Origin of the sequence: Glaciecola sp. XM2 (assembly GCF_018595715.1) — a bacterium.
Classification (GTDB): domain Bacteria; phylum Pseudomonadota; class Gammaproteobacteria; order Enterobacterales; family Alteromonadaceae; genus Glaciecola.
This window is the reverse complement of sequence record NZ_JAHEOJ010000020.1, coordinates 922,743-1,013,582: the sequence shown is the minus strand read 5'-3', so window position 1 is coordinate 1,013,582 and position 90,840 is coordinate 922,743. Positions and strand designations below refer to the sequence as shown.

Genomic DNA, 90,840 nt, shown 5'->3' with positions numbered 1-90,840 from the left:
AGTTTATCCTAACAGGCGACAAAACCAACGGAGAAAACTCAATGAATTTCTATACTAATACACATCCTTACTATTGTGGAATTGATTTACACACCCGCCTACTTTATGTCTGCATTATTGATAATGAAAATAACGTTCTCGTCCATGAAAAAATTTCTGATTCGCCAGAGCAACTTATTCAGTTATTGACACCTTATCTCGGTAGTGTAGTAGTCGGCGTCGAGTGTATGCACTGTTGGTACTGGGTATCGGATTTTTGCGAACAGCACAACATTGACTTTATTCTTGGCCATGCGCTCTACATGAAAGCGATTCATGCAGGTAAAACTAAAAATGATAGAATCGATGCATTGAAGATCGCTAAACTCATGCGAGGAGGAAATTTCCCGCTTGCCCATGCTTACCCCAAAGAGCATCGCTCTATCAGGGATGCATTGAGAAGACGCACACATATTATGCGTATGAGTGCTCAACTCAAGGCTCATGTGTCCAGCACTGTTGGCCAATATAATTTACCTGCGCCTGAAACACGATTAAACCTACAAAACTCACCCGCCAGACAACATATGCACCACTTCTTTCCTGATGAGGCTGTGCAAAAAAGCATGGACTTAAATCTCAACATTATCGATACCATGGTGCACGAAATCTATAAAATCGAGCATTACGTCAAGCTCAAAGCGCAGATCAACAAGGGAAGTGACTTCCATATTCTAAGATCCTTTCCTGGTATTGGTAAGATTCTCGCCCTAACCATCTTATATGAAGTGGGTGATATACAGCGCTTTCCTCGTGTCCAACAATTTGCGTCATACGCACGACTCGTAAAATGCAAAGCCGAATCTGCAGGAAAGTCCTATGGCACTCAGGGCAATAAAATAGGTAATGCGCATTTGAAATGGGCATTCAGCGAAGCCGCCGTTCTGTACTTAAAAGGCAATGACAAAGCTAAGCGATACCTTGAAACGCTTCAGAAACGCATGAGCAAAGCTAAAGCGCTATCAGCTTTGGCACATAAAATAGGCCGCTGTGTTTATTTCATGCTCAAGAACCAACAGGTATTTAATGAAGATAAGTTTTTAAACGGGTAAGTCGCGCAGTGGCATGAGCTTCATCGTATAACTGGGAAAATGGCGAGTATCTTGTTATCGCACATCAATCTGCCCTAGCAGCATCGATAACTATACCAACTGACCTTAACCAATTCGCTTTGATTAGACATGCCACTGTTGCGCAACATAAACTTTTATCAGACTTTGCTTACACCTTCGCTGAGCCCGCCACTAACTGGTTCTACTAAGCCACTCAGCTTTGAATAGGACAGATGAAGGTTAACCGATGAATGTCTAGTGCCGTTGACCATCAGAAGGAACTGAAAAGTGCAACATTAAGAGCCTCTATATGTGTTTGACGTGAGCAATATGCTCAACATCGACCATGACAGACGAAGTAAACAAAACTGATGAAAGGAATTAGATTGCTCATAAAAAAATGAGCAATAGGTGTTCTTTTGTCATTGACAGACCGGAGGCTCATATGTGTTAGTTGCCTCATTCGAGGCTTATTTCATAACCGACAAACATCGATTTAGAATCTGTTTATTTCCTATTATTATCAGTTTTAGCTTTTTTCTTGTTCGAGTTATATTTTGAAATAACATTTTCACCGAATCATAGTATGTTCGTGAGGTATAGATCAGCTTTCCATCAGCTCCATAAGAGAAGTATTCATCTATCACCACTGCAACATTGTCAAACTCTTGACCAATGACCCGGTGTGAATTCTTACTAGTAATTTCAGAATATGACTCATGGTGTTCATTGTTATATTGAGATGGCGTCAACCTAAGAACCTCCCAACCCTCACCACTTATCAGGGAGATGTAATTTTTAACATTTGATGCGTCGGTAAAGTAATCGAAGTCAATATTTCCGCAATTCGATACAGCTATATTGTTTCTTTTATTGTCAAATAGCACTTTAATAAAATTCGCAATCTCCTTGTTTGTCCTTATTTTATCCGACAAGCTATACTTGTATGCACCACTAATAGAATTAACCTTACCTTCAATATCAGTATGCGCTTCGGACCTTGACAGGGTTTGCTGCCTATCGTATGAAAAAATACAATGCGTATTTTTTGATGCCGCCTCAACAACCAAATTGTCGAATTGCTGTGCGTATATTCGTTGTGTTTCATCGACTACAACCAGGTCGACACTGGTCAAATCATAATTTCTAAAATCTCTTATGGAAACGATATTCCAGCCTGAATTGATTAGCCTTTGGTGTCCATCATTCAACTGCCCACAATGCACGATTACTGTATTCATGGTCTCCATACGGGACTTTACAATATCGTATGTCAACAAAGTTTTTCCTGTGCCTGCTCCTCCAGTTAATGAAACAACAGACGGTGAAGAGCTCGTGATGTTTGTAGTAATTTGATTTTTTATTATCTCTTGCTGTCCAGTAAGAAAATACTGCCCAGCTAGAAATTTCCCCGTTGAATTAAATGGAGAGACTAGATAGTCAGAAGGATTAAAAAGAGTATCGGGACTATCGATCTTAATTAGATTTTGGCTAGTCAACAATTGGATTAGTGAACCTAATGGTACGATTTCTATATCGCCCGATTCACCTAATTGATATAGAGTTTTACTTGTAGCAACAAAGCAATAGCTATGGATAACTTTGTTAATATGGTGAAGATAATACTTATTTCTCGTAAGCTGCTTTTTTATCTTTTCTTCGGTGCTTTCGCTCTTGATTTCTATGTTTAAAATGAAGTTTGATCCAAACCTGAGCAAATCAAACTCTTTACTTATGTGCTGTATTTTGTAGCCCACATAAAAATCATTAAAAATGTTAACGAATGACAATATCGAGAACATTTCATTTGTCAATGTTTTAACATCATTTATCTCATTATCGTCAATATCTATTTCATAATGTCCTTTAAAGGACTTGTACTCATCAGGACCTAAAGATGCATGAGCCTGAGAAAGAGACAATAAATTGATACTTTTCATAAAATCTAATCAATTCCCAATGTCGAAAATAGACTTTTTAATATTCAAAATCCTGCGATATAGCCGGACTGCCTACCTTAAGCAACTAACACCTCAATAACGAGTTATCAGATTATGGCGTGACGGTTGCGAATGCAAGCGGCATGACATGAGCTGATAATCTCTGTTAATTGATTTGTTAGGCACGTTGCTGAAATTCAACCTTTGTAATTTCACCGTAAGGGCCCTTCCATTTTTTTGATAAGAGCTTCTCTAGTCGCTGACTGTAAATATTAAAAACATGGTTATAGCACTTCCAGAGTTCTGGAGTAACTATACGCTCTATTGTTTCTTTATGAATTGATGTAGCACATGGATATCTTGCCCATGAGTTTACACCATCTTCGAGAGTTTCAAAAACATGAAGAGTTCTTTTCGGGGCGGGAATCTTTTTACACTTTTTTTGAAGCTTGCTTAAGCTGTGACCGTTTAATAGCTTATTAGCCAATTTCCCGCCTTCAATAAAACTTGGGTTTTCATATATCAAGAAAGCCTTTATTAGGTTTTCAAGTGCAAATGCAGCAAGTAAAAAAACCGACCGATTAGAGGTAGGCCTAGCGATTGTTTTCGATTGGTCTCTAAAAATTATAGAGCCTTGAGGCATATGATGAAGTGCATGAGCATTCTCATGCATCAGCTTTGCTACTTCATACCAATTTAATGGATGAGCAGCTTGTGCAAATCGTCTATTCGGTTCGCTTTCCATTGCTTTAACTCCGAGTGCCTAACACTTACAATAAGCGGTTTTGCGCCGCTCTTGCTCAAAATCCGCCTTAATTGTTTTGTTATACGAATTTCCCACGCTACACGCAACGTGTCATAAAATGACTATTTGGGTTCAGTTGGTATGAACTGAATGGACCACACTCGGTGAAACCAAATTTCTGATATAAATCACGAGCTGGCTTGAAATAGTCTTGAGTGCCTGTTTCTAAGCTAATCCTTTCGTATCCTTGCTCCTGCGCAAAGTTAAGTACATGCTCCAATTGTTTTGAGGCAACTCCTTTACCTCTGAAAGCATGGACAGTGCGCATAGATTTTAACTCTGCTTCTGACGGAGACAGTCGTTTTATAGCAATACAAGCCGCCAATTTGTTATTTATCCAAGTGCTAAAGAAAGTAATCTCGGGCGACTTTAGCGCTTTGACATCTAGTGCATGAACGCATTCTGGAGGAGAGGTAGCATACATATCTGATAGATGTTCCTCTAACAGCAAAATAACCTCTCCGCTACTCAAGTCATCGACTTTAATTTTCATCTCTCAAAATAACCTCAAATTCGTATAACGCCCAAATAATTCGCCGGAGCGAGCTGGCAGTTTTTTTTGCACCGCAAAAAAGAAGACAGCTTGCGGAGGTCGAATTGATTTGATTGTTATGGACCATTTTCTACTCGATTTCACTCCCAGTAATATAAGTATCAACATCCAACTCCAAATTTAGGGAGCTGAGCCTGTGTAATATGTTTAAGTCTAGGTGAATACCGGCATTCGCACTTATATATTGATGCCTACAGATAGAAATGTAGGCTTTTGAATTTTCCACTAGTTTGTGGATTGCCCCTGATGATTTTTCTAAATCCATTAGTAGCTCAAGCAGCTTCTCCTCAAGCCCATATGCTTCATTCACATTGGGCTCGTACGAAACTCTCGTAAATTTGTATGCTCTCCTTCCATTCATATGTAAGTCGCCTTTTGACCATCCGGTTAGAGAGTCATATGGAAGGTAGTTAGCTAGCTCTTCGTATCCCAACGATTCCGATGTGGCTGTTAAATATACGCGGTGCCCAGATTCTATCCACACCCACTCTACTTCCGAATTGTTCCCTTTAGAGAGGTTTACTACGATAAAAAATCGTTCTTCCTTAATATAAAAGTAAACAGCTATCGATTCACTAGTGTGGTGGAAATCAACTCTCGCCACACGAGGGACTTCATTTTCAAGCTCAACTTCCATAGCCTGAAGGTATTGTTTTGTGACCTCAAGAGTAGGCTTACTTAATTCTTGAACGGCTATAGATACATACCTTTTTGAATCTATCATTCTATAAATTTGCTCTCAACGGTGAGGTTCCATAACATCTATGGACGCCTCCTATTATGCAAGCAATTTTTGTAAGGCAAATTAAGATTACTGTCATCTATTCGGATTTTTTATCAGCTTATGGCGCTGTATCCCTGATGAAATTCGCAGACTAAATACTTATCAACTTATCGCTATCTTAGTAGCTATGTTAGGGTCAGTGTTATTTAGTCTAGATTTTATCTTATTTGTCATCACGCATTATTGCCTGCGTAACCTCGGCGTGTTTATATTTACTTATTAGCTTGCCACGCAAGCGTCATCATAGTCTACTTCTTTATGCATTACGGCCCAGACTATTCGAGCAATCTTATTCGCTACGGCTACTATCACTTTATTCTTATGGGTTCGGCTTAGCATCTGATTGATCCAATGGCTTATTTGCCGTCGTGGATTTAAGTGTCTAACCATCGCACGAGCGCCATGAATTAACAGCGTTCGTAAATAAACATCACCTCTCTTGCTTATACCAAAGAGTTGTTGTTTGCCGCCACTAGAATGTTGTCTTGGCACTAAACCTAGCCATGCAGCTAACTGCCTACCATTTTTAAAAGACGATGCACTCCCGATTGTCGCAACTAATGCAGATGCAGTTAACGTTCCTACGCCTGGTATCTTCAACAAACGCTCATAATTTTTGTCATCACGAGTATGAAAAGAAACCTCGTCTTCAAGCGTTTTGATATCGTTATCTATTAATCGCAGTCTATCGGAAAACCTTTTGACTTGATGTTGCATGGGTATTGGTAATAAATCTTCGAACTTACCATAGTCGTGAACTAACCATTCTCTAAGCTTGTTTATGCCTTGCGGTGCAATAACGCCAAACTCGGCCATACTGGCACGTAAGCGATTAACTAAAGACGTTCTATCTCTTATCAAGCCACTTCTATCTCGGTGCAACAACAATAAAGCTTGCTGCATATCCGTTTTAACATCCACAAAGCGCATCGAGGGTCTTGTTACGGCTTCACATATAGCTTGTGCATCAGCTGCATCATTTTTGTTCGTTTTTACGTAGGGTTTGACGAATTGAGGAGCCATTAACTTTGCATCATAGCCCAATTTGATTAACTCTCTCGCCCAATAGTGAGAACTGCTACAAGCCTCCATTCCGACGGTACACTTGGGAAGTTGACAAACAAACTTCAAAAATTGATTTCGCCTTAGCTTTTTATTAAAAACAACTTTCCCATGACTTGTCATGCCGCATACTTGAAATATTGTTTTAGCTAAGTCGACACCTAAGGTAGTTACTTTTTCCATATATTCCTCCTAAATAAGTTGCCATATTAGACAATTGTCGGAGGCGCCCATTTCATTAACTTATTATGGAGACCGCATTGTAACTGCGAGATAAGTTCATTTCACAAAGGCTCCATACCTATTTAATTTCAATAGCTTACTATTTTTTTGATGACAATTTCTACAATTGTTTACGTATTTACTATGCATGCATAGTAACACCGCCCATCATTTTTTCTTAAACGCATTAAAAACAGTCACCTAGAATGATATCGCCAATGTAAAAACGTGCTTACTATGCACGCATAGTAACAACAAGATTAAATCTAGCCTTAAATACAGGAGTTAACTGACCTTTAGGCCGATTGCCCCTTTTGTAGAATGCGGTTTACTTAACACCTACAGTATCTACCGCAAAAAAGGAGTCAATAATGGCTAATTCACCATTTTTAGAGAGCATTCGACACGTCATGAGAACAAAGCATTATTCAATACAAACCGAGAAAACTTATCTTTTGTGGATAAAGCGTTTCATTTTGTTTAATCAAAAACGGCATCCTAAAGATCTTGGCGAACAAGAAGTGACACAGTTTTTGACACATCTTGCTGTGAACCGAGAAGTAACTTCATCCACACAAAACTTAGCATTATGCGCGATTGTGTTTATGTATAAACATATCTTCGAAAGAGAGTTAACACTTCTACCTGATACAGTCAGAGCAAGGGCTCCTAGAAGAGTGCCAACTGTACTGTCTCACAAAGAAGCCATCTCAATCATTGGCCTTATGAGGCCTCAATATAAACTGATGTTTTCATGACTATATGGCAGTGGTTTGCGAAAAGCAGAGTTGCTTAAATTACAAGAGAACTAACCGGCCCTGGTGTCTCGCGTCATTAAAGCTTCCCGACACACTGCATAATCCACTGCTTAAGTTGAGACTCGCCCAACGCCCCTGAAATGCGGTCTACTTCTTCGCCTTTATGAAAAAATATCAATGTAGGGATAGAGCGAATGGTCGCTTGAGCGGACACATTTTGCTCGCTCTGAGTATTTACTTTCGCAAACAGTAAACTCTCTGATTGTGCAGCAACAGATGAAAATGCGGGTGCCATCGCCTTGCACGGCCCACACCAATCAGCCCAAAAGTCGACGACTATTGGAAGATCGTTTTTTTCAATGAATCTAAAAAAGTTAGCATCTGTCAAATCAACAGGCTGGCCTTGATACACCGCATGCCGGCAATGCCCGCACTTAGCGTTCAAGTGACTTTTATCGGCAGGTATTCTGTTGATAGCCCCACAGTGTGAACATACGATATGCATGCAGACTCCTTTTTCGTTCTCTTATTTACTTTAGCCAGCAAGGCGCATTTGATGTGTCATGACTTTGCCCACACCTTTAAAATTCCACTCTGAGGGATTGTTAAAATAAAAACGCTCTTTGGCTAATTGATAGGTTTGTTCATCACAATGAACATGCATGGTTTGACAACTCTTTTCGAGTCTTGACGCTAATACAACTGACTCTCCCCAAACGTCGAAACTGGGACGTCCAAGGTTTACAATACCTGCAGATACTTCACCGGTGGCAACACCACATCTTAATATGAGCGATGTGCCCTTAGCCTTTTCATAAAAGATCCGATGTAAATCACGCACCAGAGTGAGGCATTTGCACACTTTGGCTGGGTCTAGCCCTTGCTTTTGTTCACTTACAAAGACGTATTGGTCTCCCTGCAGTTTTATGCGTAAACACGCAGACGCTTTAATTTTCTCATCAAAGCTTGCATACAGTTCATCAAAAAACTCAAGCGCCTTAGCCTCGCCATGCTCCTGCATAAAGCGAGCTCCATTTAGCACACATAAAAAAACGATACTCATGGGAGATTCATACATTAAATCTTGCGCAGGCACTTGGTTCTTCGGTTGCAATGAAATGAGCTTACCTGAGATACGCTCTGGAAAAACTTTGTAGATTAAATTCGTCTGCGATGTAGAGAAGTTTTGCGCCTTCTTCCAATTTGATAAGGTCATTTTGCGCACTAGCCATGCACAACTAAAACAAGACCCTGCGAGCACGGCGCTGTTTATCATAGGCAAAATCATTGTCGCCACTTGTGCTTGCATTGCAGCCATATAGAGATACTGAAAGATCAAAAACAAACACAGATATAAAGCGCAGAAAAGTAAAAAATATTTTGTTTCTCGCTCACTGAACATAAAGCCACTGATAAAAATAGCCAACAAATAAAAGTACTGCAGAGCGATATCGTTATACCAAAGCAGGTTAGCGGTGGTAATAAAACTAATAAAGGAAATTTGTAACAACCATTTGCCAAGGTTAAAGAGCTTTCGTCTAAAAAGGTATAAACAAATGATAAAGCTGGTGGCATGCAAAAGAGTATTCATAAGATGAAGTGTTAATGAATACTGCTGAGATACGGATTCTGGCAAAAACAACCATTTGCCAGCCTGCAAAAAAGTGACCAGTAAAAGCAAATACGTTACGCGGCGCAAAATAGCGCGCCGCGAATACATCACGTGTTCTTTGGTGTTAAAACTAAAAGTGTTAGAGTCGCGATGAAACATGGCTAGCTATGCGCCTGCTGCTAATGTCTTGATGCCATAAATACACTGCATCGAACCACGAAAACATCTTTCTACCTTCCCTGTGTTTTATTGAATGTTGAGCTCACTAAAGCCTTTAACCAGCTGATCTAGCGCTTGCATTTGCGTCAGGTAAGCTTCCAACTTATCTAACGGCAAGGCGCAAGGACCGTCGCATTTTGCGTTGTCTGGATCTGGATGTGATTCTATGAATAAACCGGCTAAACCTAAGGCCATGCCGCTACGTGCAAGTTGCGCTGCTTGTTGTCTGCGGCCACCTGCGGAGTCTTCTCTACCGCCAGGTTGCTGCAAGGCATGTGTGGCGTCAAAAATCACCGGCGCCATTGGTTTCATCAGGTCCATCCCTAACATATCCACCACAAGGTTATTGTAGCCAAAACTAGTGCCACGCTCACACAGCATGACTTTTTCATTACCACCCTCGGCGAACTTTTTGATGATATGACGCATTTCGTGGGGCGCTAAAAATTGTGGCTTTTTAACATTAATTACCGCGTTGGTCTTGGCCATTGCATTCACTAAATCCGTTTGGCGAGCCAAAAAAGCAGGTAATTGAATAACATCTACCACCTCAGCAACAGGTGCGGCCTGATGCGGCTCATGTACATCCGTAATAAGCGGCACGTTGAAAGTCTGTTTGATTTCTTCAAAAATCTTTAAGCCCTCATCCATACCTGGGCCACGATAAGAATACAAAGATGAGCGATTGGCTTTATCAAAAGAGGCCTTAAATACATAAGGAATACCCAGCTTTTGCGTTACCTCAACGTAGGTTTCTGCAATTTTCATCGCCAAATCTCTTGATTCAAGCACGTTCATACCGCCAAACAGCACAAACTGCGAATCATTAGCGACTTTAATGTTACCAACTTGTACTTCTGTGATTGATGTCATAATACGCTCTTGTAATTTAATGGGTTACGCAAATGCCGCTGGGCCGACTAGACCTAAGCGTGCTGTCATGTAAAACCAAAATACGGCACTTACTGCGCCAACAATGCGCCATACATTGTTTTTTGCCCATCTTAAGGTAAAAGCGATAGATAAGATGTAAAACACCAGCCCTGCCAGTTTTGATGAGGCCCAACCATTTACAAACGGATATACGCTGCTCATGACAATCATGACTACGATAGTGATAAGCAAAAGTGTGTCTGCAATATGCGGGGTAATTTTTAGCCATTTCTTTTGCAATGCTGGAGATGCTTTCATAAGCAATGCGAAGCGGATAATAAAGAAAACGAAGGTTAATATTGCTGCACTTAAGTGTAAGGTTTTTGCTGTTTCGTACATGATCAAATCTCATTTATTATTGTTGTTATTAGTACTGCATGCATTGCATTTCAGGTCAGTACAGTAAAATCTTTTGCCAGTTAGATAACGCCGGCTGCAAGCCACTTTAACATTATGTATTCTGCCATTTTGCAAACGACACCCGCGTGAGGTCATTATAGTCTTTTTTGTGTTGAATTTGCACGAAACCTCGCGCCTTTAGTAAATCTGCAATCGAATCAGCTTGGTCTTTGCCGTGCTCAAAGAGCAACCAACCGTCGTTATGCAAATAAGAAGGTGCATGCTGAATAATAAATCGAATATCCTCTAAGCCATCTTCACCCGATACTAGCGCAGTGTGAGGCTCAAAACGTAAGTCGCCTTGTTGCAAATAACGACTGTTGCTTTCAACGTATGGAGGGTTGCTGACAATCATGTCGAACTGTTGATGCGCAAGGGCATTAAACCAGTCGCTTTTTAAAAAATGCGCTTTTAGCCCGTTAGCCGTGGCGTTGTTTCGTGCGAGCTCAACCGCTTCGTCTATAGCATCAACCCCAACCACCTGCCATTGCGGGCGCTCTTTCGCTAGCGACAAAGCAATCGCGCCCGTACCAGTGCCTAAATCCAGTACCTTTGCATGGGCTGGCATGTCTGCACTCAGACACACCTCAACGAGCGTTTCAGTATCTTGTCTAGGAATAAGTGTACAGGGGGAAACGGCGAGCTCAAGAGTCCAAAATGCCTGCTTGCCGGTAATAAATGCAATGGGCTTTCCGGCAAGTCGCTCTTTTAATACAGCATCAAACGCAAGATGCTGCGCTTGGGTTAAATAGTCATCGGCATGAACAATCTGCCATGTGTGACCGTGTCCACTAATGTGCTCAAACAACAGGCGTGCTTCAAGGGCAGGCTCACTAAAGGTCAACGAGTCATTGTCAGTGAGCTGTAACTTTGCACTTTCAAGGGCAGCACTAACGGTTGTTTGGCTCAAGCCCACCGTTTATTACTCGCCAGATAAGGATGCGAGTAGGTCAGCCTGATGTTCTTGCCTGATTGGCTCAGACAGCGCGCCAAGATCACCGGCGATAATATCGTCTAATTTATAAAGCGTCAGATTGATGCGGTGGTCTGTAACCCTGCCTTGTGGGAAGTTATAAGTTCGGATCCTTTCTGAGCGATCACCACTTCCCACCAAGCTTTTGCGGGTGCTTGCTTCTTCTGCGGCGCGCTTATCTTGTTCCATTTGGTTTAAGCGGGCCTGCAAAACCGACATCGCCTTAGCTCGGTTTTTGTGCTGCGAACGTTCGTCCTGACATTCTACTACCACACCGGTTGGCAAGTGTGTTAAACGAATCGCTGAGTCGGTCTTGTTTACGTGCTGACCACCTGCGCCGGAAGCTCTAAATGTATCAATACGCAAGTCTGCTGAATTAATTTCAATCGCTTGAGATTCCGGTATCTCCGGAAGCACCGCGATGGTGCATGCAGAAGTATGGATACGGCCTTGCGATTCAGTTTCTGGAACACGCTGAACACGATGTCCGCCCGACTCAAATTTCATTACCCCGTATGCTCCTTCTCCCGAAACATTGGCAATAATCTCTTTATAACCCCCATGCTCGCCCTCATTGGCGTTGACCACTTCTACGCGCCAACCTAATTGCTCTGCATAACGGCTATACATTCTAAACAAGTCGCCCGCAAAAATCGCCGCCTCATCACCACCGGCACCTGCTCGAATTTCTAAAAAGCAGCTGTTGTCGTCGTTAGGATCTTTAGGAAGCAATAAGATTTGCAAAGACGTTTCTAGCTCTTGAGTGAGCTGCTTGGCTTCTTTAAGCTCTTCTTGGGCCATCTCTCGCATCTCGGCATCGTTTTCTTGCAGCATTTCTAGTGCCGATTCAATATCGGCCTGCGCGGCTTGAAACGCACCAAACTGCTTTACGACTTCTTCAAGTTGCGAAAACTCTTTCGATAGCGCTCTGAACTTGTCTTGGTCCGCAATGATCCCGGGGTCGCCAAGCAAGGCCTGAACTTCTTCAAAACGCTCTACTAACGATTCTAACTTTGCTACTACTGACTGTTTCATTTGATTCCTGTTTTATCACCAGATGTGCTGCTTTCATCATTCAGCACTGGGTCGCTATCTAAGTTCAAAGCATTCATAAGTAGCGCCAAACTATCGGTTTGTTTTTCTTTAATGGCCACCTGCAGTGCCTTTGTGGGGCCATGCATCATTTGTTGACTGATTTTATAGCTAAGCTCTTGAAGCACCTGTTGTGCCTCCTCTCCATTGCTAATGCGCTGCAGCGCTTTTTGCGTCAACGAATCGCGAAGGGCTTCTGATTGTTCTCGATATGACTTGATCACATCAACATGGCGAGACTGATGCTGCCATTGCGCAAAGATCTCAACTCGTTGCTTGATTAACGCTAAGGCTTGTTGAGCGGCCTGCTCCCTATTTGCAATGTTCTGCTCAATAATATCTTGTAAGTCATCAACAGTATATAAATAAGCATCGTCTAAATCGCTTACTTCATGCTCTATATCTCTGGGAACCGCCAAATCTAATAACAAAATGGGCTTGTGCTTGCGCAACTTTAAGGCCGATTCAACCATGCCCTTACCAATTAATGGCAATGCACTGGCGGTGGAACTGATTACCACGTCGGCTTGATGCAGGTGCGCCGGTATTTGACTGATAGTAATCGCGGTGCCGCCAAGCTCGCCTGCCAACGCTTCAGCGTTTTTCAAGGTACGGTTGGCTACCGTAATCGATTTTGCATTAGCCTGCTGCAGATGCCTAGCTACCAGCTCGATGGTTTCGCCCGCGCCGACTAGCAATATGTTGCTCTTATCAATCGCCGAAAAAATTTGTTTGGTAAGCTGCACTGCTGCATATGCCACCGAGACGGCACTTGCACCTATATCCGTTTGACTGCGCACCTGCTTCGCCACAGCAAAGGTCGTTTGAAACAATTTGTCGAAGTGACTGTTGATTGTGCCAGCTCGCTTCGCCTCCATAAAGGATTGCTTTACTTGCCCTAGAATTTGGGGCTCACCTAAAATCAATGAGTCTAAGCCTGCAGCAACTCTCATTAAATGCTCTACCGCGTCGATTTCGCTATGGTGGTATAGATGATCGGATATGGTAGTGGGTTCAATACCGTGAATATCAGCAAGCCAACTTAACGTTTGCTGAAGGTCTAATTCATCGCTGTTAACGTATAGCTCGGTGCGGTTACAGGTAGATAAAATGACCAGTTCATTATCTTCGTTTTTGCTACGGAAAGAGGACAAGGCATCCACTAGTTTATCGGGCGTGAAGGCGACTTTCTCCCTGAGCGCGACGGGTGCGGATTGATGGTTTAAACCTATGGTAAAAAACGGCATTAAAGTTTTTGTTGCACTTGCGCTTACTTAAAGACAGCGCATTGTAGTAAAATCCTAAAATAATTAAAAGGATAACTGGATTTAATCGCTTGTTTAACTGTCAATTAAATAAGGACATACCTATCGTCGCTCATAATTTTCCTTTTCACAAAATCATTGCGTTAAGTTGCATATTATTCTTCAGTGGTTGTGCAATTCGCCCAACAGACGTTAGCCTTGAGCAAGTGCAGCAAGGTAAAATAGAGTCACTATCGCGCTGGCAGGCTAACGGTAAACTTGCCGTTATCACCCCTGACGAGCGCAAAAGTGCCAATTTGACGTGGCGACAGGATGCACAACAAGTAGATATGCTGCTGACCACCGTCGTCGGCAGCAGTATTGCTAATTTGAGTTTTGATGGAAAGATTGCAACCCTCGACGCAGACGATAGGCAATGGCAAGATACTTCAGCATCATCGCTAATTTATCAGGTGACCGGTTGGCAAGTGCCCATCGAGCAGTTAAGCAAGTGGATGAAAGGGCAAGTCGATAGCAAACTAATAGAAGCTAGATTTGATAATGACCTGGTGAAACGCTTTACAACCGCGTCTAGGGACGGTCAACAATGGCAAATTGAATATACGCGTTATGGAGAGTTCTCTATTGACGGAGATGACTATACGTTGCCAACCGCTATGCGCCTGCTACAAGTGCAAACCAATACCCGATTGATAGTACGAATAGATAAATGGAAGTAGCGTAATGTTCAATGCAAACACCTACACATACTTGCCCAGCCCGGCAAAAATAAATCTGTTTTTACATATTTGCGGACGCTATGAAAACGGGTATCACAAACTGCAAAGCCTTTTTCAAATATTAGATAAAGGTGATGAAATTGGATTTAAATCGACACCTGAAAATACGATTATCCTGCGAGATAGCATCGCTGGGCTTGCCAAAGAAGACAACCTGATATTTAAAGCCGCGAGCGCCCTACTCCCATATAAGCAGGTTGATTTTGGTATTGATATAGACGTACGTAAGACACTCCCTATGGGCGGTGGACTCGGCGGCGGGTCGTCGAATGCAGCGACTACGCTGGTGGCACTCAACCAATTTTGGCAGTGTGGATTAACCGAACAAACACTTGAAGAGATTGCGCTTACCTTGGGAGCTGATGTGCCAATATTTGTAAGGGGTAAAACCGCTTTTGCGCAAGGCGTCGGTGAACACATTTTCCCTGCCGAACTAGAAACAGCTTATTATTTGGTAGCAACGCCTAAGGTCCATATTTCAACCGCTGACATTTTTAACCACCCTGACTTGCCTCGAAACACGCCCGAAATTGAATTTTCGGATTATAGATTTGCGACTACGACCAATGACTGTGAAAAATTAGTCTGTGATCGCGAACCAAAAGTTGCAAATTTATTACTGTGGTTGTTACACTACGCACCGTCGAGAATGACAGGTACCGGAGCAAGTGTATTTGCTGTCTTCAATGATGAAGCAATGGCACATGCTGTATTGGGTAAATTGCCCGCTGATATAAAGGGGTTTGTTGCAAAAGGCGTCAATCAATCTCCTTTGCAGTCAAGGCTAGCGCTCTTATAAATATATCTGAATGCCTGTAACAACTTGATAAAATTGAACTACACTAGTCACGTCTTAATTGACGTCACACGCCACCGCCTAACATTGCACTGAGGAATATCTTGTGCCAGATATGAAGCTATTTACAGGAAATGCTGTTCCTGAACTCGCTCAGAAAGTTGCCGACCGTCTATATACTAAATTAGGAAACGCCAGCGTTGGGCGTTTCAGTGATGGCGAAATTAGCGTAGAAATTCATGAAAACGTCCGTGGTTCGGACGTTTTTATTATCCAGTCTACGTGCGCACCGACTAACGACAATCTGATGGAACTGATTGTCATGATAGACGCATTTAGACGCGCGTCTGCCGGACGCATAACCGCGGTTATTCCGTATTTTGGTTATGCTCGCCAAGACCGACGAGTGCGCAGTGCCCGCGTACCGATTACTGCAAAAGTGGTTGCAGACTTCTTGTCTAACGTTGGCGTTGACCGCGTACTGACTATCGATTTGCATGCCGAGCAAATACAAGGCTTCTTCGATGTACCAGTAGACAATGCATTTGGCACTCCTATTTTGTTGGATGATATGTTCCAGCGTGACTTTACGTCGCCGGTGGTTGTATCGCCAGACATTGGCGGGGTTGTTCGAGCGCGAGCCACCGCTAAACTGCTAAACGATACTGATTTAGCGATTATCGATAAACGTCGCCCTAAAGCGAACGTGGCTCAAGTAATGAATATTATTGGTGACGTGAACGGACGCGATTGTATTATTGTTGACGATATGATTGATACCGGCGGCACACTAGCCAAAGCAGCAGAAGCCTTAAAAGCACATGGTGCCAAACGCGTATTCGCCTACGCAACCCATGCTATTTTCTCGGGTGCAGCGGCTAAGAATCTAGAAGAATCTGTGATTGATGAAATCATTATCACCGACAGTATTCCGCTAAGCGATGAGATTAAAAAACTGAAGAAAGTAAAACAACTGACTTTGTCTGAAATGTTAGCAGAAACAATTCGTCGGATAAGCAACGAAGAGTCTATCTCTGCGATGTTTGAATATTAACTGTATACACAACAGAAATAAATAAACAGGCCGCTTTAGGGAACTAAACCGGCCTTTTTAGTGCCTACAGTGACAACACGCAACTACCGAGCAAGTTATGAACCACAAATTTTTCTTTTTTCTTTTTTCACTGATGCTTTTAACAGGGTGCGGTAGCGAGCAAAGTCAAGCTCAAGATTCCCAACAAGCATCAGATAGCATTTCTCCAACAAGCGCAGCACAAGTGCATGAAGAACATAAGGATGCAAGCCAAATGACCCTACGTGGACAGATTATGTACCTAGACTTTGAGGGCGGGTTTTATGGGTTTGTGAGCGAGGACGGTAAAAACTATACCCTTCAAGGCTTAGCGCCTGAATACCAAAAACACGGAATGACCGTAGAAATGCAGGCTAGCTTGGTCACTGGCATGATGACCACAACTCAATTTGGCGATTTATTAAAAGTTCACAACATCACCGTCTTAGCCCAGCCAAAAGGCCCTGCGCCATCTGATAATACAATGTAGATATTACGCTACGTGTTACCCTAGTCATTAATCGCCTGTATCCCTAACGAGCGTTGGCGAGTTTACTTTTAGTGTAAAGGGTAAAGTAAATACGGCTGGCGCCTGGTTTTGTAGGCGCGCAGCGCATCCTGCCATTGGGCCTCTATTTCCTGTTGCGACCTACCTGTGAGCAATGCAAGACGCAGTGTGCTTGTTCCCGCTAGCTTATCGAAAAAATCCGATGACGTAACAAGTTCGATTCCCTGTTGATTTGCCGCAGCAAAGACCTTTACCAACAATTCCACATCAAACCCACTCAATTGCGGCTTTAGCGCTGCTACTCGCACCACTTCAATAGGCGTATCTTGCCATTTTGGGTGAGGCGCAGAGGATGGCATGCTTACCGGCGTGAACGTTTCGATGGTTACTGCAGAACGTATCATGGATTCAAATGACAAGTTGGGATGGCCAATTAATTGAAAGGGATAAGCCGTCCCTCTGCCGACACTGATATGCGTAGGCTCAAATAAACACAGCGACGCATACCATTGGATAGCCTGATCCGTTGGCAAGTTTGGACTAGGAGCAATCGGCAGGGAGTAAGCCATTGTTTTATCATAGTGACGCATGGGTATAACATGCAGATTGAGTGGTTTATCGGTCTCTAGCCAGTTTTCTCCGACGATCATATGTGCTAACTCCCCCACGGTAAGGCCATGCACAATGGGGATCGGGTGAACCCCTAAAAACGAACGGTAAGCCGGCTCAAGCACCGGCCCTGCAACAAACTGCCCGTTAGGATTAGGACGGTCTAAAACAATAAATTCAACGCCATGTTGTGCAGCGGCTTCCATAGCGTAGTGCATCGTTGATATGTATGTGTAAAAACGCACTCCCACATCCTGAATATCGAACACGAGCACATCAATCGCGTTTAGCATCTGCTGGGTTGGGCGCTTGGTCTGGCCATATAAAGATACAATGGGTAGTTGTGTGGCAGGGTCAATATCGTCAGCAATCACCTCACCTGCCCCCTTATCGCCGCGAAACCCATGCTCTGGCGCAAATACCAATTGGACATCGACACCTTGAGCGACAAGGTAATCAACGAGATGTTGAGAGGCTCGCGTACCTGGGTTAAGCACCGATGTAGGGTTGACAATCACTCCCACGCGTTTGTTCGCGAGTAACGGTAAGTAAAGCTCGCTGCGCTCTGCGCCCAGCTGAAACGCTGTATTTGCGTACACCAAAGAGCTGCTAAGGCATCCGCCTAATGTCGTTGGGCAAAGTAACCCAATAAGCAACCAGCCTAATACTTTTTGCATATTTTTAATCGATGTGTGTGGTGTGGGAAACATAAAGAAAAAATCCATAATGGGTTGTAAACAAAGCATGCACTTTTAATACATCCACTTTGACCATAACGCACTGGCAACGGCGTTGTATAGTCGCCAGCATGGCGTAAAACATCGGCAGAAGTCACGTGCTAACACTAGCACTTTGGCAAAGTGTCATCAATCTGCAAACAATTGAGCCGGTAGTGAAAAGTGCTTATGTTTCAGCCTTGCAGGCATGCCTAAATGCGTTTATTCTTTTGTGTTCTTACTCCACAGCAATGAAATAATAATAATAATCTCAAGGAGATAACATGCCAGCACTTACCCATCGTTTTTTTAAACCCGCACATTTTTTGATTGCATCGCTGCTTAGCGCCAGCGTAATGCATTGTGCGCATGTGCAGGCGCAGGCGGTTCAATCCTTGCAAACTGGCCCGGTCACAAGCACCGCGACATGGTCGGGGCGTTCCACCGTGTATGCACCAAACGCAGTTGCAGCAACAAGCCAACCACTAGCAACGACTGCGGCTTTGGATATTCTGCAGTCGGGCGGCAATGCATTTGATGCAGCCGTAGCTGCTGCTGCGGTGCTGAATGTGGTTGAGCCATACATGACCGGTATGGGTGGCGATATGTTCGCCATCCTCTGGGATGCTAAAAATGAACGCCTCGTCGGCTTAGATGGCAGTGGTAGGTCAGGCTCTAAAATCGATACACAGGCGCTTGCACAAAAGTATGATGAAATCCCCAATCGCGGCGCTGTTACAGTTACAGTGCCCGGCGCATTAGCCGGTTGGAACGATTTGGTAGAAACCTATGGAAAGCTAAGTTTGGCAGAAGTACTGGCGCCTGCCATCGCTATTGCTGAGCAAGGGTTCCCGGTGACTCCTATTATTGCCCAAGATTGGGCAGGTACGCTAGATGTACTCAACGCCAACGAAGGTGCTAAAGCGACATTTTTGATTGACGGCAAGGCGCCAAGTGCTGGTCAGTGGTTTGCTAACCCTGACTTGGCTGAAACCTTTCGCCGTATTGCCAAAGATGGCGTAGACACTTTCTATGGTGGTGAGCTTGGTCAAGAAATCGTTGCAGGTTTAGATGAACTTGGCGGCCTGATTACTATCGACGACCTGGCCCGCCATGAGAGTCAATGGGTAGAGCCACTTTCCATAGACTATAAGGGCTATACACTGCATGAACTGCCACCCGCTGGCCAAGGTATTGCCGCCTTACAAATGCTCAAAATGTTAGAAAACTTTGATTTATCAAACATGGTGCATAACTCATCTGAATACTTACACACTCTCATTGAAGCAAAAAAGCTAGCCTATGCCGATTTGGCCCGCTACGTGGCAGACCCGGCAAGCATGGACGTGCAGCCAGAAGCTCTATTATCGCCAGACTATCTAGCCAAACGTGCCGCGCTTATAGACCCCGACCAAGCCATGGAGCGAGCAGAGCCAGGCAGTTTTGCAACCGAGTCTGATACCATTTACCTTACCGTCGCCGACATTGACGGGAATATGATCTCCCTAATTAACTCAGTGTCTTGGTATTTTGGTTCGGGCGTAGTCGTGCCCGGTACCGGCGTGGTGCTGCAAAATAGAGGCGCCGGCTTTACCCTTGAAGAAGGCCATCCCAATCAAATCGCGCCAAACAAACGCCCTTTTCACACCATCATTCCAGCCTTTGTGACACGCGACGGTGAACCTTGGGTGTCATATGGTGTAATGAGTGGTTCAATGCAGCCCCAAGGCCATGTGCAGGTGCTATTAAACCTCATTGAGTTTGGTATGGATCCGCAAGAAGCGGTAGATGCTGCTCGTTTTAGACATTTGAACGAAAAGCGCATTGCTGTAGAAAGCCTTAGTCCTGAGGTTGCGCGGGCATTAGCAGCAAAAGGTCACGATTTAGAAATGCCCAATGGTATTGCCTTTGGCGGCGCTCAGCTTATTAAAAAGCTAGATCGTGGATGGGCAGCCGGTTCAGATCCTCGCAAGGATGGTATGGCAGCTGGGCGTTAGCAGGCGCTTCTGCAAGTTTGGTTTCCCAACGACACAATCATTAAACGTATTTAAAGCAGGCTAACAGTTTTAGCGTTAGCCTACCAATACATCTAAGTTTTGTAACCGCGTTGTGGATGGTTCTCACCACTCCAACATGCCAGACATTTATTAATTGTTTGCTGTGCTAACTAATGATAGAATTCGCCGCCGTTTGATTACGGACTCACGTGTTTTGTGAGACTCATGCATAACTTGGTCGCAAAGTTTATGCTAACTAAAACCTAATGGAGACAATTATGTCTGAAGCAATATTTAACTTGGATGCTAGCGTCCGTACTGACCTAGGGAAAGGTGCGAGCCGCCGCCTACGTCTTACTGGAAAAGTGCCAGCGATCCTTTATGGTGGTTCTGAAGCTCCTGTATCACTTACTCTTGATCACAACAAATTGATACAAGCGCAAGACTTTGAAGCATTCTACTCTCACGTATTAACGCTTAACATCGACGGAAAGAAAGTCGAAGCGTTAGTGAAAGACATGCAGCGCCACCCGTTTAAGCCAAAAGTAACCCACGTTGATTTCCAACGCGTTATCGCCGGTGAAAAACTACACACCAACGTACCACTTCACTTCATCAACGAAGATGTTGCTCCTGGTATCAAAACTGACGGCGGTCACGCAGAGCACCAAGTGCTTGAGCTTGAAGTAACCTGTCTACCTAAAGACTTACCAGAGTACATCGAAGTAGATATGGCTGCTGTTGAACTGGGTCAAACCGTTCACTTGTCAGACATTAAACTACCTAAAGGTGTTGAGTCTGTTGAGCTAGGTAAAGGCGAAGGCCATGACCTTGCTATCGTAACTATTAAAGCGCCTAAAGGCCCTGCAGTAGAAGCGGATGATGCAGAAGGTGGTACTGAAGAGGCACCAGAGGAATAATCAGTTGTCTGATATTCGTCTAATCGTGGGCTTGGGTAATCCAGGCCCCGAATATCACAATACTCGGCACAATGCAGGTGCCATGTTTGTAGAAAACTTAGCTTCCTATTTCAATATACCCATGAAATATGAAGCTAAGTTTTTTGGTTTTACCGGCCGCGGAATGATTGAAGGCAAAGACGTCAGGCTGCTTATCCCCACGACTTTTATGAATAAGAGTGGCCAAGCAGTAGGCGCCATGTGTACCTTCTACAAAATATTACCCGAAGAGTTACTGGTTGCCTTTGACGAGCTCGACTTTGAAGCAGGTATAGCAAAGTTCAAGATAGGCGGCAGCTCAAGCCAAAACGGAATAAGAGATACAGTGCGCGCCCTCGCCAACCAAAAAGATTTTTTACGTTTGCGCATTGGTATCGGTCACCCCGGACACAAAAGCCGCGTCACTGGGCATGTTCTAAGTAAAGCCAGTGAAAAAGAACAAGCAAAAATCGATGGCGCGATAGATGAAGCCATTCGATGTACAGCATTGCTGTTAAAACAAGATTTAGTGAGCGCACAACAACGCTTACATTCATATAAAGCAGAAGATTAACGGCAGCATGAGATTCGTGTTCACAACAGCGATGACTCATTACCACTAACACCTTTTACATCACGACCATTTATATTAAGGCAATCATTATGGGATTCAAATGCGGAATTGTAGGACTACCTAACGTTGGCAAGTCTACTTTGTTTAATGCCCTCACCAAAGCTGGGATAGAAGCAGCTAACTTTCCTTTTTGTACCATCGAGCCGAACACAGGTGTTGTGCCGGTGCCCGATACCCGTCTTGACCAGCTAGCCGCTATCGTTAAACCACAAAAAGTGATTGCGACAACAATGGAGTTTGTTGACATTGCTGGATTGGTCGCCGGTGCATCTAAAGGCGAAGGTTTAGGCAATAAGTTTCTAGCCAACATACGAGAAACAGATGCCATTGGTCATGTTGTACGCTGTTTTGATAACGATAATATCGTTCACGTTGCTGGCAAAGTGGATCCACAAGAAGATATTGATGTCATCAACACCGAACTTGGCCTTGCCGATTTAGAGACCACTGAAAAAGCCATGATACGCGTAGGTAAACGCGCTAAAGGCGGCGATGCTGATGCCAAATTTGAACTGAAAGTCCTTGAGAAGATTCTTCCACATTTGAATGAAGGCACCCTACTTCGCGCTGTTGAACTTTCGCCAGAAGAGCATAAAGCCATTAGCTATATGAATTTCCTTACCTTAAAACCCACTATGTACATCGCTAATGTGAACGAAGATGGTTTTGAGAATAACCCTTATCTAGATAAAGTTCAGGCCATCGCAGACGCCGAAGGCGCCGTTGTGGTAGCCGTATGCGCCGCGATTGAGTCTGATATTGCCGAGCTTGATGAAGAAGATAAAGCGGACTTTATGGAAGAGCTTGGTCTTACAGAGCCCGGGTTAAATCGTGTGATACGCGGCGGATATAGTCTCCTGACGCTGAAAACGTATTTCACCGCTGGTGTAAAAGAAGTAAGAGCGTGGACTTTCCCAGAGGGCTCAACAGCGCCTCAAGCGGCAGGTAAAATACATACCGACTTTGAAAAAGGCTTTATTCGCGCTGAAATTGTGGGTTTTGACGACTTTATCGCCTATAACGGTGAACAAGGCGCAAAAGATGCAGGTAAATGGCGTCTAGAAGGCAAAGAATACATAGTTAAAGACGGTGACGTCATCCACTTTAGATTTAACGTGTAAGGTCTGCACACTATATCCATTGCTCATTTTTTGAGATAAGGCAGCTCAGTTAGCGCTACTAAGCTGTCATTTTGCTTAAGTTTACGCCACGCTTGCTTAGAATGTGTACAACTGTAGGGAATTCTCGAAAAAACGGTTGACGACCCTAGTTCAACTGAGCATAATACGCGCCACTCCGAAATTGAGTGGATTTACATGGCTACGTAGCTCAGCTGGTTAGAGCACATCACTCATAATGATGGGGTCGCAGGTTCGAGTCCCGCCGTAGCCACCAATTAATTTCGGTAAGTGTCTGGAGATGCGGGAGTGGTGGAATTGGTAGACACGCTGGATTTAGGTTCCAGTGCTTCACGGCGTGAGAGTTCAAGTCTCTCCTTCCGCACCATTGTTGGGGTATAGCCAAGTTGGTAAGGCAGCGGGTTTTGATCCCGCCATTCGTAGGTTCGAGTCCTGCTACCCCAGCCATCTTCCAGATGCATCCTAATATAGTTTCTTTACGACTGGGGTATAGCCAAGTTGGTAAGGCAGCGGGTTTTGATCCCGCCATTCGTAGGTTCGAGTCCTGCTACCCCAGCCATCTCACCATTTTTACACCATTACACTTCCCAATACGCTTTTTTGATGTAAGAAAGTCGCTTTTGGCATAAAGCCATTAATGCACTATCGCCCACTTCACGCTATCATGTTGATAAAAATGTGATAATAAGAAGCAATAGGGACATCAGATTTTGATAAATGAAGTCGTTGGTTTTGTAAATAATATCCTGTGGGGCGATGGGAAAGTTTTAATTGTTATGCTCCTGTTAGCGGGCATCTGGTTCACTGTCAGACTCAAGTTCATTCAACTGCTCGACTTCAAACATATGTTTTCTTTGTTGAAGAACAGCAACAAAGCCGACAAACAAGGGATCAGCTCCTTTCAAGCATTGTGTACAAGTTTATCTGCACGCGTTGGCACTGGGAATTTAGCGGGTGTCGCCGTCGCTATCTCCTTAGGTGGCGCTGGGGCTGTGTTTTGGATGTGGGTGATTGCGTTGTTAGGCATGGCCACAGGTTATGCCGAATCATTGCTAGGGCAAGCTTATAAAATCAAAGACAGTGACGGGCAATTCAGAGGCGGCCCCGCATATTACATCAAGCAGGGCTTAAAGAATTCTTGGTTTGCCGTACTCTTCGCGCTCTGCCTATTCTTTGGCTATGGCTTTGTGTTTAGCGCCGTACAAGCTAACACCATTTCAGATGCACTTAACAACAGCTATCAAATCCCAACATTCTACAGTGGCTTAGTGATTATGGTCGTCGCTGGTTTAATTGTGGTTGGCGGCCTTCGCGCCATTGCAAAGTTTGCAGAATGGGTGGTGCCGTTCATGGGCATCGCATATGTGCTGGTTGCCTTAGTCATTACCATTATCAACATTGAATTTTTACCCGGCGTACTTTATCAAATTGTCACCTCGGCCTTTGGCCTGCAAGAAGCTGGCGCCGGTGCGTTCGCAGCGGCTATACAAAACGGTATTCAGCGTGGTCTTTATTCTAATGAAGCAGGCTCCGGGAGCGTACCACAGGCAGCGGCAGCGGCAAGTCCTCATCCTAATCACCCAGCATCACAAGGTTACATTCAAATGCTGGGGGTATTTTTAGATACCATGGTGCTATGTACCGCCACCGCCTTTATTATTTTATTAGGTACAGATACTTCTATTGGTGAAATGGAGGGGATACGTCTGACCCAAAGCGCGATGGAAATGCATATGGGCGGCGTCGGAGCAGACTTTGTTGCCGCAGCGATTGGCTTTTTCGCATTTACTTCTGTGGTGGCTAACTACGCTTATGGAGAGTCGAATCTGCATATGTTTAAGCTCGACAATAAGCTAGGGCGCACGTTTTTCACCTCAGGGTACTTGATCATGATTCTGTGGGGCGCGATGGCATCGCTGCCAACCGTCTGGGCAATGGCCGATATGGCTTTAGGATTGATGACTGTGGTCAACGTGATTGCGATTGTGTTGCTTACCCCTACGATTGTGTCCATCACCAAAGACTATCGAGACAAGCGCAAAGCGAATGTTGACATTACGTTTGATCATAAAAAGTGTGACATGCAAGGTGACATTGAAGAAAAAGAAATTTGGACGGGTAAATTAGAGTCCTAAACGAACAAAAGAAGACTAGAATGTGCTGTTCTACTCATAAAAAACCCCGAAGATTTTGGTTAACTTTCGGGGGTATTTTTAATCCATGCTTTTGTACCACTAACACTTTATCTTAGTGTCACTAGCGCCCTAAAACGCAAACATAATTAATTGTATCACCAGCGCGAGAATCAGCAGCGGCCAAATAAAACGAGACAATTTGGCGGTAGTCTCTGGCGATACGCTCATCCCCGACTTTTCCACCAATGGTATGATGATGATCAGTGCTAAAAACAGCACACCCAGTATGACAAATACGTTCATGTGTTTACTCCCTTGTTTAAATCATACGCTTGCATCATCCTTAGAGCCCCATCGCGTACTTTAGTGCGGTATTTTTAAGTGGTCCTGCGCTATTTGCCAACATCAGCGCAGCGTTTCTGGCAAACTTAAGTGGCTTGATATCGTTACTAAATGCCATATACAGCCCGTCCATAGCAGACATCATCAGTAAATTTTGAGCCCTTCGTTTTTTTTCATACGCACGAAAAGCATTATCGAGGTCATTAATACCGTGGCTTTTAATTGCTTCGCCAAGGGCTTTTACGTCCTTAAACCCTAAGTTCACCCCCTGCCCTGCAAGCGGGTTAATGGTATGGGCTGAATCTCCAGCGAGCACCGCTTTGTGTCGCCAATACTGGTTTGCATGCATGCGAGCGAGCGGGAAACCAGCTTTATCAACCACCTCAAAATCCCCTAAACGCTGCGGGAAATGCTCCACGATGGCCTCTTTCAAACTTGTCTTATCAAGAGATTGGATATACTCAGACATCTTATCATCACCATACCAGACTAAACATGCGTGCTGTTCGTGCATAGGCAGCAATGCCAGTGGACCGCTTGGTGTGAACTGCTGCCAGGTGGTGTCGTCAATACTTTCGCTTAATTTTATGCCAATCAGATTAGCCCGCTGAGCGTATTGCCAAGCAGTCTGGCCAATACCCGCGGCTTTACGGGTAGGTGATTGTGCACCTTCGGTACCAAGCAAAAACCGAGCTTGAACGCTACTTTGATTGTCTAAAGCAACCTTAGCGTTAACGACATCAATGTGGGTAGCGCTGGCATTAATGACACTTACGTTCTGTGAAAAATTTTCTTCGATGCTGCGCAACAAAGCCAATTGCACTAAACGATTTTCGACAAAAATCCCGAGTTGGTGCTCTTTGACGTCTTGCGCTGAAAAGCGCGTTTTCGCAAATTCGTCTTCCCACACTTCAAGGGTGTCGTAACTTCTGTAGCGCATAGCGTAGATGTGAGGGAGGGCATGAAGACTGTCGAGTAAATCCATACTGTGGCGATTTAAAGCCGACACACGAAGGTCAGGGTCTTGCTCGGGCGCAAATGCATGGGGCATGTAAGGCTCAATAAGCGCAACCCTTAACCCTTGCGCGGCAAATGTACATGCACTTGCCGCACCGATCATGCCTGCGCCTAAAATGCAGACCTCAACGTCTAACACCGTTGCGTTGCCTGAACTGTCTGTATCGCTCATATAAATAGTTTCCTTGCTCTTTTACCATACTAAAGTACGCCGTATTAAACGATGAGCACCAGTATGCCATAGTCTATATTTGGTTGCAGATAAGGTATTATACAAGGCTTGTTGCCACAATATTAGCCAATGCTGGTTATCAGAAACTTTCGATGCAAGAGCCCGCTCGCTATGGCTAGCTTATTGAGGCTGAAAACGGTAAAATACGCGACTATTTTTTGCACAAGAGATTTTGCGGGCAATATTCCCGCTTAATTAAATATCAAGGTTTGTGATTAGCCGTATGACTAAAAAGCTGTTTATCAAAACTTGGGGCTGCCAAATGAACGAGTACGACTCGGAAAAAATGGCAGACCTGCTGGACTCAACGCATGGTTACACAGCGGCTGAGGAGGCCGAAGATGCGGATGTTATTTTACTTAACACCTGCTCTATTCGCGAAAAAGCCCAAGAAAAAGTATTCCACCAGCTAGGACGATGGAAAAACCTTAAAAAGACTAAGCCAGAATTAATTATTGGCGTAGGTGGTTGCGTGGCCTCTCAAGAAGGTGACGAAATACGTAAACGCGCGCCATATGTCGATATAGTATTTGGGCCTCAAACCTTGCACCGCTTGCCTGAAATGATAACGCAGATTAAAAGCGGCGATAAATCAGTGGTAGACGTGAGCTTTCCTGAAATAGAAAAGTTTGACCGCTTACCAGAGCCTCGTGCCGAAGGCCCTACCGCCTTTGTCTCTATCATGGAAGGTTGCTCGAAGTATTGCAGCTTTTGTGTGGTGCCATACACCCGCGGCGAAGAAGTCAGTCGCCCAGTTGATGATGTATTGCTAGAAGTCGCGCAACTTGCCGCTCAAGGTGTACGCGAAGTAAACTTGCTCGGACAAAATGTAAATGCATTTAGAGGCCCTCATCACGATGGCAGTATTTGCCGTTTTGCCGAGTTGCTCGAGCTTGTCGCAAGCATCGACGGCATTGACCGCATTCGCTACACCACGTCTCACCCAGTAGAATTTACAGACGACATCATTGAAGCATACAAACACATTCCAGAGCTTGTTGATCATCTTCACCTGCCAGTACAGAGCGGCTCTGATCGCGTGTTAAACATGATGAAGCGCGGCCATACCGCTATTGAATACAAAAGCACTATCCGCAAGTTGAAAAAGGTTCGCCCTAACCTGTGCATGAGCTCTGATTTTATTATTGGTTTCCCTGGCGAAACGGAAGATGATTTTGAAGCCACCATGAATCTGATTAATCATGTGGGTTACGACATGAGCTTCAGCTTTATCTACAGTGCGCGCCCTGGCACACCTGCTGCCGATATTGTAGACGATGTGAGCGAAGACACGAAAAAGCAACGTTTGCATATATTACAACAGCGTATTAATCAAAACGCTCAGCAAATCGCGCGTAACATGTTAGGCACGGTGCAGCGCATTCTCGTTGAGGGCCCTTCGAAGAAAGACCCTGACGAACTTACCGGCCGTACTGAAAACAACCGCGTGGTAAACTTCAAGGGTAGCCCTGATATGATTGGCGAGTTTGTTGATGTTGAAGTCACCAACGTATTCTCTAATTCATTGCGCGGCGACGTTGTTTTAAGAGAAGCAGACATGGGGCTGCGTGTGGCCGTATCGCCACATAGCATTATGGCTAAGCAGCCGGCACCTGATGCCCACGGCGTCATCCAATTTACCCCTATATAGTCTATATTTTGTAAGGAATTTGTATTGAGTAATCTTGTGAGTAATCAAATTGTATTAGAGCCTGACGATAGTAAACGCTTGTCGAGCTTGTGTGGTCCATTTGATGACAATATCAAACAAATTGAACGCCGCTTAGGCGTTGAAATTTCATACCGCAACAATCAGTTTAACGTCATGGGTGACCCACAGCAGGCTAATGGCGCCAGTGAGTTACTTAAATTGTTGTACATTGAAACTCAACCCGTAAAAGGTAGCATTCCTGCACTTGAGCCAAATCAGGTCCACTTAGCGATTCAAGAAGCGAAATGTCTTGAGCGTGCCGAGGCTGGCGACTACGGCAAAGAAGTACACATAAAAACAAAGCGTGGAGTGATCAAACCACGCAATCCCAACCAATCAAAATATGTCGCTAACGTTGTTAACCACGATATCACCTTTGGTGTGGGCCCAGCGGGTACAGGTAAAACCTACTTAGCGGTAGCCTGCGCAGTGGATGCCTTAGAGCGTCAAGAAATCAGACGAATTATGCTAACCCGTCCAGCTGTTGAAGCAGGTGAAAAACTCGGATTCCTACCGGGTGACTTATCACAAAAAGTCGACCCGTATTTGCGTCCTCTTTACGATGCTCTGTTTGAAATGCTTGGCTTTGAAAAAGTCGAGAAGCTGATAGAACGGAACGTTATTGAAGTCGCCCCTTTAGCTTACATGCGAGGGCGTACCCTTAACGACGCGTTTATCATTTTAGATGAATCACAAAATACCACGCCAGAACAAATGAAAATGTTTTTAACCCGTATTGGCTTTAACTCTAAAGCGGTGATCACCGGCGATATTACCCAGGTCGACCTGCCACGGGGCACGCGCTCTGGCCTAAGACACGCGATTGATGTACTAGGGCAAGTCAACGACATTTCATTTAACTTCTTTACCGCAAATGATGTGGTTCGCCACCCTGTGGTTGCGCGCATCGTTCAAGCTTATGAAGAGCATGATGCCCAACAAGAGGCGATTAAAAAGCCCCAGCGTGAACAGCTGCAAACCAACGAAACAAAGCCCAATGATAAAGATCCTAGCCAGTGAATACTGATGCATTAGAGTTTGTTTTTGAAGCCGGAGACGATTTATCACCTCAAGAACAAACTCTGCTTGTCTCTCAATCTGATATCTCGGCATGGCTAACGCAAGCGCTGTTACACATTAGCTATCAACACCGCGTAGAACTCACCATCAGAGCGGTTTCACGCGCTGAATCGCAAACGCTCAATCGAGACTACCGAAATCAAGATAAGCCCACCAATGTGCTGTCATTTGTGAATGAAACTCCTGACTTTGTGGAGTCAGACTATATAGGCGACATCGTCATTTGTGTTGACGTGTTAGCACAAGAAGCAAAAGCACAAGATAAGACCATAGAACAACATTGGGCACATTTATGTGTGCATGGGCTATTGCATCTGCTAGGCTATGACCATATAAACGAAAAAGACGCGCGAGAGATGGAAGGTATTGAAACTTCCGTCCTAGCATCATTGGGTATTGACGATCCTTATCAAGATCGTTAACTTTAACCTATAAACTACTGGTAAGTTACTGCAAAGAACAATGAGCGAAGACAATCCCCCCTCTACCACCGGCTCCTCTAATAAAAGCTGGTTGGCAAACATGCTACACACTTTTAAAGGTGAGCCGAAAAATAAAGAAGAGCTATCTGATCTAATTTCAGATGCCCAACAACGCGATCTAATCGATCCTCAAACCAAAGAAATGATTGAGGGTGTGATGGGTGTCAGTGACATGAAGGTGCGCGATATTATGATCCCGCGCGCGCAAATGGTCACCATTGATATTGAACAAAGCGTAGATGAATTTTTACCGCTTATGTTGGAGTCAGCGCACAGTCGTTTCCCTGTCATCAGCGAAGATAAAGACCATATTGAAGGGATTTTATTAGCGAAAGACTTACTCGCATATGCGTTTAACGATGATAAAACCTTCTCTCTTCGCAACACCATGCGCGAGGCCATTATTGTGCCGGAGAGCAAGCGTGTAGACGTATTGCTCAAAGAGTTTCGCATGCAGCGCTATCATATGGCGATTGTTGTGGATGAATACGGCGGCGTCTCAGGCCTTGTAACGATTGAAGATATTCTTGAGTTAATCGTCGGTGAGATTGAAGATGAATTTGACGACGACGTTAATGAAAATGATCATATCCGGCCTCTAAACAAATCCACCTACTCTGTTAAAGCGCTCACTCCGGTGGATGACTTTAACGCCTTCTTTGAGACAAATTTCAATGAAGAAGAGTCTGATACCATTGGAGGCGTAGTACTGCGGGCGTTTGGCCACATGCCTGATACCGGCGAAAAAGTACAAATAGACAATATCCACTTTGAAGTCACCAACTCCGATAAGCGCCGCTTGCTGCAACTTAAGGTCTTTCTTCCCGACCTGGAGAACTCAGACTGAACAAAGTAGCGCTATACGCAGTTAACTTGGCGCTTGGCGCTAGCCTTACCTTCGCATACGCCCCTTTCGACGTTTGGTGGCTACCCTTTGTTGTATTGCCAACTTGGCTTGCACTGAGTGCTAAATTTGCTAAACATGCTTTTCATAGTGGATGGTGGTTTGGACTAGGCTTTTTTGGTGCGGGTATTTCGTGGGTCCACGTTAGTATAGCCACCTTCGGAGGCGTGCCACTGGTGGTGTCGATTCTGATGATGGTGCTGTTGTGTGGTTACCTTGCGCTTTACTGCGGTCTGTTCATTTTTATTCTCAAACGTTATTTTCATCTTGCCCTTTGGCCCTTAGCCGCCCCTGCTATTTGGCTCGCAACTGAGTTTTTGCGTGGTAGCGTACTCACCGGGTTTCCATGGCTATCGGTCGGCTACAGCCAAACCAACAGTTGGTTTCGTTATCTTTACCCCATTGTAGGTGAAATTGGCGTATCCGCGGTGATGATTTTACTCTCCAGTACGGTGGCAATTGCAATTGTCCTGCGCACTAGACAAGCCGTTATTACATCGTTTGTGGTTGTGCTGGTATGCGTCATTAGCACATGGTCGCTCAAAGGATGGCAGTGGTCCGTACCAACGGGTGAAAGCCGAAGCTTTGCCTTAGTGCAAGGCAATATTGAACAATCCATGCGCTGGCGTCCTGAGCAAGACCGCCCAACCATGGAAAAGTATCTGCGCTTAAGCGAATCCACTTGGGGAAGTGATGTCATTATTTGGCCCGAAGCCGCCATTCCTCGCCTTGAGCCATTAGCGCAACAGTACATAGCAGACATTGACCAGCGGGCAACCGAGTCAGGTAGCGCCCTGCTTACTGGGATTGTAAATTACAATTACGAAACTGACGCTGCATTCAATAGTATTATTAGCCTAGGCTTAGATACCCAAACCGAACAAACCTATGCCTATCGTTACATGCATCGAAACCGCTTTTCAAAACACCACTTACTGCCGATTGGTGAATTTGTCCCGTTTGAGAGTTTACTGCGGCCTTTAGCGCCTATTTTCGACCTGCCTATGTCATCGTTTACCCGTGGTGATTACGTCCAACCGAATTTGTTAGCGAAGGGCTTACATGGCGTCCCAGCCATCTGTTTTGAAATCGCATTTCCTCGGCAAATACGCGCAAACATCACAGACGAATCTGACTTTATATTAACCGTGAGCAACGACGCATGGTTTGGTGATTCGCATGGCCCTCATCAGCATCTACAAATCGCTCAAGTTCGCGCAATGGAGTTTGCTCTGCCGGTCATTCGCGCCACGAACAACGGTATCACCGCTGCATATGATCATAAAGGAAGACTTCTTGGCATCCTTCCACAATTTGAAGAAGGTGTGCTAAAACTCACATTAGCACTGGTAAATGGCTCAACACCTTATACACTAGCAGGTAACATACCCATTTATTTTGTGTCACTATTTGGGTTAGGGATCGCATTTTTAGTTAAGCGTACGCAGCGCACAGACGATGCGCTTCGCAACTAGGATTAGCTTGATTGGCTAACTCGTTCGTCAATGAGCAAATGCGATAGTAACCAATGAAAGATCTACAATAAGAATAAGAATTTGTCATTGCTTAACATTATAAATACCCAAAATTTAAAGGGTGATATTTTAGGTGGCGTTACCGCTGCTATTGTCTCATTGCCTTTGGCTTTGGCATTTGGTGTTGCCTCTGGTGCAGGTGCTGAAGCGGGCCTTTATGGCGCCATCATTATTGGTTTTTTTGCTGCCATGTTTGGCGGCACACCCACGCTAATATCTGAGCCCACCGGCCCCATGACGGTAATTATGGCAGCCGTCGTTACCACCATGATTGCAAAGTATCCGGAAAATGGCTTAGCCATGGCCTTTACCGTGGTCATGATTGCGGGTCTTACCCAAATCGTATTTGGTTTGCTGCGCTTAGGTAAATACATCACGCTAATGCCCTATTCTGTCATAAGCGGCTTTATGTCTGGGATTGGCTGTATATTGATTATCATGCAACTTGCACCTGCATTAGGCGCCGAAGCGGTCAGTGGCGGCGTTACCGCCGCTTTGTTTGCGTTACCTGCTACTGTCGCACAAATTAACTGGGTCGAAGCGACCATGGCCGTTCTGACCTTAGCCTTAATCTTTTTCACGCCAAAACGAATAAAACAATGGGTCCCGCCTCAGCTTATTGCTCTTTTAGTGATATCCATTGCCAGCGTCATGTTTTTTTCAGATGTAGATATCAATCGTATAGGTCAAATTGATGTCAAATTACCCGCCGTGGTCATGCCCACCTTTACCGCTGAGATGTTTCAAACCATGGTGCTTGATGGCATAGTGCTTGGCATGCTCGGCTGCATAGACTCCATGTTAACCTCGGTCATTGCCGATAACCTTACCCGCAGCGAGCACAAGTCTGACAAAGAGCTAATAGGTCAAGGCGTTGGCAATCTATTCTCAGGCTTGTTTGGCGGCTTACCTGGCGCTGGAGCGACCATGGGCACGGTGGTTAATATACAAACCGGTGCGCGTACGGCGCTATCGGGCCTAATAAGAGTAGGTGTCCTTGTTGTCGCTGTATTTGGTGCGTCAGGGCTGATCTCAGCGATTCCTATTGCTGTTTTAGCGGGTATCGCCATTAAAGTAGGTATCGATATTCTAGACTGGAGCTTTATCAAAAGAGCGCATAAAGTCTCAAAACAAACCAGCATGATCATGTATGCAGTTTTATTATTAACCGTATTTGTTGATTTAGTGGTCGCCGTGGGAATTGGCGTTTTTATTGCCAATATTATTACTATCGAAAAGCTCTCCCACTCACAAGCTAAGAACATTCGAGCAATCAGTGATGTCGATGGAAGGTTGCCACTGAATCGAGACCAGCAAAAGCTGTTAAACCAAGCAAATGGCTTAGTGCTGTATTTCTACCTGAGCGGCACGATGATTTTTGGCGTGTCAAAAGCCTTATCAAGAGAACTGAGCTCATTAGGTGAGCATGCGGTGGTCATCATCGATTTAAGTGATGTGTCATACTTAGATGATACTATCGCGTTAACCATAGAAAACCTGATAAAAGACGCTAAAAATCTCGATAAGCATATATTGATGCTAGTTCGTACAAAAGAGACAAAACAAAAGCTAATGCGCATGGGCTTTGAAAACTTGCTCGATGATGCTGACTTTGTGGCAGATAGAACGGAGGCACTTACTCTAGCGAATAGACGGATTAGCGCTGATCAAGCATACGCTATTGATATTTAAGCAGGCGAGCTCAAAACCCTCAGATTCGAGTAAGACAAGCTAAGTTGAAGGTGTTGGAGAGAAATACAAGTCGAGCATCGACTTTAACCTGCACATCCTTCCCCGTTAATAACAACTCGGTTGCCTTTCTATCTAATTGATAAAGTGAGCCCATATTTTATGGACTCACTTCCTAAAGACCGAGTTTCTAAGCATTATTCCTTGCTTGTTTCAGCCTCGCGATACTTATCAAACCAGCCAATGATATTTTCAATTTTTCCAACCAAACGTGAAGGGCGTGACGCTATACCATGGGATGCGCCTGGCACTTTCACCAATACCGTATCGACTTTCAGCAGTTTTAACGCCTGATAGTATTGTTCAGTTTCTGACATTGGCGTGCGCTTATCTTCAGTACCGGTAATTAACAAGGTAGGTGTCGTCACATTGCCTACTAGCGACAACGGCGAACGCTCCCAATAGTGCTCAACATGCTCCCACGGCATACCCGGGAATTGATGCGGAATTTGCGATAGGCCGCTATCGGCGGTAAGCACTTTAGAAAGCCAATTAATAACCGGCTTGGCTACAACCGCCGCCTTAAATCTATTGGTAAGACCAATCGCATAGGCGGTGGCAATACCACCTGCTGAACCGCCAGTAATGAAGAGTTGGTCTGGGTCGACAATGCCCTTGTCAATCAGCGCATCGACACCCGACATATGATCAGCAAAGTCATACTTAGATGAATACTTGTACTGTAAAAGCAAGGCAAAACGTTCGCCGTAACCTGTGCTGCCCCTGTGGTTGTTATAGAATACCACGTAACCTTCGGCCGCCATGCGCTGCAGCTCGGCTGAGAAATGTGGACCATAGGCAAGATGTGGCCCGCCGTGTATTTCTATGATCATGGGATAGGTTTTACTTGCATCATAGCCTGGCGGCAGCAAGTACCAACCATGAATTTCTTCACCGTCAATGGACGATTTATAAGTAAATTCGCGAATATCGGCAAGGGTTTTGTGTCCGAAAATATCTTCGTTTAATGCCGTCACCTGCATTTCTTTGCGGCCTTGTCTTACAAAAATATCTGCCGGACGGTCGTGTCTACCTTTGGTGAAGGCAAAGGTATCGTTGGCATAGCTAAAGTCGCCACTTGTGTACGGACGACCCAATGATACGCCACCTAAGCCACTAGTCACTTCACTATGTTTACCCGATAAGGAAACATAATCGATTTGCGTAACGCCTCGCACCATTTGTTGATAGTAAATACCAGAATTATTTTTCCAAACAAAGTTCGAAAGACTGTTGTCTACCGACTCAGACAAGTTTGTGTCATTTGAGCCGTCTATGTTCATCACATGCAAATAGCGATTGCGGTAGGCAAGCTTCTTATTATCGCGCTTAGAATAAGCAATCAATTTACCGTTCGGTGAGACCGTGGGTGAGGTTTCTGCACCCGGTGCATTAGTAATTTGCTGAATTTCGCCATCTAAAGACACTGAAAAAATATCAGACTCAGCGGGTTCGTATTCCCAGTTGTCGCTGCGATTTGCTGAGAAGAAAATGTGTTGGCTATCGCCACTCCATGATAACTGCCCGCGATGATGATAGTCACCAGAGCTCAGCTGACGGGGCGTTCCACCATCTGCTGGCACGACGAAAATATGTGTATAAGCTGGATCTAACACCCCTGTGCCATCTGCTTGATAGCGGGCCTTGGTAATGTATTGAAAGCTTTCTGCCCACTTTGCGCCTTCAGGCTTGCTTGGCATCGCGGCCTTAAACGGTTGCTCGTCTGCATCCACACTCATTGTAAAGGCAATACTCTTTCCATCGGGCGCCCAAGTCACAGACGAGGGTGTGGTGTTTACATTGGTCAGCAATGCCGTCTGCCCTGTGTCCATCCAGCGAACATATAGCTGCGTGCTCCCCTCTTTGTTTGATAGGTAAGCAATACGATCACCCGACGGTGACCAACGAGGAGAATTTGCGTTTTTAGACGATGAAATGAGCGGTCTATGATCCTCTCCCTTGATCGAAACAGCCCATATGCTAGAACGCGTGCTATCGGTCATAATGTCGTTGCTTCTGCGCACATATATGACGCTTTCGCCATCAGGAGAAACTTGAGGGTCGGTAGCGACCTCCATTTCAAAAATATCTTCCGGTTCAAACACTGCTATTTCGTCTGAAGAAAAGGTATGCGGCGTGAAAGACAGACACATAACAAAAGTCAGTGCCAACCCTATATTGCCGTGCCGGGGCTTGCGATTAAACATATTCATTGGATACCGTCGTTATTATTAGAATTGCGCTAAAGCATAAACAGTTAGGCAGGTAGATTCAAGAAAGGATAAAAGCAAAATGATGATGAGATGTAACCGTGTAGGGTCTTGAAACGAGCTGAGCGCAGGCCGCGCTCAGTTAAGGCTGTCTATTTATAAAGTACTTCAATAATTTCAAATTCAACCACCCCTGAAGGCGTTTGAATAGAGGCGATATCATCTAGCGACTTTCCAATGAGTCCTCGCGCAATCGGCGAGTTAATGGAAATCATTTTTTGTTTAATGTTAGCTTCGTCGTCACCTACGATTTTGTAGGTAATTTCTTCATCAGTCTCGGTATTTAGAATGGTCACGGTAACACCAAACACGACCTTGCCAGTGTTAGGTAATTTAGTGACATCAATAATTTGCGCATTTGATAGCTTGCCTTCAATATCTTGAATACGACCTTCGCAAAAGCTTTGCTGTTCACGCGCTGCATGATACTCAGCATTCTCTTTCAGGTCGCCATGCTCTCTGGCTTCAGCAATAGACTTGATAATACGCGGACGATCTTTGGTTTTCAGCTGCTCTAGTTCTTCGCGCAATTTTTTAGCGCCATCAGCGGTCATTGGATAGCTATTCATGTTTATTCTCTTGTTGTTTTTCTACTCGCAGGTAAAGCGATTGCTAAACCTGAATACTTAATACAAAACAAAAACGAATGCGGTTTAATGCATTCGTTTTTTATATTGCCACGTTGGCGTGTAATTGATACGAAGTATAGTGCAATCTCATGCACTATTCATCCTAGTTTTGCGCACATATCCTTTGATGCAGCTCTTGAACCGATGCCACGTTTGTTTTGGCATCTGTCGCACTAGCTTTCATTGTGGCAAAGGCCGCATTTAAAGTGGTGGTGTAAGCCACCTTATTTAATAGCGCTTCGCTACGGATATACACAGAGTCGATAATCGCTTGGCGCCCTTCCGTGGTATTCACAATGTAGGTGTATTCGCCATTTTTTATCGCATCGACAATGTTCGGTCGACCTTCACTAAGCTTGTTAACGACTGTGCAGGGTATACCCGCATCCTTCATTGACTTTGCGGTGCCGCTGGTTGCCTCGATCGTAAAGCCTCTGCTAATCATATCTTGAACTAACTCAAGCAGTCTTACTTTGTCGTTGTTACGAACAGAAATAAGGACTTTACCCGATTCTGGAAGTGGCGCAGATGCACCTAGATTAGCCTTAGCATATGCCTCTTCAAAACTATCACCTACTCCCATCACCTCACCGGTAGAGCGCATTTCTGGACCTAATAACGGATCAACACCCTGGAATTTTGCAAACGGTAACACTACTTCTTTAACCGAATAAAAAGGCGGAATAATTTCTTTCTCAATACCCTGCATCTTAAGCGTGGTGCCAGCCATTACGCGTGCCGCAATCTTCGCTAAAGGCATGCCCGTTGCTTTGGACACAAAAGGCACTGTGCGGGCAGCACGCGGGTTTACTTCAATCAAATAGACTTCATTGTCTTTGATAGCAAACTGCGTGTTCATCAAGCCGCGCACCTCAAGTTCTATCGCCATTTGCTTAACCTGCTCGCGCATGACGTCCTGAATTTCTTTTGATAATGAGTAAGGTGGTAAGCTACAAGCCGAATCGCCCGAGTGGACCCCTGCTTGCTCAATATGCTCCATAATGCCGCCAATTAAGACTTGCTCGCCATCACAAATGGCATCGATATCTACTTCAATGGCGTCGTCTAAGAATCTATCTAACAATACGGGACTGTCATTTGAAACTTTGACTGCCTCATTCAAATAGCGCTTTAGATCTTTTAGGTCATACACGATTTCCATCGCTCTACCGCCCAGTACATAGGAAGGACGGACTACGAGAGGAAAGCCGATGTCTTGAGCACATTCTAAGGCTTCTTGCATATTGCTAACGGTAGCATTTGCCGGTTGTTTTAACCCTAACTTATTCACCATCTGCTGAAAACGCTCTCTGTCTTCTGCGCGGTCAATCGCATCGGGGGATGTACCGATGATGTTGACACCATTTGCTTTGAGCTCTCTTGCAAGTTTGAGCGGCGTTTGACCACCGTACTGCACAATCACACCTTTAGGTTGCTCTATGCGCACAATTTCAAGCACATCTTCAAGGGTAACAGGTTCAAAATAAAGTCTATCAGACGTATCGTAATCCGTTGAAACCGTCTCAGGGTTACAGTTAACCATGATTGTTTCGTAACCATCTTCACGCATGGCGAGCGCTGCATGGACGCAGCAATAATCAAATTCGATGCCTTGTCCAATGCGGTTAGGACCGCCACCTAGTACCATGATTTTATCGCGAGTAGATGGGTTTGCTTCGCACTCTTCATCGTAAGTAGAATACATATACGCGGTAGAGGTAGAAAATTCAGCGGCGCAAGTATCCACGCGTTTGTAAACCGGCAACACGTCAAATTTATAACGCATATCTCTAACGTCTTTTTGTGCAACTTGTGTTAATTCAGCTAAACGTGCATCTGAAAAACCTTTACGCTTCAATGTGCGCATAAGCGTTGCATCTATGCCCGTCAAACCAGCGCGCTTTACCAGCTTTTCAAGCGTAACAAGCTCTTCTAACTGGACCAAATACCAAGGGTCAACGTTGGTTAAGGCAAAAATTTCATCTACTGTCATGCCCATTCTAAAGGCATCGCCAATGTACCAAATTCGCTCTGCACCAGGCTCACGTAGTTCATAAATGAGCTTGTTTTTTGCCTCTGGATCGTCGAGGTCTAAAATAGGATCTAATCCAGATACACCCACTTCAAGTCCGCGCAATGCTTTTTGCATCGATTCTTGGAAGTTACGGCCGATGGCCATGACTTCTCCAACCGACTTCATCTGCGTTGTAAGACGGTCGTTCGCCCCAGCAAACTTTTCAAAGTTAAAGCGTGGAATTTTAGTTACAACATAGTCAATAGAAGGCTCAAACGATGCAGGTGTTTTTCCACCGGTGATATCGTTATCTAATTCATCTAGCGTATAACCTACAGCCAGTTTCGCCGCAATTTTTGCGATGGGGAACCCAGTTGCCTTTGATGCTAATGCCGAAGAACGAGATACACGAGGATTCATCTCGATGATAACCAAGCGACCAGTTTTCGGGTCCACACCAAACTGTACGTTTGAGCCGCCGGTTTCTACGCCAATCTCTCGCAACACAGCCATCGCAGCGTTACGCATAATTTGGAACTCTTTATCGGTCAAGGTTTGCGCGGGGGCGACGGTGATTGAATCGCCGGTGTGCACACCCATCGGGTCGAAGTTTTCGATGGTACATACAATAATGCAGTTGTCTGCTTTGTCGCGCACCACTTCCATTTCATACTCTTTCCAGCCAATCAGCGACTCGTCAATTAAGAGTTCAGATGTGGGCGACAAATCGAGGCCGCGGGTACAAATTTCATTGAACTCATCTATATTGTAAGCGATACCGCCGCCACTGCCGCCCATTGTGAAAGAAGGACGAATGATGCATGGAAAGCCAATTCGACTTAACACGTCATGCGCTTGAGTCAAATCATGGGCAATCTCAGCTCTTGGGCATTCTAGGCCAATAGACTTCATTGCTTTATCAAAGCGCTCTCTGTCCTCTGCCTTATCGATGGCATCTGCCGTTGCACCAATTAGTTCGACGTTAAATTCTTCTAGCACGCCAAACTTATTTAAGTCTAGCGCACAGTTGAGCGCTGTTTGACCACCCATGGTGGGTAAAATCACATCTGGACGTTCTTTCGCGATGATGTTTCTAACCACTTCCCAGTGTATAGGTTCGATGTAGGTTGCGTCGGCCATTTCAGGATCGGTCATTATCGTTGCTGGGTTAGAGTTAACCAAAATGACTCGATAGCCCTCTTCTTTTAGGGCCTTACAGGCTTGAGCGCCAGAGTAATCAAATTCGCATGCTTGACCTATAACAATAGGACCTGCGCCAAGAATCAAAATACTTTTGATATCAGTACGTTTAGGCATAGTTGTGCTTCCTATTGCTTAGCTTGTTTAATTAAATCGATAAAGTGATCGAACAGGGTGTCTGCATCTTGCGGACCAGGACTTGCTTCAGGGTGGCCTTGAAAACTAAACGCAGGTCTGTCTGTTAATGCAATGCCTTGTAGCGACTGGTCAAACAGTGACACATGGGTCACTTCAATGTTACTCGGTAAGCTATCAGCATTTACCGCAAACCCGTGGTTTTGTGACGTAATCATCACGCGTTTACTGCGCATGTCCTGAACCGGATGATTGGCTCCGTGATGCCCAAACTTCATTTTCTCGGTCGTCGCGCCGCTCGCTAGCGCTAAAATTTGATGACCTAAGCAAATACCAAATACTGGGATCTTCTTGTCTAAAAATGTTTTGGTAGCTTCGATGGCATATTCGCACGGCTCAGGGTCACCGGGACCGTTGGATAAAAACACGCCGTCGGGGTTTAGGTCGAGCACCTCTTGTGCGCTTGTTTGCGCCGGGACGATAGTGAGTTTGCAGCCTCTTGCAACTAACATGCGTAGGATGTTCTTTTTCGCGCCAAAATCATAAGCAACTACGTGATAGGGCAAATCGGCTTTGTTATTGTCGTAGCCGTCTTCTAAGGACCAAACGCTGTCTGTCCACTGTGTGGATGCATCACAAGATACGACTTTGGCCAAGTCCATACCTTTGAGCCCTGCAAAGGCTTTTGCATGCGCTAGTGCCGTTTTCACTGCAGTATCTAGGTCATCACTTGATTCAACGGTCATAATACAACCGTTTTGCGCACCCTTTTCGCGAAGCACGCGGGTCAGGCGGCGCGTATCAATGTCAGCGATACCAATAATGTTATTGTCTTTTAGATAATCGCTTAACGAGGCGGTATTACGATAATTGCTGGCAATAAGAGGGAGATCTCGAATAACCAGCCCTTTTGCCCAAATCTTGTCAGATTCGACATCTTCTGGATTAGTACCGGTATTGCCAATATGGGGATATGTTAGGGTTACGATTTGTTCAGCGTAAGATGGGTCGGTAAGAATTTCTTGATAGCCTGTCATTGAAGTATTAAATACCACTTCACCAACACTGCTACCTGCTGCGCCAATGGCAGCTCCTTTGAAAACAGAACCGTCGGCCAATACAAGTAGGGCAGAAACAGCCAAGTCAACCTCCTAATAAATAGAGATAACTAACGAAAATGACAACAAAATGTTCATTTCCTGCAATTATGAGCTTTTTTACTAAAATACAGCTCATTGTGTCTCTGCCAAAAAATCCAAGTAGGACTGTCAAACAAGTCGCGATGCCTTATAAAACGGGCATTTTTATCGCCACACACAACCCTTTATCTATATCTGGCGTTGCTTTTTGGCAAATTCTGCGCATTATATACAAGAATAATAATGTCGTCTAATGGTTTTTAAATTAATCACTAAAGCATCTAAAATAAAGCTTTCACACGAATTAGCGCGCTTAAGGTCTAGAATTACTCATTTAATCCCAAAACATCTTGCATCGAATATAATCCTGCTGGCTTGTCTTTAAGCCAATGGGCGGCCGCTAAAGCGCCATTCGCAAAGGTAAGGCGGCTTGATGCTTTGTGCGTAATTTCAATGCGTTCACCTATGCTTGCAAACAACGCTGTATGCTCGCCAACGATATCACCTGCGCGCACCGTTGCAAAACCAATGGTTTCTCTATCACGTTCACCGCTAAACCCTTCTCTACCATATACAGCGCATGTTTTCAGATCTCTATTTAAGGTGCTAGCGATAGCTTCACCTATGGCGATTGCCGTTCCAGAGGGAGCATCTTGTTTGAATCTATGATGCGCCTCCAAAATCTCAATATCAGATTGCTCGCCCATAACGACAGCCGTTTGTTGTACGAGTTTTAGCATTAAATTGACGCCGACGCTGTAATTCGCGGCAAAGACAATAGGTAGATGCTTTGCGGCCTCGTCAATTTCTTTAAGCTGAGCAGGAAGCAAGCCCGTTGTGCCGATAACAATGGGCGTTTTTGTATGTCTGGCCAAGGCGAGATTATCACTGAGCGCCGATGGAAGCGTAAAGTCAATCATGACATCTGCATTGTCTGCAAGGTGAGGCTGACATTCACTAATATTAACGTACTGTTTGGCGATACCCGCTAACTCCCCTGCATCCATACCTATAAACGGTGAACCTGCACGCACGCTAGCAAAGCCAAGAGCGATTTGCGCATGTTGATACGCCGCGTCAATCAGCACTCGGCCCATGCGCCCATTTGCGCCTAATATCCCAACTTTGGTCATCTTTCATCTCACGAATATACTTTACCTGCAACTGTATCAAAATTTTTCTCTGTATCGCACCCTATTCTTGTTTATATGATAAATTCTTACATACTATAATCTCGATGCGCTACAACAGCCAAACCAAGCCTTACGGAGAACGTGCATGAACCAAGTAAAAGTGTGGGACGTCCCTACTCGACTATTTCATTGGGCACTCGTCGGTGTTTTTGTCTTTCAATATGTCACCGCAGAATGGTTAGATGATGCGATGCAACTGCATTTTTATGGTGGTTACGTCGCACTTGGTATTTTGTTGTTTAGAGTGATTTGGGGATTTGTGGGTAGCTACCACGCACGTTTTGCAAACTTTGTGCATTCTCCAGCGACTGCGTTTGCTTATGCAAACGGCAGCTCACAGCAATATCTGGGTCATAACCCCCTTGGAGGCTACTCGGTGTTGGCCATTCTAGCCGTCATGCTCACTCAAACCATAAGCGGCTTGTTTATGACCGACGATATCTTTTTAGACGGCCCATACCATGGCGCATTGGGCGATGTAACCGACGATATAATGAACTTTCTTCACCACAATGCCATTAGCGTCATGTACGCATTGATCGCTTTACATTTATTTGCAATTGCTTGGTATAGCATTCGTAAAAAGCAAAAACTCATTGGCGCAATGGTGCATGGCAACAAAGAACAAACAGATGCAAAAATTACAGACGTGCAAACGCATTGGTTACGTTTTATCGTGGTGGTAGTAGCAGTCTCTGTGGCGGTATACCTACTGGTAGAGGTGCTGCCACCAGAGACTGTAAGTGATTTTTATGGCTTTTAAAAGTCTGCTTGTAGCACTACTCGATAGCGAGCGTCGCCTTTCTCCAGATGCTCAACTGCCTCGTTGATTTGACTCATATCGAACATTTCAACCATTGGTTTGATGTTATGAATCGCAGCAAAATCCAACATTTTTGCAATAGTAGCTGGGCTTCCCACAGGGGAGCCTGACACTTGTTTTTGCCCGCTGATAAGCGAGAACACACCAATGTTTAGCGGCTCTAGCGTTGCGCCCACAAAATGCAAACGTCCCTTAGGCTTTAAGGTCGATAGATACAAGTTCCAATCTAGCGTCACATTTACCGTTGTAATAATAAAATCAAAGGTATTAGCCGCTGATTCAATTTCATTCTCTTCTCGAGAATTAATCACGTGATGTGCACCTAGTTGCTTCGCCTCATCGGCTTTGCTCTCGCTTGAAGTAAAGGCGGTTACCTCACAGCCCCAAGCATTAAGAAACTGCAAACCTAAATGACCAAGACCACCAATACCAATCACCGCAACTTTATCGGTGGGCTTAATGCCATATTGCATGAGTGGATTAAAGACCGTGATACCGCCGCAAAACATCGGGCCAGCAGACTTCATATCGATCCCTTTAGGCAATTCGACTACCGACTTCTCATTGGCTTGTACGTACTCTGCAAATCCACCATGGCGTCCGGCTATGGTAGGTTGTGCAGATGCACAAAGATTGTGATCACCATCATCACAGCTGTAACACTGCTGGCAATAACCGCTGTGCCACCCAAGTCCTACAATACTGCCCATCCTATCAGGCGATACATCACTGCCTACTTCTACAATTTCACCCACGACCTCATGTCCAGCAACTAAAGGGTATTGCGAGAAGCCCCATTCGTTGTTAATCATTGAAAGGTCTGAGTGACATATACCACAAAAGGCAACTTTGATTTTTACGTCTTTTGGGCCTAACGCCGGCAGCTCAACATCCATTAACTCAAGTTTTGCACCGGCAGACGGTGCGCCATAGGCTTTACTCATTTCACACTCTCCTTGGAGATGAATTTAATCTTTTTTGTAATCGTCATGACATGCTTTACAAGTGCCACCTAGTGCGCCAATTGCTTTACGATAATCATCGCTTGCGCCTGCTGTAGCTACTTCACGTACATTTATAGCTGCGGTTACCATATCATTGGCTTTTTGATTAAAATCCGCTTGGTTTTCCCACACTTTGTCCAACGCGCCGGTTTCCACATCAAATGCGCGGGTGTCTGGCGTGAAATAATCTTCCATCATTAACCCTAACTGCTCGATTCTCTGACTATTTTTAATCATCACCTCTGCGTCGAATGGAATTTCCCCTTTTGCCATAGCGCCCATCGGCCCCATGTTGCTGCGTACAAGTTGTAAAACCGCTTGTCTAAACTGCACTGCAGTGTTCGCCTGCTTTTCTGAGCTTACGGGATTAGCAAGTGCCACAGAGCTTATGCAAAGAGTGAAAAGAGTGGCTAATGAAACAATGATCTTCATAAAATTTCCTTAAAATAAAGCATGTTATAAATATAGCGTTCGCACCAACCTAACGCGAGGATGCAACGCCGTCACCTAATAGTAGGATATTTTTGTGATATTTAAAGTCGTTTTGCGTTTTTGACGCGACAATCCCATCAATTGATAAACTTTTAATCATTTTACAAAAGTGTTGTATGCTATGTGCGTCGTATTCAATAGAGAGCTGCTCGTTCTTATGCTCCTAAAGCAAAAGTTTAACTTATTAATTTTGGTCACCGCAATAGTCTCCGCGGGATTAGCTTATGTCAGCAGCGTATGGATACTACAAACGCAGGTGATAGGTAGCCTCGATGCACAAAAAGAAGCTATTACTAGTTCGATTCAGCGAGATGTTGAAGTGTTTGACAGCATTTTACTGTTAATAGAAGAACAGTGGGACGCTGAGTTAGCCAATGCGCTGCCGCAAGCTGCACTGCTCCTAGAATCATCAGACATTACCAACACCGAAGCTTTCACCCAACAGCTATTGGATATTCGCGAGCAATTTAATTTATCAGATCTTCATATCATCGATCGTGACCTTATTGTTGTGCAAAGCACCTTCGCCGATGAAGTAGGGTTAGATATAGGCGGCTATAGCGATGAATATACGATGTTAGTGCGCAGGGTATTAGAACAAAGCACATATGTAACGCATCGTGTATCTCTATCGACCATGACCGGCAGCCTAAAAAAGTACGCTTATTATCACCGTCCAGGCACTGACTTTATCGTAAACGGGGATATTGATGTAAAAGACCGTCTTTCAATTGGTATCAACAATAAAATTGGCGAATTCCTGTTCGGTGACTACAAAGATAAACTGGTGGGTAAATATGAATTGATTGACGATATCGACCTCTTCCTAGTCAGCCGCGGCGATCATTGGTCTTTTTTCAATGAGGGCAAACAAATAGAGAGTGCGCTTGCAAAAAAACTCTATCAAACTGGAGACCCTTACACCGAGCAATATACACATATTGCTCAAGTGCAAATGCAAAATTATGATGAGCTAGGCTTCAAGGTATTCTTAAAAATTGATTACAATCTTGATCTGGTACAAGAAGCGAAATACCAACTGAAACTTACCGCGCTCAGCATAGCGCTTCTGGTTATTGTAAGTACTTTTATTTTGTTTCATTTCGGCGCTAAAAGAGCCGTAGTCACCCGCTTTGATGCACTTTTAAAACAAATCAAAGAGAAGGAGAAAACCGGCGAAAAAGAAATTCACTTACCCGGCAATGATGAACTAGTAGAGCTGAGTAATGCGATTAACGCCATGATGACTAAGATTGAAAGTGAACAAACTAAGAACAAACACCTTAGCAATATGTTCAACACCGACGGTTTAACTAACATTGCAAACCGCCGCTGTTTTGACGAACGTTTTGAAATTGAGTGGGCACGTGCCGTTAGAGAGTCTAGTGACCTATCCCTGCTAATGATAGATGTCGACTTTTTCAAAGAGTACAATGACTTGTACGGTCATATTGCCGGTGACAATACCTTGATTGCTATTGCCAACACTCTTGTTGACACCTTAGCTCGACCTAGCGATTTTACCGCCCGTTATGGTGGTGAAGAATTTATTTGCTTGCTACCTAACACCGACAGGCAAGGTGCACTCACTATTGCCGAGCATATACGAGAAGCGGTAATAGCGAGCAATATTACCCATGAAAAATCTGACGTGAGTAATGTGGTGACCGTCAGTATTGGGTGCTTTACAGTCAATGGAAGCTCTAAAATGGCTAGCACAGATGTGTTAAAGCAGACAGATGACCTGTTGTATCAATCAAAACGTGAGGGTAGAAATCGAACGACAGCGAACGCTGCGCCATAAAAAATGCCCACTGACGCTTGATTAAGCGACAGTGGACGCTGTACTTATCTTAATTTTTTAAATCATCAAAGAACTGTTTAACACCATCAAAGAAACCTTTCTCTTTGGGTCGATGCTTTGCGCCTTGACCGTTGATGGATACTTCAAACTCTTCGAGCAGTGCTTTTTGCTTTGACGATAAGTTGACCGGAGTCTCAATGACCACCTTGCACATCAAATCGCCCATTGCGCCACTGCGCACAGATTTAACGCCCTTGCCTCTTAACCTGAACATCTTACCGGTCTGCGTTTCGGGGGTGATTTTAAGCTTCACTTTACCATCTAAGGTAGGCACTTCAATTTCGCCACCTAAGGCTGCAGTCGTAAATCCTAAAGGCACTTCACAATAGAGGTTGTTGCCATCACGTGTGAAAATTTTATGCTCACGCACGTTTACCTGAACATACAAATCTCCCGCTGGAGCGCCCTGCTCGCCTGCTTCACCCTCGCCGCTTAGGCGAATTCGGTCACCGGTATCTACGCCTGCAGGTACCTTAACAGAGAGTGTTTTGGTTTTCTCGACCCTGCCTTGACCACGACATGGGCTACATGGATCTGAGATAACTTTGCCTTTACCCGAGCAGGTTGGGCACGTTTGTTGAACGGCAAAAAAGCCCTGACGCATTTGAACCTGACCATTACCCTTACAGGTTGGACAGGTCGTTGGCGAGGTACCTTTTTTCGCACCAGAACCATGACAGGTATCGCACTCAACGAGTGTAGGCACACGAATTTCAACATCCTTGCCGCGAACCGCTTCTTCTAAGCTCATCTCAAGGTTATAACGTAAGTCTGCGCCTTGACGTGCACGAGACTGACGGCCTCTTCCACCGCCAAATATGTCGCCGAATACATCTCCGAATATGTCACCGAAGTCTGCAGCCCCTGCGCCACCGCCACGATTAGGATCAACGCCCGCATGACCGTACTGATCATAGGCAGCGCGTTTGCGATCATCAGAGAGAATTTCGTACGCTTCTTGAACTTCTCTGAACTTTTCCTCCAAAGACTTATCACCTTGTGCGCGGTCAGGATGATACTTCATTGCGAGCTTTTTATACGCCTTCTTAATCTCGCGATCGTCCGCACCTTTTGCAACACCTAATACTTCGTAATAGTCTCTTTTAGACATAAACTACCGTTCCTGCTTTTTATTAATTCTTCTAGTTTGCTTACACAACAGGCGCAACTCGTTATGAGTATGCGCCTGATAGTAAAACGATGATAACTTACTTATTTTTTATCGTCGTCTTTCACTTCTTCAAACTCTGCGTCAACCACATCATCACCTGCTGATGATTGAGCATTATCGCCCTGCGGCGCTTCGCCTTGCGCGCCAGCTGCTGCCGCTTTTGCTTGTGCAATTTCCATAAGCTTAGCTGAAGCTTCAATTAGCGCTTGGCTCTTCTGCTCTATGGCTTCGACATCATCCGCTTTACGCGCCTCTTCTAAGTCGTTGACCGCCGCTTCGATACTCTCTTTATCTTCGGCCGCTAATGCATCGCCAGCTTCTTCAATTTGCGTACGCGTCGCATGTACAAGGCCATCTGCTTGGTTACGTGCAGCGACTAATTTCTCAAACTTAGCGTCGGCGTCTTTATTTGCCTCTGCATCTTGAACCATTTGATTAATTTCGTCTTCACTCAAACCAGAAGAGGCTTTAATCGTAATCTTCTGCTCTTTACCCGTATCTTTATCTTTTGCAGATACATGTAAGATACCGTCTGCATCGATGTCGAAGGTCACTTCGATTTGAGGTGTACCGCGTGGTGCAGGACGAATGCCTTCTAAGTTAAACTGGCCAAGTGACTTGTTACCAGTCGCTTGCTTACGCTCACCCTGTAATACGTGCACAGTTACCGCAGACTGGTTATCGTCAGCTGTTGAGAACGTTTGTGACTTTTTGGTCGGTACAGTCGTGTTCTTCTCAATAAGCGGCGTCATCACCCCACCCATTGTTTCAATACCAAGTGACAAAGGCGTCACGTCTAGTAGCAATACGTCTTTTACTTCACCTGAAAGTACACCACCTTGAATCGCCGCGCCTACAGCAACAGCTTCATCTGGGTTAACGTCTTTACGCGGCGCTTTGCCGAAGAAGTCTGTTACGTACTTTTGCACTAATGGCATGCGGGTTTGACCACCTACCAAAATAATGTCGTGTACATCACCTACCGATAAATCAGCGTCTGCAAGTGCTTGTTTAAGCGGCTCTAACGACTTTTTCACCAAGTCTTCAACCAAAGACTCTAGTTTCGCGCGAGTCACTTTGATCACCAAGTGCTTAGGACCAGTAGCGTCAGCTGTGATGTACGGTAAGTTCACTTCAGTTTGCTGTGCAGAAGACAACTCGATTTTCGCTTTTTCGCCAGCTTCTTTTAGACGCTGCATAGCGAGCGGGTCTTTACGTAAGTCAAAGCCCTGCTCTTTTTTGAACTCTTCCACAAGATAGTTAATCATGCGGTTATCAAAGTCCTCACCACCTAAGTGAGTGTCACCATTTGTGGCAAGTACTTCAAAGGTATGCTCACCATCTACGTTATCAATTTCGATAATTGAGATATCAAATGTACCCCCACCTAAATCGTAAACTGCAACAACGTTGTCGCCTTTTTGCTTATCCATTCCGTAAGCAAGCGCAGCGGCTGTTGGCTCATTGATAATACGTTTAACTTCAAGCCCTGCGATACGACCGGCGTCTTTCGTTGCTTGACGCTGTGCATCGTTAAAGTATGCAGGTACTGTAATAACCGCAGCGGTTACCGCTTCGCCAAGATAGTCTTCAGCGGTTTTCTTCATTTTCTTCAACACTTCTGCTGAAATTTGCGGCGGCGCCATTTTCTCACCGTTCGCTTCAACCCATGCATCACCGTTGTCTGCTTTTACGATAGAAAAAGGCATGATGTCGATATCACGTTGTACTTCTTCATCTTCAAAACGACGACCGATTAAGCGCTTGATGGCGAATAAGGTGTTTTGAGGGTTAGTGACTGCTTGACGCTTTGCAGGTTGACCTACCAGCGTTTCGCCGTCTTGTGAATATGCAATGATGGAGGGCGTTGTACGGTCCCCTTCTGCATTTTCGATTACTTTTGCTTTATCGCCGTCTAATACGGCAACACATGAATTTGTTGTACCTAAATCGATACCGATGATTCTACCCATGTATATATCTCCAAAATCTTGTTCTTGCTAAACTGCTTAGTTGTTTTAAAGGTGGGGTTAATACCCTTAATTTCAATAGGTTTATTTAAGTTTTATAAAAAAATTTATGCTTGTGTATCAACACCCGCAGATGGCGCACGAGATACCATGACCATTGCTGGGCGTAATAAGCGTCCGTTCAGTACATAGCCTTTTTGCATAACAGCCAAAACGGTGTTTGGTGCAACGTCCACCGACTCTTGCATAGACATCGCTTGATGATGATCAGGATTAAAAGTCTCTCCTTGCGGATCGATTACTTCCATACCAAACTTTTCCACAATGGTGATAAATGACTTGTGAGTCAGGTCAACGCCATCTAAAAGCGGTTTGACCGCAGCATCTTCTGCATCAGCTGATTGCATAGCACGCTCTAAGTTGTCGATCACAGGAAGCAATTCACCGGCGAACTTCTCTAAGGCGTATTTACGCGCCTTATCAATTTCTTGCTCCGCACGGCGACGTGCATTTTCCATATCTGCACGAGCACGCAATACGCTGTCTTTTTGCTCTTGAATCGTCGCTGTCGCTTTTGCAAGTTGTTGCTCTAAATCGATAATCTGGGCCTCTTCGAGGCTAACGCCGTCTAGTGACGCTGCTTCTGATTCAAGCTCCACATTCTCTTGCTCTTGCTCTAAAGCGGGCTCTGCTTGCTCAGTTTGCTGCTCTTTTGGGTCGTGTTCTTGACTCATGTTTGTCTCCGCAATTACTTTGGCTGGTCATTTTTTTGCAATGCTGGCTATAATGGGGATGGTTTAAGGTGCTTCAAGGCACTTTTTTCACTTTTTTAGCCATGGATGTGAGATGTTTTCAATTTGGACCCTAGCGCTGGTCACAAGCCTATACGTACTCGCCCTGTTTGCGGTGGCCGTATTTGGCAATAAAATAGGCCGTCCGTCGCGCTCTGTTTACGCACTAGCATTAGGTGTGCACTGCACTTCATGGGCATTTTTCGGCACTACTACGCAAGCTTTGAATTTTGGTTGGGCGCTCATGCCTACATACTTAGGCGTTATTTTGGTGATGCTGTTCGCCTATTCCGCCTTACTAAAAATCGCGAACATTTGTCGCCAATATAAAATTAGTTCACTTGCGGAATTTATTGGCATTCGATATCAACACTCAAATGTACTGGCGGGAATTGTTGTTGCGCTATGTTTTGTTGGGGTGATTCCCTATATTGCATTGCAGCTTGACGCAATAAGCTCAGCCATTGCCCTAATGACTGCAGAAAATTCTACTTGGACGGGCTCTATTAGCTTTTACGTCACGGCTTTTATGGCGCTATTTGCGATTTGGTTTGGAACCAATACGCTAGAACTCACTAAAAAACGTGACGGCTTGATGTTTACTATCGCGTTTGAATCTGTCTTAAAACTTGCTGGCTTACTTATTGTTGGATTGTACTGCGTATATGTCGTCTCAGACGGTTGGATTGACCTATTCGACAAATCTTTGAGCACACAAAGCACCCGCAATATTCTTACCAAGCCGCCCGCAATTTGGGTTTATGCTAGCCATATTTTACTTGGCGTATGCTCGATGTTTTGTCTGCCACGGCAATTTCATATTAATTTTGTTGAGAACAACAGCGATAAAGAACTGGCATTGGCGAGATGGGTTTTTCCAATGTATCTATTGCTAATGTCGCTCTTTATCTTGCCTATCGCCCTTACCGGTCAGTTAATCTTTGACGGCAGTGAAATCAATTCAGATAACTTTGTACTGTCCATACCCATTGCTCAAAACAATTATGCCATTACTCTCATTGCCTTTATTGGTGGTCTTGCAGCATCAACAAGCATGGTTATTGTAGCAACGTTAGCGCTAGGTAATATGGTGGCAAACAACTTATTGACACCCATTTGGCTAACCTCTCGTAATATCCGTAAAGGACAACCAAAACTATCGGCCCACCAAATTCTGCGGATTCGACAAGGCACCATCGTTGTCTTGCTATTTATTGCGTATTGGTATCATCAAAACATCAGTCAATCAGCGCCATTGGTCAAATCAGGAACCATTGCCATCGCCTTAATGGCGCAGACATTACCCGCTATTATGCTCGGCATTTATTGGTCTGGCGTACAAAAGCTCCCAATACTCATTGGTATGCTCTGTGGCACTGCAATTGTGACAACACTCATGCTCTACCCGGCCATTTTATCCAGCTATTATTTTGCGCCAGCGCCAAGCGATCAGGACTTTGCCTTTGCTATATTTTTATCGCTTGGTTTTAACACAATGGTGGCCTTAGCCGGCTCGCTACTGAAGCCATCAAATGCCGACAACCCCTTTACCAGCAAGCGTATTATGCGGCCTAATCTAAGTGTGCCGATAGATAAACTCAGTGCGCTAATGCAAAGAATTCTTCCTCAACAAACAGCATCTGATTTTTTAATGTTGCTTAGCGGTCCTAACGCGTCTTTTGCCAATGGTGACCCAAATACCCCGACACCAACACCTTTGTTAATACAAGCAGAACGCACATTGGCATCTCACGTGGGCAATGCCAGTTCGCGAATATTGCTAAACGCCATATCAGATAACCAGTCTCGAGATACCCAAGAATTAACTGAATTAGTCGAAATGGCCACCCAGTCGTTTCAGTTCAATCACGAGGTGTTGCAATCCTCTATCGCTCACTTACCGCAAGGCATCAGCGTGGTCGATTCGCAGTTAAACCTGGTGGCTTGGAATCGTCAATATGAAGCGCTATTTGACTATCCATCATCCTTTTTGCGTCAGGGCCTCTCTGTTGCTGAAATCCTCAATTTTAACGCCCACCGAGGCTTAATTGCTTCAAGCGATATTGTCAGTGCAAAACGCGCAGTTGAAAAACGCTTATCGCTGATGCGTAAAAGCGAGGCATACAAATATATTCGACAGCACAGCAAAGATAAGGTGATCGAAATATCGGGAAACCCACTTCCAGGGGGCGGCTACATCACATCGTTTACCGACATTACTGAATACATCAAAATTCAACAGCAGTTAGAAGCCTCAAAAGCCGACCTTGAATTACGCGTACAAACCCGCACGCAGGAATTAGAGCAAGCGAAGATTGAAGCCGAACAGGCTAATATATCCAAGACGAAATTTCTTGCCGCAACTGGGCATGATCTGATGCAGCCCTTCAACGCCGCAACACTCTTTGCATCCATGTTGCACGAAAAGCTCAGTAAATCAGAGCTTCATGAAGTATCGAGTCACCTTGTTCAATCACTTGAAAATGCCGACCAATTGCTGAGTATGTTGATTGAAATCACCAAGTTAGAAACAGGGAAAATCACCCCTAGCCCATCACTTTTTGCGCTAGATGAGATGTTGCAAAGCCTTGCCAATGATTTTGCCATCATAGGTGAACAAAAGGGCATTCGCCTGCGCTATGTAAGCACGTCGGTTTGGGTAAAAACCGACAAACGCTTGTTGAGCAGGGCTATTCAAAACTTACTCGCCAATGCTATTCGCTATACACAGCAAGGTACCGTCTTGCTTGGGGTAAGAAGACGCGAGGGAGCGCAACTTGAAGTGATGGTAGTGGATACTGGACCAGGTATTGCGAAGGATAATCAAGCTAAAATTTTCAATGAATTTCAGCGGTTAGAGCACCCAAAAGAAATTCAAGGGCTAGGCTTAGGCCTCACTATTGTTGAGCGCACCGCACAGTTGTTAGGAATTCAAGTTACTTTAAGCTCTGCTATTTCAAAGGGCACCAGTTTTGGTTTATTGCTCGATAAAGCCACTCCCCCACTAGCGCAAAAAACAATACACAAGAGTGCTGAAGTAAAAGGCGGTAAGCGAGCATTTTTATTAAACAAACATGTTTTGGTGCTAGAAAACGAACAGCAAATTGCTACAGCTCTAAGCACGTTATTGGCAGATTGGGGCGCAACCATTAGCTTTGCAGATGATAAAGCGACTGCACTAGCAGTGACAGTGAAGCCCGATTTGATCATTGCTGATTACCACTTAAACAACAATGATACCGGCACCGATGTGTGCGCCGCACTGATAAAAGCATGGCAATATCAACCACCGATGATACTCAGTAGCGCCGATCGCAGTGAATACATTCAAGAGCAAGCTATCTCACTCAACATGCGATACCTTCCCAAACCGATAAAGAGTGCAGCGTTAAAAAGACTAATACAAACACGCTTGAACGTGTAGAATCTGGCGCATAACACAAAAAATAAACCGAAGATTGAATTATTCTGTTGTATCTATAGGTATTAAATGAAGACATCTGCTCCTATCCATAGCCATTTAGAGGATAGTTACCGCGCACTAGAGTCAAAGCAAAGCTTACTGCGCTTAAAGTCCTCTATGGGCATTGTGTGTTTTGCAGGCGCGTTAGCTCACCTTCTTTTTTTGTTTACCTTTACGCTCATAGGCGCAATGTTTATGGCGATACTCAACATTATCAGTGTAGCGATATGGATTTACGCTTTTGCCATAACCAAGAAAGGCGATTACGAACGCGCGGTTTACATTGTTACCTTAGAAATGTTTTTACATGCCATTATCGCCACCTACTTTGTTGGTACCGAGCTTGGCTTTCAATACTACATGTGGCCGCTTATGGCACTGCTACTATCGCTGCCGTCCAATAAGCTCAAACAATCGACTTTTTATTGTTTTATTACTATTGCAACCTTTGTGGTGGTCACACTGACCATGCGAGAGATTGAATATGTTTACCGTTTAAGTCACCTCATAAACTACATCTATAGCTTTAACGTTTTTATGGCAGCTGCGCCATTTATTCTAGCGCTTTTGTACATGCGCTCAAACAGCAGTGATAATGAAAAAGCACTTTTTTCCCAAGCGAATATGGATTTACTAACCGGTACCTTCAATAGAAGGTTTGTGAATGATTTGATGCAAACCTCAGTGAACGAAGAACGAAGACGACGTTTTGACTCCTACACGCTCGTTCTGGCAGATATTGACAACTTTCAATCCATCAACGACAACATCGGACATATTCGCGGGGATGAACTAGTCAAACACATTGCTGAGGTATTAAAAAATAATGTGCGCGACACCGACATCTTATGTCGATGGGCTGGAGAGGAATTTCTTATTTTGTTGGTCAACGCCGATACCGAAATCACCGAAAAGGTGTTGCGTAAAATTAAACACGGTATTAAAAGCGACTCGCAAATACAGAGCTGCAGTGAAAATGGCGTGAGCATGAGTTTTGGTGCTAGCACGAGCCACGACACCATTTCATTTGAAGAGATTCTACGTCAGGCAGATCTCAAGCTATATCAAGCTAAGGCAGCGGGAACTGACCGAATAGTTACTCAATACTCATAAGCTGTTTATACATAATCCCCGCTAAGGTTCGATTGTTCACACCGAGCTTACGTAATACCGCCGAAGCATGTTGTTTAACGGTGGACTCAGATATATCCAACTCGTAGGCAATTTGCTTATTTAACAAGCCGTTGGCTATCATATTCAGCACTTTTAGCTGATGCGGCGTTAAGGTCTCTAAGCGTTGGAAGTTTTCAATTTCAACGTTATCGGTGTTAGACAAGACAAAATCTGGTGGTAACCATTGCTCTCCATCAAGCACGGTATGCACTGCGTCTGAGATACTTTCTAGACTCTCTGATTTTGGGATGAATGCGCTGGCGCCAAGGTGTATACATTTGCTTATGGTAACAGGGTCTTCATCAGCAGAGACTATGATAATGAGTATATTGGGGTGTTCAGCACGCAAACGTGTAAGGCCGCTTAAGCCTTCTGTATCGGGCATGTTTAAATCTAAAAATACTAAATCAATATCGGGGGTGTGCTTTAGCGCTTCTATGGTTTGCTCAAAGTTATGCGATTGCGTCACGACCATATTCAGTTGCTCGCTCAATACTTGATGCAGTGCATTTCTGAAAAGCGGGTGGTCATCTGCAATTAGCGCCTGATATAAGTCTGGCATAAATGGATTCATAGTGATTGTCTGATAAACGCTAGACTAACATAGAAGAAAGGCGGCAGAGCCGCCTTTTTTTCACTTTTAGAAACGATAACCAACAGTCAGATGAACTGTTCGTGGGTCGCCATAATAACCGATTAGGGTATTATCGCCGCCCGTGCCCGGAATAAATCCGCCGTTACCGTCAGGGGTTACAAACTGATATCCACCCACTAAGTATTCTTCGTCGGTAATGTTTTTCAGATGCAGCCCTGCATAATATTGACCTGAAACACTTTCCCAAGTGGCGCTGACGTTAAACAAACCGTACCCGTCTTGGCTCAACAAGCTATTTGCTGTTTCATCAATGTTGTAGTCATCACGATAGTAATAGTTGGCTGTAAACATAAAGTAACCAACATCGGTATCCATCATGTAATTGGCCGCAAAGTTAGCGGTGTATTCAGGGGTATTTGAAATCGCGAACTGGTCAGAAATATCAGTTTCCTGACCGCCTGGACCAATAGAAATCACCTCTTCAAAATCAGCGTCGATGTAGCCTAATGCAACATCGAAGGTCAGTGATTCAGTGGCTACCCATGTAATTTCAGCTTCAAGACCTGTTGCGGTTGATTCACCAACGTTACCAAGTACCTGGTTCAAATCTTCTGGCGAAGTCACTGGCAATACAGAAATGTACTGGCGGTCTTTGTGATCTAAGCTAAATACGGTGACGTTGGTTCTTAGATTGTCACTTAAATCAGCTTTAATACCTACTTCAAGTGAATCCACCACTTCTGGATTAACCGCATTTTCATTAATAGTCGCACGTGGGTTGAACGTACCTGATTTAAACCCTTGTGAGAAACTAGCGAAAATCATCATGTCGTCAGACACTTTGTAGTCAAGCCCCAAGCGCGGCGTGAAACGTGACCACGTTTCTTCAGAAGGTGCATCTAATACACTGTCGCCATTTGTATCTTGACCTAAAACTTGAGGAACAAGGTTGTTGCCGGGGAACGTACCTGCTGGTCTAACATACCCAGGGATCCAACCAGACTCAGGATAAACATTTGCGAAGATTAAGCCATTATTGACAAACGCTTCTTTTGTTTCTTCAGTATAACGCGCACCTACGGTAATCGATAGTTTATCAGTCAATTCAAAATCCGCTTGTGTATATGCCGCAACACTTTCAGAGTTGTTGCAACCAGCAACTTCACGCGTAAGTCCTGGTACACCAAAGGCTATACGTCCAAGCGCACCTAATATCGCATCAAAGCTACCACACGACTCACCGTCGTAATAATACAAGCCGCCTGTTACGGTAAATGCATCACCAATATAGTTTGCTTGTAGTTCATGCGTCGTATTTTCATCTTCATAGATAGCAGGAACATCAAAGACGTCTACTGGCGTATTATCAAAGTCGATATTTGTCGGTGAGTAACTTTCGCGACTAGAGGCAATGTATTTAAGCTGTAAATTGTCAGAGACGTCATAACGAGCTAAAAAGCTAAGCCCTTCTACCTCTACCAAGTTTTCCGTCGGTAGACTGGTGTATGAGTCATATACGCTGTCTGGAACAGGAGCGTTAGTTAAAATACTAGGAAGTAGTCTAAATCCACCTTTCGAATTTGAAGTATCTTCTGTTTTGTCCCAGTCTAAGCGGAAAAACAACTTATCTGTTGGACTGTACTCAACCGCAATACGGGCTGCCCATAGGTCTTTATTGTAGTTTTCAAGGTCTTGGTCTGGCAGTGCAGAGATTAAGAATTCTCCAAAACCGTCACGGGTCAGATTGGCATAACCGCCACCAACGTAGAGCTTATCTTCAATCAATGGAATTTGACCGGTCACCATTATGTCTTGCTGAGAGTAGCTACCAAGGGTTGCTTGTGCATTAAATTCAGTGTCACCCGACATTTCTTTAGTAACGTATTTTACCGCACCACCAATGGTGTTTTTACCATAAAGGGTGCCTTGCGGCCCACGTAATACCTCTACACGCTGAACGTTTAAGAGGTCAAGTACAGCGCCTTGTGGCCTTGCGATATACACGTCATCAATGTAAATGCCTACGCCAGGCTCATATCCCCATAATGGGTCTTGTTGACCAACACCACGAATAAAGGCTGTTAATGTTGAATTTGTACCACGGCTGGTTTGCAGCGTTGTATTTGGAGAAAACTGCTGAACTTCTGTTAGTACCGTTATGCCTCGCGCCTGTAAGTCTGCAGCGCTGACTGACGTCACCGCTACTGGCACTTCTTGCAACGATTCAACGGTACGTCGCGCCGTGACTTCAATTCTCTCAAGCGTACCAGCTTGTTGTGTAGCCGTCTCACTCTCTTCTTCTTGCGCGTGAATTGGGCTGGTCATTAACAACGCGCCTACAGCGGCTGCAGTTGCGCTTAATCTAAATCCGTATTTACTGTGTGTCATATTAGCTTTCTTATTGGTTTTCATTTTTATTCCCTAGGACGTTTACTTTAATGTTGCTGGGGATCGCGGTCGTTGTTAAATTTAAGTTAAAATCGTTAAAAAATAACTAGTACCATCGTACTATGGGAATTTAGGGCGCTATAGACCACACTTTGCGCATCCTGGCGGTCTGCGGTCACAGATTAAAAGCGGGATTGTGCGCACGATGGATTACATGCTTATACTTCATGTAACTCTTATCCAACGCTCGATTGAGCATCTAATAAAAGCAATAACAGGATATTTTTGATGTTAAGTTTAATCGGACTTGTGGGCGGCCTAGCCTTGCTCATCATCTTAACCATACGGGGTATGAATTTATTCATCGCCGCTCCTCTGTGCGCCATTATTGTGGCGCTTACCAGCAATATGAGTATCTTTGTTGGCGAGGTTAATTTTGTACAAACCTACATGAGCGGTTTTACTTCGTTTATCGCCGCTTGGTTTTTCATGTTTTTACTCGGCGCTTTGTTTGGCAAGTTCATGGAGGACACAGGAGCTGCCGACTCACTCGCTCGCTGGATTATTTCTAAGCTAGGCTACAAACACGCAATATTCGCTGTAGTAGCCGCATGTGCAATACTCACTTATGGTGGTGTAAGCGTATTTGTTGTTGCATTTTCAGTATATCCGATGGCGCTCAGCCTGTTTAAAGATGCTGATTTGCCCAGACGATTTATTCCAGCAACGCTTGCCTTTGGCTCCGTTACATTTACCATGACCTCCGCCGGCTCTCCTGAAATTCAAAACTGGATACCCATCAAATATTTGGGCACATCTCCATTTGCAGCATGGGAAGTCAGTGCTGTAGTGGCCGTGTTTATGGCGGTATTTGGTTATTGGTGGTTAAAGAAAATGGTCTTAAAAGCTGTCAATAACGGTGAGCGTTTTCACATTAAACCACAAGACCCAGAAATGATTGAGCGTGATTATCCTCATCCATTTACCGGACTTGTACCGTTGTTTGTGGTCTTGATCATTTCGTTTTTGTTCCACGAAACATACAAAGAAATGGCGCTTATTGTGGCGTTAGGCAGTGGTGTTTTAACCCTCATGCTAATTAACTTTAGATATTTCCAAAACCTTGGCAACGCTGTTAATCTTGGCACTACAGGCGCTTTAGTCGCAATTGGCAACACCGCCGCAGTGGTAGGCTTTGGTGCAATTGCAAAGACCACAGAAGCGTTTCAGTCTACTGTTGAAATTATGACGCAGATACCAGGGAATGAGCTAATCGGCGCAGCCATTGCGGTGAGCGTAATTGCAGGCTTAACGGGCAGTGCATCAGGTGGTCAAGCTATCGCATTACCCCTTGTGGGCCCGTATTATATGGACCAAGGCGTAGACCCTGAAGAACTTCATCGTATTGTGTCTATCAGCTCAGGTGCACTTGATTCGTTGCCTCATAATGGTTACGTAGTGACAACCATTCGCGCGATTTGTCATGAGACACATCAGGCGGCGTATGGACCGATGGCAGCGCTCACCGTGTTAGTGCCAATTATAGGCCTGACAATGGCGATTGCATTATTCATTTTGTTCTAAACAAAGGGCACTAAAAATGTTTGCGGTTCAACAACAATCATCACGCTATTGTAAGGTATTATGCTTTCTTTTAGCTGGTATTTGCATGCCAACGCTTGCTTGGAGCAATATGAACGATACACAATCAGTCAACGCAACCTCAAGTAATGATACGATGTTGGTGACAAAACAAGTGCACGAAATCGAGCAGTTTGAGACTTTTGGTGGCGATATAATTAAGAATGTCCGCGTGGGTTGGGAAAGCTACGGTGAACTGAACGATGATAAAAGTAACGTCATCCTGATCACTCACTATTTTACCGGCACGTCTCATGCTGCTGGCAAGTATCACCCCGATGATGAAGAGCCGGGCTACTGGGACAGTATCATCGGCCCTAATAAAGCCATCGATACTAATCGCTTTTTTGTGATCAGTGTCGATAGTTTGGTCAACATCAATGCTTATGATGAGAACGTTATCACCACTGGGCCTGCGTCTATCAACCCTGATACAGGCAAGCCCTACGGTTTGAGCTTTCCTGTGGTCACCATGCGTGACTTTGTGAATGTACAAAAGTCTGTCCTGGCCTCTTTAGGCATTAACAAACTATATGCGGTTGCTGGCCCATCTATGGGTTCAATGCAAGCAATTGAATGGGCATCAGCCTACCCTGATATGGTCCCTAGACTCATTTCTGTTATAGGTACGGTAAAGGCAGATGGTTGGACAACCGCGACCCTTGAGCAATGGACGACGCCTATTCGTTTAGATAAAAACTGGCGCGGCGGTGCGTATTACGACCAGCCCCCAGAAAACTTTCCAAATGAAGGTTTAGCCGCGGCGCTGGCGCTTGTTACGCAAAGTGCACTGGCGCCTAATTTCTTTAATGATGTAAATGCGCAGCTACTTGCACAAGCTGATGGCAAGCCTGATTTATATGATATTCAACAGTCACCGGTTATTGTGCAGTGGCTGATGGAAAGAGCGCGCGGCAGAACAACGAGTATGGACGCCAATCATCTATTGTATTTAGTCCGTGCTAATCAGCTATTTTTAACGGGTATGAATGACGATATTGAACAAGGGCTAGCGAATATTAAAGCAAAAACCTTGTTTATCCCGGCGACTCAAGATCAGTTGTTAATGCCGTATCACTTGGAGCGAGCACGAGACATGCTCAAAGCAAACGATAAAGAGGTAGAACTGGTCTATCTTGAAGGCGACTTAGGGCATTTAGAAGGCTTGAGCGGCATCGCCATTCACAGCGAGACAATAAGAGCATTTTTGGCAGATTAGGAAGGGACATCAACATGAGTATAGTAAATAAAAGAACCATGCTTATGAGCATGTTGACAGGTGCCTTATTGAGCACGGCGCTAGTGCCGGTAAGTGCATCAGATGGCGTGAAGCTTAATCTAAATCTCGAACAAACGTCTGTCAGCGGCTTGTCATCTGGCGGATACATGGCTACGCAATTCCAACTTGCGCACTCGCAAACGATTGTAGGTGCTGGCATTGTCGGCGCAGGCCCATATTATTGCGCGTTAAATGATATAGGTATCGCATTAGGGCAATGCGTCAGTAAGGCGTCTAGCAGCATTACAAACGAGCCTTTTATTGCGCAATATGAGCGTTTTCAAGCCGATGAGTTACTGGCTTCTAAAGCAAACATCGAAGACGATAGAGTGCTCATTATACATGGCACTTTAGATGAGACAGTCAATCGCACCGCAGCAAACTTACTTGCCAAGCAGTATCAACAATGGCTCGGTGATGACCAGCTTACTTACATCGATGACAAAGCATTTTCACATCACTTTCCTACCCTCGGTTCAGGCACTGCATGTGACGTATCACAGAGCCCGTTTATTGGTAACTGTGGCTTTGATGCAGCAGGAGAAATTCTCAAGCACATCTACGGTGAATTAACGCCTCCAAAAGATCAAGCAATGGCAGAAGTTGCCACCATAGATTTATCACAATACGCATCTTTATCAGGCACATCGATTGCCGATGAGGCATATATTTATGTACCAGCGGCATGTGCAGACGGCGAGTTATGCACTTTACACATCAGCTTTCATGGTTGTAATCAAAGCAGTGAAGATGTCGATAATGCTTATGCTCAACAAAGCGGCTTTAACCGCTGGGCAGACGCTAACGACATGGTCGTGCTATATCCGCAAGTCAAAAAGTCGATGTTCATGCCGCTTAACCCGCAAGGCTGTTGGGATTGGTGGGGCTACACCGATGAGAACTATGCCAATAAGCAAGGTCCACAAATAAAAGCGATTTACAACGTAATGCAAGCGTTAGGTGCCCAGTAACGCACCGTTTGCAGGTAACCATTTTTACAATTTATCAGGAAAACTTTCATGTCGGGTAACAAAACAATCTTAATCACGGGTGGTGCAAGCGGTATAGGCTTTGGAATAGGCGAACACTTGGCTAGCCTTGGTCATCAAATTATTATCGCAGACATCAATTTAGACGCTGGCAATGCTGCCGCCCAAAAGCTTAAAGACGCTGGCGCAAAAGCCTTTGCGGTTAAATTAGATGTGTCTGATGCAGCCAATATAGCGGCTCTTCCCGAGCTATTAAAAGACACACCGGTAGACGTGTTAGTCAATAACGCCGGCATTCAACACGTATCAAAGCTAGAAGACTTTCCAGCAGACAAATGGCAATTACTGATTGATATTATGTTAGTAGGCCCTGCCCTATTAACGCGTGCTCTATTGCCCCATATGCGCGAGCAAAACTTTGGCCGCATTATCAACGTTGGGAGCATACATTCGGTGATTGCATCGCCCTACAAATCCGCTTATGTGGCGGCAAAACATGGCTTACTTGGTTTTGCCAAAACCCTCGCATTAGAAACAGGTGATGTAAACGTCACCATCAACACCTTATGTCCAGCTTATGTAAAAACCCCTTTGGTGGAGAGCCAAATAGCGGCCCAAGCTAAAGAGAATAATATGAGCGAAGAAGATGTCGTAAACAAAATCATGCTCGAACCGATGCCGAAAAAGGCATTTATAGGCATTGATGAGCTCGCAGAAACCGCCGCATTCTTGATGAGTCCCGCGGCTAAGAATATTACCGGACAGACCATGATTTTAGACGGTGGTTGGACTGCGCGCTAGCCATATCGGCAAGCAATCATTTCATGCTTGCTGTTGTGTTTGCTTGCAACCTTTGTATGCTGTTATAGTCTATTGATAACTATACAAATTGCGCAGAGGAACCTATGCGTTATGCTACCGTTGGGTTAATTGGCAAGCTAAGTCATGAAGACACACATGCCAGTATTCAGATACTCATCTCAATACTTAAAAAGCGCAATTGTGAAATACTGCTCGAAAGTCGCATCGCCGACAGCATAGAATGTGACATCCACTCAGCGACTTTAAAAGAAATAGGCAGTAAAGCCGATCTGGCCATCGTTGTTGGCGGTGATGGAAATATGCTTGGTGCAGCGCGCGTGCTCGCAGAATATAAAATCGACGTGGTTGGTGTTAACCGAGGGAATCTAGGCTTTCTTACCGACATCAACCCAGAGGATATTGAGCGCCAGTTAGACCATATTTTTGAAAATAAAGTGTATCGTGAAAAGCGCTTCATTCTCGAAGCGCAAGTCTTTAAAGATGGTCAATTAAGTCAATCTCACACAGCCATAAATGAGGTGGTTCTTCACCACAGCAAAGTAGCACACATGATGGAGTTTGAACTCTATGTAGGCAGCGACTTCGTATTCTCACAACGCTCAGATGGCCTCATAATCGCAACGCCCACTGGCTCAACAGCCTATTCGTTGTCGGGTGGAGGCCCTATCTTAGTGCCACACTTAGACGCGCTAACCCTTGTGCCCATGTTCCCACACGCTCTCAGTAGCCGCCCTATCGTTGTTGATGCAAATAGCGAAATCACACTAAAAATCTCTAAGCAAAACTCCGATTCGGTGCAAATCAGCTGTGACAGCCACGAGGTAATATCTGTTGACCCGGGCGATTACGTAAAAATTCGTAAAAATAAAAACCATTTATCGATGGTACATCCACCCGATTATAACTATTTCAACGTCTTACGAACCAAGCTTAATTGGGGCAGCAAACTGTACTAATTACCAACAAAAGATCAGGCTTTACAGAATAAATATTACTGTATATATTATCAGTATTATTTTTTGGAGTCTTTTTTATGCTCGTCCACATCGATATCAAAAACTTTACTGTTGTTAAACACGTCGAACTTAACATGCAACAAGGCCTAACCGCCATTACAGGTGAGACTGGTGCGGGTAAATCTATTGCGTTAGATGCATTAGGCTTATGTTTAGGCGCACGTGCAGAGTCAAATATCGTCCGTCAAGGCGCTCAGCGAGCAGAAGTCGTGACGCATTTTGATATTAACAAACTAAACAACGTAAAACAGTGGCTACACGACGAGATGCTCGCGCAAGAAGATAATCCAGATGAATGCTTTATTCGCCGTGTGGTAAGCAATGAAGGACGTTCAAAAGCCTTCATTAATGGCATTGCTGTTAATTTGTCACAATTGAAAGTGCTAGGCGCCAAACTTGTACATATACATGGCCAAAATGATCATCACCAGTTTCTAAAACATGATAACCAGCTTAGTTTGTTAGACGGCTATGCCCAGCACACCGAGCTCTTAAATACGACTAAAACTCTCTTTCGTGATTTCACCCACAAATCAAAGGCATTAAAGGCGCTACAAGAGGCGCAGCAACAGCGCTTAGATCGCGTTAGCCTGCTACAGTACCAGGTCGACGAGCTTGACGAGTTTGCAATGCAGGCGGGTGAATTTGAACTGCTTGAAAGTGAGTTTAAAAAGCTAAGTTCTATACAAGATCTCATCACCTTAGCAGAAAAATCACAATACTATTTGAAAGACGATGATAATAGTAATGCACTTTCATTGCTAGCCAGTGCCATAGGCGAGATTGAAGATAAACTAGACGCTGACGCAGACTTAAACGGCCCATATGAATTATTACAAAGCGCTATGATTCAAATACAAGAGGCCTACAGTGAACTGTCTCATTATCAATCGAGTCTTGAGACCGACCCAGCCAAACTAGCAGAAAATGAAAAACGCTATGCTACTGCCCTTGACTTAGCGCGTAAGCACTCAACACAACCCGAAAAGCTATTTCAAGTACATGAAGCACTAACAAATGAATTAGAGCAGTTAAAACAACAAGAAGCATCGTTACACGAATTAGAGAATGACTGTGAACAAGCCCTTGTCGCTTACAGAGACGCATCTTTTAAATTAAGCGACTCTAGAACAAATGCGGCTGAAAAATTATCTGCGGAAATCGAAAGCAGTATCAAACAGATGAACCTGCCCCATGCAATAGTGCAAACTCATATTCGGTTTGATGCAGCGGCAAATCCTAGCGCAAAAGGAAATGACCATATCAGCATTTTAGTTTCTGTTAACCCAGGGCAAGCACCTGATGTGATGGAAAAGGTCGTATCCGGAGGTGAGCTAGCACGTATTGGCCTCGCTATTCAGGTGATTCGATCGAAGGATTACAGTATCCCAACGATGGTATTTGATGAAGTCGATACGGGTATCAGTGGACAAACCGCTTCAATTGTAGGCAAGCTATTAAACAAGTTGGGCGGGCAGTCGCAAGTCGTGTGTGTCACCCACTTACCACAGGTTGCTGCGCAGGCGCACAATCAACTATTTGTGACAAAACTTAGTGACGGGATCAGTACAGAAACAAAGGTTCTTAAACTGACGAAAGAAGAGCGCGTCAATGAAATTGCGCGTCTGTTAGCAGGTGATTCATTGACCGACACGGCCATTGCCAACGCCAAAGATTTATTGAGTTTATAAGCGCATTACGACTATTGCATAACAGGAACCAATTAGGCATTGATCGGTCTGATACAAGGATGTAGTATCCCTACCGAATTTTTAATATGGAAGTCGTATGAAGTTTTTAGTCACCGTTGTATTATCTCTTACCTTGCTCACCGGTTGTTCAGACTGGATTTTCCGAATTGATGTCCCCCAAGGAAACTTTCTGGAGCAAAAAGATGTGAGTAAGCTTCGTGTCGAAATGACAAAAGAGCAAGTGGTCTTCGTACTAGGCAACCCTGTCGTTCAAGATAGCTTCGATACCGACACATGGTATTACTATTACGAAATGAAGCGCGGCATGTCAAAGCGTGGCCCTGATATCAAACAAACCCTCATCCTTAATTTTGAAGATGGTAAGCTAGCAAGCATGTCTGGTGACTTTGAAGAGCCAGAAGAGTTTAACGTTCCCTTGGCGTAAAGAGCGTACCCCCACTCAAAAAGTCTTTAAGGCGAATCATAACTGATTCGCCTTTTTGTTACTTGCTAACTTTAATCACCCACTATCATATTGCATTCTTGCAACATACATTCTAAAAATGATTACTAGATAAGGACTATATGAACGAAATTCTTACGCAAAAAAAAGCTTAAATACGCCTAAAAATCACGAAGGTCCTAAATAAACAATTTCATTTAAAATACGCCAAATGATATTAAATGTGATTAATTTACTTAAAAATACACCAAAAGCTCAAAATATTAAAAACCTATAAATTCTTCTAAAATCATCAAAAAGTCAATAAATAAAGCTAAATACTTATAAAATCAATTAAATTTTAAAAATAATAAATTAATGATTTTAATATTTACGTTATTTTTAATAACGTTACTTTAAGAGCTCATGATCGGCTGGCAGTTGACTGCTGATCCACATCACCAGTCTTCGCTTTAAGCTTGCTAAATCTTCTTTATTTTCAGGTAAGGGGGTAATGAGTTTATCGTGCACCAATAAACGATAAAGACTCTCGACTTTTTGCTTGGCAGAATCGCTAGCAGAGAAGCCATTGTATCCTCGTTTTTTTGCATACGTTTCTGCTACGGCCATCGCTTTTTTAAGCAGGAGGGCTTCATTTTTGATTTTTTTCATAATGCGCTACGTGGATGAAGGATAGAAAAAGACTATCTCATGCAGCCGCTAGGTTCAACACTTACAAATACTTGTTGTTGACCAGTCAAACTGCGTTTGAAGTTTCTATATACTTTTGAAGTTTACCGGTATAAAGTTTTGATCAAGTGATAACCAAACTTTGTTTTCACAGGGCCGTGAACGGTGAGGATGGGCTTTTTAAAGACAACGTCGTCAAATGCTTTGACCATTTGGCCCCGCTTGAACTCGCCTAAGTTACCCCCTTTTTTACCTGATGGGCATAGTGAATAGCGCTTGGCAAGCTTACCAAACTCCTTACCTTTTTTTAATTCTGTGAGTATTTGGTTGGCTTCACTTTCAGTCTTTACGAGAATATGCAGTGCGCAGGCTAAGGGCATGTCGCATTCCTTGGCATCATTATCACTTATGACTTATCAGCAATTTCTTGAAGCAATTGCTTAGCTTCTGCAGCTTGTGCTTCGGTACCGTTAGATTGCACCTCGGCTAGCACTTCTTTTGCTGCATCAAAATCATCCATGTCAATATAGACCTGAGCTAAATCTAGGTTGCTTGCTTGGTCAGTATTTGCAGCATCATCACTCTCGTCAAAATCTGCGGCCGTATTAACATTATTTGGCAGGGACGCGTCTAAATCCAAGGCAAGATCTTCATCTTCTAAAGGCGTTAAGCCTTCGCTCTCAGACAGCAAGTCGTCAACATCAATGAATGATTCTATGGACTCTTCTTTGTCATCATCTTGTGACATCAATGCATCAAGATTTAACCCTGCTTCTTCAAATGCGTTGCCCTGATTATTATCTTCTTGTTTTTCAATTTCGCTGATGGTGGTTTCTATGCTATCGGCATCTATTTCAGACAACAGATCATCGAAGTCACTGCCTTCGATTTCAGCAAGCATATCAAGCTCATTCTTATCGCTCGGGGCTTTTTCAAGATTTTGAATATCTTTATCAAGCTCGTCATCCTCTAACCAATCATCTAATCCCGGCAGATCCGCAAGTACGTCTTCGTCATCATCCGTTGCTAGGTCATCTGCCGATGTATCATCTGTTGACGCGACATCCGTTGAAACATCATCCGCTGACACATCAGTCGTTTTCGCCTGCTTTTCGTCTGACAGGGCGTCAGGGAGCACTTCGTCGCTTGTTTGTGTAACAACTTCATCAGCGTCTTGTTGCTTCTCCTCTCCTAAATCAGATAAGGAAGGAATGTCATCTAAAAGCGCGTCGCTATCTGCAGTTGAGTTATCTGCAGTTGAGGTTTCTGAGTAACTCTCTAACAAGGCGTCAAGCTCGTCATCTTCTGCATCATCACCTTGCTCTAGCTCAGACAATAATTCATCCGCTAAGGCGTTGCTGGCGTCTTCAGGCTCATCGTCCTGCGCATCATCGAGGTCAATTGAAAAGTCATCATCTAATGCGGCATCACCGACATTGTCTTCCTGCGAATCAGTCTCAAAGGTCTCTTGCTCATTGGCAAATTCATCTAACAAGCTATCGAGTTCTTCGCTTGCTTGCTCATCTTCTAATTCATTAAGAAGTTCATCGGTGAGCTCATCGCTTTGCTTTGCTTCTTGCTCAGGTTCATCGTCTGTTTGCGCGCCGTCGGCATCGCCAGAAGAACCCATACCAGCAAGAGCTTGTTCGAATAACGCATCAGGATCATCGGCGACTTCATCGTCAGATGCCTCTTGAACGGTATCTGCAGGCGCCGCGGTTTGTTCAGGCTCCTGCGGCTGCTCACCACTGTCTAAACTTGGTTCATCGAGCTCCTGCGGCTGCTCACCACTGTCTAGACTAGGTTCAACAGGCTCCTGCGGCTGCTCACCGCTATCTATACTTGGTTCATCAGATTCTGTCACTTCTGGTGCTGGCGCTTCTAAATCCGCTGGTGCGTCGCCATTGGCTTGTTGTGCATCCCCTGGATTTTCTAGTTCATCTAATATTTCGTTAGAAAGTTGTTCAAACTCTTCTGTCGTTTCATTGATGGTCGACTCAAGTTCCTTTAACGACTCACTACTCACCTGACCACTTTCATCGAGAGCAACGCCAATGGCCGTGCCACTAGCAGCAAGCTTATTAGAACCTTGTGGCACATCACCTTGTTGTGCAACCTCATCATCCGTTACCTGACTGGTTTCATCAGGCACTTCTGGAGCAGCTGTTGGCGCCTCTGTAGGTTGCGCTGGCTCTTGCACCTCAGGCACAGATGCGAGTTCTTCTAAAGCTTCAATATCTTCAGCAGGAACTTCCTCATCTTCACCAAAGTTATCTAAGTCTAAATCTGCGGTGACATCTTCAACTACAGAAGTTGCCGCTTCTTTCGCTGGCTCATCGTTTGCTTTTAAATCAATTTCTTGGTTTTCAAAATCATCGTCATCTAAGCTGATTGAATCGGTATCAAAACTGATGTCTTCATCTACTGAATCGAGCTGCTGCTTTTTACGAGGTTTTTCTTCTTCCTTCACTTCAGCGTCAGGCACTAACATTTCGTCTGCCGCGCTAAAGTCGTCATCCACGCCAAGCTCATCTAAACCATCTTCAAGTTCAGAAGAAAGAATGTCGTCTTCGCCCATTTCTTGTTCAAGTGCAGCCATCAGATCATCGGCATCACTGTCAAAATCATCGTCCATCTCGCCAATGACAAGTTCATCATCAACAATGTCATTTGATTTTTTTGTGACAGGCTCACTTTCCACGGTTTTTGGCCTGCGTAGCAAAAAGATTCCGAGTATCAATAATGCGCCAGCGGTAAATACAGAAGACAACACAATAATCGCTGTTGGACTTGAAAGGGTTGTCCAAATGGACTCACGTTCACGTTCTAATTGTCTTTGCTCTGCTTGCTTAACTAATTCAATAAGCTCTTTTTGCAACGCTAACTGCTGGTCAATTTGCTCTTGAACTTCGCCCTCGACTTTTGAGCGCAAGTCAGTTATGTCTTGATTGACTTGGTCAAGCCTCTCAAACACTTTTCTATTTTCTTCAATCAACGCCTGAACATTGCTAATAGAAGCCGAAACCTGCTCTTTGACTTGATCAAACTGCGCAGTTTGCTGTCGGTTTAGCGAATTCAATTGATTTTGTAACTGAGTTTGCGTGGCAGATAGGTCCTCTTGATTCACTAAAGGCACTTCTGGTTTAAGGTTATTCGCCTGACCCGTTTCACTGTCTTCAATGTTTTCTTGAACAGAATTAGGTCGACCAAACGCGGCATCATCCGCTTCGGCTTTCGCACGTGCGCGCTGTGGGTCCATCCGAGCAATGTAACGGTCGCTTGGCAATTGAAGAGTCGCACCATTTATCATGGTATTGAAGTTGCGATTCTCAAAAGCCTGTGGATTGAGTTCGTAGATTGCCAACATGGTTTGGTAAATCGTAAACTGAGAATCTTGTTTATAACGGCTGGCGATGCGCCAAAGGGTATCACTCTGGTCGATTGGCCCATAAACTACCCCAGAATACACTTCTGGTGCGTTACGAGGCCCCTGTATTTGAACTTGGGCGGTCAACAGGGCAGGACTAAGCATTGACAGTGTCAATATAATCGCTAACCACTTCTTATATGTCGAAATCAAACCCTTGTTCACTCCCAATGTCTTAAAAATTCAGCACTACACAGGCATTATCGGCTAAATTGGCGATCTATTTACATATATTCGTTGATTAACACTTCGGCAATTTGCACGCTGTTAGTAGCAGCGCCTTTGCGAATATTGTCTGACACTACCCACATATTAATGCCATGAGAGTGCGATACGTCGTTTCTTACGCGACCAACATGCACGCCATCATTTCCACTGGCGCTGCTCACTTGCGTAGGAAATGACTCTCTATCCTCGTACAATGAGATGCCTGGTGCGTTGGCAAGCAATTGTTTTACATGCTCTGCGTCAATTTGCTGGGTAGTTTCGATATGTATAGCTTCACCATGACCAAAAAACACCGGTACTCGAACTGCGGTTGGGTTAACTAAAATAGACTCGTCACCTAAAATTTTGCGTGTTTCCCACACCATTTTCATTTCTTCTTTGGTGTAGTCATTGTCCATAAACACATCTATTTGCGGTATCACATTAAACGCAATTTGACGACTAAACTCATCGCCGGTAATGGCTTTGCCGTTGAGTAACTCAGCGGTTTGACGCGCTAGCGCTTCCATGGCGGACTTACCTGCACCCGATACCGATTGGTAAGTTGCTACGTTAATTCGCTCAATACCCACAGCGTCATAAATTGGTTTTAATGCTACAACCATTTGAATAGTTGAGCAGTTCGGGTTGGCAATAATATTGCGATTTCTGTAATCTGCCAGCGCGTGGCTGTTCACTTCTGGCACTACTAAGGGGATATCTGGCTCATAACGGTAGTGCGATGTATTGTCGATAACCACACAACCGGCATCTGCTGCGATGGGGGCAAATTTAGCCGAGACAGAACCGCCAGCAGAAAAAAAGCCTAACTGGACTTTACTCCAATCAAAGGTATCAGCATTCAGTACTTCTAGCTTTTCGCCAGCAAACTCTACCTCGCCGCCTGCCGAGCGTTCACTTGCCAAAGGATACAGCTTACCAATTGGAAATTTACGTTCCGCTAATATCTCCATCATGGTTTGGCCGACAAGCCCAGTCGCACCTAATACTGCGACGTCGTATACTTTAGACATAGTTCATTAATCCTCGATTGTGGTTAAAATTAGGGCCTGTCGTTGGCAATAGTAAAGCCTAAATCTCTGAGTACGGTCGCGGCTTTTTGTTGTTGTATTGAAACCTTTAACGCGTACCATTCTCGACGCACAGGATATTGTCGTCGAATTTCAGCGAATGACGTGGATTTTGCCATGTAGCGGCGAAAAAAACTATCATCATTTTCAATATCATACATGCTGCCAATACATTGTGAGACTATTGTCTGAATAGAGTCATGGCTATTTACAGACTCTAGCGTTTTAAGGGTAGACGCTGGCAATTCAAAAGGAGGCAAAAAATCTTCGAGCTTTAGCGTAGCGGGTCGATTTAGATGCGCACATAAGCGCTCATATACCATGTGCGTGCCATTTGCCTTACCCTCGAGCGAATGCCCAGCAATATGCGCGGTACAAAGCGCCAGGTGAGGGATAAGCGCACGCTCTATCTCAGGTTCGTTTTCCCAACAATCTAATACAAACGTGGGCGCCTGCCTTGAAGAGCTTAGAAGTGTCAATAGCGCGGTATTGTCGACCACCTCACCTCTTGAGGCGTTTATCAAAATTTGATTGGGCTGTAGCCTACTTAACACGTTTTTATCAAACATATGTTCGGTAGGATATGCATTTTCGCCTCCATTAGATTTAACTAATGGAGTATGCAGGCTAATAATATCGGCGCCAAGCACTTGCTCAAAGCTTGCGCTATGAAAGCTAGGATCTCGTTTAGCGCGTGGCGGATCGTAGGTGACAACCTCTATATCCAACGCTCGCAATAAACGACATAGCGCTTTACCAACATTGCCTACCCCGACTACCGCCACAGATTTAGAGCGCGGGTCAAATTCATCTCGATTGCCCAAGTGAAATAATGCGGCGATAACGTATTCGGCGACGGCATTAGCGTTACATCCGCCTGCAGCGTACCACTGAATATTGCGCCTCTCTAACTCGTCGGTGGCTAAATGATTGAAACCGGCTGTCGCGGTGGCAACAAACTTAAGCTTTGGACTGTTTGCAAGCAGTTTGGCATCAACTTGGGTCGTTGAGCGCACCAGTAAAGCCTCACAATTGGCTAAGTCTTGCGGGTTGATATTACCCGCGATGAAGGCTTTTGCATCACCAAGCGTGGAGAAGTATTCTCGAGCATATGGCATATTGTCGTCATATAAAATGGTAGTCATAAATCACTCTTCAAACGGAGGTTGTGAGGTCGTTTGCAACTGAAACAACCTACACTGTGTGAACAAGACAATGATACTTACTTAAACCGCTGTTGGCTTAAAAAGAGACTTAACAACTCGGTGACTTTTTCTGGCGCTTCAAGTTGAGGATAATGCCCGACTGGGAGTGCTGCGGTTGGCGAGTTTGGCAGTAACTGTTGAAACGCTTCCAACATATGTGCGCCAGAGACTGGGTCATCCAGTCCGTTTATAAAGCCCATGGGAACTTGCGTCGCCTGCATAGCACCTAACCATTGTGCTCCATGAGTAATCCTATCATCCAAATAGCGCAGTAGCTGATGCAGAATGTACTTCCCCTCTTTGCGTTCTAATAGCCCCCATAAAACATCAATTTCATGGGCAGAAGGCGGTGTTTTATCTCCAAAAATTTTAGTAAAACTTGCTCGAAAGGATTCTTTGTTGATAAACCTAGACACAACAGGACCAATCCAAGAATGCAATACCTTTTGCATGAACAGCGGCCGGTGAACGTCAGCGAACAAACCACCGTTTAAAAAGCAAATGGACGTAATCTCTAAATCGGTATCGCCTGACTCTTGCTCACTGAGCAATTGCTGCGCCACCGATACGCCATAATCGTGGGCAATAATATGTACCTTTTTCACATTTAGCTTACTGCACAAGTGCTTACAGAGTTTGGCTTGTTCTAAAATGCTGTATTTATGGTGTTTAGGTTTGTCAGATAAACCAAAGCCAAGCATATCAAATGCTAGGCAGCGGTGGCGCTTTGCTAATTCTTGCCACTGGGCATGCCAGTCCCAACTAGCACTAGGAAAGCCATGTAAAAACACCAAGGTGGTATCGTCGTGTGGCGTATTGTTTTGTGTTAATACATCGAAGTTATGCCAATACCCTATCTCATTGGTTTCGAAGGTTGTCCACCTTGCGCTTTCTCTATATTCCTCGATGTTACCAAATAGCATGGACTAATCTCTAAAGTCAGGACAAAGCCTATCGAGCTTCCTTAAAATACCGGGCCATGCTAGTGCCCCACCTGCTGAGCGAGTCACTTCTTTCGCTTGGGCCTTAATCCCCGCAAGTATGCGACTATCAATTGGAATAAGCGGCTGCTGGGTTGCTTGCGCCTGCAGTTGGATTTCGCACGCTCTTTGTAAAATGAACATTAACAAAAATGTGTCTGGGATCGTTTCGGCGCAGGTAAGCAACCCATGGTTGCGTAAAATCATGAAATTGGTATCGCCAAGGTCGGCGACTAAACGCACCTTTTCATCTGGGTTTAATGCTACGCCTTCGTAGTTGTGATAAGACAGCGAACTTAGCGCAAATAATGATTGTTGTGAATAAGGCTGCAAGCCGGCTTCAAGTGCCGATATTGCAACGCCAGCTGTGGTATGTAAGTGCATTACACATTGAGCATTGTCTCGAGCCTCATGCACGGCGCTGTGAATAACAAAGCCCGCTGGGTTGACATCAAACTCCGAGTCGCTCACTTTATTGCCGGCTAAGTCTACCTTAACCAAACTAGAGGCGGTGACCTCTTCAAACAACATACCGTAGGGGTTGATTAAAAAATGATGCTCAGGGCCCGGCACGCGCGCAGAGATATGAGTAAACACCAAATCGTCCCAACCATAATGCGCCACCATGCGGTAGCATGCCGCTAAATCAACTCGTGCTTGCCATTCTTGCTCAGATACTTGCTCTTTCACGCTCATACTATTTGCCCTAATGCTGGTGAGATTATGCCGTGTATTTTTTGAAGACTAATGATGCATTTGTACCACCAAATCCAAAGCTATTTGACATCACAAGGTTCAACTTCTGCTCACGAGTTTGCATAACAATATCTAAACCCTTTGCAGCCTCATCGAGCTCATCGATATTAATAGATGGTGCAATGAAATCATTTTCCATCATCAAAATACTGTAAATCGCCTCATGCACGCCTGCCGCGCCGAGAGAATGACCACTCATAGCTTTTGTTGCGCTAATCGCCGGACTGTTATCACCAAACAAAGCTTGGATCGCTTCGAGTTCTTTAACGTCGCCCACAGGTGTAGAGGTGCCATGCGTATTAAGGTAATCCAGAGGCTCGTTTACATCGGCAAGTGCTTGCTTCATGCAGCGAATTGCGCCTTCGCCAGAAGGGGCTACCATATCGTAACCATCAGAAGTTGCGCCATAGCCAACGATTTCTGCATAAATTTTTGCGCCGCGTGCAAGTGCATGTTCGAGTTCTTCTACCACGACCATACCGCCGCCACCAGCACTGACAAAACCATCTCGGTTAGCATCATACGTGCGTGAAGCAACTGCAGGGTTGTCATTATATTTCGTCGACAGTGCACCCATTGCATCAAACTGGCTCGATAATGCCCAATGCAACTCTTCACCACCGCCGGCAAAGACCATATCTTGTTTACCAAGCTGAATCATTTCCCAAGCGTTGCCAATACAGTGCGCGCTCGTCGCACAAGCAGATGAAATAGAATAGTTTACGCCCTTTATTTTAAACGGCGTGGCCAAACAAGCGGATACCGTACTGCCCATGCATCGTGTCACCATGTATGGACCGACACGGCGTACGCCTTTTTCGCGCAATATATCGGCAGAAGCGACCTGATTTTCAGAAGAGGCGCCGCCTGATCCTGCAATAATGCCGACGCGTTCGTTGGAATATTGCTGCTCAGTTAAACCAGCATCTTTGATAGCTTGTTCCATCGCCAAGTAAGAATAACTAGCGGCTTCACCCATGAAACGAAGGACTTTACGGTCAATGTGTTCTTTTAAATCGATTTGTGGGTTACCCCAAACATGACTGCGCATGCCCATTTCTTTGAACTGCTCTGAGAAGCGAATGCCTGAGCGACCATGCCGCAACGAGTCGGCGACTTCCTGCGCGTTGTTTCCGATGCTAGAGACAATTCCTAAACCAGTGATCACTGCTCGTTTCATTTTTCACCTATACAATTAATACTGTTGCTTGCGCATACAAGACCCTATACTAGTGCCTCGACAAATCTGCAATGTGTTTAACATTCGTATACTGGCACAGAAGCACCAACAAATTAAGTGCTGATTGTTAACCATTGATTAAATCTTTACAAATATTCTGTTGATTCTGTATGAAATTAAAGCACGCTGACCTATCGTTTAATGATACCGGTACGCCGCAGTCTGACGCTTTTGGAGATGTCTATTTCTCCAATGATGATGGCTTATTAGAGAGCGAGTATGTATTCCTTCAAGGAAACAAGCTCCTTGAGCGCTGGTTAGCATGGCCTGAACAAACGTTTACGATTGCTGAAACGGGCTTGGGAACATGCCTGAACGTTTTACTGACGCTACGGGCGTTTCAGCAGTTTAGAGACTCGCATGCAGACGCACCGCTAAAACACTTATACTTTGTGAGCTTTGAAAAGTATCCTATTGAACAAGCTCAACTCACAAAAACGCTAAGCGCTTGGCCTGAGCTTGCATCATACGTTGAAGTGCTCACCAAACAATACCCGCCCCCATTAAAAGGCGTGCATCGCCGCCGTTTTTTTAACGACTTGGTCACGCTAGACTTTGTTTTTGATGATGCAGAACAAGGTATGCAACAGATGTATTGCCCTGAGAGCGGCCTTGTAGATGCGTGGTATCTTGATGGTTTCGCGCCAAGCAAAAACGCACGCATGTGGGATGAGGGCGTGTTTAAACAGATTGCTAGACTCAGCAAAGCCGATGCAAGCTTAGCCACTTTTACCGCCGCAGGTCACGTTAAACGCAGCTTGCAAGATAACGGCTTTTCGGTAAGCAAAATTAAAGGCTTTGGCCGCAAGCGCGAGATGATTATTGCGCAATGTAAGCCTGATGAAACAGATACTAAGCATAAAAAGCACCGCACCTTTAGCAAAATTCAGCCTCCCTATTTTTACCGTCATAGCATGAAAAACACAGCCAACAAGGCATCTATTGCGATAGTCGGCGCTGGTATTGCAGGCGCTTTACTCGCGATGAGACTTTGCGAACTTGGCCAGTCGGTGACCCTTATTTGTAAAGATAGCAAGGCGGCACAAGGGGCATCGGGCAACCCAATTGGCGGGTTTTATCCTCAACTGAATGCTGAGGCTGGTACCAATAGCCAGTTTTTTGTGCACAGCTTTTTATATGCCAAGGCGTTTTATCAACAATTACTTGGGGACGGCATATTATTTGAGCATGATTGGTGCGGTGTGCTACAGCTTGGGTTTAACCAAAATACTGCCACAAGATTAGAAAAAATGTCTGTGCTCGAGCTGTGGCCTGAATCTTTAGCTGAAGTGGTAGACGCGACAAAAGCGTCGGATATTGCGGGGATCCCCATTCCCTATCCCGCATTATTTTTATCGGAGGGCGGCTGGATTTCACCGGTAAGTCTTATTCAATCATGCTTAGACAAAGCTAACGCAACAGGGCTTTTACATTGTTTATATAACAATGAGTGCACCGCTTATGAAAGCATCGGCGACTCTGTAAAAGTATCACTGATAGATAAACACCATACACAGTCTCAACATCACTACGACGCTTTAGTACTCGCTACGGGTCATCATACTGCCGCGCTAGCAGGCCAGTTTTTGCCAGTGCGACTTACGCGTGGACAAGTCGAGCATTTGCCCTCAACCCCCACCACACAACACCTGAAAACTGTGCTTTGCCACAAAGGTTACTTTACGCCCTATCATAACGGTGGTCATGCGTTAGGCTCAACATACGTTAAAAATGATGTCGCCACCGAATACCGTAGCGAGGAGCAACAACAAAACCTCAACATGCACCAAAAAGCACTGGCAGATGCGCCGTGGATAAATGAGTTAAGTGGGTTAGATACACAGAGCTTTAGCGGAAGAGCGGCAGTGCGTTGCTCAACACCCGACCATCTGCCGCTGGTGGGCGCAATGCCAAACATTGAAGCACAGCTAACGCATCTTGAAGATTTGTATAAAGCACTGCCTGCACATCACTATGCGCGTGCTGATGATATTGATAATGTATTTGTTTTGAGCGGTTTAGGCTCGCGAGGGATCACCAGCGCGCCGCTAATGGTAGATACGCTAGTTTCGCAAATGCTCAACCGGCCTATGCCAATGAGCAACTTGTTGCTCAATGCGGTTCAGCCTAATCGGTTTTTGGTTAGAGCATTAATTCGGCGAGAAAGCTATTTTGAGCGCTAAACACAACGATAAGCGCCCAAAATATTAACGCATGACATAGGTTGGAGTATTTGCGTCTGCGACAAAGTTCGGGATTAGTATTGTGGCGCTCGACACCACACGATTGCTATTGATCGCGATGATACGGGCATTTACAAACACACCATTTGGCTTTTCAATGAGTGTACCTGCAAGCACATGGTCCATAATGCGGCGATTTGATAACTGCATCACATCTCTAGAAAATGCGATATCGCCGCGAGAGGTTACTTGCAAGGCAGGCATGAGCTTATGATCCACCACAGGAATGCCTTGCTGCTGAATTTCAGAAATAAAATACTCGGCTAGCTGATTGCCCAAGACCGTAGTATTTTGAAGCGTGCGATCGAGTTTGACGAACGAGCTCACACCGATCCGCGCATCGGGGCTCAGACCATGACGGTTGCGCATTAACTCCATTGCCAGCTGACCCGCATAATCCTGTACTGATTTGTAAGTAAACCCAGGGCGAAACGATTCAACTCGTCTAAAGTTAGACATCGCGAATGTATCACTGGTGCCGGTACTTACATCTAAGTGTTCCGGTCTATCATCGCGATAATCTTCAGTGTCGATAATGTTGTTTTGACGACCGTTAAACGCAAGTTCTGGGGGCAACTCACCTGCCGCCGCATATTGTTCGTTAAGAAGGTCTGCGATAGTTTGTGGCGGCGTGTAGCCGGCCATCAGCATTTTACCCGCTGCGCAGCCCATTAAAATAGTGCATGCATAAGCGAGGGCAAAAAACTTAAGTAAACGCATAGGCTTATTCGATAACATGTTACTCCCCTCGAATGATACGAACACCGTCGATGACTTCATTTTGACGGCTTGATTCACTTGGAATAAGCGCATCCACCACATAAAACGGCACAAAGCTCTGCGCACTAGCGACTACCACCTTTGACTCCATACCCAACATACGCGCGTTTACAATGAAACCGCCTTGATGTTTAGTCATGGTGCCGGTAAGTACATACTGAATAGGCGTGCTATTGTTTAAATCTAAAAAGTCGCGCGATAATAAATAATCGCCCGTTTCGGTGACGCGAATGAACTGCGTTGCTTTAAACTCAACCACCGGCATTCTGAATTTATGAAATTCATGCACAAATGATTCGGCCATTTGCTGACCAAGCAAGTTAGTTTCCCGCAGGTCGCTGTCGATCAACGAAAAGTGCGTAACGGCAACGGGTGTGCGTTCAGTGACATACTCCATATTACCCACTAAGTCTTGTGCCATATTGCGCACGTAATGACCGATGTGACGGGTAAGTGGCATACTCTTAAACGCACCCGGCGTAGCGCCAATGACATTGGGCTTTTCAATAGAGCCAAATGCGTCTGGACCACCATTATTTGGAGCATCGTCATCAAACGCAACGAGAGGCTGTTCAGTTTGCGTGATATCGACAATATTGGAATCTGACTCATTTTCGCTCTGTTCAGGCTCAGATTGTCCTAATAAATACTCAGCGCCGGGTATGTTTGCACACCCCGTTGTTAACCAGCATGCCAGTATAAGGCCTAAATATTTCATGGATTATTCTCCTGAGTTAAAATGTGTTTGGGTTGGCTTAGTGGTGCGATAAAGCATGCCATCTCGTAAAACGACTTGCTCTTTTTGCCAAAATAATTCGGATGGGAAAAACTTCGTTGCAGCAGCAATGACGTCTTTGTTGCGAACATTAATAATGCGCGCATTGACCATTGCGCCAGTTTCTTGTTCAACGATAGTACCCGTAATGTAGTAATCGATGGCCTGCACAGAACGCAAATGCTCAACATTTCTAGAGAGCGCACGCTCAGAATCATCCGCCATGATGATAGTGTTTGTTGCTTTGTAATCTTGTGCAATAAAGCCCCTTCGCACCGCTTCGGTGGTTAGCCCTTGCTCTAATTGATGACCAAGCAGCATTAACGGTCCTTGCTGCGACATATCTTGACGCATGCTTTTTGCAGGCACAAAACCCACGACCGCATATCGATACTGGCGATCTGCTGCCACGTTGGCAAAGAGCTCTTGGGCCAACTGGTAGGTATACAATTCAGAGTTGCCCAATGCTTTAGGCAATGACTGAGTGGATGCAGCCTTTTTTTCTTCAGGCAAAATGGCTGCACAACCGCTTAGACTCAATAAGATGAGCATGCATATCAACGATAGCGCCCATGTCGCAACAGTGTGCAAATTATTTTTCATAGTGATTGCCGCTTATTCGCATTTTTACAAATCATGCAGCGTGCTTTGCAAGAACAGATCCAAAATGAAAAGATTTTTAAAAAATCGTATCTAGTGAGGGAAAACGTTTGAATTTGCTAGATGAGCAACGACATCTCATCATAAGGCTTAGAAAAGGATAAACGTACACAAACAAAAAACGACAAACATTGCCGCCTATTGTCAGTTGTTGCCACCCGTAGCGGGTTTGGAAAACATCTTATCTAACATGTTCAAAACAGCTTGTGCGTCTTCAGACGCTAGCTCACCGTCGGCAATAGCGGTTTTGATAGTAGAATAAAGCGCATCTTCAAAGGTGCTGGCGAAACTATCGAGCGCATCAATACCAGCTGGCATATTGGCAGCCACGACAGAAAAATGACCATGAATATAGCTAGAAATAAACAAAGCGTGGTCGGAGCCTTCATCTATAAATTGATCTAGAAAGGCTTCTTTATGGTCCAAATATGTGTGTTGCGCGTCACTTAGCATAGTGGTTTATATGTCCTCCCCTCTCACAAAATACAAGACCTTATCTTTGTAACCCGTAATCACCGAAATCGGTCCCGATAAAGACGCGTTGACTTGTTCATCACCGGTGTCACTAATTAAGCCTTTTTGACCAAGGGCGGTGAGCTTGTTCTTAGTGGCGACGACGTGAATATTTTCCTTTCCTATTCGTTTTATAAACTCAGGTGAAAGCTGTTGGTTGCCGCGTCCAAAGATATGACCTTGTCCACCGATAAGCGTGATCACCAAACTAGTGGGTATATTTTCGGTTAACGCAAGCAACTGCTGCGCAGAAACATCATTGGCAATCACTTCCATATTCTGCACCAAGTCGACCCCTAACAGCGTGTTCTCAAGCCCAGCTGCATGCATTATGAAATCCACAGTGCTGCCTGATCCCATCACAAAAATTCGTTCAGGCTGTTCTTCCATCATCTCGATGACATATGCGGCGATGTCTGACAAAACAAGTTCATCTGACTCCTTGCCACCCATTTTAACCGCCTGAATGTAACTTAACTCTTCAGGCACTTGCATTTCACCGAAATAACGCGCGATCACTTGACCGTTTCTAAATGCTTGCTCGTCAATATCTTTGACTTCTGCATCAAACAAACTGACCAGTTCGCCCGATATCACTTGTTGAACCACCTTGCCCGCCGCTCGTGGTGTAATTGCATAAACACCAGAATGAATTTTACATCCAGCAGGCACCCCTACTACTGGCACATGACGGTCAATCACTGAGAATATGTTTCGCGCAGTGCCATCACCACCGGCAAACAAAATCAAATCTACCTCTGCATCCATTAGCGCCCTAGCAAGTTGCTCAGTGTCACTATCTTCACTTTGCATCGGTGCCTGATATACAACGTTAACTTCAAAGCCTAATTGCCGAGCAATATCTTCGCCCATATCTGCGCTTGCGGTATATACAATCACCTGCTCTTTTTGCGCGACGATTTCTTTTAACGCCAGCAAGGTCTTATCCATGGCCTTTTTTTCAGCACCAGCATTAAGCGCCTTTTCACGAATTTCTTTGGTATCACTGCCTTTTAACGCAAGCGCGCCGCCAATGCCGGCGAAGGGATTGACAATTAATCCGAGTTTAAATTTTCGCGAACGCTGATAGGCCAGCGACTTTTGAGTATCTAGCGACATTAGCAGAGTACCAATTCAGAGGGGGATGACTGCGCCACCTCGTTTTTCAGGCGCTTGAAAAAACGCTGAGCACGAGGTGGTAGCCCGTCAGACAAATAATGGTCTAGCTGCTTCTCAACCGCTTGTTGAAAATGGCTATTGTCATAATTATCCAACGCAAGGTTGTCGTTGCTGACTTTAAATGGCATGCCACAAGCCAACGAGAACGCCCATTCGACGGCTTGAGGTTTAACCTCTGCTTGTTCAAATTTTGCTTGTAATGCAGCATCGCGACCGTCTGGTGCATACCAATATCCGTAATCGATTTGCGTACGCCTTTGCTCACCGGCAATACACCAGTGCGCGACTTCATGCAGGGCGCTTGCTGCATAATCGCGGGTAAAGAAAATCTTATTGCCGAAAGGCAGTTCGGATAGTGGCATGGTGTTTAACCACCTAATTTTACCATTTGTTGCTTGCTCAGCGTTGTTATCACTCTCGTCAAAATGCGTACAAACGAGTTCACTAGCAGGCAAATAAATTGGCTCAGATGCACCGCCAATCAAATACGTGCGTGCGGTCTTATCGAGGTGCTCGTCTGCAAACTCCGCATTGAATGCTTGCATCAAATCATAGGCACTGACGCTTGTCCCATCAACGGGCCGTGAAGTTGAGAAAAGGCTTGGGGTATGAACCGAGTTGTAGGTATATTGCATATTGAAAACAGTTCGATATAGTCAACGCACGGATACAAGCGTATTTTGCTTTATCCAAAAAAAGTGGCAGGATTATACCTTAAAACAATCAAAGATGAGAGTGCTGTAAAAGCCATCTTGCTTTTGTTTTACACCTTAAACGTTACACGCACAAGGATATTACATGCTTGAAACCACCTTATGTAGCGACGAACAAAATCACTGGAATGAGCTAGATTGGAAATACGCTCATCCATTTATTATGTTGTGGAATATCCACAAAGATGACATTGACCATTACAAGCATGCGAACAATACCGCTTATGTTAAGCAACTTGAAAAGCTCGCTTGGGCCCATTCTAATCATCTTGGCCTCAGTTTTAGCGATTACGAGGAGCATGACCGAGCGATGGTAATTCAGCATCACAGTTTGTATTACCTTGCCCCCTCTTTTGAAGAAGAAGCGATTGCCTGTGCAACTTGGATCACCAAATGTGACAAGCGCTTTCGCCTGCAGCGCGAATTTCAGTTTATATCCACGACAAGTCATAAAACCATCTTTGCTGCCACAACTGATTTTGTTTGTGTAAAGCTCAGTTCTGGCACGCCTAAGCCCATGCCACAAGCTTTTATTGACGTGTATGGCGCACATGTAATTGAGCAATAACATGGTACGCCTGCTTTGTGCCTTGTTGCTACTTTCGGTAATGGTCAATGTTTACCTTTTTTCAAAAGTGACATCCACTACCGCGAGCACAACAGCGGAGCCAACCTTCGACTCCCCTTCTATATCGGCTAGTGAAACACCGGCGAGCACACCTGTTGCTTCCGACAGGCCAAGCGATGTAAGCGTTGCTCATCCATCTGAGCGCTCATCACCAGAAGTGCCCGAATCAGGCGTCACACTTGCGTTTTTAAACGCTTTAAAACAGGCAAAAGAATACGACCGCTTGAGGTTTTATGTACAAGAGTATTTGCGCAGTCACCCTCAAGATATCGAAGCTTTGCTATTAGAAGCCGAAGTGTATTATTACACTGCTCCACTTAATATGGCCCTTGTGAACTATTATGGCCTTTTAGATGAAAACCTCGACAAATCGCATATCGAAAACATCCTCAAACTCATAGATGTCAATACCACCCGCATTATCCAACAATTTAGCGGTGACGGCAGTTGGGACTTACTTGCCGAATTTCTCGAACCCCTTATTCAAGTCGACCCGCTTAACCGGCGTTACGTCATGGCGCTGGCCACCGCCTACGGCAAACAAAACCAAACCGTATTGATGGAAAATGTATTGGCGGCATTGCCCAGCGATGACCTAAGAGCTCAGCGGCTTAGAGAATCTATTTATGCTCAAGACTCTGCGCAGGTCTCTCCCGAGAGCGCTTGGGAGGAGCTTGCTGATAATCAAGATCGTAACGACACCACAGAAACGGGGAATCATCGCTTAGTCCCTCTGATTGAGCGCAATGGTCAGTACTATACCGACGTAAAAATCAACAGCGTAAACGCGCGTTTGCTAATTGATACTGGGGCCTCAACCACAGCCGTGACCGATAGCGTGTTTGCTAAAGTCGACCCTCGCAAAACCACTTATTTGGGCAACTTTAATGTTCAAACCGCGGGAGGTAGTATTTCAAGTGCACTTTACAAGGTGTCTGAAATTCAAGTGGGTAGTGAGATTTTTAACAACATCAGCGTAATGGTGCTGCCAACAGAAAATATGCGAGACTTCGATGGTTTGTTGGGAGTAAACGTTATACGGCGTTTTAACCTTACCTACGACCCATCCGTGGGTACCATGCGCATGTATCGCAAGGCGCGTAGGTAAATTAAATGAATAGACGAGCGGCCAGCTAAACGCTTGCCGCCACTTTTGTGCCCTGCTCAATGGCTCGCTTCGCATCAAGCTCTGTTGCAACATCGGCGCCGCCAATTAAATGATATGGTAGCTCTAGGCCTTGAGCGAGCTCTCGAAGGGGCTCTTGACCTGCACAAATCACGACATTGTCGACGTTAAGTACTTTTTCTTCGTCATTCACGCGAATGTGCAGGCCGTCATCATCAACCTTCAAGTATTCAACACCCGCCAGCATATGCACGCCTTTCATCATTAAGCCTGCGCGGTGCGCCCAACCTGTGGTTTTACCTAAGCCTGAACCGATTTTGCTGGTCTTTCTTTGTAATAAAAAGATTTCGCGTGGCGATGGCTCAGGACTTGGACGTAACCCCTCTACTCCGCCTCGAGCCTTTAACTCCATGTCGATTCCCCACTCCTTCATAAAGGCTGGAATGTTTGTGGAAGTAGACACTTTGCCATGAGAGAGATATTCAGAAGTATCAAACCCAATGCCGCCTGCACCAATAATTGCCACCGATTTGCCCACCGGCTTTTTATGTTTTATCACATCGATGTAGTTAAGCACTTTGGGATGGTCAATGCCTTCGATAGCAGGCGTGCGCGGTGAAATACCCGTTGCTATGATGACTTCGTCAAATCCCATGGTATTTAGCGCCTTGGCATCCACGCGCGTGTTTAACTTAAGCTCAACCCCTAGTAAGCTTAACTGTACGCCAAAGTAACGAAGCGTCTCATAAAACTCTTCTTTGCCTGGAATTTGTTTAGCTATATTAAACTGCCCGCCAATCTCGCTGTCTGCGTCAAACAAAGTAACCTTATGACCACGAGAGGCGGCCGTAGTTGCCGCTGCTAAGCCCGCAGGACCGGCGCCAACCACAGCGATATGCTTAATATCTTGCGCAGGTTCAATGACAAATTCAGTCTCATGGCAAGCGCGAGGATTAACCAAACAACTGGTCATCTTCCCTTCAAAAGCATGATCTAAACACGCCTGATTACAACCAATGCAGGTGTTGATATGCGTAGCTTGATTGTTTTTTGCTTTGTTTACAAAATCGGCATCTGCCAAAAACGGGCGAGCCATAGAGACCATATCTGCGTCCCCGCGCGCCAACACTTCTTCGGCTACCTCAGGTGTATTGATACGGTTTGACGTGATCACAGGAATGTTAAGGGCTTTTCTAAATTTTGCGGTGACCCAAGTAAATGCTGCCCTTGGTACCTTAGTTGCGATGGTAGGAATACGCGCTTCGTGCCAACCAATACCGGTGTTGATAATCGTCGCACCGGCTTTTTCTATCTTAAGGCCCAGCTCAACGACCTCATCGTAAGAGCTGCCGCCCTCAACTAAGTCCAGCATAGAAAGGCGATAAATGATGATAAAGTTTTCGCCCACCGCCTCGCGAACTCTGCGCACCACTTCAATGGGTAACTTAATGCGATTTTGATACTCACCGCCCCATTCATCTTTACGCTGATTGGTGCGCTGTGCAATAAATTGATTTAAAAAGTAACCTTCAGAACCCATGATTTCAACGCCGTCGTAGCCAGCGCGCTGAGCTTGCAAAGCGGTAAACACAAAATCATTGATTTGTTTTTCAATACCTTCTGCATCTAACTCTTTAGGCGTGAATCGATTTATAGGGGCTTGAATAGGTGAAGGCGCAACAAGGTCCTTGTTGTACGCATAGCGCCCTGTGTGCAGTATTTGCATGCAGATTTTGCTGCCATGTTCGTGCACTGCATCGGTCACCTCTTTATGGTGCTCAACTGCTTCGTCCGAATCGAGCCTTTGGGTTACCGCATGCGTCGCACCCTCGTCGTTAGGTCCAATGCCACCGGTTACAATTAATGCTACGCCACCTTTGGCACGCTCGGCAAAAAAAGCCGCCATGCGCTTGTGACCATTGGGTGCTTCTTCAAGCCCAGTATGCATAGAGCCCATAATAATACGGTTGTTAAGCGTGGTAAAACCTAAGTCCAATGGACGAAATATATGTGGATAAGGTGTTGTTGCAACAGCTTCCATAAAATCACCTTTTTGTTATGCGTTTATTGTTTTACTCAAACGCACACTGCCATAAATCACTGCAGCGTGCATGCGTTATTTTATGTGAGTTATTACGAGATAAAAGGCCTAGTCGACCAAATTGTTTGGCATATCTTTACGGTATTCTGTCCATAACTTGCCCGACTCAACACCGTATTTACGTACCACTGAAACCACGCGGTCTGCGTCTTCATCGTCTAAGACTTTAAGCAAGTTTTGGTAATACTGAATAGCAACATCTCGCGCAGCTTGCTCAGAGAAAAACAGACCACCTAAGCGGGCGTAGATGTTTTTAAAACCGTTCATCATAAGCACATAAACAGGGTTGTTAGATGCAAACGCTAAATCATGATGCATTTGATAGTCATTTTGAGCGAAGGCGACACCCTCTTGAGAAACGGTTTTATAGCGCTCTATAATACTGCGGCTTTGCTCTGGATTTTGTCTAAAAGCTGCACGTATGAACACGGCGCTTAGGTTTGTTCGGGCTGACAGTAAGTTATCTAACAAAGCGGGCTGACCTTCTTGATCAAGTCTTGCCAGCGTTTCTAGTATATTTAAGCCACACGTTTCCCAGTAATTATTCACCTTGGTGGGTTTACCGTGTTGAATTCTCAGCCAACCATCACGCGCTAAACGCTGCAACACTTCGCGTAGCGTCGTGCGTGTCACACCTATAAGTTCAGAAAGTTCCCGTTCAGCTGGAAGAATAGTACCCGGTGGAAAACGCCCACTCCATATGGATTCAACGATATATTCTTCGGCAAACCCCGCAGGACTTTGTGACTTATAAATCATGCTTGCTCTGTTTATGTTAACGAAATATTAACTGATTGTACCAGATGATTGAGACAAGAAAAGCTTTTGTTTTTATGGGGTGATTTGGAGGTGTGTTTTGCATTTCACAAACTAGAATAACGTGCAACGAAGCTAGAAGTAGACTTGTCATTGTGTGCAGATTGCTGATAAGACTGGAAATAGTCCAATAATCTTAAATTGACTACCCTTGCTTCTTTAAACGCCTTGTCGACGCAGATAAAGTTAAATAGAACGCTACCGCTCAGTGGCGAAAAAATACAATATAAATAGTGTTCAAACCCTTGTCTATCGTTGACTGAGATCTAGCATCATAAGTTGCTGCATTTATAATATTGAGACGTTTAACCCAACTAGTATTAGTTACGACTCGGTGGATTTCCTTTACTCTCGGTTCAATATCGGCGATGTTTAGTGCCCAAGAGTAAACTGTTCATGCCAACTCTGTTGACTTCCCAGCCTTCACTAAATAAATTTGAAACGGAACTTACCGAAAAAGTTCTATCGCCTAAAATTAGAGTGCATCTATTTTTATATCACTTACTTCAAAGTCAGGACTTAATGGTCGAAATACGCCAGATTCAGAATGCATTTCAAGACTAAATAAAATTCCATTAACCACCCAGTACAATACTTTTATTTTGTCACTGGAAGGAAGAGTCACAATCAACTCTGCCAGTTGGTGTTCTTTGGTACTGGCAGGAAATCGTTTAGGAAAATCTATTCTACTTTTACCCAAGTATTGCCAGTAAAAGTACGAAGTTTCCTTATTCTTTTCTTCCTCATTGTCCCGATATACCTTATTGAAGAGTTGCCTTTGCGAAGAAATTATTTCTTTGTCAGACTCAGACAGGTTCTCTTCCAAGATATCCAACAGCGCATTTTCAAAGCTGTCTAAAACGCTTTTCCCACTAAAAATCAACTTATGTATTTTTTGAATAATATTCATTTTATGGACATCCACAGTTGGAACCGCTGCTTGCTGCTACGCCACCCAGACCATAAGCCGCGCTACCCGGCAAATAAGGCACTCTATTGATGGCTTGTCTTAACGGAGAAAACGGCGCTCCAGCAAGTTGTCTATTAGCTTGCGATAACATTCGATAAGCAAAAAGGTCAACTCTTGCGTGGAGCTGCCAGCTTATATACTCACCGTTGAGGAGATTACCACGTTTGTTTAACCATTTAGCGGCAGGGTTCTTAAACTGCTTCAGATACCTATTGTGCAGAGCCGCATGCGAATAATTAGCCCAACCTTTAACTGCCGACCTAGATGCAGTAGCACCGCCAAGTGCCAACGAGTTAAACATACCTAAGGCTTGCCCACCTTTGTATGCAGCACTGCATTGACTATAGGTATGTGAAGTGCCCTGCGCATTATTAATCTGATTTGTTAATCCGAAACTGAGAACTCCACCCCAACCAGATGCGCCATCAACCATCCACTGTGGCAAAGGGTCGCCCCAAGCCCATAGGCCATAAGGGTCGTAATACATTATCGGGTTACCGTGGACGTAAGCATACGTATTAATCCCCCCATCTAACCCAATCGGATCAGACTGAATATATCTGCCCAATTCAGGATCGTAATCCCTAAAGTAGTTGTAATAAAACCCAGTTTCTGCGTCAGCGTATTGTCCAGGAAATCTTGCTGTAAAATGCTTAGGCAGGTTATTGGTTACTATAGTTGCTTTGCCAAAAGGAGTGTATGTAGCTTGCCACGCAATATCTCCGTTATCGTCACTGAGCGCTAATGGTGCACCGACCTGATTGGTATGCACATAAAACAGTTTCGGCGCATTATCGTCAAGTAAGTTTGATGGAACTATCTTCCAAGATGCAGAATAATCTGACTGATCGCTTGTAATGCTTGCATCTTCGCCCACAATACCCGCCCCTGAACTAAGATACTTGTTAGTCCATTTGTTTCTTAATGCAATAGTTCCATCATCAAGCGTTTCTATTTTCCATTGTGTGCGGCTTCCTCGATAGTTAGTAGGGCGCTGCTCAAGAACGGCATTTTCACTATTGCTCACAGGCCTGAAATACAAGCCGCTTTCTTTATTTCTCAAATAGAAGAACCCTGCGCTAGCTGGCTCGGCAACGAAAATGTCTCGATCGCTTTGATTGTCAGCTTCGGTGAGGGTACTTAAACTCGCTTGTGCTGAATCGCTGGCGCTTAGTTTTAAGTTAGAATTTGTGCTGACCAAGTAAAACTCATCCAAAATTGCAACTTCCCAGTCTGGCTCAGTACTTTGCGCAAACTCGTCGTTTATTGATGGTAGCATAACAGCCAGCCGTTGACCGTTGAGATACACATACTCAATTACTGATTGGCCTAACTCATCAAGCTCTGCTAACAACAACCCTTTTGGACTGTAAACATAATAACGAATGTTGACACCATCGGATTTACTAATCCTTCGTCCTAAATAATCATAAACGATATTAATGTGCAAATACTAACTATATCAGGCGTTATCAGCGTTTTGTTAGCATTACGACGCTTAAGCAGGCGTTTAAAAACCTAAAACCAACGATAATCACCCGCAATGTCACCTCACGTTTGAGTGTTGGCGCTGCGTTCAGCCCTCATCGCAACTATAATGCCGGCAAACACAATAATGGCGCCAAATAGGGTCTTCAGTGTGGGGATTTCATGTAACAGCAGCGCTGCAAAAAAAATAGCATAAAGCGGCTCCAAACCAGTGATTGCGCTAGCGAGCTGCGCTCTCAGCGTCCGTAAAGATTTTATAAACAGCGTTTGTGGTAAGGCTGTGCATACCAGGCCTAAACCAAGCAGCAACCATAGCTCGCTTGTATTTGGCGTTGTGCCAATATGAAATGCGATGGGCAGTAAGGCAATGGCGGCAACGCTATGTTGAAAACACGATATCGTCATAAACGCATCGTGTTTAACCAATTGACGATTAAGCAACATGAGTACAGCAAACAACGCGCCAGAGATAAGCGCCCAAACCAAGCCCTGTGTTCCGTTATCGGCCCAATCAAAACTGGGTGCTACAACAATTAACCCCACGGTAACCATTAAAGCACTTGCCACATCTATCTTACGGAATCTTTGTTTCGAAACAAAAGGTTCGAGCAATGCTACAAACAAAGGAAAGGTCGCAAAGCCAATAACACCAATGGCGACACTAGAAACTTGAATGGCATGAAAAAAGGCCAACCAATGCACTGCCAGTATGCCCCCCGAGATGATCATACCTAACAACGATCGTGAGGAGCTTATATTGAGTTTATCCCCATAAAATTGGATGATAATAAAAATCGCTATCGCGGCAATGCCTGCTCTTCCCGCTACAATGACAGACGCCGACGCGATGATCCACTTACCAAATAAGCCTGCTAGACCAAATAAGCAAACGGCAATATGTAACTCTATAAGTGCTGTGCGCGTGCGCGGTGTGTCTGTCATGCAAGGAGTCCAACGAGGTTGCGGTTTTATCTC

At 44.7% G+C, this 90,840-nt stretch carries 77 protein-coding genes and 4 tRNA genes; 35 read left to right on the top strand and 46 right to left on the bottom strand.

Annotated features, from left to right (window positions below):
* The first annotated feature begins 41 nt into the window (after positions 1–41).
* Complete coding sequence (locus KJ365_RS09105) at positions 42–1,091, top strand: IS110 family RNA-guided transposase (RefSeq protein ID WP_214449666.1); 1,050 nt, start codon at positions 42–44, stop codon at positions 1,089–1,091.
* A 470-nt stretch (positions 1,092–1,561) separates the two neighbouring features.
* On the opposite strand, the gene KJ365_RS09100 is transcribed toward KJ365_RS09105, so the two are convergent.
* From KJ365_RS09100 to KJ365_RS09080, 5 genes are all read right to left on the bottom strand, one after another.
* Positions 1,562–3,031, bottom strand: coding sequence for an AAA family ATPase (locus KJ365_RS09100; RefSeq protein WP_214451278.1), 1,470 nt, complete (start codon positions 3,029–3,031; stop codon positions 1,562–1,564).
* Positions 3,032–3,209: 178 nt separating this feature from the next.
* Positions 3,210–3,776, bottom strand: a complete 567-nt coding sequence (locus KJ365_RS09095; RefSeq protein ID WP_214451277.1) for a hypothetical protein — start codon at positions 3,774–3,776, stop codon at positions 3,210–3,212.
* A gap of 97 nt (positions 3,777–3,873) precedes the next feature.
* Positions 3,874–4,329, bottom strand: coding sequence for a GNAT family N-acetyltransferase (locus KJ365_RS09090; RefSeq protein WP_214451276.1), 456 nt, complete (start codon positions 4,327–4,329; stop codon positions 3,874–3,876).
* Positions 4,330–4,459: 130 nt separating this feature from the next.
* Positions 4,460–5,113 (bottom strand): DUF4279 domain-containing protein, encoded by a 654-nt coding sequence (locus KJ365_RS09085; protein WP_214451275.1) that lies wholly within the window; start codon positions 5,111–5,113, stop codon positions 4,460–4,462.
* Positions 5,114–5,392: 279 nt separating this feature from the next.
* On the bottom strand, positions 5,393–6,418 hold the full coding sequence (locus KJ365_RS09080; RefSeq protein ID WP_214451274.1) for an IS110 family RNA-guided transposase: 1,026 nt from the start codon (positions 6,416–6,418) through the stop codon (positions 5,393–5,395).
* 410 nt (positions 6,419–6,828) lie between these two features.
* Here KJ365_RS09080 and KJ365_RS09075 point away from each other — a divergent pair, with 410 nt between their 5' ends.
* Positions 6,829–7,215, top strand: a complete 387-nt coding sequence (locus tag KJ365_RS09075) for a phage integrase N-terminal SAM-like domain-containing protein (RefSeq protein ID WP_214451273.1) — start codon at positions 6,829–6,831, stop codon at positions 7,213–7,215.
* Between the two features lie 76 nt (positions 7,216–7,291).
* Here the strand turns inward: KJ365_RS09075 and trxC are convergent, their stop codons facing one another.
* From trxC to hemA, 7 genes are all read right to left on the bottom strand, one after another.
* Positions 7,292–7,720, bottom strand: a complete 429-nt coding sequence (gene trxC / locus KJ365_RS09070) for a thioredoxin TrxC (protein ID WP_214451272.1) — start codon at positions 7,718–7,720, stop codon at positions 7,292–7,294.
* A gap of 30 nt (positions 7,721–7,750) precedes the next feature.
* Positions 7,751–8,986 carry an adenylate/guanylate cyclase domain-containing protein gene (locus tag KJ365_RS09065; protein WP_214451271.1) on the bottom strand — a complete coding sequence of 412 codons (1,236 nt, stop codon included), beginning with the start codon at positions 8,984–8,986 and terminating at the stop codon, positions 7,751–7,753.
* An 87-nt stretch (positions 8,987–9,073) separates the two neighbouring features.
* Positions 9,074–9,919 carry a 3-deoxy-8-phosphooctulonate synthase gene (gene kdsA / locus KJ365_RS09060; protein ID WP_214451270.1) on the bottom strand — a complete coding sequence of 282 codons (846 nt, stop codon included), beginning with the start codon at positions 9,917–9,919 and terminating at the stop codon, positions 9,074–9,076.
* Positions 9,920–9,943: 24 nt separating this feature from the next.
* Entirely contained in the window at positions 9,944–10,318 is a 375-nt protein-coding gene (locus KJ365_RS09055) for a SirB2 family protein (protein ID WP_214451269.1), read from the bottom strand.
* A 112-nt stretch (positions 10,319–10,430) separates the two neighbouring features.
* Positions 10,431–11,288, bottom strand: a complete 858-nt coding sequence (prmC, locus tag KJ365_RS09050) for a peptide chain release factor N(5)-glutamine methyltransferase (RefSeq protein ID WP_214451268.1) — start codon at positions 11,286–11,288, stop codon at positions 10,431–10,433.
* Between the two features lie 12 nt (positions 11,289–11,300).
* A complete protein-coding gene (prfA, locus tag KJ365_RS09045; RefSeq protein ID WP_214451267.1) occupies positions 11,301–12,386 on the bottom strand; it encodes a peptide chain release factor 1 in 1,086 nt (361 codons plus the stop codon).
* Complete coding sequence (hemA, locus tag KJ365_RS09040) at positions 12,383–13,690, bottom strand: glutamyl-tRNA reductase (protein ID WP_214451266.1); 1,308 nt, start codon at positions 13,688–13,690, stop codon at positions 12,383–12,385. Before hemA ends, prfA begins: the two co-directional genes overlap by 4 nt.
* A gap of 89 nt (positions 13,691–13,779) precedes the next feature.
* Between hemA and lolB the strand changes: the two genes are divergently transcribed.
* The 4 genes from lolB (at position 13,780) to KJ365_RS09020 (ending at position 16,845) form a co-directional block, all read left to right on the top strand.
* Positions 13,780–14,427 carry a lipoprotein insertase outer membrane protein LolB gene (lolB, locus tag KJ365_RS09035; protein WP_214451265.1) on the top strand — a complete coding sequence of 216 codons (648 nt, stop codon included), beginning with the start codon at positions 13,780–13,782 and terminating at the stop codon, positions 14,425–14,427.
* A gap of 4 nt (positions 14,428–14,431) precedes the next feature.
* Positions 14,432–15,286, top strand: a complete 855-nt coding sequence (gene ispE, locus KJ365_RS09030; RefSeq protein WP_214451264.1) for a 4-(cytidine 5'-diphospho)-2-C-methyl-D-erythritol kinase — start codon at positions 14,432–14,434, stop codon at positions 15,284–15,286.
* A 103-nt stretch (positions 15,287–15,389) separates the two neighbouring features.
* Entirely contained in the window at positions 15,390–16,337 is a 948-nt protein-coding gene (locus tag KJ365_RS09025) for a ribose-phosphate pyrophosphokinase (RefSeq protein WP_214451263.1), read from the top strand.
* 97 nt (positions 16,338–16,434) lie between these two features.
* Positions 16,435–16,845, top strand: a complete 411-nt coding sequence (locus tag KJ365_RS09020; protein ID WP_214451262.1) for a hypothetical protein — start codon at positions 16,435–16,437, stop codon at positions 16,843–16,845.
* Positions 16,846–16,913: 68 nt separating this feature from the next.
* On the opposite strand, the gene KJ365_RS09015 is transcribed toward KJ365_RS09020, so the two are convergent.
* Positions 16,914–18,182, bottom strand: a complete 1,269-nt coding sequence (locus tag KJ365_RS09015) for an exo-beta-N-acetylmuramidase NamZ family protein (protein WP_250884085.1) — start codon at positions 18,180–18,182, stop codon at positions 16,914–16,916.
* 290 nt (positions 18,183–18,472) lie between these two features.
* Here KJ365_RS09015 and ggt point away from each other — a divergent pair, with 290 nt between their 5' ends.
* From ggt to KJ365_RS08970, 9 genes are all read left to right on the top strand, one after another.
* The gene (ggt, locus tag KJ365_RS09010) at positions 18,473–20,185 is read left to right on the top strand and encodes a gamma-glutamyltransferase (protein WP_214451261.1); all 1,713 of its coding nucleotides are present in this window, start codon (positions 18,473–18,475) and stop codon (positions 20,183–20,185) included.
* A 278-nt stretch (positions 20,186–20,463) separates the two neighbouring features.
* A complete protein-coding gene (locus KJ365_RS09005; protein ID WP_214451260.1) occupies positions 20,464–21,105 on the top strand; it encodes a 50S ribosomal protein L25/general stress protein Ctc in 642 nt (213 codons plus the stop codon).
* A gap of 4 nt (positions 21,106–21,109) precedes the next feature.
* A complete protein-coding gene (gene pth, locus KJ365_RS09000; RefSeq protein ID WP_214451259.1) occupies positions 21,110–21,697 on the top strand; it encodes an aminoacyl-tRNA hydrolase in 588 nt (195 codons plus the stop codon).
* An 89-nt stretch (positions 21,698–21,786) separates the two neighbouring features.
* Positions 21,787–22,878, top strand: coding sequence for a redox-regulated ATPase YchF (ychF, locus tag KJ365_RS08995; RefSeq protein ID WP_214451258.1), 1,092 nt, complete (start codon positions 21,787–21,789; stop codon positions 22,876–22,878).
* Between the two features lie 197 nt (positions 22,879–23,075).
* Positions 23,076–23,152, top strand: a tRNA-Met gene (locus tag KJ365_RS08990).
* Between the two features lie 26 nt (positions 23,153–23,178).
* A tRNA-Leu gene (locus tag KJ365_RS08985) sits at positions 23,179–23,263 on the top strand.
* Positions 23,264–23,267: 4 nt separating this feature from the next.
* A tRNA-Gln gene (locus tag KJ365_RS08980) sits at positions 23,268–23,343 on the top strand.
* Positions 23,344–23,379: 36 nt separating this feature from the next.
* A tRNA-Gln gene (locus KJ365_RS08975) sits at positions 23,380–23,455 on the top strand.
* 151 nt (positions 23,456–23,606) lie between these two features.
* Positions 23,607–25,031, top strand: coding sequence for an alanine/glycine:cation symporter family protein (locus KJ365_RS08970; RefSeq protein WP_214451257.1), 1,425 nt, complete (start codon positions 23,607–23,609; stop codon positions 25,029–25,031).
* Positions 25,032–25,160: 129 nt separating this feature from the next.
* Here the strand turns inward: KJ365_RS08970 and KJ365_RS08965 are convergent, their stop codons facing one another.
* Positions 25,161–25,334 (bottom strand): hypothetical protein, encoded by a 174-nt coding sequence (locus tag KJ365_RS08965; RefSeq protein ID WP_214451256.1) that lies wholly within the window; start codon positions 25,332–25,334, stop codon positions 25,161–25,163.
* 40 nt (positions 25,335–25,374) lie between these two features.
* On the bottom strand, positions 25,375–26,562 hold the full coding sequence (locus KJ365_RS08960) for an FAD-dependent monooxygenase (protein WP_214451255.1): 1,188 nt from the start codon (positions 26,560–26,562) through the stop codon (positions 25,375–25,377).
* 283 nt (positions 26,563–26,845) lie between these two features.
* On the opposite strand from KJ365_RS08960, the gene miaB reads away from it, so the two are divergent.
* The 6 genes from miaB (at position 26,846) to KJ365_RS08930 (ending at position 34,026) form a co-directional block, all read left to right on the top strand.
* Entirely contained in the window at positions 26,846–28,273 is a 1,428-nt protein-coding gene (gene miaB / locus KJ365_RS08955; protein WP_214451254.1) for a tRNA (N6-isopentenyl adenosine(37)-C2)-methylthiotransferase MiaB, read from the top strand.
* A 24-nt stretch (positions 28,274–28,297) separates the two neighbouring features.
* Positions 28,298–29,353: a PhoH family protein gene (locus tag KJ365_RS08950; protein ID WP_214451253.1), complete on the top strand. Its 1,056-nt coding sequence runs from the start codon at positions 28,298–28,300 to the stop codon at positions 29,351–29,353.
* Between the two features lie 62 nt (positions 29,354–29,415).
* Entirely contained in the window at positions 29,416–29,835 is a 420-nt protein-coding gene (ybeY, locus tag KJ365_RS08945; protein WP_214451346.1) for an rRNA maturation RNase YbeY, read from the top strand.
* 40 nt (positions 29,836–29,875) lie between these two features.
* On the top strand, positions 29,876–30,742 hold the full coding sequence (corC, locus tag KJ365_RS08940) for a CNNM family magnesium/cobalt transport protein CorC (RefSeq protein ID WP_214451252.1): 867 nt from the start codon (positions 29,876–29,878) through the stop codon (positions 30,740–30,742).
* Positions 30,743–30,768: 26 nt separating this feature from the next.
* Positions 30,769–32,274, top strand: coding sequence for an apolipoprotein N-acyltransferase (gene lnt / locus KJ365_RS08935; protein WP_250884084.1), 1,506 nt, complete (start codon positions 30,769–30,771; stop codon positions 32,272–32,274).
* 81 nt (positions 32,275–32,355) lie between these two features.
* Positions 32,356–34,026, top strand: a complete 1,671-nt coding sequence (locus tag KJ365_RS08930) for a SulP family inorganic anion transporter (protein ID WP_214451251.1) — start codon at positions 32,356–32,358, stop codon at positions 34,024–34,026.
* A gap of 194 nt (positions 34,027–34,220) precedes the next feature.
* Here the strand turns inward: KJ365_RS08930 and KJ365_RS08925 are convergent, their stop codons facing one another.
* The 5 genes from KJ365_RS08925 to dapB all read right to left on the bottom strand — a co-directional run bounded on the left by KJ365_RS08925 (position 34,221) and on the right by dapB (position 42,603).
* Positions 34,221–36,236: a S9 family peptidase gene (locus KJ365_RS08925; RefSeq protein ID WP_250884131.1), complete on the bottom strand. Its 2,016-nt coding sequence runs from the start codon at positions 36,234–36,236 to the stop codon at positions 34,221–34,223.
* Between the two features lie 209 nt (positions 36,237–36,445).
* Entirely contained in the window at positions 36,446–36,922 is a 477-nt protein-coding gene (greA, locus tag KJ365_RS08920) for a transcription elongation factor GreA (protein ID WP_214451249.1), read from the bottom strand.
* Positions 36,923–37,085: 163 nt separating this feature from the next.
* Positions 37,086–40,313: a carbamoyl-phosphate synthase large subunit gene (carB, locus tag KJ365_RS08915; protein WP_214451248.1), complete on the bottom strand. Its 3,228-nt coding sequence runs from the start codon at positions 40,311–40,313 to the stop codon at positions 37,086–37,088.
* Between the two features lie 11 nt (positions 40,314–40,324).
* Positions 40,325–41,473: a glutamine-hydrolyzing carbamoyl-phosphate synthase small subunit gene (carA, locus tag KJ365_RS08910; RefSeq protein WP_214451247.1), complete on the bottom strand. Its 1,149-nt coding sequence runs from the start codon at positions 41,471–41,473 to the stop codon at positions 40,325–40,327.
* A 323-nt stretch (positions 41,474–41,796) separates the two neighbouring features.
* Positions 41,797–42,603, bottom strand: a complete 807-nt coding sequence (gene dapB / locus KJ365_RS08905; RefSeq protein ID WP_214451246.1) for a 4-hydroxy-tetrahydrodipicolinate reductase — start codon at positions 42,601–42,603, stop codon at positions 41,797–41,799.
* 145 nt (positions 42,604–42,748) lie between these two features.
* Between dapB and KJ365_RS08900 the strand changes: the two genes are divergently transcribed.
* The gene (locus tag KJ365_RS08900; RefSeq protein ID WP_214451245.1) at positions 42,749–43,426 is read left to right on the top strand and encodes a cytochrome b/b6 domain-containing protein; all 678 of its coding nucleotides are present in this window, start codon (positions 42,749–42,751) and stop codon (positions 43,424–43,426) included.
* On the opposite strand, the gene ahr is transcribed toward KJ365_RS08900, so the two are convergent.
* A complete protein-coding gene (ahr, locus tag KJ365_RS08895) occupies positions 43,423–44,430 on the bottom strand; it encodes an NADPH-dependent aldehyde reductase Ahr (RefSeq protein ID WP_214451244.1) in 1,008 nt (335 codons plus the stop codon). The two genes, KJ365_RS08900 and ahr, sit on opposite strands and share 4 nt — an antisense overlap.
* A gap of 24 nt (positions 44,431–44,454) precedes the next feature.
* Complete coding sequence (locus KJ365_RS08890; RefSeq protein WP_214451243.1) at positions 44,455–44,922, bottom strand: c-type cytochrome; 468 nt, start codon at positions 44,920–44,922, stop codon at positions 44,455–44,457.
* Positions 44,923–45,139: 217 nt separating this feature from the next.
* Here KJ365_RS08890 and KJ365_RS08885 point away from each other — a divergent pair, with 217 nt between their 5' ends.
* Complete coding sequence (locus tag KJ365_RS08885) at positions 45,140–46,786, top strand: diguanylate cyclase (RefSeq protein ID WP_214451242.1); 1,647 nt, start codon at positions 45,140–45,142, stop codon at positions 46,784–46,786.
* 49 nt (positions 46,787–46,835) lie between these two features.
* Here the strand turns inward: KJ365_RS08885 and dnaJ are convergent, their stop codons facing one another.
* The 3 genes from dnaJ to grpE form a co-directional block, all read right to left on the bottom strand.
* Complete coding sequence (gene dnaJ / locus KJ365_RS08880; protein ID WP_214451241.1) at positions 46,836–47,957, bottom strand: molecular chaperone DnaJ; 1,122 nt, start codon at positions 47,955–47,957, stop codon at positions 46,836–46,838.
* Between the two features lie 101 nt (positions 47,958–48,058).
* On the bottom strand, positions 48,059–49,990 hold the full coding sequence (gene dnaK, locus KJ365_RS08875; protein ID WP_214451240.1) for a molecular chaperone DnaK: 1,932 nt from the start codon (positions 49,988–49,990) through the stop codon (positions 48,059–48,061).
* 104 nt (positions 49,991–50,094) lie between these two features.
* Entirely contained in the window at positions 50,095–50,721 is a 627-nt protein-coding gene (gene grpE, locus KJ365_RS08870; protein ID WP_214451239.1) for a nucleotide exchange factor GrpE, read from the bottom strand.
* A gap of 112 nt (positions 50,722–50,833) precedes the next feature.
* Here grpE and KJ365_RS08865 point away from each other — a divergent pair, with 112 nt between their 5' ends.
* Together KJ365_RS08865 and KJ365_RS08860 are read left to right on the top strand one after the other, a co-directional pair.
* Positions 50,834–54,202, top strand: coding sequence for a hybrid sensor histidine kinase/response regulator (locus tag KJ365_RS08865; protein ID WP_214451238.1), 3,369 nt, complete (start codon positions 50,834–50,836; stop codon positions 54,200–54,202).
* Positions 54,203–54,268: 66 nt separating this feature from the next.
* Positions 54,269–55,354, top strand: a complete 1,086-nt coding sequence (locus KJ365_RS08860; protein WP_214451237.1) for a GGDEF domain-containing protein — start codon at positions 54,269–54,271, stop codon at positions 55,352–55,354.
* On the opposite strand, the gene KJ365_RS08855 is transcribed toward KJ365_RS08860, so the two are convergent.
* A complete protein-coding gene (locus KJ365_RS08855; protein ID WP_250884083.1) occupies positions 55,338–55,988 on the bottom strand; it encodes a response regulator in 651 nt (216 codons plus the stop codon). The genes KJ365_RS08860 and KJ365_RS08855 overlap by 17 nt on opposite strands.
* 66 nt (positions 55,989–56,054) lie before the next feature.
* Positions 56,055–58,421 carry a TonB-dependent receptor gene (locus KJ365_RS08850; RefSeq protein WP_502793484.1) on the bottom strand — a complete coding sequence of 789 codons (2,367 nt, stop codon included), beginning with the start codon at positions 58,419–58,421 and terminating at the stop codon, positions 56,055–56,057.
* Between the two features lie 264 nt (positions 58,422–58,685).
* Here KJ365_RS08850 and KJ365_RS08845 point away from each other — a divergent pair, with 264 nt between their 5' ends.
* The 7 genes from KJ365_RS08845 to KJ365_RS08815 all read left to right on the top strand — a co-directional run bounded on the left by KJ365_RS08845 (position 58,686) and on the right by KJ365_RS08815 (position 66,280).
* A complete protein-coding gene (locus tag KJ365_RS08845; RefSeq protein WP_214451236.1) occupies positions 58,686–59,981 on the top strand; it encodes a GntP family permease in 1,296 nt (431 codons plus the stop codon).
* Positions 59,982–60,066: 85 nt separating this feature from the next.
* A complete protein-coding gene (locus KJ365_RS08840) occupies positions 60,067–61,257 on the top strand; it encodes an E22 family MetX-like putative esterase (RefSeq protein ID WP_214451235.1) in 1,191 nt (396 codons plus the stop codon).
* 14 nt (positions 61,258–61,271) lie between these two features.
* Positions 61,272–62,288, top strand: a complete 1,017-nt coding sequence (locus KJ365_RS08835) for an extracellular catalytic domain type 2 short-chain-length polyhydroxyalkanoate depolymerase (RefSeq protein ID WP_214451234.1) — start codon at positions 61,272–61,274, stop codon at positions 62,286–62,288.
* A gap of 48 nt (positions 62,289–62,336) precedes the next feature.
* Complete coding sequence (locus KJ365_RS08830; protein WP_214451233.1) at positions 62,337–63,107, top strand: 3-hydroxybutyrate dehydrogenase; 771 nt, start codon at positions 62,337–62,339, stop codon at positions 63,105–63,107.
* Between the two features lie 104 nt (positions 63,108–63,211).
* Positions 63,212–64,084: an NAD(+) kinase gene (gene nadK / locus KJ365_RS08825; protein WP_214451232.1), complete on the top strand. Its 873-nt coding sequence runs from the start codon at positions 63,212–63,214 to the stop codon at positions 64,082–64,084.
* A 77-nt stretch (positions 64,085–64,161) separates the two neighbouring features.
* A complete protein-coding gene (gene recN / locus KJ365_RS08820) occupies positions 64,162–65,835 on the top strand; it encodes a DNA repair protein RecN (protein ID WP_214451231.1) in 1,674 nt (557 codons plus the stop codon).
* A gap of 97 nt (positions 65,836–65,932) precedes the next feature.
* Positions 65,933–66,280 (top strand): outer membrane protein assembly factor BamE, encoded by a 348-nt coding sequence (locus KJ365_RS08815; protein WP_214451230.1) that lies wholly within the window; start codon positions 65,933–65,935, stop codon positions 66,278–66,280.
* A 408-nt stretch (positions 66,281–66,688) separates the two neighbouring features.
* Here the strand turns inward: KJ365_RS08815 and KJ365_RS08810 are convergent, their stop codons facing one another.
* The 8 genes from KJ365_RS08810 to fabB all read right to left on the bottom strand — a co-directional run bounded on the left by KJ365_RS08810 (position 66,689) and on the right by fabB (position 75,813).
* A complete protein-coding gene (locus KJ365_RS08810) occupies positions 66,689–66,949 on the bottom strand; it encodes a DUF5062 family protein (RefSeq protein WP_214451229.1) in 261 nt (86 codons plus the stop codon).
* Between the two features lie 122 nt (positions 66,950–67,071).
* The gene (ppiC, locus tag KJ365_RS08805) at positions 67,072–67,347 is read right to left on the bottom strand and encodes a peptidylprolyl isomerase PpiC (protein ID WP_214451228.1); all 276 of its coding nucleotides are present in this window, start codon (positions 67,345–67,347) and stop codon (positions 67,072–67,074) included.
* A gap of 26 nt (positions 67,348–67,373) precedes the next feature.
* Positions 67,374–70,499 (bottom strand): FimV/HubP family polar landmark protein, encoded by a 3,126-nt coding sequence (locus KJ365_RS08800; RefSeq protein WP_214451227.1) that lies wholly within the window; start codon positions 70,497–70,499, stop codon positions 67,374–67,376.
* Between the two features lie 119 nt (positions 70,500–70,618).
* Positions 70,619–71,635, bottom strand: a complete 1,017-nt coding sequence (locus KJ365_RS08795) for an aspartate-semialdehyde dehydrogenase (protein ID WP_214451226.1) — start codon at positions 71,633–71,635, stop codon at positions 70,619–70,621.
* Positions 71,636–71,664: 29 nt separating this feature from the next.
* Positions 71,665–72,837 (bottom strand): 4-phosphoerythronate dehydrogenase, encoded by a 1,173-nt coding sequence (locus KJ365_RS08790; protein WP_214451225.1) that lies wholly within the window; start codon positions 72,835–72,837, stop codon positions 71,665–71,667.
* A 77-nt stretch (positions 72,838–72,914) separates the two neighbouring features.
* A complete protein-coding gene (locus KJ365_RS08785) occupies positions 72,915–73,820 on the bottom strand; it encodes an alpha/beta fold hydrolase (RefSeq protein ID WP_214451224.1) in 906 nt (301 codons plus the stop codon).
* Between the two features lie 3 nt (positions 73,821–73,823).
* Complete coding sequence (locus KJ365_RS08780; protein WP_214451223.1) at positions 73,824–74,573, bottom strand: class II aldolase/adducin family protein; 750 nt, start codon at positions 74,571–74,573, stop codon at positions 73,824–73,826.
* A 25-nt stretch (positions 74,574–74,598) separates the two neighbouring features.
* Positions 74,599–75,813, bottom strand: a complete 1,215-nt coding sequence (fabB, locus tag KJ365_RS08775; RefSeq protein ID WP_214451222.1) for a beta-ketoacyl-ACP synthase I — start codon at positions 75,811–75,813, stop codon at positions 74,599–74,601.
* A gap of 170 nt (positions 75,814–75,983) precedes the next feature.
* Here fabB and mnmC point away from each other — a divergent pair, with 170 nt between their 5' ends.
* Complete coding sequence (mnmC, locus tag KJ365_RS08770; RefSeq protein ID WP_214451221.1) at positions 75,984–78,056, top strand: bifunctional tRNA (5-methylaminomethyl-2-thiouridine)(34)-methyltransferase MnmC2/FAD-dependent 5-carboxymethylaminomethyl-2-thiouridine(34) oxidoreductase MnmC1; 2,073 nt, start codon at positions 75,984–75,986, stop codon at positions 78,054–78,056.
* Positions 78,057–78,080: 24 nt separating this feature from the next.
* Here the strand turns inward: mnmC and KJ365_RS08765 are convergent, their stop codons facing one another.
* The 6 genes from KJ365_RS08765 to KJ365_RS16785 form a co-directional block, all read right to left on the bottom strand.
* A complete protein-coding gene (locus tag KJ365_RS08765; RefSeq protein WP_214451220.1) occupies positions 78,081–78,854 on the bottom strand; it encodes a FlgO family outer membrane protein in 774 nt (257 codons plus the stop codon).
* A gap of 1 nt (position 78,855) precedes the next feature.
* Positions 78,856–79,614, bottom strand: coding sequence for a FlgO family outer membrane protein (locus tag KJ365_RS08760; protein ID WP_214451219.1), 759 nt, complete (start codon positions 79,612–79,614; stop codon positions 78,856–78,858).
* 3 nt (positions 79,615–79,617) lie between these two features.
* Complete coding sequence (locus KJ365_RS08755; RefSeq protein ID WP_214451218.1) at positions 79,618–80,274, bottom strand: FlgO family outer membrane protein; 657 nt, start codon at positions 80,272–80,274, stop codon at positions 79,618–79,620.
* 201 nt (positions 80,275–80,475) lie between these two features.
* Positions 80,476–80,784, bottom strand: a complete 309-nt coding sequence (locus tag KJ365_RS08750; RefSeq protein ID WP_214451217.1) for a YfcL family protein — start codon at positions 80,782–80,784, stop codon at positions 80,476–80,478.
* Positions 80,785–80,790: 6 nt separating this feature from the next.
* On the bottom strand, positions 80,791–81,963 hold the full coding sequence (locus KJ365_RS08745; protein WP_214451216.1) for an ATP-NAD kinase family protein: 1,173 nt from the start codon (positions 81,961–81,963) through the stop codon (positions 80,791–80,793).
* A complete protein-coding gene (locus KJ365_RS16785; RefSeq protein ID WP_250884081.1) occupies positions 81,963–82,658 on the bottom strand; it encodes an elongation factor P hydroxylase in 696 nt (231 codons plus the stop codon). Before KJ365_RS16785 ends, KJ365_RS08745 begins: the two co-directional genes overlap by 1 nt.
* Before the next feature lie 163 nt (positions 82,659–82,821).
* Between KJ365_RS16785 and KJ365_RS08735 the strand changes: the two genes are divergently transcribed.
* Together KJ365_RS08735 and KJ365_RS08730 are read left to right on the top strand one after the other, a co-directional pair.
* A complete protein-coding gene (locus KJ365_RS08735; RefSeq protein ID WP_214451215.1) occupies positions 82,822–83,304 on the top strand; it encodes an acyl-CoA thioesterase in 483 nt (160 codons plus the stop codon).
* Positions 83,294–84,472 (top strand): retroviral-like aspartic protease family protein, encoded by a 1,179-nt coding sequence (locus KJ365_RS08730; RefSeq protein ID WP_214451214.1) that lies wholly within the window; start codon positions 83,294–83,296, stop codon positions 84,470–84,472. The genes KJ365_RS08735 and KJ365_RS08730 overlap by 11 nt, the downstream gene beginning before the upstream one ends.
* Positions 84,473–84,497: 25 nt before the next feature.
* On the opposite strand, the gene KJ365_RS08725 is transcribed toward KJ365_RS08730, so the two are convergent.
* From KJ365_RS08725 to KJ365_RS08705, 5 genes are all read right to left on the bottom strand, one after another.
* Positions 84,498–86,531, bottom strand: a complete 2,034-nt coding sequence (locus tag KJ365_RS08725) for an NADPH-dependent 2,4-dienoyl-CoA reductase (RefSeq protein ID WP_214451213.1) — start codon at positions 86,529–86,531, stop codon at positions 84,498–84,500.
* A gap of 108 nt (positions 86,532–86,639) precedes the next feature.
* Entirely contained in the window at positions 86,640–87,350 is a 711-nt protein-coding gene (fadR, locus tag KJ365_RS08720) for a fatty acid metabolism transcriptional regulator FadR (RefSeq protein WP_214451212.1), read from the bottom strand.
* 532 nt (positions 87,351–87,882) lie between these two features.
* Positions 87,883–88,317 (bottom strand): hypothetical protein, encoded by a 435-nt coding sequence (locus KJ365_RS08715; protein WP_214451211.1) that lies wholly within the window; start codon positions 88,315–88,317, stop codon positions 87,883–87,885.
* Between the two features lies 1 nt (position 88,318).
* Positions 88,319–89,827, bottom strand: coding sequence for an RHS repeat-associated core domain-containing protein (locus KJ365_RS16915; protein WP_284731261.1), 1,509 nt, complete (start codon positions 89,825–89,827; stop codon positions 88,319–88,321).
* Between the two features lie 101 nt (positions 89,828–89,928).
* The gene (locus KJ365_RS08705; RefSeq protein WP_214451210.1) at positions 89,929–90,807 is read right to left on the bottom strand and encodes a DMT family transporter; all 879 of its coding nucleotides are present in this window, start codon (positions 90,805–90,807) and stop codon (positions 89,929–89,931) included.
* Between the last annotated feature and the right edge of the window lie 33 nt (positions 90,808–90,840).

Bases quoted from the DNA above. Each gene is read 5' to 3' on its own strand.
- KJ365_RS08795 (WP_214451226.1), bottom strand. From the start codon at position 71,635: ATGTCTAAAGTATACGACGTCGCAGTATTAGGTGCGACTGGGCTTGTC.
- hemA (WP_214451266.1), bottom strand. From the start codon at position 13,690: ATGCCGTTTTTTACCATAGGTTTAAACCATCAATCCGCACCCGTCGCG.
- KJ365_RS09005 (WP_214451260.1), top strand. From the start codon at position 20,464: ATGTCTGAAGCAATATTTAACTTGGATGCTAGCGTCCGTACTGACCTA.
- KJ365_RS08900 (WP_214451245.1), top strand. From the start codon at position 42,749: ATGAACCAAGTAAAAGTGTGGGACGTCCCTACTCGACTATTTCATTGG.
- fadR (WP_214451212.1), bottom strand. From the start codon at position 87,350: ATGATTTATAAGTCACAAAGTCCTGCGGGGTTTGCCGAAGAATATATC.
- ispE (WP_214451264.1), top strand. From the start codon at position 14,432: ATGTTCAATGCAAACACCTACACATACTTGCCCAGCCCGGCAAAAATA.
- KJ365_RS08890 (WP_214451243.1), bottom strand. From the start codon at position 44,922: ATGAAGATCATTGTTTCATTAGCCACTCTTTTCACTCTTTGCATAAGC.
- KJ365_RS08840 (WP_214451235.1), top strand. From the start codon at position 60,067: ATGCCAACGCTTGCTTGGAGCAATATGAACGATACACAATCAGTCAAC.
- KJ365_RS08815 (WP_214451230.1), top strand. From the start codon at position 65,933: ATGAAGTTTTTAGTCACCGTTGTATTATCTCTTACCTTGCTCACCGGT.
- KJ365_RS08765 (WP_214451220.1), bottom strand. From the start codon at position 78,854: ATGTTATCGAATAAGCCTATGCGTTTACTTAAGTTTTTTGCCCTCGCT.
- KJ365_RS09075 (WP_214451273.1), top strand. From the start codon at position 6,829: ATGGCTAATTCACCATTTTTAGAGAGCATTCGACACGTCATGAGAACA.
- KJ365_RS08755 (WP_214451218.1), bottom strand. From the start codon at position 80,274: ATGAAAAATAATTTGCACACTGTTGCGACATGGGCGCTATCGTTGATA.
- KJ365_RS08855 (WP_250884083.1), bottom strand. From the start codon at position 55,988: ATGAATCCATTTATGCCAGACTTATATCAGGCGCTAATTGCAGATGAC.
- KJ365_RS08745 (WP_214451216.1), bottom strand. From the start codon at position 81,963: ATGTCGCTAGATACTCAAAAGTCGCTGGCCTATCAGCGTTCGCGAAAA.
- KJ365_RS08835 (WP_214451234.1), top strand. From the start codon at position 61,272: ATGAGTATAGTAAATAAAAGAACCATGCTTATGAGCATGTTGACAGGT.
- fabB (WP_214451222.1), bottom strand. From the start codon at position 75,813: ATGAAACGAGCAGTGATCACTGGTTTAGGAATTGTCTCTAGCATCGGA.
- KJ365_RS09105 (WP_214449666.1), top strand. From the start codon at position 42: ATGAATTTCTATACTAATACACATCCTTACTATTGTGGAATTGATTTA.
- KJ365_RS08800 (WP_214451227.1), bottom strand. From the start codon at position 70,499: ATGCTTAGTCCTGCCCTGTTGACCGCCCAAGTTCAAATACAGGGGCCT.
- KJ365_RS08960 (WP_214451255.1), bottom strand. From the start codon at position 26,562: ATGAGCGATACAGACAGTTCAGGCAACGCAACGGTGTTAGACGTTGAG.
- KJ365_RS09100 (WP_214451278.1), bottom strand. From the start codon at position 3,031: ATGAAAAGTATCAATTTATTGTCTCTTTCTCAGGCTCATGCATCTTTA.
- KJ365_RS08725 (WP_214451213.1), bottom strand. From the start codon at position 86,531: ATGGAAGCTGTTGCAACAACACCTTATCCACATATATTTCGTCCATTG.
- corC (WP_214451252.1), top strand. From the start codon at position 29,876: ATGAGCGAAGACAATCCCCCCTCTACCACCGGCTCCTCTAATAAAAGC.
- dapB (WP_214451246.1), bottom strand. From the start codon at position 42,603: ATGACCAAAGTTGGGATATTAGGCGCAAATGGGCGCATGGGCCGAGTG.
- dnaK (WP_214451240.1), bottom strand. From the start codon at position 49,990: ATGGGTAGAATCATCGGTATCGATTTAGGTACAACAAATTCATGTGTT.
- dnaJ (WP_214451241.1), bottom strand. From the start codon at position 47,957: ATGTCTAAAAGAGACTATTACGAAGTATTAGGTGTTGCAAAAGGTGCG.
- recN (WP_214451231.1), top strand. From the start codon at position 64,162: ATGCTCGTCCACATCGATATCAAAAACTTTACTGTTGTTAAACACGTC.
- KJ365_RS08750 (WP_214451217.1), bottom strand. From the start codon at position 80,784: ATGCTAAGTGACGCGCAACACACATATTTGGACCATAAAGAAGCCTTT.
- trxC (WP_214451272.1), bottom strand. From the start codon at position 7,720: ATGCATATCGTATGTTCACACTGTGGGGCTATCAACAGAATACCTGCC.
- greA (WP_214451249.1), bottom strand. From the start codon at position 36,922: ATGAATAGCTATCCAATGACCGCTGATGGCGCTAAAAAATTGCGCGAA.
- nadK (WP_214451232.1), top strand. From the start codon at position 63,212: ATGCGTTATGCTACCGTTGGGTTAATTGGCAAGCTAAGTCATGAAGAC.
- miaB (WP_214451254.1), top strand. From the start codon at position 26,846: ATGACTAAAAAGCTGTTTATCAAAACTTGGGGCTGCCAAATGAACGAG.
- KJ365_RS08705 (WP_214451210.1), bottom strand. From the start codon at position 90,807: ATGACAGACACACCGCGCACGCGCACAGCACTTATAGAGTTACATATT.
- KJ365_RS08865 (WP_214451238.1), top strand. From the start codon at position 50,834: ATGTTTTCAATTTGGACCCTAGCGCTGGTCACAAGCCTATACGTACTC.
- KJ365_RS08925 (WP_250884131.1), bottom strand. From the start codon at position 36,236: ATGTGTCTGTCTTTCACGCCGCATACCTTTTCTTCAGACGAAATAGCA.
- kdsA (WP_214451270.1), bottom strand. From the start codon at position 9,919: ATGACATCAATCACAGAAGTACAAGTTGGTAACATTAAAGTCGCTAAT.
- ahr (WP_214451244.1), bottom strand. From the start codon at position 44,430: ATGAGTAAAGCCTATGGCGCACCGTCTGCCGGTGCAAAACTTGAGTTA.
- KJ365_RS09080 (WP_214451274.1), bottom strand. From the start codon at position 6,418: ATGGAAAAAGTAACTACCTTAGGTGTCGACTTAGCTAAAACAATATTT.
- KJ365_RS08830 (WP_214451233.1), top strand. From the start codon at position 62,337: ATGTCGGGTAACAAAACAATCTTAATCACGGGTGGTGCAAGCGGTATA.
- KJ365_RS09085 (WP_214451275.1), bottom strand. From the start codon at position 5,113: ATGATAGATTCAAAAAGGTATGTATCTATAGCCGTTCAAGAATTAAGT.
- KJ365_RS08845 (WP_214451236.1), top strand. From the start codon at position 58,686: ATGTTAAGTTTAATCGGACTTGTGGGCGGCCTAGCCTTGCTCATCATC.
- KJ365_RS08790 (WP_214451225.1), bottom strand. From the start codon at position 72,837: ATGACTACCATTTTATATGACGACAATATGCCATATGCTCGAGAATAC.
- KJ365_RS08760 (WP_214451219.1), bottom strand. From the start codon at position 79,614: ATGAAATATTTAGGCCTTATACTGGCATGCTGGTTAACAACGGGGTGT.
- KJ365_RS09015 (WP_250884085.1), bottom strand. From the start codon at position 18,182: ATGTTTCCCACACCACACACATCGATTAAAAATATGCAAAAAGTATTA.
- ppiC (WP_214451228.1), bottom strand. From the start codon at position 67,347: ATGCCCTTAGCCTGCGCACTGCATATTCTCGTAAAGACTGAAAGTGAA.
- prfA (WP_214451267.1), bottom strand. From the start codon at position 12,386: ATGAAACAGTCAGTAGTAGCAAAGTTAGAATCGTTAGTAGAGCGTTTT.
- KJ365_RS08715 (WP_214451211.1), bottom strand. From the start codon at position 88,317: ATGAATATTATTCAAAAAATACATAAGTTGATTTTTAGTGGGAAAAGC.
- KJ365_RS16785 (WP_250884081.1), bottom strand. From the start codon at position 82,658: ATGCAATATACCTACAACTCGGTTCATACCCCAAGCCTTTTCTCAACT.
- KJ365_RS08885 (WP_214451242.1), top strand. From the start codon at position 45,140: ATGCTCCTAAAGCAAAAGTTTAACTTATTAATTTTGGTCACCGCAATA.
- grpE (WP_214451239.1), bottom strand. From the start codon at position 50,721: ATGAGTCAAGAACACGACCCAAAAGAGCAGCAAACTGAGCAAGCAGAG.
- KJ365_RS08735 (WP_214451215.1), top strand. From the start codon at position 82,822: ATGCTTGAAACCACCTTATGTAGCGACGAACAAAATCACTGGAATGAG.
- KJ365_RS08850 (WP_502793484.1), bottom strand. From the start codon at position 58,421: ATGAAAACCAATAAGAAAGCTAATATGACACACAGTAAATACGGATTT.
- ggt (WP_214451261.1), top strand. From the start codon at position 18,473: ATGCCAGCACTTACCCATCGTTTTTTTAAACCCGCACATTTTTTGATT.
- KJ365_RS09065 (WP_214451271.1), bottom strand. From the start codon at position 8,986: ATGTTTCATCGCGACTCTAACACTTTTAGTTTTAACACCAAAGAACAC.
- mnmC (WP_214451221.1), top strand. From the start codon at position 75,984: ATGAAATTAAAGCACGCTGACCTATCGTTTAATGATACCGGTACGCCG.
- carB (WP_214451248.1), bottom strand. From the start codon at position 40,313: ATGCCTAAACGTACTGATATCAAAAGTATTTTGATTCTTGGCGCAGGT.
- KJ365_RS09090 (WP_214451276.1), bottom strand. From the start codon at position 4,329: ATGAAAATTAAAGTCGATGACTTGAGTAGCGGAGAGGTTATTTTGCTG.
- ychF (WP_214451258.1), top strand. From the start codon at position 21,787: ATGGGATTCAAATGCGGAATTGTAGGACTACCTAACGTTGGCAAGTCT.
- KJ365_RS09095 (WP_214451277.1), bottom strand. From the start codon at position 3,776: ATGGAAAGCGAACCGAATAGACGATTTGCACAAGCTGCTCATCCATTA.
- KJ365_RS08860 (WP_214451237.1), top strand. From the start codon at position 54,269: ATGAAGACATCTGCTCCTATCCATAGCCATTTAGAGGATAGTTACCGC.
- KJ365_RS09055 (WP_214451269.1), bottom strand. From the start codon at position 10,318: ATGTACGAAACAGCAAAAACCTTACACTTAAGTGCAGCAATATTAACC.
- KJ365_RS08965 (WP_214451256.1), bottom strand. From the start codon at position 25,334: ATGAACGTATTTGTCATACTGGGTGTGCTGTTTTTAGCACTGATCATC.
- KJ365_RS08785 (WP_214451224.1), bottom strand. From the start codon at position 73,820: ATGCTATTTGGTAACATCGAGGAATATAGAGAAAGCGCAAGGTGGACA.
- KJ365_RS08780 (WP_214451223.1), bottom strand. From the start codon at position 74,573: ATGAGCGTGAAAGAGCAAGTATCTGAGCAAGAATGGCAAGCACGAGTT.
- KJ365_RS08810 (WP_214451229.1), bottom strand. From the start codon at position 66,949: ATGAAAAAAATCAAAAATGAAGCCCTCCTGCTTAAAAAAGCGATGGCC.
- KJ365_RS09020 (WP_214451262.1), top strand. From the start codon at position 16,435: ATGAACCACAAATTTTTCTTTTTTCTTTTTTCACTGATGCTTTTAACA.